Here is a 115,343-nt window from a genome sequence, read left to right on the forward strand (position 1 = left end):
CCTGCCCCTCGCACCTCAAGCGCCCGGGCACCCCGCGCTCAACGGGCCTCATGGCACGAAGAGTCAGCGCGGTGGAGCGAGCACCGATCCTGGGCCGTCTGCCCGGGCTCAGTGCGAGTGGTCGGCCGAGGACAGGTCCAGGTCGCGCGGGGTGAGCAGCCACGCCACCAGCGTGCCCGCCAGCATCAGCACCGCCCCCGCCCCGCTGGTCAGCACCAGCGAGTCGGTGAACGCCGCCCGCGCCTCCTCCGTGAGCCGGACCCCCGCCGGCCCCAGCTCCCTCGCCACGTCGAGCGCCCCGCCCAGCGATTCCCGTACGACACCGGCGGCCGGACCCTCGTACGCCAGCTCCCCCCGGTACGCCGCGGCCGCGACGCTGCCCAGGACGGCCACGCCGAGCGCCCCGCCCACCTCGTAACTGGTCTCCTCGATGGCCGCCGCACTGCCCGCCTTCGCGGGTGGCGAGCCGGACATGATCGCGGCCGAGGCGATCGCCAGCGAGCCGTTCCCGAGGCCGATCAGCGTGAGCGCGACCGCGATCGGCCAGTAGTCCAGCGGGCCCGGGGCCACGTACAACAGCAGGAACGCCAGGCCGGTGACGGCCAGCCCGCCCGCCAGCACCGTACGGGCGCCGATGCGCGCCGCCACCGCCGGGGCCAGCGGGGAGGCGACGATGGCGGCCAGCGCCGCGGGCAGCAGGCGTACGCCCGTCTCCAGCGGCCCGTACCCCTGCACGAGCTGCATCCACTGCGCGAGCAGCAGCAGCACCGCCGCCATCGCGATCGACGTGGTCAGCGCCGTCACGACCCCGGCCGAGAAGGGCTTGCTGCGGAACAGCCTGATCTCCAGCAGCGGATCCGGCCTGCGCAGGCACCGCATCACGAACCAGCCCAGCGTCACCGCCGCCACCGCGGTCGCCACCAGGGCGCCGGGCGAGGTGAGGCCGTACTTGCCGAAGTTCTTGACCGCGTAGACCAGGGCCACCATGCCCGCCATCGACAGCAGCGTGCCCAGGGAGTCCCACCGGCCGGGCGCCGGGTTCCTGGACTCCGGCAGCAGGAACAGCCCGGCGGCGATCGCGATCACCATGACCGGCACGTTCACCAGGAACGCCGAATGCCAGCTGAAGTGCTCCAGCAGGACCCCGGCCACGATCGGCCCCAGCGCCGCCCCGACCGCGGCCATCGCCGCCCACACGCCGAGCGCCCTGGCGCGCTCGCCGGGGTCGGTGAACAGGTTCCGGATCATGGAGAGCGTGGACGGCATGATCATCGCACCGCCGACGCCGAGCAGCGCCCGTACGGCGATCACCTGCATCGGGCTGCCCGCCGCCAGCACCGCCAGCGAGGCCACCCCGAACACCGCGAACCCGACCATCAGCATCCGCTTACGACCCCACCGGTCGCCCAGGGCGCTCACCGTGACCAGCAGCCCGGACAGCACGAGCGCGTACGCGTCCACCATCCACAGCAACTGGATCGAGTCCGGGCGCAGGTCCGCGGAGATGGCGGGCAGGGCCACGTTGAGGATGGTCATGTCCATGACCACGACCAGCACGCTGGCCGACAGCACGGCCAGTGCCGCCCACCGCCGCTTCGACGAGACGGGCGACGTGGTGATCGTCATACTTCCTCCCGGGGTGCGGCACCGTCCATGAACGTGCTGTGCAGCAGCCGGGGCACGTCCCGGCGGGCGACGTCGCCGCGTCGCAGGCTCTCGCGTACGGTGACGAGCAGGCCGTACACGGTGTTGCTGATCCAGCGGGCGGGCAGGTCGGCCCGCAGCAGGCCGGCGCGCTGGGCGGCGGCGTAGAACGCGATCTCGCGCTCCTCCAGCTCGTCGGAGCGGCGCGCCAGCTCGGGATGGACCGCCATGGCGTAGTCCGTCAGGCCGAACCCGTACTCGTCGGCCACGTCGATCAGGCCCGCCAGTAACGCGTTCATCGCCCGCCGGACCACTTCGGGATCGGTGGCCGCGGTCGCCTCGACGATGCCACTGCTCGCCTGCACCTGGGCCCACTGCTCGTGCGCGCGGTGCCCGAGGGCGAGCATCAGGTCGTCGCGGTTGCTGAAGTGGCGGTGGAGGGTGGCCCTGCTGATCCCGACGGCCTCCGCGAGCTGCGCCATGGAAGCGTTCGGGTTCTCGTTGAGGTATTGGATCGCGCCCTTCATGACCTGCTCACGGGTCGCTGCCATGCACACACCTGCGTATCGTTTGAGACATCTTTGTCTCACATGCTACATCAAAGCCTCGCCAGTGCCGGAAACCCACGGACAGCCGCCAGCGCCAACCTGACCGACCCGGCCGTCCCGGCTGTCCCGGCCGGCGTCACGCCGTACGAGGCGACCCACCCAGCGGCGGTGACCCGACCAACTGGGGTCGGCCCATCAAAGGGACAGCGCCCCGACGACCGGCGTTGGCCCCCGGCCATCGGCGGTGGCACGCCCGGCCCCGCCGGGACCGCGCCCGGACCGCGCCCGAATCGCGCCCGGACCGCGCCCGGACCGCGCCCGAATCGCGCCCGGACCGCGCCCGGACCGCGCCCGGACCGCGCCCGGACCGCGCCCGGACCGCGCCCGGACCGCGCCCGGCCCCCGCCGCGCCCGGCCCCCGCCGCGCCGGGTCCCCGCCGGGACCCCGGCTGTCGTCCGCTACGGCGTGACAGGGCACGACGCGGCAGCGGGCTCTCGCGCTCCCGGCATGGCGATGCACCCCCGGCCGCATTAAGGTGCGAGCTGTGGTGGTGGCGATCGGTGACGCGCGGACGCGCATCTTGGACGCGGCGGAGGAGCTGTTCGCGGGCGGTGGCTACGAGGCCACCCCAACCGCGGTCATCGCAAAGCTGGCAAAGGTCCCCAAAGACCTGATCTCCCAGTACTTCCCGCGCAAGGTCGACGTACTGGTGGCCCTCGTCTACGAGCGCACCACGGTCGAAGAGGGACGCGAGGTCGACGCGGTCCCCGGCGACCCGGCCGGAACGCTGTCCCGGCTGGCCCGAGGACTGCCGTTGCGCGCTTCACCGGCGATGCGGCGCATCCTGTTCCGCGAGGCCGACACGCACCGTTCCGTCAAAGAACGGCTCGGCCGCCTCAACGGTGAGCTCGTCAGGCGGGCCAGGTTCGCGCTGGAGTTGGCCCTGCCCGGTACGCGCGGGGACGCGGCGCGGCTGGAGGTGGCGGCGGCCACGTTCGCCGCCGTACTGCTCTATCAGGAGAACCTCTGCCAGCTAACCGGCCACCAGATCGACCCGGACGCCGTCGCGGAACTCATCGCCCACTCGCTCGTCTAGCAACTCGTCCAGCGCCGTGCGCAGGTGGTCCAGCAGCCCCCACACGTCATCCATCCGCTCGGGGCAGGCCACGATGCCGAAGTCGAGCATGCCGTCGTAGGAGAAGCAGGTGATGTTCAGGCCACCGCTCATGTCGGTCAGCACGGACATCGGATAGTAGGACAGGACCCTGCCGCCACACAGGTACAGCGGGAACTGCGGGCCCGGGACGTTGCTGATGATGAGGTTGATCGGCGGGAACGCCATCCCCGCCAGCCGGAAGAGCGCCGGCGTCGCCAGGCTCGTGACCGGCGCGGGCAGCACCGAGCACAGCTCGCTCAGCCAGGTCGCCGGGGCCAGCGCGAACCGCCGCTTCGCCCTCCCCATCACGGCACCGACCGCCTGCAACCGCTCCTTGGGGTCGGGGATGTTCGTCGGCATGGGGGCGACCATGGCCGAGATCTGGTTGCCGACCAGGTCCTTCGCCTTGGCCTTCCGGACCGCCACGGGCACGGCCACGATCAACGGCGCCTCCGGCAGCGCGTCACGCTCGCGCAACCACGAGCGCAGGGCCGACGTACAGAGGGCCATGACGACGTCGTTGACGCTCATGCCGTTGGCCTTGGCGACCTTCTTGATGTCCTTGAGCGGCAGGGACCCGAAGGACAGCTGACGGCGGGCGCTGATGGGGCCGTTCAGCGGGGTGCGCGGGACGGCGAGGCTGGGCAGGTCGGGACGGCGCTGCTCGTCGCGCGCCACCACGCGAGCGGCCTTGGCGATCAGCTTCGCCCCGGGCAGCCCGCCGACGACGGGAATCGCGTCCAGGTCCCCAGCCGCCCGCACCACCGACTGGACGGCCCGTACGGGGTGCGTCACCGTACGCACAGCGGCCCCGGCGAGCATCCCGACCAGGCCGGGAGCGTCGTCGTACGGCTGGTCCACGTGCTGAACCTCGTCATGGGAACTGTCACTGTCGCGAGGCGCGACGACATCACAGGAGGCCGTGTCATCGCCGGGGCGGGCACCGTCACGTGGCGCGACGCCGTCCGGGGTCAGGTCGAGCAGGGTGGCGAGGGTTTCCGCGCCCGAGATGCCGTCGATGGCGGCATGGTGCACCTTCGTATAGACGGCCACCTTGCCATCGATCAGCCCGTTGATCAGGTGCATCTCCCACAGCGGATGCGCCCGGTCGAGCCGACGGGCGTGGATCTCCGCGACGGCCTCGGCGAGCTGCCACTGGTCCCCCGGTTCGGGGAGCGTCATCTCGAACAGATGGTTGTCGATGTCGAAGTCGGGATCGGCGGCCCAGTAGGGGAGGTCCAGCCCGAGCGGCACCTCCGCCACGCGCAGGCTGAGTGCGGGTGAGAGGTGGAGGCGATCCAGCAGGAGCTCTGCCAGTGCGTCCCTGGTGACCGAGCCGTCCGCAGGGTCGAGCAGCGCCAGTCCTGCCACGTGCGCGGCGGTCGTCGCCGTCTCGATATTGAGGAACTGGGCGTCGAGTGCGGTCAGCCGGCGCATCGGCTCTCCTTTTCCCTTGAGTGTGGGAAGCATCACATGGCGGGATTTCCGGAAGGTTTCTGCGCGAGTCTTCCAGATGAATTCCGATGGGCCGTACGCGCGTTTAGAAAACCTCCAGCTCAGCGGGGAAAAGTGACAATTCCCTACCCATTGACCACGTGAATGGGGTGTTGCACGACAGCGTCGAAGTGGTAGCCGAACGGGTGCCGGGGCGTGGTGAGGGGTTGCGTGGCGCCGGTCTCGTCGGTGGCGCGCGCCATGAGCAACCGCGTCCCCGTACGCTGCGGAGCCCACTCGACGTGCCAGGGGAGCCACGCGCTGACCAGGTGTTGCCCGTGGTGTTCGGCCTCGCGCCAATGGAGACCGCCGTCGAAACTGACCTCCACCCGTACGATCCTGCCCCGGCCCGACCAGGACCGCCCGCGCAGTACGTGTGGCCCGGGGAGGGGCAGGCGCGCATTCCAGGGAAGCTCGAATGCGCTCTTCACCGGCTGCGTCGTGACGTCGGGGTAAAACACCGTGTTCCATGGCGTGAAGAGCTTCGTCGTTGAAATTTCCAGGTCGCCGAGCCATTTGATGGAGGCTATTCCCACCCATCCCGGCACCACCAGCCGCACCGGAAATCCGTGGTCGGGCGGCAGCGGAACGCCGTTCATTTCGTAGGCGACGAGGACGTCGTCCATGGCCTTGTCGATGGGAAGCGGCCTGCGCACGTGCCCATGATCCTCGAACGGCGCGTCGAGCCCGGTGGGCAGCACGTCCACCGCCCCAGGCAGCACTCCGACCTCCTTGAGCAGGTGTTTCAGCGGCACTCCCCGCCACCGCGCCACCCCGATGGCTCCCAGCCCCCACTGCGTCCCGGGTGCGCCGTCGTGCTGCTGCGTCCGGTAGAACCGCCGTCCGTTGCCCGCGCACTCGATCGCCATGTCGAACGTACGCGACGGCATGGCCCGCAGATCCTCGTAGCCGAACTCGCGCGGACATCGCACTCCCGCCCCGTGCACGCGCAGTCGCCAGGTGGTGACGTCGATGAGCGGGGTGAAGGTGTGGTTCCGCACGAAGAACCGGTCGTTCGGGGTGTGGTAGCCCAGCCCCGCCATGGACTCCCAGCGCATCTCGGCGCTGTTGCCGTGCACCTTGAACAGGTGGTCGGGCAGCGGCTTCACGATCGTCGCCGTGGCTTGCTTCATGGAGCATCACCTCCTAGTACCTATTTCCTACCTGGAAACCATTTAATCTCCTCGCGCTGTCCGGCCGCATCCTCCATTGCCAAAATCTGGCGTATCGGTACGGGAACGTTCCAGCCCTGGACCTCTACCCGAGCCGGGGAGGCATACCCGAGCACGAGGTCGAACCAACCGGCGGGCTGACGGCTGGTGGCTGGTAGCAGGGGGTGCTTGTCAGGGGTGTGGTGTGGGCGGGCCCCGTGGGTGGAGCGGGTGTTGGTGGGTCAGGTGGGGGTGACGATTGCGGTGAACGGCTCGCCTGCGTTGAGGCGGTCGATCAAGGTCAGGAGGCCTGCGCTTTGCCCGTTGTCGTGGAGCCAGCGACTGACCTGGCAGGCCGACTTGGCGTAGGCGCCGGCGTCCTTGCTCGCGGCCGTCAACCACTCCTCGAGCGTGGTCGGGAGGGGGCCGGACGGCTCTGTGAGGCAGCGGTCCGGCTGCGTCTGCGGGGCGAGGTAGCGGGCGTCGTCGGAGACCACCACCGCTAAACCCTCGTCGAACCACTGGGGAACCGCCTCGGCCCCGGACGTGAGCCGGGTGTGCAGCTCGACGTGGGACATCTCGTGCGAGGCGATCACCGCGTTGAGGCCTCTCGGCGACAGCATCACCGCTCTGTTGAGCACTGCTATGCCGCGCTCCTTTCCGCCGCCGATGCGCTCATAACAGGCTTCCGTCACGCAGATGAGCAGGCTGGGGGAGCTCGTCTGGCGGCCGTAGAAGCCGGTGACCCGCTGGCGGGCCTCCCGCACCACCTGCTCCACCTGTCTCTTCTGCGCATCCGTCAGGCCGTCTTCCGTGTAGACGGACTCCTCCAGCTCGGTCAGGCCGTAGCAGCCGGGGCAGGTGGTCGCGGCCACGGAGGGGTAGGCCAGGGTCACCCCGGCGATGGCCACGGCGAGCAGGGCTGTGAGCACCGCGAGAATGCGCGTCCAGAGCTTGCGCGATTTCTTGGGCACGGAGTGCATCCTCCAGGTCTTCCTTCGGTGGGGTGCGAGGTGGCGAGGACACTCTCTCGTATTCTCGGGCGGGCCACATCCGACCAGGGTTTGCCATTCCGAGGGTGGAGCTCAGGGGTCCTGGCATGAGCCGGTGGTGGTGGCAGTTACGGTCAATGCACGCGCCGCCCCGCCGCTTGGCGTGCTGGTCGATCCGTGTGGGTTGGCATGACGGTCGCTCGCCCTTGGTGGGTGGGGTGACCGTCAGCGTGCGGGTGGGCGAGACCGTCAGTGTGTGCTGGCGTGGTCTGAGGTGGTGGCAGTTCTGAAGGTGGTGGAGGGCGCGTAACGGAGGCGGGGTGAGCCGGTGGTCTGCGGAACCGGCTTCCGTATGAAGGGTGTCTTCTCCGTCGTCGATGGTGGCGGCGTCCGATGCGTACGTGGCCGGTAGGGTCGCCCCGGGCGTATCGGAGTGAGAGGGAAGAACCTGGCGTGAATTTGGGCGTTGTCGGGCAGGCGGCTGGGTTGTTCGCCGTCACCAACATCGACGACATCTTGGTCTTGGCGTTGTTCTTCTCCCAGGGGGCCGGACGTCGGGGTGCGGCGGCGCGGGTGGTGGCCGGACAATACCTCGGCTTCCTCGGCATTCTGGCGGTGGCTGCGGCCGCCGCCTTCGGTGCGACCTTCCTGCCCGAACCCGTCCTGCCCTACCTGGGCCTGCTCCCGCTTGCCCTCGGGCTCAAGGCGGCCTGGCAGGCGTGGAAGGAGCGGCGCGACGCCCGCGAGGAAGCGCTCGGTGAAGAGCACGCCGGTGGGCCGAAGGTGCTGGAGGTCGCTGCGGTCACCTTCGCCAACGGCGGTGACAACATCGGTGTGTACGTCCCGGTGTTCGCCACGGCGGGGGCCGGCTCGATGAGTGTCTACATTGTCGTCTTCCTGGCCCTGGTCGCCGTGTGGTGCGCCGCTGGACGGTTCCTCGCCAACCGGCCGGTCGTCGCGCGGGCGCTGAGTCGATGGGGTCATGTCCTGCTGCCGATCGTGCTGATCGGCCTCGGTGTGCTCATCCTGGTCGAGGGCGGAGCCTTCGGCCTGTAAGGGACTTGCTGGGCGGAGGGGTGTGTCCGGGTCGTACTGCGGCGGGAGGAGCTGGGGGGTTGTGGCCTGTATGTGGCGGTGGGATCTGGTGATCGGGCTCGCGGTTGCGGTGGTGGCGTCCTGGGTGGCGCCGGTGATCGCGCCGGCTGTCGTACGGCCTCATGGGGGTTGTCGCGGGAGTTCCTGCGGCTGACCGCCTCTCCTCGCCGACTTTCCGCCTCCCAGGTTTCGGCAAAATGTCCAGATTTATGGCATTAAATCGGGATCTGCGAGAAGGGAGCTGCTGAGGTCTGTCCGGCGGAAGGAGACCATGCATGGGAGCCGTGAACCGCGTCCTCACCAGCGCCGCCCTCGCCCTCACCCCCCTCGCCGCCGCCCCGCCCGCTCCGGCGGGCGCCACGCCCCTGGCGGTCGGCACACCCCTGGCAGCCGGCACGCAGCAGTCGCCGACCTGCCACTACGTGAACGAGACGGACGAAGCGGCCCCCGTCAGGATGGGGCCCGGTAAGCAGTTCGGGAAGAAGGGCGAGCTCGCTCCCTCCAAGGAGCCCGTGCGCGCCACCTGCGCCGCCATAGGCCGGGGCCGCGAGCACTGGGTGCGGCTCAAGAGCGGTGAGCACAAGGGGTTCTGGGTCTGGCGTGACCGTCTTCAGCCCTGGAGCGGGTGATCGGTGAACACGTTCCAGCCCCTCCGGCGAGGCCCCTTATTACGGCGGTTGCACGGCCGCACGCGTCCCGCCGCACATGGCCCCACCCCATGCGGCCCCATCCCATGCGGCCCCGTCGCACGCGGCCCTCGCCAATCGGCGAGGGCCCGTAGGCGGGGCTGGGCTGGCGTGCAGGTTCGGGTCGAGGGGTTGAGGGGCCGAAGGGGGTGAGTGCCGGCCAGGGCCGGGGAAGGTCAGCGCTCGCAGGTGGCCCCTCGGCGGGCGGGGCCGGAGGTTAGTCGGGTCGGTGGGCGGTCAGCGGCCCAGGAAGGTGCGGAGCCGGTCGAGGGGCCAGGTGTTGATGACGTCGTCCGTGGTGAGCCAGGACCGTTGCGCGATCCCCACCCCGAACCGCTGGTTCGCCAGGTGCGGGATCGCGTGCGAGTCGCTGTCGATCGAGAACTTCACCCCATGGTGCTTGGCCAGCCGCACCAGGTCGGACGGCAGGTCGGAGCGGTCGGGGAAGGAGTCGATCTCCATGGCGGTGCCGGTCCTGGCCGCCGCGCGGAAGACGGCCTCCCAGTCGGCGTCCACCTGCTCCCGCTTGCCGATCTTGCGGGTCGTGGGGTGGCCGATGATGTCGACGTACGGGTTCTCGCAGGCGGCGATGAAGCGGCGGGTCATGTCGTCGCGGGACAGGCCGAAGTGCGAGTGCACCGATGCCACGCACACGTCGAACTCCCGCAGGATCTCCCCGGGCCAGTCCACCGAGCCGTCGGGGCCGATGTTGAGCTCGGTGCCGTGCAGGAGCCGCATGTCGGGATATTTCGCTTGCAGCTCGGCCACCCGGCCCCGCTGCTCCAGCGCCTTGTCCAGGGTCATGCGCTGCATCGCCAGGTCGGGCGCGTGGTCGGTGACCGCGTAGTAGGCGTAGCCACGGGCATGGCCGGCCGCCACCATGTCCTCCAGCGAGGCGATGCCGTCGGTCAGGTTGGTGTGGGTGTGCAGGTCGCCCTTGAGGTCGGCCAGCTCCACGAGGACCGGCAGCTCGCCCTTCAGCGCCGCCTTGACCTCCCCGCCGTCCTCGCGCATCGGCGGTGGTACGTACTGCATGCCGAGCGCGGCGTAGATGTCCTCCTCGGACTCGGCGGCGATCACCCGATCGCCCTCGAACAGCCCGTATTCGGACAGCTTCCAGCCCTTCTTCACCGCCATCTCCCTGATGGCGACGTTGTGCTCCTTGGAGCCGGTGAAGTATTGCATGGCCGCCCCCCACGACCCGGCCGGCACCACGCGCAGGTCCACCTGGAGGCCGGACGTGGTGCGGATCGAGGTCTTCTTGTCGCCGGCGGCGATCACGTCGGCGACATAGGGCTGGGCGCGGAAGTCTTCCATGATGGACTCGGGCGCCACCGCGAGGATGTCGATGTCGCCGATCGTGTCCTTCATCCGCCGCAGCGACCCCGCGTACGCGATGCGCTCGGCCTTCAGCGAGGCCATCACCTGCTCGGCCAGGGACATCGCGATGCCGATGTGCACCCTGCGGCCGGACTGATCCAGCTGGTCGATGCCCTTGAGCAGGTTGGCCAGGGTCTTCGGGCCCAGGCCCTTGACGCCGTCGAGACGACCGGAGGTGATCGCCTCGCTCAGCGCCGTGGTGGAGTCGATGCCGTAGTCCTCGAACAGCATGATCGCCGTCTTGGGGCCCAGCGTCGGCACCCGGGTCAGCCGCCGCACGCCCTCGGGCACGCGGCCCCGCAGGTCGTCGAGCTGCCGGAAGCTCCCCCGCTGCAGGAACTCCTCCATCTTCTTGGCGATCGCCTCGCCCACCCCGGGGACGCCGCGCACGTCGGCCACCGAGATGTCCTCGGGGAACCCGGCGATCGCCTTGGCCGCCTTCTGGTAGCTCCGCACCCGGAAGGCGTCGCCGCCGCAGAGCGCGAACAGCTCCGCGTATTCCTGCAGCGCCGCCGCCGCCTCCTCATTTGCCCGCATGCCCATACCTTAGGATCCCCGGCCGACAATCCCCGCCTGGCAACCGCCCGGCCGCCGTCCCGCAGCCGTCTCGCAGGCCCGTCTAGAAGCGCACCTCGCGCGGACGGTACGGCGCCTCCAGGAACGCCATCTCCTCCTCCGACAGCGACACCGACACGGCCGCCACGGCGTCGTCCACGTGCCGCTCCTTCGTGGCGCCCACGATCGGCGCGGTGACGCCGCGGTGCAGCAGCCAGGCCAGCGCGATCTGCGCGGCGGGCAGGCCGCGGTCCGTGGACACCTGCGCCACCCGGTCGATGATCAGCTTGTCGTTCTCCGGGTCGTACAGGTGGTCGATCCGCTCGTCCGACCCCGCCCTGGCCGTGGTGGCGGCCGCGCCGGCCCTGGCCAGCACGCCGCGGGCCAGCGGGCTCCACGGGATCACGCCCACGCCCTGGTCGGCGCAGAGCGGCAGCATCTCGCGCTCCTCCTCCCGGTAGAGGAGGTTGTAGTGGTTCTGCATGGAGACGAACCTCGTCCAGCCGTTGGCCGCGGCCGCGTGCTGCGCCTTGGCGAACTGCCAGGCCCACATGCTCGACGCCCCCAGGTAACGGGCCTTGCCCGCCCTGACCACGTCGTTCAGCGCCTCCATGGTCTCCTCGACAGGCGTCTCGTCGTCCCAGCGGTGGATCTGGTAGAGGTCCACGTAGTCGGTGCCGAGCCGCTTGAGCGAGGCGTCGATGGAGTCGAGGATGTGCTTGCGCGACAGCCCGCGGTCGTTGCGGCTCCGGCTCATCGGGAAATACACCTTGGTGGCCAGCACGTAATCCTCGCGCCGGCCGAAGATGGCGCGCAGCACCTCGCCGGTCACGACCTCGCTCGCGCCCGCGCTGTAGACGTCGGCGGTGTCGAAGAACGTCACTCCCGCGTCAGCGGCCCGGCGGACGAGGGGCTCGGCCTCCTCCCGCGCCAGCGCCCATTCCTGTCTCCTGGGATCGCCGTAGCTCATCATGCCCAGGCAAACTCTCGACACCTGCAAGCCCGTGTTACCAAGTCGCGTGTAATCCATACCGTTCACCCTATGACCCGAATGCCATGGCCACTGAACGGGTCAACAGGCAGTCAGGGCTGTCCAAAAGCGGAAATGACCTTTACACGGGCGACGCTGATCGGGTCGATTAGAGGAACGTTGCAAAACGGTGGGCGCTCTGGCGATGCGGCGAGCCGTGTCGAGACCGTGGTGGACCCGATACGCACCGGGGGTGAGGTGAAGGACACACACCGGGGACTCCTGTCCCGGGCGCGTGCCGAGCTCGACGACCTGTCGTCTCCGTACTGGGTGGGCGGACTCGGCCTGGTGGCGGGGATCGTCGGGCTGGCGGCTCCGGTGGTGATCGGGCTGGCCGGTGCGGGGATGCTGGCCGAGGGGGTCATGACGCTGCTCGTGCTGCTGGTGCTGCACGTCAAGTTCGTCACCGAGATCCCGGCGCGTCGCGCGAGCGGGTGGTGGATCGTGGCGGTGCAGGCGTGGCTGACCTACCTGCCGCTGACGGTGTTCGGGGCGGTGTGGACCCCGGTGTGCGGGCTGCTGACGGGCGCCCTGCTGGTGATGGCCGGCCGGATCCGCTCGATCGTGCTGGTCGCGCTGGCGCTTGCGTGCGGGCCGGTGGTGCTGGCCGCGCCGGAGCCGGCGACGATCCATCCGCTCTGGGCGGTCGCCGCCCCGCTGGTCGGCATCGCCGAGTACGCCGTGGTGACGCTCACCGGGCGGGCCCGGCGGCTGGGCGAGGCGCGTACCGAGGTCATGCGCAGGGCCGTCGCGCTGGAGCGCCGCCGCTTCACCCGGGACCTGCACGACCTGGTGGGCCACCGGCTCACGGTGCTGGTGCTGAAGGTGCAGCTCCTGGACCGGCTGGTGGCCGAGCGGGACGCGAAGGCGCAGGACGAGGTGGGCGAGGTGCTGGAGCTGCTGCGCAACCTGTCCGCCGACGTCCGGGCCGTGGCCCACGGCCTGCGCAGCTCCTCGCTGGCGGCGGAGCTGGGCTCGGCGCGGTCGCTGCTGGAGTCCGTACGGGTGCGCTGCCAGATCAGGGTGTCCTGCCGCGACCTGCCGGCCGAGGTGGAGGAGGCGCTCACGCACGCCCTGCGCGAGGGGGTGACGAACGTGCTCCGGCATGCCGAGGCCCGCCAGTGCTCCGTCCACCTGCTGGAACGCGACCAGATGGTCCGCCTGACGATCAGGAACGACGGCGTGCGCCCGCCGCGCCGCCCCGGCGAGGCCGGCCAGGGCCTGCTGAACCTGGCCGAGCGCGTCTCCGGCCTCGGCGGCTGGCTGGAGGCGACCTCCTCCAGGTCGGGGCAGTTCACGTTCAGCGTATACGTGCCACGAAAGAAATAACCGGCGCCCGGTCATTGGTGAGGAATGCACAAAGCGAAATTCAATAGCCACGCATCGGCAATGCATTATATGACTAGCCGAATGGCGTCCCCGGCGGGAAGCTCTAGACACATCGCCCTGGAGGTCCCCGCCAGATGGACAAGTACGAGCTGTATTGCCTTGTGGACCCGTGTTTCTACGACACCCTTGAGCACAGCACGGCCGCGGACGCCGACTTTCCCATTCTGCGCAGGTCACTGCCCGCCGGCTGGTCCACCGCCCTGACGGACACCTGGTGCTATTACGCCCCCGACAACGAGCCGCCCCTTCCCGCCCAGGGGTGGAAGATTCACGTCTCGGCCCGCGTGCCGGACGCCGAGAAAGCCATTGCCGCAGTATGGGATTATTGCCTGCCGCGCGGTATCGCGTTCAAGTTCCTGCGCGGTCTGCCCGTGCTCGTCATGGTCAACTCCAAGGCCGCCTCCAGGGCCTCCAGCGGCAAGCTGATCACCATCTATCCGAGGGACGAGGCCCAGCTCGAACTCGTCCTCAAGGAGCTCGACGAGCTCCTGCGCGACGTGCGCGGGCCGTACATCCTGAGCGACCTGCGCTACGGCACCGGCCCGCTGTTCGTCAGGTACGGGGGTTTCGCCGAGCGCCACTGCCTGTCCCCTTCCGGCGAGCGGGTGCTGGCCGTCGAGGACGGCGAGGGCAGGCTCGTGCCCGACGTGCGGGGTGCCACGTTCTCGGTGCCGCCGTGGACGACGTTGCCCGCCTTCCTGGAGCCGCAGCTCGCCGCGCGCAACGCCGTGACGACGACCGGGCTGCCGTACGACATCGAGCGCGTCCTGCACTTCTCCAACGGCGGCGGCGTCTACCTCGCCCGCGACAAGCGCTCGGGGGAGCAGGTGGTGCTCAAGGAGGCCAGGCCGCACGCCGGGCTGGACGCGGCCGGGCGCGACGCCGTCAGCCGGATCGAGCACGAGCGCGACATCCTCGAACGGCTGTCCGGGCTGCCGGCCGCCCCCGCGCTGCGCGGCTACTTCACGCTGGGCGAGCACCACTTCCTCGTCATGGAGTTCGTGGACGGCACGCCGCTCCAGCGGCGGCTGGTGCACCGCTACCCGCTGACCCGCGCCACCTGCACCGAGCGGGACCTCGCCGAGTACACCTCCTGGGCCGTCGAGACCCTCGACGAGGTGACGCGGGCGGTCGGTTCGCTGCACGAGCGCGACGTGGTCTTCGGCGACCTGCACCCCGACAACATCCTGCTGGCCGACGACGGCCGGGTGGCGCTGATCGACTTCGAGGTCGCCACGCTCGCCGGCGACCAGGGCCGCGCCGCGCTCGCCCACCCCGCCTTCGCCCCGCCCGCAGACCGGCAGGGCGTGGACGTGGACCGGTACGCGCTGGCCTGCCTGCGCCTGGGCCTGTTCGCCCCGCAGTGCACGATCATGCTGCCGCTGCACCGGCCGAAGGTGGCGCACCTGGGGGAGATCGTCAAGGAGACCTTCCCCGTGCCCGGCTCCATGATCGACGAGGCCGTCTCGACCATCGCGGGCAGCGCCCCGGACACCGCTCCGGACGCCACCCCCTTGCCCATGCCCGGGACGGCGGGCTGGCCGGAGCTGCGCGACGCCATGGCCAGGGCCATCCTGGCCGGCGCAACGCCGGAGCGGGACGACCGCCTGTTCCCCGGCGACGTGGCCCAGTTCCGCCCCGGTGGCGGGCTCGACCTGGCCCACGGCGCGGCCGGCGTGCTCTTCGCCCTCGCCTGCGCCGGGCTCGGCCCCTACCCCGAGTACGAGCGCTGGTTGCGCGAGCGCGCCCGCCGCCCGGTCCAGGGCTCCGGCCTCGGCCTGTACGACGGCCTGCACGGCATCGCGTACGTCCTCGGCCTGCTCGGACACGACCAGGACGCGAACGACCTGATCGACGTCTGCCTGCGCGAGAAGTGGGAGCGCCTGGAATCGGCCCTCATCTCCGGCCTGTCCGGCATCGGGCTGAACCTGCTCCGCTTCGGCCGCACCGACCTGGCCCTGCGCGCGGTGGACATCTGCGCCGGGCGGCTCGACACCCCCGTACCCGACATCAGCGGCGGCGCCGGCCCGCGCGCCGGGCTCATGCACGGATCCTCGGGCCCCGCGCTGCTGTTCCTGCACGCCTACGAGCGCACCGGCGACGCGGCGCTGCTCGACCTGGCGGCCACCGCGCTGCGGCAGGACCTGCGCCGCTGCCGGCACTCCGAGGACGGCTCGCTCCAGGTGAACCAGGGGTGGCGGCTGCTGCCGTACCTGGACGAGGGGTCCGCCGGCATCGCCCTGGTCGTCGAGCGCTACCTGCGGCACCGGCACGACGAGGCGTTCGCGACGGCGCTGGCCGAGCTGCGGCTCGCCGGCCGCGCGGGCTTCTTCGTGCAGGCGGGGCTGTTCACCGGCCGCGCGGGGATGCTCGCCGCGGGCGCCGGCGACCTCACCGAGCTGGTGAAGGGGCTGCGGTGGCACGCGCTCCCGTACGGCGGCGGGCTGGCCTTCCCCGGTGACCAGCTCCTGCGCCTGTCCATGGATTTCGCGACCGGAACGGCCGGCGTGCTCTTCGCCCTCGGTGCAGTGCTGGGCGAGCGGCCCTGCCATCTGCCGTTCCTCGAGGCCGCACCCGAGCGGCCTGTCCCCGACCACACCACGGAAGGAGGTGTACGACATGGTACTTCTCGACCTGCAGGGTCTTGAGGCTCCCGCGGCCAGCGACGTGGCCAGCGGCGGCAGCACGTTGACCGTTCTCTCCTGCCACTCCGGCAAGCCCAGCAATCTCAGTGTCGCTCTCTGCCACTGATCTCGTGATATAGGTCCCGCGCCGGCCAGGACGGCGCGGGACCACTCCCAGCTACGGAGGAGGGCGCGGCGTGCGGGCAGGTGACCGGCTCGTGATCGGCGCGGTACGGCGCGGGGGCCCCTGGCCCGCCGTGCTGGCCGTCACGGCGATCATGGGGGCGGCCGGCGAGCTGGCCATCCCGTACCTCATCGGCCGCACCGTCGACGCCCTCGTCGCCCGCCAGGCGGGCGGCACCCCCTGGCTCGCCCTCTGCGCCTGCGCGGTCGCCGCCGTCATGCTCTGCGAGAGCCTCGGCGTCTGGGCGCGCGGCGCCAGCGGCGCCCACGCCGCCGCCACGCTCCGCTCCGGCCTGCTGCGGCACGTGCTCGGCACCGGGCCCGCGGCCACCCGCCGCTTCCCCGAAGGCGAGCTCGTCACCCGAGCCGGCCTGAACGCCGAGGAGGTCGGCCGCGCGCCGGAGACGGTGACCAGCGCGCTCGCGCTGCTCGTGCCCACGGCGGGCGCGCTGGTCGCCCTCACCCTCATCGCCCCCGTCCTGACGCTGACGCTCGGGGCGGGCATCGTCGTCATCGTCCTGGTCCTGCGGGGCTTCCTGCGCACGACGACCGCCATCGCCGGCGGCTACCAGGAGGTGCAGGGCGAGATCGCCGCCCGCCTCGTGGACGCCATGGACGGCGCGCGCACGATCGCCGCCGCCGGCACCGCCGCGCAGGAGGCGGGACGCGTGCTGGCGCCGCTGCCGGGGCTGCGCGCGCACGGGATGGAGCTGTGGCGGGCCAACGCCTCGGCCGCCGTGCGCTCGGGCCTGGTCGTGCCGCTGCTGGAGGTCGCCGTGCTGGCCGTGGGCGGTTTCATGCTCGCCGCCGGCGACCTCACGATCGGCGAGCTGTACGCGGCCGCCCGCTACGCCGTGCTCGGGGCGGCGCTCAGCACGGCGCTCGGCCACGTCAGCGGCCTGGCCAGGGCGCGCGCCGCCGCCGAGCGCGTGTCCGCGGTCCTCGACCTGACGCCGGTCGCGCACGGCACTCGCACGCTCCCGCCCGGACCCGGGACGGTCGAGTTCCGGGACGTCGCCGCGAACGGCCTGGCCGTCGGCGACCTCACGCTCCCCGGCGGCTCGGTGACCGCCGTGGTGGGGCGGTCGGGGGCGGGCAAGTCGCTCCTTGCCGCCATGGCGGGCCGGCTGACCGACCCCGAGCGCGGGACCGTCCTGCTCGACGGGGTCCCGCTGGAGGAGCTGACGGGCGAGGAGCTGCGACGGGCCATCGGGTACGCCTTCGAACGCCCGGTACTGGTCGGCGAGACGATCGGCGACGCCATCGCCCCGGACCCCGTGCCCGGCCGTGTGGCCGAGGCGGCCGGGGCCGCGTGCGCGGACGCGTTCGTGCGCCGGCTGCCCCTCGGCTACGCCACCCCGCTCAGGGACGCGCCCATGTCCGGCGGCGAGCGGCAGCGGATCGGCCTGGCCAGGGCCTTCGCCCAGGGGGAGCGGCTGCTGGTGCTCGACGACGCCACCTCCAGCCTCGACACCGTGACCGAGCGCCAGGTCGGCCGGGCACTCACCACCGACCACCACGGCCGCACCCGCCTGATCGCGGCCCACCGGCTCGCCACCGCCGCCCGTGCCGACCAGGTCGTCTGGCTGGAGGACGGGACCGTGCGCGCGTGCGGGCCGCACCACGTGCTGTGGCAGGACCCGGCCTACCGGGCGGTCTTCCAGGGGGACGCGACATGAACGCGCCGGAGGGCGGACGAGCGATGTTCTGGCGGGCGCTGCGGCGGGAGCCGGGGCAGCTCGTCAGGCTGGGGCTCTGGTCGGTGGTGGAGGCGGCGCCCGCGTTCCTCATCGGGCACGCCGTCGCCCGCGCCATCGAGGACGGGTTCGCCCCGGCCGAGCCGCTGGTCGGGCTCGGCTGGCTGGCGGCGCTCGGCCTCACGTGGCTGGCCGGGGCGGTGGCCGCGCGGCAGGTCGTGCTGGCCGTCGCGGCGGTCGCGGAGCCGTTCAGGGACGACCTCCTCGCGCACGTCGTCGAAGGGGCCCTGCGCCAGGAGCCGGGCGCAGGCCGGGACAGCGCCGCCGTGGCCAGGGCCGGGCTGCAGGTCGAGCTGGCCAGGGACGCGTTCGCGGCGGTGGTGACCACCGTGCGCGGGTTCGTGTTCACGCTGGTCAGCGTCGTTCTGGGGCTGCTGACGCTGGCCCCGGAGACGATCGTGCTGGTGCTGCCGCCGTTCCTGGCCGGGCTCGGGCTGTTCCTGGCGTCGCTGCCCGCGCTGGGCCGGCGGCAGCGCGCCTTCCTCGTGGCCGACGAGCACCTCGCCGAGGCGATGACCGACATGGCGGGCGGGCTGCGCGACATCGAGGCGTGCGGCCTGCGGGAGCGCGTGGCCGGGCGGCTGGACCGGAAGGTCGCGGCGCAGGCCGCCGCCGCCCGCGCGCTCGCCGGGGTGACCGCCGTCCGCACCGCCGCGCTCGCCGTCGGCGGCTGGCTGCCCGTCGTCCTCGTGCTGGCCGGCACGCCCTGGCTGCTCGACAGCGGGCTCGGCCCCGGCGTGATCGTCGGCACCCTCGCGTACGTCACCCAGTCCCTGGCCCCGGCGCTCGGCGGCCTCGTGCAGGGGCTCGGCGTCAGCGGCGTCCGGCTCGCCGCCTCGCTCGGCCGCATCCTGGCCATGGCCCCGCCCGCCCCGCCGCCCGCCCCGCGCATCCGGCCCCTCACCTCGGACGTGCGGTTCGACGCCGTCACCTTCGCCTACGGCCCCCGCTCGGCCCCCATCGTCGAGGGCCTGGACCTCACCGTTCCCGAGGGCGACCACCTGGCGGTCGTGGGCCCCAGCGGCGCGGGCAAGTCCACGCTCGCCGCTCTGGTCAGCGGCCTGCTGCGGCCCGGCGAGGGGGAGGTGCTGGTCGGGGGCGTGCCCGCCGGCCGGCTCGACCCGGCCGCCCGCGTGCTGATCCCCCAGGAGGCGTACGTGTTCCGCGGCACGCTGCTGGAGAACCTCGCCTACCACGCCCGCGACGCCGGGCGGGCCCGGGTGGAGGCGGCCGTCGAAGCGGTCGGGGCCACCGGGCTGGTGGCCGGGCTGGGCGGGTACGCGGCGGTGGTCGAGCCCCGCGTCCTGTCGGCCGGGCAGCGGCAGCTCATCGCCCTCGTCCGCGCCTACCTCGCCCCCGCCCCCCTCGCCGTCCTGGACGAGGCCACCTGCCACCTCGACCCCGCCGCCGAGGCCAGAGCCGAGGACGCGTTCGCCAGGCGGGGCGGCACGCTCATCGTGGTCGCCCACCGTCTCTCCTCCGCCCTGCGCGCCCGCCGCGTCCTGCTCATGAACGGCCCCCAGATCACCCTCGGCACCCACGACGAGCTGGTCAGGCGATCCCCCCTGTACGCCGACCTGGCCGGCCACTGGCACCCGGAGCCCGTGTCATGAAATTTCCAGACAGCTATCCGCCCGCCGAACGCCTCCCCATCACCGACCACCGCCACGGCCACCCGATCGACGACCCGTACCGCTGGCTGGAGGACCCCGCCGACCCCCGCACGCGCGCCTGGCTGGCGGCGCAGGACCGGCTGTGGCACGACAGCGCCGCCAGGCTGGCCCATCGGGAGCGGTTCCTGGCCCGGCTGACCGAGCTGGGGGAGACGGGCCTGGTGACCACGCCGGTGTGGCGCGGCCGCAGGCGCTTCCACCTGCGCCAGTCCACCTCCCAGGAGCACCCGGTGCTCTGCTGCGACGACCGCGTCGTGCTGGACCCCATGGAGCTGGACCCCACGGGGCTGACGACGCTGGACGACTGGCAGCCCGACCTGGAGGGCCGGCGCCTGGCGTACCAGATCTCGCGGAGCGGGGACGAGCGGGCGGACCTGTACGTGCGGGAGGTCGGCTCGGGGGCCGTCGTCGACGGACCCATCGGCGGCTGCCGTTATTCGGCGGTCGCCTGGCTGCCGGGCGGCGAGGCGTTCTACTACGTGCGCTTCCGCCAGGGCGTGCTGCTGCACCGGGTGGGCGTGCGGGGGGACGACATCCCGGTCTTCACCAGGGGCCCGGTGTCGTACGGCGTGCAGATCAGCCCCGACGGCCGGTGGCTGACGGTCTCCGCGGGCACCGCGTCGGGCGGCTCGCTCTGGCTGGCCGACCTGTCCAAGGGGGATCCGGCGGTCCCGAGGCTCCGCCCCGTACAGGACGGGTCGCATGCCCGGACGGCCGGGGCGGTGGCCTGCGACGGCCGCCTGTACCTCCTCACGGATCGCGACGCGCCCCGGCGCCGGCTCTGCGTCGCCGACCCCGGGGAGCCCGGAGTGTGGCGCGAGCTCGTCCCGGAGGACCGGGAGGCGGTGCTGGGCGCGTTCACGGTGCTCGACGGGGACCGGCTGCTCGTGTCGAGGACGCAGCACGCGGTCGGCGAGATCGCCGTGCACCACTCCCGTACCGGCGAGCGGCTGGGCACCGTGCCGCTGCCCGGCAGCGGCACGGTCGCCTCGCTCACCTCGCGCCCCGAGGGCGGCCACGAGGCGTGGTTCGCCTACACCGACGCGGTCACCCCCGCCGAGATCTGGCGCTACGACGCCCGCACCGAGGCCGCCACGCTCTGGGCCGCCGCGCCCGGCCGCGTCACGCTGCCCGCCGTGAGCAGCCGGCACATCGAGTACGCCTCCGCCGACGGCACCCCCGTGCGCATGGTCGTCGTGGCCCGCCCCTCGGACGGCGGCCCGCGCCCGACGATCCTCAGCGGGTACGGCGGCTTCGGCATCCCCCTCATGCCCGGCTACGCCGCCGACTCCCTGGCCTGGGTCGAGGCGGGCGGCGTGCTGGCCATCGCGAACCTGCGCGGCGGCGGCGAGGAGGGGGAGGCGTGGCACCGGGACGGCATGCTGGAGCGCAAGCAGAACGTGTTCGACGACTTCGTGGCCGCCGCCGAGAAGCTGATCGCCGACGGCTGGACGACGCCGGACCGGCTCGGCATCTGGGGCGAGTCGAACGGCGGCCTGCTCGTCGGCGCCGCCGTCACCCAGCGGCCCGACCTGTTCGCCGCCGCGGTGTGCTCGGCGGGGCTGCTCGACATGGCCCGCTTCCACCTCAGCGGCCTGGGCCCGTCCTGGACCGGCGAGTACGGCGACCCCGAGGACCCCGAGCACCTCGGCTGGCTGCTCGGCTACTCGCCCTACCACCACGTCGGCAAGGGCACGGACTACCCGGCGACGCTGTTCACCGTCTCGGCGGCCGACACGCGCGTGGACCCGATGCACGCCCGCAAGATGTGCGCCGCCCTGCAGTGGGCGACGGGCGGGGACCGGCCGGTCCTGCTCAGGTACGAGCCGGACGTGGGCCACGGCGCGCGGGCGGTCAGCAGGTCCGTCGGGCGGGCCGCCGACGTGCTGGCCTTCCTGGCGGCCCACACGGGCTCAGATCCAGCCTGACTCCCTGGCGATGCGGACGGCGTCGATCCGGCTGCGCGCCCCCAGCTTGGCCGCGGTCCTGGACAGGTAGTTCCGCACCGTGCCCTCGGCCAGGTAGAGCGAGGCCGCGATCTCCCCGATCGACGCCCCGTCCGCCGCGGCGCCGATCACGTCCAGCTCGCGCGGCGTCAGCGGCGCGTCGGCCGGTCGCATGGCCGCGATCGCCAGCTCCGAGTCGATGACCCGCTCGCCGTCGGCGACCCTCCGGATCCCGTCCGCCAGCCGGCCGGGCGGCGCGTCCTTGGCCATGAACCCGCGCACGTGCACGTCGAGCGCCCGCTTGAGCAGCCCGGGCGTGCCGACGCCGGTCAGGATGAGCACCCCGCACCCGGGTAACTCCTTGTGCAGCTCGCCGGCGGCGGCGAGCCCGTCCTTGCCGGGGAGGGCGATGTCGATCACCGCCACGTCGGGACGGCAGGCGCTGGCCGCGGCGAGGATGCGGTCTCCCCGCTCCACCTCGGCCACGACCTCGATGTCGTCCTCATAGGCCAGCAGCGCCACGAGCGCCCCTCGTACCAGGTGCATGTCCTCTGCGAGCAACGTTCGAATCACCATGCGTCCTTGCGGTCGACCAGGCTTGCAACGTCTGCGGGCCCCCTTATCCTGCCGTATTGACCCAATTGTGAAAAGTCCTTCTAGATATGCGGCAAATAACGTGCAGAATTCGGCTGATGTCGATGTGCCCTATCAAGCGCCCGGTTTTGTGAGGGATGCTGACGACCATGAACCCCCGCGTGCGGCCACTTCCCCCCGAAGAGTGGGACGACTTCACGAAGGCCCATCCGTACAACGTGTTCGCCACCCTCGCCCGCCACCCCGACCTGTACCGGGCATGGCTGCGCTTCGGTGGCGCGCTGCTGAACGGCACGCTGCCCGCCCGGGACCGGGAGCTGGCCATCCTGCGCACCGCCTATCACAGCGACAGCGCCTACGAGTGGGCCCAGCACGCCCGCATCGCCCGCGAGGCTGGGCTCACCGGCCAGGAGATCGAGTCGGTGCGCCACCCGGACGCCCTCTGGTCGGTCGAGGACCAGCTCGTGCTCCAGGTGGCCGACGACCTCCACTACGCCGGCGACCTCACCGACGCGACGTGGGCGGCCCTGTGCGACCGCTACGACGAGGTGGGCAGGATCGAGCTGGTCATGCTGGTGGCCCACTACGGCATGCTGGCGCTGGTGCTCAGAACGCTCCGGGTGCAGATCGAGGAGTGATGATCGTGACGCCCGGCACCGAGCCGATCGAGGCCAGCGCCTTGCCCGTGTCCGCGAGCCCGATCGTGCGGGTGACGAGCTGGTCGGGGTGCAGGATCCCGGCCCTGATCATCTCCAGCATCGGCGGGTAGGCGTGCGCGGCCATGCCGTGGCTGCCCAGCAGCCGCAGCTCGTGGCCGATCACCCGGTCCATCGGCACCGGCGTCGGACCGCCCGGCAGCAGCCCCACCTGGACGTGCCGGCCCCGGCGGCGCAGGCTCTCGATGGCGGCGGCGCACGTCTGCGGGCTGCCCAGCGCGTCGATCGACACGTGCGCGCCGCCCCTGGTCAGCTCCCTGACCTGGGCCGCCGCGTCGCCCGCGGAGCCGTTGACGAAGTGCGTGGCCCCGGCCCGCTCGGCCAGGTGCAGGGCGTCGGTGCTGATGTCCACGGCCACGACCCGCGCCCCGGCGGCCGTCGCGATCATCACGGCGGACAGGCCCACGCCGCCGCACCCGTGCACGGCCACCCATTCCCCCGGGCGCACCTGGCCCACCTGGGCCACGGCGCGGAAGGCGGTGGCGAAGCGGCAGCCGAGACCGGCCGCGGTGGCGTAGGCCATGTCCTCGGGGACGGCGACCAGGTTGACGTCGGCGTGGTCGATGGCGACGTACTCGGCGAACGAGCCCCAGTGGGTGAAGCCCGGCTGCGTCTGCCGCTCGCAGACCTGCTGCTCGCCGGTGGCGCAGGACGGGCAGGTGCCGCAGGCGCAGATGAACGGGACGGTCACGCGCGCCCCGGGCGCCCAGCCCCGCACGTCGGGGCCGACCGCCTCCACCACGCCCGCCAGCTCGTGGCCCGGAACGTGGGGCAGGATCTTGATGTCGGGATCGTGTCCTTGCCAGCCGTGCCAGTCGGACCGGCACAATCCCGTCGCCTCGACTCTGATCACCGCTCCGTGCGGGGCGGGAGACGGGTCTGGCAGCTCGCGGACGTCGAGCTCGCCACCGAAGATGTCAAAGGCAACCGCTTTCATCTCATGAGCTTAGGGTCAACTGCCGCAGCTCGCGCAAGGCCTGGTGCGAGGGTGAGCCCGGTTCGGTGGTGTAGAGCACAAGGCGCAGGTCATCGCGGTCGGGCACCGGCATGACCTGGCAGATCGTGTCGATCGGGCCGACCACCGGGTGATTGATCCGCTTGCGCTGCTCCCTGCGCACCTCGACCTCGTGCCTGGCCCACAGCTCGGCGAACTGGGGGCTGAGCGCGAGCATCTCCGTCACCAGCGCCTGGAGGGCGCGGTCCTCGGGATAGCGGCCGGCGGCGATCCGCAGGTCGGCCACGGAGGCGCGGGCGAAGCGGCCCTTCTCGTCGTGGTCGAAGAAATCGGCGATGTCGGGGGACATGAAGACCCAGCGGATGACGTTGCGCCGCTCGGGCGGCAGGGTGTCCAGGTCGCCCATGATGGCGGCGGCCATGGGGTTCCAGGCGCGCAGGTCGTAGCGGGCGTCCAGGACGTACGCCGGCACCTCCTCCAGGTACGCGATCAGGTGCAGCAGGCTCCCGGGCACGTCCTCCCTGATCCGCGGCGGGTCCAGCGGCTGGCCCGCGAGCTGGAACAGGTGCGTGCGCTCGTCCTGGCTCAGCATGAGCGCCCTGGCCAGCGCGTTCAGCACCTGCCGCGACGGGTGCGGGCCGCGCCCCTGCTCCAGCCGGATGTAGTAGTCGATCGACATGCCCGCGAGCTGCGCGACCTCCTGCCTGCGCAGGCCGGGCGTGCGGCGGCTCCCGCCGCCCGGCAGGCCCATGTCCGCCGGGGTGACCCGGGCGCGCCTGGCACGGAGGAATGTGGCGAGTTCGTCGCGGTTCATGCCTCCATCCTCGGCGACGGAGGCATCGCGTGGGTGGTACTGCCGATCCCAGCCTCTCCAGGTCTCTCCCGAACCGCGTTGACCTCGGCGAACGTGGAGGCATGACGAAGATCGCGCTCATCACGGGCGCCAACAAGGGCATCGGCTACGAGATCGCGCGGCTGCTGGCCGAGCAGGGTGTCACCGCGATCGTCGGGGCGCGCGACGAGGAGCGCGGCCGGGCCGCCGCCGAGCGGCTCGGGCAGCCGTACGTGCGGATCGACGTGACCGACGAGGACAGCGTGGCCGCCGCCGCGAAGTGGATCGACGGCGCGTACGGCCGGCTCGACATCCTGGTCAACAACGCCGGGATCACCGGCGGCTTCGCCCCCCTGCAGCCCAGCGCCACCACGGCCGCGCTGGTCAGGCAGGTCTACGAGACCAACGTGTTCGGCGTCGTCACCGTGACCAACGCCATGCTGCCGCTGCTGCGCGAGTCGGAGGCCGGCCGGATCGTGAACATGTCGAGCGAGCTCGGCTCGCTGGCCATGGCGAGCGACCCGGAGAGCCCGTTCGGGGCGTTCAACCACCTGCCGTACAACTCCTCCAAGACCGCGCTCAACATGATCACCGTCTGCTACGCCAAGGAGCTGGCGGGCACCCCGATCAAGGTGAACGCGGCCAACCCCGGCTACTGCGCCACCGACCTCAACGAGCGCACCGGGTTCCGCACGGCCGAGCAGGGCGCGGCCATCGCCGTACGGCTGGCGACGCTCGGCGCCGACGGTCCCACCGGGGCCTATCTGGAGGATGCCGGCAGTATCCGCTGGTGAGGTGTCAATGCTGGTAAATCGGACAGAGGGTGGTGATGGGAAGAGATCTGGATAAAGAGCGATTTACTGAGGCGGAGTACGTCCGCTTCGGGGAACGCATCCAGGAGCAGCTCGCCGTGCTGCGCGGGCTGCTCGATACCCCCGGCTTCGGCCAGGGCCCGGCTACGATCGGGGCCGAGCTGGAGCTGTTCCTGATCGACGAGGAGGGGCGGCCGCTGCCGCACAACAGCCAGGTGCAGGAGGCGCTGGACGACCCCCGAGTCGTGCTGGAGCTGGGGCGCTACAACATCGAGGTGAACCTGACCCCCATACCCCTGGAGGGCACGCCCTTCGAGGTGATGAGCGACGAGGTGCAGGAGACGATCACCAAGGTGGACGGGGCGGTCGAGGGCGGGGGCGCGCTGCCCATCGGCATCCTGCCCACGCTCGACACCGAGGACTTCACGCTGGGCGCGATGAGCGACCAGAACCGTTACCGGGCCATGAGCAGGGGGATCAGGCGGCTGCGGCTGGAGCCGTTCCTGGTCAAGATCGACGATCTGGAGCTCTCGGTGGAGGACGTGATCCTCGAGAGCGCCAACACCTCCTGGCAGGTGCACATCCGCACGCCGCCGGAGCGCTTCGCCCGGCTGTTCAACGCCGCCCAGCTCGCCATCGGGCCGGTGCTGGCGGCGTGCGGCAACTCACCGTTCTTCCTGGGGCGGGAGCTGTGGGAGGAGACGCGCATCGCGCTGATGGAGGAGGCCGCCGACGACCGGGACGTGCAGCGGCGCGAGCGGCGGGACGGGCGGGTGACGTTCGGCTCGGACTGGGTGCGGGAGGGGGCGTACGAGCTGTTCGAGCGGTACGTACGCGACTACGACCCCGTGGTGCCCGATCTGACGGAGGGGGCGGAGCCGCACGAGGTGCCGGAGCTGCGCCTGCACCAGGGCACGATCTGGCAGTGGAACCGCCCCGTCTACGACCCGGTGGACGGTGGCCACCTGCGGATCGAGATGCGCGCGCTGCCCGCGGGGCCATCGTGCGCGGACATGGCGGCGAACACCGCCTTCCTGCTCGGGCTCACGTTGTCGCAGGCCGAGCGGGACCTGACCGGCTACCGGTTCGCCACGGCGTACCAGAACTTCTACCACGCGGCCATGCACGGGCTGGACGCCAAGCTCTCCTGGCCCGGCAGCGAGGGCGAGTTCGAGGCCGCCGAGCTGGTGCTCACCCTGCTGCCCGAGGCGCGCGAAGGGCTGCTCGGCGCGGGGGTGGCGCCGCACGACGCCGACCGCGCGCTGGGCGTGATCGCGCAGCGGACGCGGACGCGGCGCACCGGCTCGGTGTGGCAGCGGGAGGCGCTGGCGCGCTTCGGCGGGGACCGGCGCCGGCTCGTGCGGCGCTACCGCGAACTGGCGTTGTCGGGGTTGCCCGTGCATTTGTGGAAGTGATCGCCAACCTTGGCCGTCCCCGATCCGTCAAACTGGTCAAGAGACGGAAAAGGTGAGGGAGATATGGCGGCTTCGGGGATGGTTCCCACCGATAAAGCCCCTTATGCCCTGGTTCGGGCGACGGGTGACCTGGCGGAGGGGGCGGCCAAGCTGGCGGGCGAGGTCGGCAGCACCGCCGTCGAAGCGGTGCTGGCGGGGGCCAACAGAGTCGCCAGGAGGAAGGGCGCCGCCGGGGCGATGGGCGCGATGCGCCCGAAACCGGCCGAGTGGTACGCCTTCGACGACAAGGACCAGGACACCCCCGACTGGTACCCGCAGGGCCTCACCGGCAGCGACGACTCGGGCAACATCGGCGTGCCGGCGTTCATCGTGAGCTGGTACTTCAAGCCGGAGGCCGGCGAGCGGGGGATCAGGGTGTCGTTCCTGAGCCCCACGTCGCTGAAATACCAGCACGCGCTGCTCGTGGTGGCCGCGCCGGACGGGTCGTACGCGCCGATCGACATCCACGCCGGCGGCATCGCCTGCTACGGCGACCTGCTCTACGTCGCCGACACCAAGCGCGGCCTGCGCGTCTTCGACCTGAACAACCTGCTCGACCTGCGCACCGCCCAGAACGACCTGGGCGAGGCCAAGCGGGTCGGGCGCCACGGCGGCAAACTGCACGCCTTCGGCTACCGCTACGTCATCCCGCAGACCGACTTCTGGAAGGTGGCCAAGGCCGGGCCGCACTTCTCGTTCGTCTCGATCGACCGCAGCGGCGGGACGCCGCGGCTGATCACGGGCGAATACCAGGACAAGAAGACCGACGGCTGGGTCGGGCGCTGGGATCTCGACCTGGCCGGGGGCGAGCCCGTCGACGCGTTCGTCATGGGCCACGCCAAGATCCAGGGGGCGACCTCGCACGGTGGCACGTGGTATCTGAGCCAGTCCGCCGGCGCCGCCGCCAACGGCAGGCTGCTGGTCTACCAGGGCGGCGAGCCGGCGATCCGGCCGTTCCCGATCGGGCCGGAGGACCTGACCGTGCAGGGTGGCAAGCTGTGGAGCGTCACCGAGTTCAGGGGCAAGCGGGCGGTCTTCGGCGTCAGCCTCTGAGATGCCGCTGCAGGACCTCGCGGTAGCGGCGGTCGAAGTCGTCGTAGCGGGCGCGCAACCGCGCGCCCGGCCACCCGGCCGGTAGCAGCTCCTCGGGCAGCAGCGGGTCGGCCAGCAGGTGGCGCAGCACCGCGGCCGAGACGAGGAAGCCCTCGGCCAGCCCCTCGGCCCGGTCGAGGGCCCGCTCCAGCGCGCCGGCCTCGGCGGCCCAGCCGTCGAGGTCCCACAGCAGGGGAGTGGGGTCGCGTCGCGGGTGGCCGTCGATCAGCGTGCACTGCGCGGTGACGATCTCGGGCAGCGCGCGCACCAGGTTCGCCGGCCGCAGCCAGGTGCCCTCGCGCAGCTCGGCCAGGCGCAGCGCGCCCATCGCGTGCCGGAACGCGGCCCGGTCGGCGGGCGCGCGCCGCTCGGCCGTTACCACGGCCACCTCCCACGTGCCGTCCCACGGCCTCGTGTGCGGGTCGCGGCTCTCGTCCTGCCTGGCCTGGCGCTCGACGAGCCGCTCCGACAACGTGTACTGGCCGTCCGCCGGCAGCAGGTCGCCGGCCGCCACCATGCGCGACAGCGCCACCCTGACCGTGCCCTCCGCGATGCCGAACAGGGCCCCGATGCGCACCAGGTGGCGGGCCGACAGGCGGGGCGGGTGGCTGCCGAGCAGCGCGCTCAGGACCGCCGATCGGGCGCTCAAGGTATTGTTACGCTCTTCCATCGCGTGTCGAGTATATGTAACACTCGCGAGTATGGGCCGGTATCTCATCGAAGCTTTCGACCGCGGCGACCGCAGCGACCGCTACGCCACCGAGCGCTACCAGGGCGCGGCCGGGCGGAACTGGTGGCGCTGCGACCCCACGCTGCGCCTGCTCATGCGGCGGCACCTGGGGGAGGAGGGCCTCGCCTGGGCGGAGCCGTACCTGGACAGGCTGGGCGAGCTGACCGGTGGCCTCGTCGCCGAGTGCGCCGAGGAGACCGACCGCAACCCACCCCGGCTGGAGAAGTACGACAAGTGGGGCAGGGACGTCAGCCAGGTCGTCATGCCGCCGTCGTTCCACACCGCCCGGCGGGCGCTGATGGACAACAACTTCACCTCCCCGTCGTTCGCCGAGCAGGCCCGCGCGCACGGGGCGGATCCGTCCGCGCTGGCCGCGGCGTGGACGTACCTGCTCGATCAGGCCGACATCGGGATGGGCTGTGCGCTCGGCACGGGCGGGGACATGGTGGTCTCGCTCGCCGAGAAGCACGCGCCGCCGGACGTGCTCGAACGGGTGCGGGAGATCTTCGCCGACGGCTACTACTCGGGCGAGGCCGCTCAGATGTTCACCGAGCGGACCGGCGGCTCCGACCTGGCGGCGCTGGAGACCCAGGCCGAGCCCGACGGGGAGTCGTGGCGGGTGTCCGGGTTCAAGTGGTTCGCCTCCAACGCCAACGGGTCCGCCTTCGTGGTGCTGGCCAGGCTGCCGGACGGCGCCGTGGCCCCGTTCCTGGTGCTGTGGGAGCGGCGCGACGGCAGCCGCAACGGGGTGCGCATCCGGCGGCTCAAGGACAAGCTCGGCACCAGGTCGGTCGCGTCGGCGGAGGTCGAGTTCACCGAGGCGGAGGCGTTCCTGCTGGCGGGCGCGGGCTCCGGCTCGGGGCTCGGGACGATGATGAAGCTCACCAACGCCTCCCGGCTCGGCGTGGCCATGATGGGTGTCGGCGTGGCCAGGCGGGCGCTGGTGGAGTCGATCTGCTACGCCAGGGCGCGCGAGGCGTTCGGCCGGCCGCTCATCGAGCAGCCGCTGATGCGCCGCAAGCTGGCCGAGCTGATCGTGGAGGTCGAGGCCGCGCAGGCGATGGTGTTCGACGGGCTCGCCGGGCCCCGGCTGCGCCTCGCGCCCGCCCTGATCAAGCTGCGCGCCGCCCGGCTCGGCGTGACCGCGGCGAGCGACGCGATCGAGGTGCACGGCGGCAACGGCTACATCGAGCAGTGGCCGGTGGCCCGGCTGCTGCGCGACGCCCAGGTCAACCCGATCTGGGAGGGCGGCGACAACATCCTCTGCCTCGACGTGCGGCGCGCCATGCTCAAGGAGCAGGCCCACCTGCCCTTCCTCGACCGCCTGCGCGCCCTGGCCACCTCCGACCTGGTGCGGGCGCGGATCGACGACCTGGCCAAGGCGATCGAGGCGTGGTCCGCGCTGGAGCGCTCGGTGGCCGAGGAGCGGCTCTACCCGCTGGCGCAGTTCATGGCCGACGTGTACGCCGCCGCGCTGCTGGAGGACCAGGCCGCCTGGGGGCTCGACGACGGGCGCAAGGCCCTCGTGGCCCGCCTGTACGCCGAGGCGCACCTCGTGGACCACGGCCCGCTGCGCGGCATCGACCGTACGGCGGAGGTGCCGTTCGACGAGCTGCTGGAGGGCGCCGTCAGCTTCTAGAGAGTGGCCATCCGAGCATCACCGCCCAGCTCCGCCGATCTGCCGGGTGATCGACGGGTCGGTGATCTCCGTGTCGGCGGCCAGCAGGAACGCCTTCGACAGGACGATCGACAACATGCCGCCGTCCTCCTCGAACGGCAGGAAGACCTGGTCGCCGGCGCCGCCGGGGACGATGCACAGATAGGCGTCGTTGGGCTCCATGAGGATGTTGCCCGAGCCCAGGTGGATCTTGTAGGTGCGCAGGTCGCCGCGGACCACGAGGAAACGGTCGGTGAGCGTGCACCGGCCGGCGATGGACAGGCGGGGCAGCAGCCGGGTCAGGGCGTCGCGGCGGACCCGGTGGTGCGCCACAGCCCGCCGACCCCGTTCCTGGACCAGGCGGGCGCGTTGTCCAGCACCTGCCGGAGCATCCGGCGGCGCCGCTCGTCCGCCGGGACCGTGCAGAACCTCTCGTGCGCCCATAAACCGAACACCTCGTCGTGCTCGTCGCCCATGGGCTTGCCGGCCTCGTAGGCCGCGTCGAGCCGGGCGAACTCCCGCCGGTCCGCGTTGCTGAGGTAACCCCAAGCGTCCACCGGAACACCGTCCTGGTCCGTGAGATCTGAGACGACGGCGCAATCTATAGCAGGAGTGAACGACAAGACCGGCCGCTGGCCGCGGCCCGACCGGGAGCGTACGCTCGGCACGTCCCCGAGGAGAAACCCGCACTTCCCCCCGAGGAGGGTCGCATGACCGTACGCGTGGAACGCCAGGGTCCCGTCACCACCGTGGTGATCAGCAGGCCGGAGGCGCGCAACGCCGTCGATCGCAAGACCGCCGACGCGCTGACGGACGCGTTCCGTGACTTCGACGACTCCGACGCCGACGTGGCGGTGCTGTGGGGCGAGGGCGGCACGTTCTGCGCCGGCGCCGACCTCAAGGCGCTCGACAACCACGTCGGCGAGGAGGGCGACGGGCCGATGGGGCCCACCCGGCTGCGCCTGGGCAAGCCGGTCATCGCCGCCGTGGCCGGGCACGCCGTCGCGGGCGGGCTGGAGCTGGCCCTCTGGTGCGATCTGCGGGTGGCCGAGGAGGACGCGGTGTTCGGGGTGTTCTGCCGGCGGTGGGGGGTGCCGCTGATCGACGGCGGCACCGTACGGCTGCCGCGGCTCATCGGCTCGTCCCGGGCGATGGACCTGATCCTCACGGGGCGGCCCGTCGCGGGGCCGGAGGCGTACGAGATGGGGCTGGCCAACCGGCTCGTCCCCACCGGGACCGCCCGGCAGCACGCCGAGGAGCTGGCCCGGGAGATCGCGCGGTTCCCGCAGGCGTGCCTGCGCGGTGACCGGCTGTCGGTGCTGGAGCAGGACGGCCTGGCGGAGGAGGAGGCGATGCGGAACGAGCTGCGGCACGGCCTGGTCTCCCTGCCGGACGCCTCCGAGGGCGCCGCCCGCTTCGCCGCGGGCGCCGGCCGCCACGGCACCTTCGGCGACCGCTGACCGCACCGGCCGCGGCCCGCGGGGTCCGGTCGCGCGGGGCCGTTCCGCCTCCCGGAGGTTGTCGGTCGGCGCGCGTATCGTGACCCTATGCCTGACATCGAGGTCGCCGGGCGCGAGGTCCGCATCACCAGCCCCGACAAGGTGATCTTCCCGCAGTCCGGTCACACCAAGCTCGACCTGATCCGGTTCTACCAGAGCGTGGGGGAGGCGGCGCTGCGCGGCGTGCACGGGCGGCCGATGGTGCTCAAGCGGTTCGTGCACGGCATCGAGCAGGAGGCGTTCTTCCAGAAGCGCGCCCCGGCCAAGCGGCCCGACTGGATCGAGGTGGCCGAGCTGAAATACCGCTCGGGGCTCAGCGCCGAAGAGGTGGTGTGCACCGACCTGGCGCAGCTGCTGTGGGTGGTCAACCTGGGCTGCGTCGACCTCAACCCCCACCCGGTGCGCTCCGACGACCTGGCCAGGCCCGACGAGCTGCGCATCGACCTCGACCCGGTGCCGGGCGTGGAGTGGGCCGACGTGCTGCGCACCGCGCAGGTGGCGCGGGAGGTGCTGGCCGACCACGGGCTCGTCGCGTGGCCCAAGACGTCCGGGTCGCGCGGTTTCCATGTCTACGCCCGGATCGAGCGGCGCTGGCCGTTCGCGAAGGTGCGCAAGGCGGCCGAGACGGTGGCGCGCGAGGTCGAGCGGCGCGCGCCCGACCTGGCCACCAGCCGCTGGTGGAAGGAGGAGCGGCACGGCGTGTTCGTGGACTTCAACCAGAATGCCTACGACCGCACGGTGGCCTCCGCCTACTCCGTGCGCGCGGTGCGGGACGCCCGCGTGTCCACGCCGCTGACCTGGGACGAGGTGCCCGGCTGCCGGCCCGAGACGTTCACCGTCGACACCGTGCCGAAGCGGCTGGCCGAGCTCGGCGACCCGTGGGAGGACATGGACTTGCACCCGGGCTCGCTCGACGGGCTGCTGGAGCTGGCCGAGGAGCTCGGGCCCGCGCCCAAGCCGCCCAAGGGCAGCGGGCGCAGGCAGCAGACGATGCCGGTGATCGAGATCGCCAGGGCGGAGCACAAGGACGAGGCGATGGCGGGGTTCGAGCGCTGGAAGGCCCGCCACCCCGACGTCGCGGCCCGCCTGGAGCCCGCCGACGTGCTGGTCGACGGCATGCGGGGGCGCAGCAGCGTGTGGTATCGCATCCGGGTCAACCTGCAGCACGTCCCGGAGGCGGAGCGGCCCCCGCAGGAGCCGCTCGAGGTCGACTACGATCCGTGGCGCGGCGCGGGCCCCGGCTAGGAGTCAGCGGCCCGAGATCAGGTTCCCCAGGCGGGCATAGGCCGAGGTGGCGGTGCCGCGCTCGTTCTCGTGCCGGTCGGCGGCCCTGAACAGCGCGTAGATGAGCTGCACCCCGGCCCACCGCAGCGGCTCCGGCTCCCACTGCCGCACCTGCCGGCCCACCCACGGCAGCCTCGTCAGCGGGGTCTCCCGGCGCAGCACCAGGTCGCGCAGCGTGCGGCCGGCCAGGTTCGTGGTGGTGACGCCGCTGCCGACATAGCCGCCCGCCCAGCCGAGGCCGCTGGCATGGTCCAGGTGCACGGTCGAGCACCAGTCGCGCGGCACCCCCAGCACCCCGCACCAGGCGTGCTCGACGCGGACGTCGGCCGCGGCGGGGAACAGCTTGACCAGCATCCGCCACAGCAGCTCGACCGTCTGCGGCTGGGTGGCCCCCCTGCGGTCGGTACGCGACCCGAACCGGTACGGCACCCCCCGCCCGCCGATCGCGATCCGGTCGTCGGCCGTCCGCTGCGCGTAGACATAGGCGTGCGCCTCGTCCTCCAGCAGCTCGTTGCCCTGCCAGCCGATGTGCTTCCACACCTCGGAGGGCAGCGGCTCGGTGATGATCATGGAGCTGTTCATCGGCAGCCACTGCCGGTGCTGCCCGGCCAGGCTCGCGGTGAAGCCCTCGGTGGCGCGGATGACGTAGTCGGCCGAGACGATGCCCCGCGTGGTCACCGCCGACGCCTTCCCGCCGTCCCGCCGGGGCAGGATCTCGGTCACGGTGGTGTCCTCGAAGATGTCCACGCCCATCCGGGCCACCACCCCGGCCAGCCCGACGGCCAGCTTGGCGGGCTGGATGCGGGCGCAGTGCGGCGAGTACGACGCCTCCAGCGCCCCCGCCACCTGCACCCGCTCGCGCTGCTCGTCGCGCTCCAGCAGCCGCACGTCGTCGGCGCCGTATCCCCAGGCCCGCAGGTCGGCCACCCCGGCGCGCAGCCGCCGCCGCTGGGCCGGGTTGGTGGCGACGTGGATCAGCCCGCCCTTGTGCAGGTCGGCGTCGATGCCCTCGGCGCGGGCCACCTCGATGACCTCGTCGACCGACCGGAACATCGCGTGCTGCAGATCGATCATGGCCTGCCGCCCGCGCGCCTTCGCGTGCCGCTTGCGCGAGCCGGCGAACTCGGCCGACAGCCACCCGCCGTTGCGCCCCGACGCGCCGAACCCGGCGAACTCCCGCTCCAGGATCGCGACCCGCAGGCCGGGGTCGGCCTGCTTGAGGTAGTAAGCGGTCCACAGGCCGGTGTAGCCGCCGCCGACGATGGCGACGTCGTAGTCACGCGGCCCGGGCAGCGCCGGCCGCCGCGCGGGCAGGCCGATCTGCCGGTACCAGAAGGAGACGCCGCCGTTGGCGAAGTCCTTGGTCAGCGGGATGCCTTTGTTCACCGAACACATTGTCTAGTAACAGGTCAGGACCAACAAGTCGGCGAAGTGTAATGAAACGGGATGCCGGGCTAGCTTCGTGTCGGGCGTTCGTAGCCCTCGTCGCCGCCGTATACGTGCAGGTCAGGATCCTGCTCGGGCTGCGTGGCGGGGCTCGTGGGCGAGGCGGTGTGCTCGGAGGCGAAGTCGTCCGACAGGATCGGCTGCGGCGGGAGGAGATAGTCGTGCCAGCTGATCTCGCCCTTGGGCACGGCGTCCGTGGTCAGGTCGCCCGCGCGCTGGGCCGCGTACAGGCGGCCGGGATAGCGTACGGGCAGGCAGGGGCGGCGCAGCCTGGAGGCGCGCAGCCACGTCCTGACCAGCTCGCCGGTGTCGATCACCTCGGGCCCGCCGAACTCGATCTCCCGCCCGGCCGGGCCCGCGCTCAGCAGCGCGGCGGCCCGCGTGGCGACCTCGCCCGTGTGCACCGGCTGCCAGGGCAGCGAGCGGTCCACGGGCAGCACGGGCAGCGCCGCGAAGTCGCGCAGACGGCGGTGCAGCCACTGGTGGAACGGGGTGGCGCGGAGGATCGTCCAGTCCAGGCCGCTCTCGGTGACCAGGCGCTCGGCCTCCAGCTTGTCCTTGAGATAGCCGTGGACCGCGCGGTCGGCGCCGACCATCGAGGTCAACAGCACGTGCGGAACCCGGGCCGCGCGGGCGAGGATGAGCAGCGTACGGGTGCCGGGCACGTCCACGGCGCCGCGCCCCCGCCGGCCGCTGGTGGCCAGGTGGGCGATCGCGTCCACGCCGTCCACGGCCTCCTTGACGCCGGCACCCGAGATGAGGTCGCCCCACATCCACTCGACGTTCCCGCGGTCCTCCCGCTTGGTACGGCTCAATGCCCGCACCTCGTGGCCCGCCTTGAGCAGGGCGGGCACCAGTGCCCCGCCCAGCGTGCCGGTGGCTCCCGTGACCAGAATGCGCATGTGGGGTCCCCTACCCGTCAATTTCGAGAAATGTCAATGAATCTCATCCCGGCGTCTGCGGGCGGCCGAGCGGGGTAGGGCCGCTCACATGGCTCGAATCGCATCCGAATCCCTGATCGAACGGCTCGCGGCATGGGGCGTCGACACCGTCTTCGGCCTGCCGGGCGACGGCATCAACGGCATCATGGAGGGGCTGCGGCGGCACCGTGACCGGGTGCGCTTCGTCCTCGTCCACCACGAGGAGGCCGCGGCCTTCATGGCCACCGGCTACGCCAAGGCCACCGGACGGATCGGCGTGTGCCTGGCCACCTCGGGCCCCGGCGGCATCCACCTGCTCAACGGCCTGTACGACGCCAAGCTCGACCACGTGCCCGTGCTGGCCATCACCGGCATGCAGGAGACGTCCGTGCTGGGCACCGGCTACCAGCAGGAGGTGCACCTGGACAAGCTGTTCGCCGACGTGGCCGAGTACAACATGATGATCACCAACCCGGCCCAGCTCCCCTCGCTGGTGGACCTGGCGATCAGGACGGCCTACGCGCGCCGCGGGGTCTCCCACCTCACGCTGCCCAACGACGTCCAGGTGGCCGAGGCGGGGGCGGACCCGTACAAGCACGTGGCCCCGGCGCGCGCGCCCCAGACCGCGCCCGTCTACCTCCAGCCGCCCGGCATCCCCCGGCAGGAGGACGTCGAATGGGCCGCCGAGGTGCTCAACCGGGCCGAGCGTCCCGCCATGCTGGTCGGGCAGGGGGCGCTGCACGCCAGGCAGGAGGTGCTGGCCGTGGCCGAGGCGCTCGGGGCGCCCGTGGTCAAGACGCTGCCGGGCAAGGCCGTGGTCCCCGACGACTCCCCGTACACGACGGGCGGGCTCGGGCTGCTCGGCACCCGGCCGAGCGAGGAGCTGATGGACGAGGCCGACGTGCTGTTCATGGTGGGCACGAACTTCCCCTACTCCAAGTTCCTGCCGGAGGTGCGCGACACGCGGGTGGTGCAGTTCGAGGCCGATCCGACCAGGGCGGGGGCGCGGATCGCGACCGACGTGCCGGTGGTGTGCGACGCGAAGGAGGGGCTGCAGGCGCTGCTGCCGCTGCTGTCTCCCCGGGACGGGAACGCTCATCTGGCGAAATATCAGAAGATGATGGCGAAGTGGCGCGCCGACATGGAGGCGCTGGAGAACCCCGACCGGCACCCCATCGCCCCGCAGTACGTCATGTCCATCATCGACGAGCTCGCGACCGACGACGCCATCATGACCTGCGACAGCGGCACCATCGCCACCTGGGCCGCCCGGCACTGGACGATCCGCGGCGGGCGCGAGTTCTACCTGTCCGGCACGCTGGCCACGATGGCGCCGGGCCTGCCGTACGCCATCGCCATGCAGCACGCCTTCCCCGGCCGCCAGGTCATCGCGTACGTCGGCGACGGCGGCTTCTCGATGCTGATGGCCGAGTTCCTCACCGCGGTGCAGCACCGGCTGCCGATCAAGGTGGTCATCAACAACAACAACTCCCTCGGCCAGATCCTGTGGGAGCAGATGGTGCTCGGCTACCCGGAGCACGGCGTGCGCTACGCCTCGCCCGAGGCCGACTTCTCGGCTTGGGCCAGGTCGTGCGGCGGGTTCGGGGCCAAGGTCACCAAGTCGGAGGACGTGGCCCACGCGATCGGGCAGGCACTGTCGCACGACGGGCCCGCGCTGGTGGACGTGGACGTCAACCCGAACGAGCCGCCCATGCCCGGCAAGGTCTCCTACGACCAGGCCAAGAGCTTCGCGCAGGCGTTCCTCAAGGGGCAGCCGCACAAGGCGGCCATCGCCACCACCCTGTTCAAGGACCGCATCCAGAAGATGGGCGACTGATCACGCGGCGCAGGCCCGGGCGATGCCGGCGGCCGCCGCGCGCAGCGGCTCCACCAGCCGGGGCAGCTCGCGGGCGCGCCGGGAGGACAGCACGATGCCCAGCGCCGCCACGGGCCGGCCGTCCACCAGGATCGGAGCCGCCGCCGAGCACGAGCCGGGCGTCATCTCCTCGTACGTCAGCGCGTGCCCCTGCGCCCGCACCACGGCCAGCTCCCTGGCCAGCCGGCCCGGCTCGGTGATCGTGTGCGGGGTCGGGCGTTCGAGCTTGCGCGCCAGGTAGGACTTGACGAACCAGTCCGGCTCGTACGCCAGCAGCGCCTTGCCCACGCCCGTCGGATGCATCGGCAGCCGGGCCCCGATCCTGGACACGATGGGCACCGCCCGCCGGCCGTACACCTTGTCCACGTACAGCACCTCGAGCCCGTCCCGGACGGCCAGGTGCACGTTCTCGCCCGTGGAGCCGAACAGCTCCTGCAGCCACGGGTGCGCCAGCTCCTGCAGCCGGTTGGGGGCGAGCTGGCCCAGCTCCCACAGCCGCAGCCCCACCCGCAGCCGCCCGTCGGGGGCGCGGCTCAGCGCCTGCCACTCCTCCAGCTCGCCGACCAGCCGGTGCGCCGTGCTCAGCGGCACCCCGCTGCGCCGGGCCAGCTCGGTCAGCGTGAGCTGCGGGTGTGCCGCGTCGAACGCGCCGAGGAGGGCCAGCACCTTGGACGTCACCGAGCGCCCGGGCTCGCGCGATCCACCTGACATGGGCCAATCCTGCATCAATCTTCCATCCAGTGGAAGCCGCCCCTCGGCGGAATCCCGGTCGAGGCTGGATGCTTCGCTCATGCGAACTCAAGTCGGGATCATCGGGGCCGGCCCCGCTGGTCTGCTCCTGTCCCACCTGCTCCACCTGCGCGGCATCTCCTCCGTGGTGCTGGAGAAGCGCAGCAGGGAGTACGTCGAGCGCCGGGTCCGGGCCGGGGTGCTGGAGCAGGGCACGGTGGACACGCTGGTCGAGGCCGGCGTCGGCGAGCGGATGTCGCGCGAGGGGCTGCCGCACCACGGCATCGAGCTCAGGTACGGGGGAGCGGGCCACCGCATCCCGTTCGAGAAGCTCGTGCCGGGCCGGGCCATCACCGTGTACGGGCAGCAGGAGGTGGTCAAGGACCTGATCGCGGCCCGGCTCGCGGCGGGCGGTGACGTGCGCTTCGAGGTCGAGGACGTGGCGGTGCACTCGCTGGAGTCCGAGCCGTACGTGACGTTCGGCGGCGAGCGGCTCGACTGCGACGTGATCGCCGGCTGCGACGGCTTCCACGGCGTGTCCCGGCCGTCCGTTCCCGAGGGTGTCCTGAGCGTCTTCGAGCGGGAATATCCCTTCGCCTGGCTCGGCATCCTGGCTCGGGTGGCGCCGTCCTCGGAGGAGCTGATCTACGCCAGGACCGAGCGCGGCTTCGCCCTGCACAGCATGCGCTCGCCCACCGTCAGCCGCTTCTACCTGCAAGTTCCCGCCGACGCCCGGATGGAGGACTGGCCGGACGAGCGCATCTGGGTGGAGCTGAAGGAGCGGCTGGAGACGGTGCCCGGCTTCGAGCTGGCCACCGGCGAGATCACGGAGCGGGGCATCACGCCGATGCGGGCGTTCGTGACCGAGCCGATGCAGTACGGCCGGCTCTACCTGGCCGGGGACGCCGCCCACATCGTGCCGCCCACCGGCGCCAAGGGCCTCAACCTGGCCGTGGCCGACGTGCGCGTGCTCACCGGGGCGCTGGCCGCGTACTTCCGGGACGGCTCGGCCGAGCTGCTCGACGGCTACTCGGAGGCGTGCCTGAAGCGGGTGTGGCGGGCGCAGCACTTCTCGTGGTGGATGACGACGCTGCTGCACACGTTCGAGGAGGACGACCCGTACGCGCGGCGGCTGCAGCTGTCGTACCTGGACTACGTGACGTCGTCCGAGGCGGCGGCCACGACGCTGGCGGAGAACTACGTGGGCCTGCCGTGAAAAGGGCCGCTGACCTTGGGAGATGCTTTAAAGTTAGTTGGTGGTTTTCGAGGAGGGTTGGGCGGTTTCGCCCCTGCGCTGGTTGATGAACGCCCTGGGCGACGCCCAGCTCGCCCGGATGGGCGCAGACCCGGGACTGGTCGCTGCGGTCGACCAGCACGCGGCGGTGCTGCGTGACGCGATCCCGCTGGACCGGGAGACGCTGGGCGACTACCTGCTGGGCTTCCTGGACGAGCTCCGGCACCGGGGCTGGGCCTTCAGCGGCGAGCCGGACGCGCCGTCGCTGCGGCTGACGGCGGTGTGCTGGCTGACCCGCGAACTGGGCCTCCTGGAGGACGGCCACCCGGCCTGACCCGTCCGAGCCCCGGCGTGCCGCTCATCTGGCCCGCCCGGCCCGACCCCGCCTCCCGTCCGGCCTGAGGGCGGAACGGCGGGTGCCCCGGGCAGGACCCGGGGCACCAGGAGGCGCGGTTTTTCGGCGCAGTCAGCCGGGAGGCAGGTCGGAGCGGTGCGCCCCACCCTGGGTCGTCCGGATCGGCGCCGTCTCCTCCGTCATCGAGCGGGCGTCCTCACGCCCCCTCTGGTACGCCTCCGCATGCGCCCTGGCCTGCGGGGCCTCCTGCTCGATCCGGCCCAGCCAGCGCTCCCAGCGCTGCTGCATCGGCCGGATGAGCCCGCCACCGAAGCCGATCGCGGCGATCGCCCCGATGGTGGCGAGCACCGTGATCAGCACCGGCGTGGTGACGGTCGTGGCCACGCCGATCTGGTTGAGCGCGGCGATGATGCCCAGCGCCCAGATGAACACCGCCGCCGCGGTCGCCAGCCAGCGGCCGTACGACAGCCCGCCGAGCATCCCGGCCAGGATGTCCTTGACACCCTTGGCCACGGCACCGGCCACCACGATGATCACGATGGCCACGAGGGCCTTGGGCAGCCAGGCCACCACGCCGGCCAGCAACGCCGAGACCGGGTTGGGCCCGAAGACGTTGAAGGCTATCTGCAGGGTGATCAGCAGGATCGCATAGAAGACGATCTTGGCGATCAGGCTGCTGGCGTCGTACTTGCTGCGTTCCAGCCAGTGCCGCACGCCGCTGCGCTCCACCGCCCGGTCGAAGCCGACGCGTTCGAGCACCTTGTCGACGATCTTCTCCAGCACCTTGGCCACGATCCACCCGATGACGAGAATCACCAGGAATCCGACCAGCTTCGGAACGAACGTCGCGATATTCCGCCAGGCGTCAGAAATGCCTTGGCCTATGTCGATGTCCACGGTTTCCTCCTCCGAGGAGCCAATGCATCGGCGCTACCCGGAGTGAAACGGGATATACACGCAGCGCCACCAAAAGTTCGCAGATGGCTACATATCCCCTGCATGAGGTGGGCGATCGACTCACCCCGCCGTGCGCCGGGCGGGGACATCGGGCGGGGGCTGGGGCGGGCTCAGCGGGCGGGGTGCCGGGTGCTGGTAGGCCAGGCGGGTGGGGGCCGGGGTGGTGGCGTAGAGGGCCTCGCGGATGAGGGCGTTCGCGAACTCGTACGCGCTGCCGCGCACCACCAGCAGCCCCCGTCCGAGCGCCCGCTCGCAGTGGCCCGCCACCTCGTGCGGCGGCAGCCCGAGCAGCTCGCCGAGCAGCACGGGATCGAACGCCCCGCCCAGCACGCTGGCCGCCCGCAACACCCGCCGCACCGGCTCGCGCAGCCCGCGCAGGCGGCCGAGCACGATCGCCCGCACCGCCAACGGCACCTCCTCACCCGGCGGCGGCCCGTCCAGCAGGGCGGTCACGAGCTGCGGCTCCCCCCGGGTCCGCCGGAACACCTCCTCCGCCAGCCGCGCGTCCCCCGCCAGCTCCCGGACCGCCGCGAGCGGCAGCGGCCCCGGCCGCACCACCTCCGCCACCCCGGCCAGGGCGTCGACGGCCCCGTCCTCGCCGGTGAGCGCCGTGGCGACGACCAGCAGCCGGACCCCCGACAAGCGCCTGGCCAGGTAGTGCACGAGCTCCACGGTGGCCGACCCGGCGGCGTGCAGGTCCTCCAGCACCAGGAGCACCGGCTCGCGGGCGGCCAGCGCGCGCAGGAACGCCGACACCGCCTCGTACGCGTACCTGCGCTCCAGGGCCCGCCCCCGCACCAGCGACTCCAGGGCCGTGGCCCAGCCGCCCACCAGGTCCTTCAGCACGTTCCCCGCCAGGTGGACGATGCGCGGGCGCAGCGCGTCCACGACGGGCTGCAGGAACAACGCCCGCTCGATCTCGTGGCAGCGGGCCCGCAGCACGATCCCGCCCGCCGCCCCCGCCATCCGCTCCGCCTCGACGGCCAGCCGCGACTTCCCGACGCCCGCCTCCCCGGCGATCAGCAGCAACCCGGTGCACCCCGACACCGCCCGCGACCACGCCCCCGAGATCCGCGCCAGCTCCTCGTCCCGCCCGGCGAGCACCGCCCCCGGCCCGGCCACCCGTAGGGGCGCCTCCCACGGACCGGCCCGGCCACGCGCCGCCTCCGGATGGGGGATGATCGCGGCCGTCGCCTCCGTCCGGGGGACGGGCCCGGCCGTCTCCTGGCGGGGAACGGCACCGGCCGCCATCCCCTGACGGGAGACGGCTCCAGCGGCTGGTTCCTGGCGGGGAACCGCTCCGGTGGCCGGTCTCCGCCGCAGGGCGGTCGCCCCCGGGGCCGACTGCCGGCGCAGGGCAGCCGCCCCCGTGACCGGGGCCAGGCTCGGGGCGGCTCCGGCCGGCGGCTCCTCGCGCAGGATGGCCACGTGCACGGCCCGCGTCTCGGCCGCCGGGTCCGTGCCCAGCTCCGCCGCCAGGCGGTGCCGCAGCCGCTCGTACGCCAGCAGCGCCTTCGCCGGCTCGCCCGCCGCCACATGCGCCCGCATCAGCAGCCGGTACGCCACCTCGTCGAACGGATCCGCCCGCACCGCCGCCTCGGCCACCCGCCGCGCCTTCTCGAACATGGCACCATTCACCCCGGCCCCGTGCGGTCCGGCCCCGTGCGGTCCGGCTCCGTGCAACCCGGCCCCGTGCAGTCCGGCGCCGGCGGCCGCGTGCCGGGCCCGCCTTACGAGCCCCGCCGCCTCCTCCCTGACCGCCGCCACCCACCGCGCGTCCGGCTCGCAGGCCAGCACCACGCCGTCGTGCAGCAGCTCCAGCGCCCGCCCGGCCGCGGAGCCCGCCAGCACCGGCTCCCCGGCGGCCAGGCACCCCTCGGCCTCGCCGAGGAGCCCGGCCGCCAGGTCCAGATCGACCCGCACGCCGGGCGGCCGGCCCAGACGGTAGCCGGTGCGCCCGCCGGTCACGATGCCGCTCCCCAGCGCCCCGCGCAACCGGCTGACCAGCGTCGCGACGTTCTGCACCGGCCGCTTCGGCCCGCCCCCGGGCCACAGCTCCTCAGCGACGCGATCCGCGGCCAGCGTCCCGTTCCGCTCGGCCGCGAGCAGTTTCAACAGCCTCCTCGCCTTGCCGCCCACCGCTCCCCGCGGGTACGGCACCCCGTTGCGCTCGACCGAGAAGCACCCGGCCAGCCTGATCAACACCCCGTTCTCGTCGGTCATCTCTCCCCCGGCGTCACGCCCCCTCGACTGGTTGGCGTGACACCGCGTTCCACGGCCGTTCCATGGCCGTGGAACGGCGGTGGCAGGGGAGGATCAGGACTCGCCTCGCGCCGCCTTCAGGTGTGCCGCGGCGGCCTGCTCCAGATGGACGAGGTCGGCGGCCACGGTGGCGAACGTGAACCCTTCAGCCAGCCGCCGGGCGGCCTGCTCGCCGGTGGGGTTGTGGATGCCGGCCGCGATGCCGGCGTTCGCGGCGGCCGTACGGATCGTCTCCAGCGCCGCCTCGAAGACGCCGGCCACCTCGGGGTCGTTCGGGAACCGGCCGCCCACGGCCAGGCACAGGTCGGAGGGGCCGACGTACACGCCGTCCAGCCCGGGGACGGCGCAGATCTCCTCGATGGCGGCCAGCCCGCCGGGCGTCTCGATCATGGCCAGGACCAGCACGCTCTCGTCCGCCTCCGCCGGGGTGGGGCCGATGCGCAGCATGGAGCGCATCGGCCCGTACGAGCGGCGGCCCCCGGCGGGATAGCGGGCCGCGGAGACGGCACGGGCGGCGTCCTCGGCCGAGTCGACCAGCGGCACGATCACGCCGCCCGCGCCGAAGTCCAGCGCCCGGCCGATGACAGCCGGGTCGCCGGACGCCACGCGTACGATGCCGACCGAGCGGCCGCCCGCGTCGACGGCGATGAGGTTGCTCAGCAGCCCCGCGTGCGTGGCTCAACGGCTGTCCGCCGGCATCGGGCCGCGCAACGTCGCGCTCACGACGTCACAGGCGGCGCCCCGGCCTCCGGCGCGATACCGGCCGGATCGCCGGACGGCCTTGGGACACGCCGCGCCTTTGCGCGCGGCTCCTCGTCGGTCGGCTGCGCGGGCGCCTCCGGCGGCCAGGACCGCCCGCACCTGCCGCCACAGTGGCATGACCTGCGCGTTTCGTGCAATGCTTGTCGCGTGATTCGCGCAGCGCGACAGCCGGGACGGAGGTGCGGACGTGGCCGAGGGATTCGTGTTCGCCCTGGCCGACGACCTGTCCGGGGCGGCCGAGACGGCGGCGCTGCTCATGTCCTCCGGTGGTGCCGCGCGAATCGCGCTGTCCGGTCCGCCGTACCCGGTGGGGCCGCCCGTGCTGGTGGCCGACCTCGACAGCCGGCACCATCCAAGGGCCGGTGACCTGGTACGGGAGGCGCTCCGGCACGCCGCCGGCCGCCGCGTCTTCGTCAAGATCGACTCGCTGCTGCGCGGGAACGTCGCCGCCACCGCCGCCGCCTGCCTCGACACCCCCGCCGTGCTCGTTCCCGCCCTGCCCGCCGCCGGCCGCACGGTCGTGGGCGGCGTCCCGTACGTACACGGCGTCCCCCTGCGCGAAACGCGCGCCTGGCACGCCGAACGCCGCCCCGCCCCCGCCTCCGTCGCCGCGGCCCTCGGCGCGACCCCGTCCACCCTCGTGCCCCTCGCCACCGTCCGCGCCGGCCACGCCGCCTTGACCAGGGCACTCGGGAAGGCGGCCGGCCGGGTGGCGGTGTGCGACGCGCAAACCGACCACGACCTGGACGCGATCGTGGCCGCCGCGCTGGAGGCATGCCCGGGGACCCGCCTGATCGGCGCCGGCGGCCTCGCGGCAGCCCTCGGCCGCACCTCGCCCACCGGCACCTCGCCCACCGGCACACCCCCACCCCTCGACCCACCGCCGTCCTCCCACCGCCCGCCCGCCGGCATGCCCCTGCTCGTCGTCGTGGGCACGGCCGATCCTGGCGCCGCCACCCAGGCGAGGCTCCTCACCGAGCACGGCGCCGCCACTCCCGTACCCCTCTCCACCAGCGACCTGGGCACCCCGCGAGCCGCGGCCCGGCGCGTACGAGCCGCACTCGCCACCGCCCCCACCGTCCTCACCGTGACGGTGACCGGACCGCCCCCGCCCGCCCTCACCTCCTCCCTCGGCCGGATCGTCGCGGACGCCCTCGCCGGCCGCCCCGCGAAGCTCGTCCTGACCGGCGGCGAGACCGCGAGGCGGGTCCTGGACGCGCTCGCCGTCCAGGAACTGCGTCCGATGGCGCAGATCCACCATGGCGCGGTCCTCAGCCACACCCCCCAAGGCCACACGGTGGTCACCAGGCCCGGCAGCTTCGGCGACCGCGACAGCCTTCTCCACATAGTCACCCACCTGTCCGACCCAGAACCCGAAAGGCTGACATGAGCACACCTCTCATCGCCCTCACCATGGGGGACGCCGCCGGCGTGGGACCCGAGGTCGTCGTGGGCGCCCTGCTGGCCCCCGCGACAACCGAGCTCTGCCGCCCGGTCGTCATCGGCGACGCCGGCCGCCTGCGGAAGGCCGCCGCCATCCTGGACGTCCCGGCCGAGGTGGCGACCGTGGGGGGCGTCGCCGAGGCCGGGTTCGAGCCCGGCCGGATCAACGTCATCGACCCCGGCGTGCTCCCCGACGACCTGCCGTGGGGCCGGGTGTCGGCGATGGCGGGGAACGCGGCGTACGAGTACGTCCGCCTGGCGAGCGAGCTGGCGATGTCCGGGCAGGTCGAGGCGATCTGCACCGCACCGCTGAACAAGGAGGCCCTGCACGCCGCCGGCCACCTCTACCCCGGCCACACCGAGCTCCTGGCCCACCTCACCGGCACGGAGGAGGTGTCGATGATGCTCTCGACCCCCAAGGTCAAGGTCATCCACGTCACCACCCACGTGGGCCTCATCGACGCCGTCGCCCGCATCGAACCCGGCCTGGTCGAACGTACGATCCGCAGGGGAGAGGCGGCCATGCGCGGCTCCGGCCTCGACCGCCCCAAGATCGGCGTCTGCGGCATCAACCCGCACGCGGGCGAGAACGGCCTCTTCGGGTACGGCGAGGAGGAGGAGAAGATCGTCCCCGCGGTCGAGCGCCTGCGCGCCGAGGGTATGGACGTCCACGGCCCGCTCCCCGCCGACACGGCGTTCTTCCTGGCCGGCCGCGGCGACTACGACCTCATCGTCGCCATGTACCACGACCAGGGCCACGGCCCCGTCAAGATCCTGGGCCTGGAGGCGGGCGTGAACATCACCGTCGGCCTGCCCGTGATCAGGACCTCGGTGGACCACGGGACCGCGTTCGACATCGCCGGAAAGGGCGTCGCGGACGCGGGTAGCATGATCGAGGCCCTCCGCCAGGCGGCCGAGCTGTCATCCGCGCGGGGCCTGCGGCGGGAGGCCGCGCAGGGCTTGCGGCGGGAGGCCGCGCAGGGCTTGCGGCGGGAGGGTGTGCAGGAGCTGTGACGGGAGAGGACCGGACACCCATGGGCCGCGCAGCGCAGGTTCGCCGTGACGAGATCGTCCGCCTGGCCACCACCACCGGCCTGGCCAGCGTCGAGGAGTTGTCGGCCCAGCTCGGCGTGACGCCCTCCACCATCCGCCGCGACCTCGCGCACCTGAAGGCGGCCGGCCTGCTGGCCCGCACGTACGGCGGCGCGATGGCCGTGGTCACCCACCCGGAGGCGTCGCTGCGACAGCGCATCGGGGAGGCGTTCGAGGCCAAGCGCGCCATCGCCGCGTGGGCCGCCGCCCAGATCCGCCCCGGCGAGACGGTCCTGCTGGACTCGGGCTCCACCACGGGCGCGCTGGCCCACGAGCTGCGCCACGCGTCGGACCTGACGGTGGCGACCACGGGCCTGAACGCGCTGCAGGAGCTGGTGGGCGCGACGGGCGTGCACGTCGAGTGCCTGGGGGGCACCCTGCGCCACGTGAGCCAGGGCTTCGTGGGCCCGCTGGCGGAGGCGGCGCTGAGCCGGATGACGTTCGACCGCGTGTTCCTGGGCGCCGACGGAGTCACGGCGGAGGACGGCATCTGCGAGGCGAGCCTGCAGCAGACCAGGTTCAAGGAGCTGATGATGGACCGCGCCCGCCACGTCTACCTGCTCGTCCACGCCGCCAAGCTGGGCCGCCGCCCGTTCCACGCCTGGGCCCGCATGCCCGGCACCTGGACCCTGGTCACGGACGCGTCCGCCACCGACGACGACCTCGAACCCTTCATCGCGAAAGGCGTCACGACCATGGTCGCGGCCTCCTAGCCCGGGGCCCTGTCACGCAGGGTCATCACCACGCGCCCAGATCGCGGGCACCGACCCGAGGCCGCCGCTCCCGCCACAGCGCTGCGACCTCCGGGCCAGGGCGACCCCGGGCCCTGGCACCCACGGGTTTCATGATCTCGCGCGACGCACCCCGACCGGCACCCGGCCGCTGAATCGCGTTGACCGTCGCCTCCGGAATCGGCAAGGATGCGCCGGTGACGTTCGAACTCGACGGGCCCGTGCTGGAGGGCACGCTCGTGCGCCTGGAGCCGCTGGAGCAGCGCCACGCGGCCGACCTGGCGCGGGCGGCCGAGGAGGAGCGCGGCTCGTACACGTTCACCTGGGTGCCGACGGCGGCCGAGGTCGGAGCGTACGTCGACGCCCAGCTGGCCCGCGCCGCCACGGGCAGGCTCGCTCCGTACGCGCAGGTGGCGACGTCGACGGGCCGGGCGGTCGGGGCGACGGCCTACTGGGACCCGCGCCTGTGGCCGGACGGGGAACGACTGTGCGCGGTCGAGGTCGGGTTCACCTGGCTGGCGGGCCCGGCGCAGGGCACCGGCCTGAACACGGAGGCGAAATACCTGCTCTTCCGGCACGCCTTCGAGCAGTGGGACGTCGCGCGGGTCGACCTGAAGACGGACGCGCGCAACGCCCGCTCCCGCGCCGCGATCGAGGCGGTGGGCGCCCGCTTCGAGGGCGTCCTGCGGAGCTGGTCCCAGTCGTGGGCGCCGGGCGAGGACGGCCGCCTCCGCGATTCGGCGATGTTCTCGGTGATCGCGGAGGAGTGGCCGCAATGCCGGACACACCTGGAGAAGCGGCTCGCCCGGATTCTCGAACGCCGGGGCCTCGGCCCGGCGCAGCGGTGACCGTGCCCCGCCCGTGACCGGCCTCCGGCATGATCACCTCCCATGAAGGAGACGATCACCGCAACCTTGCTGACCTGCGGCGCCCTCCTCGCCACCGCCCCAGCTCAGGTCGCCCTCGCGCAGGCCGCCCCGAAGGACCCGGTCCGCGCCCTGAAGAGCAAGCTGACCACCGGCCACGGCGTGCGCTTCACCGAGACCACCGCGCATGCACAACGACACGAAGGTCTCCTACACGCTCACGCTGACCTCCGCCGGGCTCGTGAGCAGCGTGAAGAGCTCGTACGCGGCGACGGGGGTGTTCGACAAGAGCGAGTTCGACGGCAGGACCATCACGATCGACAGCCGCTTCACCGGCTGGGCCGCCAAGGTCTCGATCAAGGCCCCGGACCCCGACACCGTGACCTCCGAGACCACCGGCTGACGGCGAGGGAAAACCTGCGGTGGCCCTGCCGATCGCCGACACCAGGAGACCAACCTCGTTGGGCCGGTCAGCCGGAACGACTTCGATCCCGTTTCGGCCCGGGCATGCTGTCGGGACCGACGCCGGGCACCACGACCAGCGCCGGACAACAAGAAGCCCCAGACTCCCGGCATCTGCCGTGAGCTGGGGCTTTCTTTGCTGTTGGTGGACGATACTGGGATTGAACCAGTGACCTCTTCCGTGTCAGGGAAGCGCTCTCCCGCTGAGCTAATCGTCCGTATTGAGTTGGGACTCAGAGCGGAAGACGGGATTCGAACCCGCGACCCTCACCTTGGCAAGGTGATGCTCTACCACTGAGCCACTTCCGCATGGTGTTGCACTTACTTTAGCGGATCCCGGGGGCTCCGCAGATCTGCCGAGGTGGAGACGGGATTTGAACCCGTGTAGACGGCTTTGCAGGCCGCTGCCTCGCCTCTCGGCCACTCCACCAGGAGTCTTGCTCCGAGCGGAAGACGGGATTCGAACCCGCGACCCTCACCTTGGCAAGGTGATGCTCTACCACTGAGCCACTTCCGCGTGAAGCCCTGGGTGTGCGCCCGGGCCACGGGAAAACCATATCGTCTTCGCGGAGTGCCCGTGCGCACGGAGCGGGCGGGCGGGCCAAATTCAGTCGATCAGCCGCACGTCCTTCGCCATCACGAACATCACCCGGTGGCCGAGCTGGATCTGGTGGTAGCGGGTGCGGCCGGTGGTGGTGACGTGCTTGGACGGGCTGAAGGCGTTGGCGGCGTAGTAGGAGCCGGTGATCGTGTCACCCACCGTGTACGTCTGCCCGGGCTCGATCTTGTACTTGAGCGGTGTCAGCGGCTGGGACCCCCCGTTCCGATAGGCGGACTTCTCCGGGTACGCGCGCCCGTACACCTTCACCTGACCCGACAGCGGCGTCACCATCGGGCCCTTGGCCGGGACGGCGGTCGGGTTCGAGGCCGGGTTGTGGAACCAGGCCTTCTGCCCCAGGTACCAGATCGCCGTCCAGTCCCCCTGCCTGCCCGCGACGGCGTAGCGCTGGCCGGTCGAGGCGCGGGCGCTGTGGTCGTACACGCTGTACGTGCTCGGCTTGCCCGGGTGCTTGCCCAGGTCGGTGACCAGGGGAGCGCTCTCGCTGGGCGACTTGTGCAGCCAGACGGTCGAGGCCCCGTGCGCTGGGCAGGGCTGGGCGGGCTTGGTGGACACGCAGCCGGTGAAGCGCGGGCGGTTGGTGGCGTACGCCGGGCGGATGATGATGGAATCGCCCTCCTTGGCGGCCTTGAACGGCTTGTTCATGAGCTCGAAGTAATGAGCCCAGTCCCAGTACGGCCCCGGGTCCTCGTGCATGCCGGCCACCGTCTGCGGGGTCGTGCCCGGCACGTTGTCGTGGCCCAGGATGTGGGCCCGGTTGAGCGGGATGTCGTGCTTGGTGGCCAGGTACTTCACCAGCCTGGCCGACGACCGGTACATCGCCTCCGTGTACCAGGTGCCCCCCTTGGCCAGGTAGCCCTCGTGCTCGATGCCGATCGAACGGGTGTTGACATCCCAGTTGCCCGCGTGCCAGGCGATGTCGTTCGTCGGCACGTGCTGGGCGACATGTCCGTCGCGCGAGCGGATCGTGTAGTGCCAGCTCACGTACTTCGGGTTCCGGATCATGGAGGGGATGCCCTCGTAGGTCCCCTCGGTGTCGTGGATGACGATGTAGTCGATCGAGCGGGTGCGGGACAGGTGGTCGTGGTTGCCGTAGTCGCGGTTCTTCTTCTTGCCGAAGCGTTTGTAGGCGGCGGGCATCCATTCGCAGGTGAGGGAGGAGGGGCATTCCGCCCGGCCCTGTGCCTTGGGGCCGGTGCTCCACGCCAGCTCCGGTTCCTGCGCGGTGCTGATGTCGGCGGAGTCCCAGGTGGGCGCGCCGATGGTCTCGTCGGTGGTGTCGATCCGCGGCTGCGGTTGCGGCCTCTGGCCGGCGGTTCCGGGGGCCGGGCCGGTGTCGGTCTGCTCGTTCGTGGCGGGTGTGGGGGCGGTGTCCGGTTGCTCGTCCGGGGCGGCCTGGGCGGTGGACCCGGCCTGCCCGGCGGTGCCGGGCGCCAGGTCCGGTACGGGGTCCAGCCGCACCAGGTGACCATCGTCGGTACGCCGCTGCGCACCCTGCCGCATCACCGAGAACACCTCGTCCGCGAACGCCTTGGCGGCCACCGGGTCCTCCGTTCCCGCGTACCGCGCGACGGCCCCGTGCCAGTCGGCCGGGTCGGAGCTCGGCCGGCCCTGGTAGGAGGCGAGCAGGGCGGCACCGGCGCGGATGTTCGCGGCCGCGTCGTCACGCAGCCGGGCGGGCTCCACGCCGATCAGGCGACTCGCCTCCGGGAGGGTCGTGCGGGGCTGGGCGGCCGACGTGCGCAGGGCCGATCGGGAAAGGGCCTCGGCGAGCGTGCGGCCCATCGGGCGGCGATCGTCCCCCCGCGGGTCCCCGATGAGGCCGCTGTGAGGGTCGCCGTGGGGGTCGCTGTGGGGGTCGCCGTGGGGGTCGCTGTGGGGGTCGCCGTGGGAGTCACGGGAGCCGCCGTCCGCGGCGCCGCCGTGCAGGGTGTCCAGCGAACCGGCGTGCGCGGGGCCGGCGGCGTGGCCGTGGCCGCGGGCGTCGGCGGGGAACGCGTCCACCAGGTGCATCGGGCCGTAGCCGCCCGCCGTGCTCGGTCGCCCGCCGTTCGCGTCCCACCGGGACTCCAGGTACGCCACACCGAGCAGCACGCTCTCCGGCACCCCGTACTCGCGGGCGGCCGCGGCGAAGTCGGCCTGCCGCCCCGAAGTCTCCCGCCCCGAAGACTGTCGCCCCGAAGCCTCCCGCCCCGAAGCCTGCCCGGTGACGAGACCCGGCGATGCGGTGAGCGGCGGTCCGGCGGAAGCGGCGGACGGGACGTCGGCGGGTGCGGTGAGGACGCCGGCGGCCAGGACGGCGGCGAGCCAGAGCTGCATGAACATCTCCCCAGGAACGTCACGATGCGACTACTCACCGTAACTATTCCCAGAAAGGGATGTGTCAGACGGGTCGGATGATACGCATGAGATCAGCCAGATCCGCGGCGAACTCGGCATCCCAGTCATCGGGCGTCAGGTGCCCGGCCAGCCGACGATGCGCCGGAGCGTCGCCCCCGCGCCGCGCCCGCGTCTCGTTCGAGGCCCCGGAGAAGCGCCCGTTCACCTCCGAGACCGCGAAGCCCAGCACGAACGTGCTCACCAGCCGCTCGATCCGCGGAACGTCGGCATCCGGCACCCCCGCGTCGAGGAGTGCCTGGTAGATCAGGTCCACCACGCGCACCCCGTCCGGCGTCACCGAGGCGCGGAACAGCAGCAGCGGGAAGACCGAAGGGTGCTCCCGGGCCACTCGCCGGGTCGCCCACGCGATCGCGCCCAGCCGCTCCTCCCACGTCCGCCCGGGGTCCGAGGGGGCCAGCTCGGTGAGCAGGCGCCCCACCAGGCCGTCGAGCAGCTCATCCTTGTTCCGGAAATACCCGTAAAGGGCCATCGGCGTCACCCCGACCCGCTCCGCCACGGCCCGCATGGACAGGGCGTCGAGCCCGCGCTCGTCGGCGATCGCGAGCGCCGCGTCGAGGATTTCCGGCTGCCGGGAGGTCTTGAGCTTTCGCACTAGCGCAGTCTACAGTGTAGAGCAGTCTACATCGTAGACTAGGGAGGTCGATCATCATGCTGATCGCGAGCGGGCTGGTCAAGCGATACGGTGCCGTCACCGCGCTGGACGGCTTCGACCTGCGGGTGGAGCCAGGGGAGATCGCGGGGCTGGTCGGGCACAACGGGGCGGGCAAGACCACGTTCTTCGAGATCGCCGCGGGGCTGACGGCGCCGGATGCCGGGCACGTGCGCGTCAAGGGCGACGTGGGGGTGGCGCCGCAGCAGCTCGCGCTCTACCCCACGATCACCGTACGGGAGACGTTACGGCTCTTCGGCGGCCTCGCCGGGCTGCGCGGGCCGCCCCTGGCGGCGGCCGTGGAGGGCACGGCCGAGGAGCTCGCGCTCACCGACGTCCTCGACCGGAGGGTGAGCGTGTTGTCCGGCGGCCAGCAGCGCCGCGTCCAGGCCGCCACCGCCCTCCTGCCCGGCCCCGACGTGCTGCTCCTCGACGAGCCCACCGCGGGCGCCGACCCCGGGACGCGCGCCGCGCTGCTCGCGGCGGTGCGTCGCCGGGCCGCCGGCGGCGCGACTGTCGTCTACTGCACCCACTACCTGCCGGAGCTGACCGAGCTGTCGGCCACGATCGCGGTGGCCAGGAACGGCCGGGTGATCGCCAGGGGCACCGGCACCGAGCTGCTCAAGGACCTGCCGGGTGAGGTCAGGGTGGTTGTGGAGGGCGGCGAGGAGATCACCGTGGCCACCACCGACCCGACCGCCACCCTGGCCCGCCTTCTGCGCGACCTCGACCGCCCGGTACGCGGCATCGACATCCGCCAGCCGTCCCTCGACGACCTCTACCGGGAGCTGTCCCATGCGTCGTGAGCCGAGCCGGGAGAGCGAGGGCGCGCGCGGCGTCGCCGTGCGGGCGTCGCTGCGGCGCGTGGCCGTGCTGGCCGGGCACAACGCGCTGCTGCGCAGGCGGGACCCCGCCCACTTCGTCAGCTACCTGGTCATGCCGATGGTGCTCATGCTGATCTTCAAGGGCATGCTCGGCGAGGCCACCCAGGCGGTCACGGGCCTGCTGGTGATGTTCTCGGTGCTGTCCATGGCCGACGTCGCCAACGCCTCCCTCACCGAACGCTCCTGGCACACCTGGGAGCGCCTGCGGTCGACCAGGGCCGCGGTCCCGGAGATCCTGATCGGCAAGGCCCTGCCCGTCTTCGCCGTGCTCGTCGTCCAGCAGGCCGCGCTGCTGGTCTACGGCGTGCTCGCGGTCGGCATGCGCCCGGCCGGGCCGCTGTGGCCGCTCGCCCTGGCCGTGGTGGTCTGGTGCTTCGTCCTGCTCTGCGCGGGCACGGCGGTCGCCGGCGTCGTACGCAGCCAGGGCGAGCTCAGCACCCTGTGCAACATCGCGGCCCTGTCGGTCAGCGCGCTGGGCGGGGCGCTGGTGCCGTTCGCGCTGATGCCGTCCTGGGCGCAGGCCGTCGCGCCGATCTCGCCCGGCTACTGGGCCACGACCATGTTGCAAGCCGCCGTGCGGGGTGACATCGCCGGTACGGCCGGGCCCGCGGCGGTGCTCGCCGGGCTCGGAACGGCCGCCGGAGCCTTCGCCTGCCGGCGGTTCGCCAGGGGTTGGGGCCGTTCGAGCGCGCTATAGAGTTAATTCCTGCCCGATATCGGGCAGGATGTTGGCGTGTCTCGTTCCAGAGTCGTAGTGTCCTCGTCTGTGTCCACGGCACGGCATCCGTACGAAGATCTCATCACCCACCTCACGAGGACGAGCCCGCTCGACCCCGGCGAGGCCGCCCGCGTGGTCGCCGACGTGCTGTCGTACTTCTCCGAGCCCGTCGAGGAGTTCGTCCGGCGCCGTCACGGCGAGCTGAAGACGCGCGGATACACCAACGACGAGATCTTCCCCCGGATCGCCGGCGAATTACGGGGCCGCCGGGTGGCGGCGCCGGAGCTGTCCCTGCGGCAGCTACGCAGGATTGTCTACGGATAAGAGGAGACCTCGATGTGCGGAATCGTGGCCTACGTCGGCCCCAAGGACGCGGCGCCCATCTTGCTGGAGGGCCTGCAGCGGCTTGAATACCGGGGCTACGACTCGGCCGGGGTCGTGGTGTCCAACAAGGGGCTGAAGGTACGCAAGGTCAAGGGGCGGGTGGCCGACCTGGCCAAGGTCGTGCCCGTGCGGTTCAAGGGCAACCTCGGCATCGGGCACACCAGGTGGGCCACGCACGGCGTGCCGAGCGACGTCAACGCCCACCCCCACCTGTCCGCCGACGAGCGCATCGCGGTCGTGCACAACGGCATCATCGAGAACGCCGGCGAGCTGCGTGCCAAGCTCGAGGCCGACGGCGTGGTGTTCGCCTCCGAGACCGACACCGAGGTGCTCGCGCACCTGATCGCCCACGCGGCCGACGAGAACGACTCGCTGGAGGAGGCCGTCAGGAAGACGCTCAAGAGCGTCGTGGGCACGTACGGCATCGCCGTGATCGACGCCGAGCGGCCCGGCGAGGTGGTCGTGGCGCGCAACGGCAGCCCGATCGTGCTGGGCATCGGCGAGAAGGAGATGTTCGCCGCCTCCGACGTCTCTGCCCTGGTCCGCTACACGCGCCAGGTCGTGCACCTGGAGGACGGCGAGCTGGCCGTGCTCAAGGCCGACGGCTTCCACACCTTCGCCAGCGACGCCCGCGAGACGGCCAAGGAGCCGCTGACCGTCGACTGGGACGCCGGCCACTACGACACCGGCGGCTACGAGCACTACCTGCTCAAGGAGATCTCCGAGCAGCCCGAGACGATGACCCGCACCATGAGCGGCCGCCTGGACGAGCGCTTCCACGTGGCCCACCTCGGCGGGCTCAACATGGACGCCCGAGAGACGCGGGGCTTCCGGCGGGTGAAGATCATCGGCTGCGGGTCGGCGTACTACTCGGGCCAGATCGGGGCGCAGCTCATCGAGGAGCTGGCGCGCATCCCATCCGACGCCGAGCCGGCCAGCGAGTTCCGCTACCGCAACCCGGTCGTCGACCCCGACACGCTCTACGTCGCGATCAGCCAGTCGGGGGAGACCTACGACACCCTCGCCGCCGTGCAGGAGCTCAAGCGCAAGGGCGGCCGGGTCATCGGCATCGTCAACGCCGTGGGCAGCGCCATCGCCCGCGAGGTCGACGGCGGCATCTACCTGCACGCCGGCCCCGAGGTCTCGGTCGCCTCGACCAAGGCGTTCACCTCCACCTCGGTGGCGTTCGCGCTGCTGGCGCTGCACCTGGGCCGGGTGCGCGACCTGTCGCCGGCCGACGGGCGGCGCATCGTGGAGGGCCTGCGCCGCCTGCCCGGTCAGATCGAGCAGATCCTCGCGCAGGGCGACAGGATCGCCGAGCTGGCCGACAAGTACGCCAAGCACGCGAGCATGATGTTCGTCGGCCGGGTGCGCGGCTACCCGGTGGCCCGCGAGGGCGCGCAGAAGCTTAAGGAGATCTCGTACGTCCACGCCGAGGCCTACCCGGCCAGCGAGCTCAAGCACGGCCCGCTCGCGCTGATCGGCCCCGACATGCCGACGGTGGCGATCGTCCCCGACGACGAGCTGCTCGACAAGAACCTCACCACGCTGGGCGAGATCCGCGCCCGCGGCGGCCAGGTGCTCATGGTGGGCCACCGGAAGCCGGACGCCAAGCTGGCCGACGACGCGATCGTGATCCCCAAGAACGAGATCGAGCTCGACCCCATCCTGCTCACGATTCCCCTCCAGCTCCTGGCGTACTACGCGGCGGTCGCGCTGGGCCGCGACGTGGACAAGCCGCGCAACCTCGCCAAGAGCGTAACGGTTGAGTAACTGAGTCCAATTCAGCGCAAACTATCGTTATCTGGCTTGCGACGACATAAATTCGATACTGTGCGGAAGTTCGACCAACAGAGGCCCAATCCCGCACGCATGTACGACTACATGCTCGGTGGGAAGGACAACTTCGCGGTCGACCGTCTGGCCCTTGACCAGCTCGCCGAGCTGATCCCGGAGGCGGTCGCGCTGGCCCGCGCGAACCGGGCCTTCCTCCAGCGCGCCGTGCGCTACGTGGCGCGGGCCGGGATCCGCCAGTTCCTCGACCTCGGCAGCGGGCTGCCCACCCAGGGCAGCGCGCACGAGGTGGCCCCGGAGGCCCGGGTCGTCTACGTCGACCACGACCCCGTCGTCGCCGCCCACGCCACGGCCCTGCTCCGGCACGCACCGGGCAGGGCCCGTTTCGTCCAGGCCGACCTGCTGGATCCGGCGGAAGTGCTGGCCGGGGCCGGTGAGTTCCTGGACCTCGACCAGCCGATCGCCGTGCTGCTGGTGTCGATCCTGCACTTCCTGCCGGACTCCGCGCACCCCCAGCAGGCGGTGGGCGTGCTCCGCGAGCGGATGGCGCCGGGCGGCTATCTGGTGATCTCGCACGCCACGACCATGGCGCACCTGGAGGACGAGGAGCGCGGCGGCTCCTCCGCCCGGGGCGGGACCGACCGGACCCCGGCCCGGATCCGCGCGTTCTTCGGCGGGTTCCCGCTGGAGCCGCCGGGGCTCGTGCAGGCCACCGACTGGCGTCCGGACCGGCCCAAGCTGGTGGGCGACTGGTCGTTGCCGTCGTCGCTCATGGCCGGGGTCGGCAAGAAAACCCAATAAGTTTAAAAATCACGAAAAAGCGCGAAGAAAAGCGATTTGTGTTGTTTGTCGCGACCCGGGTGTGTAGCGGTGCGTAATGGGTTATTAACCTAGGGTAATGGGGGATTCGGGGGAGAAGCAGATGCGCCGGCGGCGGTTCCTGGCCTGGGGGCTGGGAGTCACGGCCTGCGCCGCCGGTTGCGGTACGGAGCGCACCGGCGGGGACGTGCCGCGTACCGGATTCTCCATCAATCCGAGCGGGCCGCGCTGGGCCCCCGTGGGGCGGGCGTTCGCCGGGGCGGCCCGTACCGCCGGGTTCCAGTCCGGCGCCGGCACGCCCATCACGGTGACCGGCCTGCCCGCGCTGGCCGCGGCCGAGCTGAACAACGGCCAGAGCCTGCTCGACACCGGCACCCCGCTGGCCAGGCTCAGCGGCGAGGTCGAGGTCGTGGTCGTGCCCGACGCCTCGCCGGTCAAGGACTTCGACGACCTCGGCGCCCGGCTGGTCGCCTCGCCCGGCCGGACACCGCTGGTGGGCGGGCCGCAGGGCGAGCCCGACCACCTGCTGTTCGGCCTGATCGCCAAGGCCCTCGGCGCGGACACCAGGCAGGTCGAGTACACCGGCTACCCCAGCCGCGGCGAGGCGGCCACCGCGCTGCTGGCCGGTAAGGGAGCCGCCGCCGCGGGACCGCTGACCGGCTGGCGCGCCGGCATCGGCCGCGGCCGGGTCAGGGCGCTGGCGGTGTCCTCGGCCACCCGCGTGCCCGAGCTCGACGTGCCGACGCTGCTGGAGTGCGGCGTGCGGGTGGACTTCGCGGACTGGGTGGCCGCCTTCGGGCCCGAGGACATGGCCGACGAGAGCCGCGAGGCGGCCCTGCGCATGTGCGAGGTGGTGATCGGCTCGACCGGCTGGGAGGCGGCGTGCCGGGCCGCCGGCTGGTTGTCGATCCCCCTCGTCGGCGACGACTTCGCCCGCTGGGTCGGCACCGAGATCGCCCGCACCCGCGCGGTCCTGCGGGACCTCGGACTGCTCGACACCACCAAAGCCACAACATGCTGGGGTAGTTGCGGGAACGGCCACTAGATGTAGGATCCTGGTCGTCGCTGGTTCGCCTCTCCGGAGGCGGAGCAAAAGGGAACCCGGTGAGATTCCGGGGCTGCCCCGCAGCGGTGAGCGGGAACGACCGCCGTCATTGTGCACTGGAGAGATCCGGGAAGCGACGGCCAGTAGGAGCCATGGAGCGCGCCCGCGAGCCCGAAGACCTGCCAGCGTCGTGCCGGGCCGTGTCCGGCACGAAGTGTTCAGGGCCTCGAGGGCGGGCCGGAGCGCGACGCGGCCGGTGATCCGGTTCGCCGTGCTCTCGCGTGCCCTCACGGGGATGAGCTCGCGAGGAGAGAGAGCACGTGACTCAGATCGTTGAGGTTGACCGCCGCCTGGCCATCGAGGAGGCCGCCGCCCGGGTGATCACCGACCCGGCCAACTCGCGGGTCGCCGCCCGGCTGCTGGCCGAGGAGATCGCCGACGAGGCGGCCGCGCACGGCGTGCGGACGTTCTCGGAGTCCATCGCCGCCACCCACGCGGCCGGGCTCGTGCAGGACGGGCTGGCGGAGTTCGTCGCCGCGCACGCCGCCGAGCTGGACGCGCTGGTCTCCGCCGAGGCGGACGACCGGTTCGAGTATTTCGGGCTGCGCACGGTGTACGACCGCTACCTGCTGCGCCACCCCGAGACGCGCGGGGTGCTGGAGCGGCCGCAGCACTTCTTCCTGCGCGTGGCCTGCGGGTTGTCGGAGTCGGTGGCCGAGGCGGCGGAGCTGTACGCGCTCATGTCCACGCTGTCGTACCTGCCCAGCTCGCCCACCCTGTTCAACTCCGGCTCGCGCCGGCCGCAGCTGTCGTCCTGCTTCCTGCTCGACTCGCCGCGCGACGAGCTGGAGGGCATCTACGACAGGTACGGGCAGGTGGCCCGGCTGTCCAAGTACGCCGGGGGCATCGGCATCTCCTGGACCCGGGTGCGCTCGCGCGGCTCCCTGATCAGGGGTACGAACGGCCACTCCAACGGCATCGTGCCCTGGCTGCGCACGCTGGACTCCTCGGTGGCGGCGGTCAACCAGGGCGGCCGGCGCAAGGGGGCGGCCTGCGTCTACCTGGAGACCTGGCACGCCGACATCGAGGAGTTCCTGGAGCTGCGCGACAACACCGGCGAGGACGCCCGCCGCACCCACAACCTGAACCTGGCCAACTGGGTCCCCGACGAGTTCATGCGCCGGGTCGAGGCGGACGGGACGTGGTCGCTGTTCGACCCGAAGGAGGTGCCCGACCTCACGGACCTGTACGGGGAGGAGTTCACGGCCGCGTACCGCGCGTACGAGGCGGCCGGGCGGTACGTCCGGCAGATCCCCGCCAGGACACTGTACGGCCGGATGATGCGCACCCTCGCCCAGACCGGCAACGGCTGGATGACGTTCAAGGACGCCGCCAACCGCACCTCCAACCAGACCGCCCGCCCCGAGAACGTCATCCACCTGTCGAACCTCTGCACCGAGATCCTCGAGGTCACCAGCGACGCCGAGACGGCCGTCTGCAACCTCGGCTCGGTCAACCTGGCCGCCCACCTGACCGGGGACGGCGCCGGGCAGGACATGGACTGGGAGCGGCTGCGCCGGACCGTGCGCACCGCCGTCCGCTTCCTCGACCGCACCATCGACCTCGGCTTCTACCCCACGCCCGAGGCCGAGGCGGCCAACAAGCGGTGGCGGCCCATCGGGCTGGGCGTGATGGGGCTGGCCGACGTCTTCTTCACGCTGCGGCTGCCGTTCGACTCACCGCGGGCGCTGGAGCTGTCCACCAGGATCGCCGAGGAGATCGCGCTGGCCGCGTACGACACCTCGGCCGACCTGGCGGCCGAGCGCGGAAGGCACCCGTCGTACGCCGACACGCGGGCCGCCGGGGGAGTGCTGCACCCCGACCACTACGGCGCGGCCGGTTCGCCGCGCTGGGACGCGCTCCGCGAGAAGATCGCGGAGACCGGCCTGCGGAACTCGCTCATGGTCGCCATCGCCCCGACCGCGACGATCGCCTCCATCGCCGGCTGCTACGAGTGCATCGAGCCGCAGGTGTCCAACGTGTTCAAGCGGGAGACCCTGTCGGGCGAGTTCTTGCAGGTCAACCGGTATTTGGTGGCCGATCTGCAGGCGCGCGGGCTGTGGACCCAGCAGGTGCGCGACGACCTCAAGCGCGCCGACGGCTCGGTGCAGACCGTGCCCGGCGTGCCCGACGACCTCAAGGTGCTCTACCGCACGGCGTGGGAGCTGCCGCAGAAGGCGCTGATCGACCTGGCCGCCGCGCGGCAGCCGTACATCGACCAGTCGCAGTCGCTCAACCTCTTCATGGCCAGCCCGACCATCGGCAAGCTCTCGTCGATGTACGCCTACGCCTGGAAGCAGGGCCTCAAGACGACGTACTACCTGCGCTCGCGCCCGGCCACCCGGATCGCCCAGACGACGGTCGCGGCCCCTTCCGCCGAGGCGATCGCCTGCTCCCTCGAGAACCCCGAAACCTGCGAAGCCTGCCAGTAAGGAGACCCTTTCGTGCTGCTCGACCCCGGTATGGACCTCACCCTGCGGCCCATGCGCTACCCCGACTTCTACGAGCGCTACCGCGCGGCCATCCGCAACACGTGGACCGTCGAGGAGGTGGACCTGCACAACGACCTCGCCGACCTGGCCAGGATGACCCCGCAGGAGCGGCACCTGATCAACCGGCTGGTCGCCTTCTTCGCCACCGGCGACTCGATCGTGGCCAACAACCTCGTGCTCAACCTCTACCAGCACGTCAACGCCCCCGAGGCGCGCCTGTACCTGAGCAGGCAGCTCTTCGAGGAGGCCGTGCACGTGCAGTTCTACCTGACGCTCCTCGACACCTACCTGCCCGACCCGGACGAGCGGGTGAAGGCGTTCGCCGCGATCGAGCACATCCCGTCGATCCGCGACAAGGCGGAGTTCTGCTTCAGGTGGATCGACTCGATCGAAGGGCTGCGGCGGCTGGAGACGGCCGCGGAGCGGCGCCAGTTCCTGCTGAACCTCATCTGCTTCGCCGCCTGCATCGAGGGCCTGTTCTTCTACGGCGCGTTCGCGTACGTCTACTGGTTCCGCTCGCGCGGTCTCCTCGGCGGCCTGGCCACCGGGACGAACTGGGTGTTCCGCGACGAGTCCATGCACATGGAGTTCGCGTTCAGCGTGGTGGACACGGTGCGGGCCGAGGAGCCGTCGCTGTTCGACGACGAGCTGGGCAAGCAGGTCACCCTCATGATCGAGGAGGCCGTCGCGGCGGAGCTGGCCTTCGCCGCGGACCTGTGCGGCGAGGGCATGCCCGGCATGGGGGTGGACCAGATGCGCCAGTACCTGGAGTACGTCGCCGACCAGCGGCTGGCCCGGCTCGGCCTGCCCAGCCGGTACGGCTCGGCGAACCCCTTCGCGTTCATGGAGTTGCAGGACGTGCAGGAGTTGGCCAACTTCTTCGAACGGCGGGTTTCTGCTTACCAAGTGGCGGTTGAGGGCAATGTGAGCTTTGACGAGACGTTCTAATACATAAGGGGGCATGAGCGTGCAGTCTCCAGCGGACTGGCCGATCCTCGTAATCGCCGTGGTCGGTTCGATCCTCCTGGTGGAAGTGGCCCGGCGGGTGCTGAGCAGGATGGGGCGCAAATTCGCGCTCGCCCGGCACCTGGTGGAGCACTGCACGTGGCCCGCGTTCTCGGTGGCCGCCGTGGTGGCGTTCAACGTGGTGTTCGGGCCGGGGATGTTCGGCGACACGCCGTCCGAACGGGCGGTGGCGGGGTCGGTGGAGCGGGTGCTCGGCCTCGTCACGATCGCCGCGGTGACCTGGCTGATCGTGCAGGCCACGTACGCGTTCACGGACATCGTCCTCGACCGGCTGGTGCTGGTCGAGGGGGAGCGCAACCGCCGGGCGCGGCGGATCATGACGCAGATCGCGCTCGTCCGCCGCATCGCCGCCGCGGTCATCGTCGTCATCGCGGTCGGCGCGATGCTCTTCTCCTTCCCGCAGGTGCGGGCACTCGGGGCCGGGCTGCTCGCCTCGGCCGGCATCGCGGGCGCGGTCGTCGGCATCGCCGCCCAGCCGACCATCGGCAACGTGCTGGCCGGGCTGCAGCTCGCCTTCAGCGACGCGCTGCGGCTGGACGACGTGGTCGTGGTCGAGGAGGAGTGGGGGCGGATCGAGGAGCTGACGCTCACGTACGTGGTGGTGCGGCTGTGGGACGAGCGCCGGCTCGTGCTGCCGGTGTCGTACTTCACCCAGACCCCGTTCGAGAACTGGACCCGCCACGGCAGCCGCGTGCTCGCCGTCGTGTACCTGCGGGTGGACTGGGCGGTGCCGGTCCCGAAACTGCGCGACGCCCTGTACGAGTTCCTCCAGGGCAACCCGCTGTGGGACCAGAAGGACTGGACGCTGCAGGTCACCGACGTGCTGCCAAACGGCCTGGTGGAGCTGCGGGGCCTGATGAGCGCCGCGGACTCGCCGTCCTCGTGGGACCTCAAGTGCGACGTACGCGAGTTCCTGGTCAACTACGTCCGCGACAACTACCCGGACGCCCTGCCCCGCTTCCGCGTCGAGACCCCGGAGACCCGGGTGGGCGTGAGCTGGACCAAGGACCGCTGAGCCGGCCGGAATTAAATATGTGGCACGCGCCCGATCATCGGTTTACCGTGGACATTGTCCAGCAACGTTCAGCAACGTCCAGGAAGGGCGGCGAAGTGCGCTACCTGAGCCTCTCCCGGCCGCTCCCTGCCCTGCCCGAGCTGCGGCGACGGCTTACCGGATAATCCAATCGCGGATTACCGGAAAAGCCGTCTCGAAGAAATTCGAGGCGGCTTGTTTCATTCGAGGAAACCGAGTGTGGGGCAGTTTGGTCAGCCCGCCTGCCTTGGGAGCAGGAGCACCGCAGGTTCGAATCCTGCCACTCGGACACGGCCCTGAAAGGAAAGGGCCGCGGGCCACGGCCTGGCCGGCGGGAATGGCGCCCCCCGGCCGGACCCGGCCCTCGCCCCGGGCCGGCCCACGCCAGCCAAGCCCGGGGCCCAGCCGCTCTGGCCCAACTGGCAGAGGCGCCGTCTTCAGGAGGCGGAGGTTCAGGGTTCGAATCCCTGGAGCGGCACATGACTGGACAAACCCTGCACTTTCGCGGATGCCTCCTGCGAGAGACCCGGACGAGAAGGGACATGTCGAGATCGCTTCTGGCCAGAAATCTCCTATGTCGGTGGTATCCAAGGCCAAGCACCAGGAGATGAAGGACTGGCACAGCGAAGGGTTCAGGCCGACCGTACGATCTCGTCGATGAGGGTGGCCAGCCGTCGTGGCCGGGACAGGAACGGCGAATGCCCGCCAGGGAGCCGGCGGGTCTCGGCCGCTTGGGCTGCCATCTGCTCCTGCAGTGCGAGAGGGACGGCCTGGTCCTGCTCCGTGATGATGTAGGTGGACGGGATGCTCCGCCAGGCGGCTACGTCGACCTTCTCCGCGAACGATCGGATGGTCTGGTTGACCAGCTTGCTCACCGCCTGCTCGGCCTCTTCATCGGGCAGATCGCCGTAGAGCGAGACACGCGGGTTCGTCGCTGAGCGGGAACAGGCCGCTTGTGTCTTCGGGATCGGGGAGGCCGTGGATGGCGTACATCGACTCATGCATGCCTGCGGTGGGATGTTCGCCGGCGCTCGGGAGCCCCGGCGTGCGCGTGCCATAGCCGAGAGCGTGCAACTCGGCCTCAAGCCGGGCCCAGCTGCTCGGCTGGTGGCAGGCGCCGTGCACAAGCATCACAGTAGTCATGAATGGTGCTCCAAGCTTCTCGTACGAAATATCGGACATGGTGGCGCTCCTGTGCCTGTCGACCTGCCGCCGGGGCGCCCGACGGCCGTCGGCGAACTCGTGATCGGTGCGGCGCGGACTCGGCCTCCGGAGTTTCTCTCGACAGCGGCCCGGCCACGCTGATGACGGCCGCCTTGCCGGATGCGTGCCGAGGTGGAGGCGATCGGCGAGCGCGGCTGAGACGTGCCGGTGACGACGCCTCGGTTCAGTGGTCCGCTGTCGCTGTGAGCGCGTAGGCCCAGAGAAGCGGGGACCCGGCGAGCAGCACCGAGGCGATCGTGCGAAGTGCCCGCGAAAGTTCGCAGGCAGCTGCAGCTCCCAGCCGTTGGCCGGCGACCTGGCGGGCAGGCAGAGCCATGGTCACGGCGTTCGCCACGATCACGTGCACCGGCCCGCTCCAATCGTCCGCGAACGCGCGCACGGAGCCGAGATCGCTCAGGTCGAGGGCTCGCCGGCCGCCGGTGGGGTTGCGGGCCGCGACGGTGATCTCGGCTCCCGCGCCCCGCGGCGCCCTTACCGTCTCCAGCCGATCCCGGAGGCACCGCCGGTGTCGATGATGCGCCGCCCGGTGAGGATCTCGTGGGCGGTGGTGCAAGCCGATCCGGCACGACCAGCCGCCTGTCCGTCAGGATGGTTGCCGGCGGTCAGCGGGCGCGCGAACTGCTGCTCGACGTGCTGCCGCCAGTGATCCATGTGCCCTGCCGCACCACCGAGGCCGCGACCGTACATGGGGCGTTTGAGCAGCTCGACGCAGAGCTGCGCGACCAGAAGCTCGCCTCGACACCGGTCACCGAGCATCTCGCCCTGGTCATGCTGCTTCACCCGCTGCGCGTGCACCTGGCCGAGACCGCGGCAGTGTCCCGTTCGACACGCGCCGCCCGCTTCAGGCGGACCGTCGGGCAGAGCCCGCTGGACCACCTGACCGGCTGGCGAATCGAACCGGCACCGACCGCCTGCGCGCGCGGTGGCGACACGGTGGCGACACGGTGGCGACACGGTGGCGACACGGTGGCGACACGGTGGCGACGACCGCCCGGTCGCGTGCTTCTCGTGAACCCGCCCGTCATCGTGCCGGACGAGGCCACCTCTGGTCCTGGATGAGGCCGCATCATTGAGGACTGCACCCCCGCCGAACTCATCAGCGGCCGGGGGCCGGTGCGTCATCGCGCTGACATCGCGTCAATGCCGTATAGGCGGCGCGTACACGCGGCCCTGCCATCCTGGCCGGGTGTCATGCGAAAACGGGGGTGAGAACGTGGTGAACAAGGAGACGCTGGTGCTCGTGCACGGCGCCTGGCACGGACCGTCGTGCTGGGATCGGCTCGTACCCGAGCTGGAAGAACGCGGCTGGCGCACGTCCACGGTGGACCTGCCGAGCACGTCGGGGGATCCACACGCGGGGATGTACGACGACGCGCGGGCCGTACGGGAACATCTGCGCGCCATCGAGGGACCGGTCACCGTGCTCGCGCACTCCTACGGCGGCGTCCCCGTCACCGAGGTGGCCGAGACCGTGCCGAACGTGCGGCGGCTCGTCTACCTCGCGGCCCACATGCTGGAGGCGGGGGAGGCCGTGGTCACGCCGCTCGGCGGGCCGTGGTTCCCCCAGGACGCCGAGCTGCTGCCGGCTCCTGAGCCGCCGGTCGAGGCGCTCTACCACGACGTACCGGCGCAGTGGGCGGAGGCGGCCGTCGCCCGGCTCAGACCACAGAGCGCGCGTGCCTTCACCGAGCGCCAGACGCGGGCCTCGTGGCGAACGGTGCCTTCCGCGCTCATCGTCTGCGACGATGACCGGAGCATGCCCGACCTGTTCATCAAGCGGCAGCTCACGATGGCCGGGGTGGTCAGGCACCTGCCGGGGAGCCATTCTCCGTTCCTGTCGCGGCCGGGCGAGCTGGCCGGCCTCATCGACGAGGTGACAGACGCCCTGCCCGCCCGAGGAGATCGTACGGCGGTTTCGGCGGGCGCCCGCCGAGCTGGAGAGAGGCGAACGTTGCGGTACAGCGAATCGGTCACGGACCCGGCACTCAATCTCGACCGGGCCTTCTTCCAGGATCCGCATCCGGTCTACCGGCGCGCCCGCGAGGCGGGGCCGGTACGGCCCGCGACCGCGCACCGGCGGCTCAGGGTCTGGCTGGTCACCAGGTACGCCGAAGCCAGGGAACTGCTCAACGACCCCAGGCTGGCCAAGGACAGCGCCAGGGCGGTGAAGCTGTTCCCACCGGGGACGGCGGGGCCGTACGCCTCGTCGTTGTCGGCCCACATGCTCAACTCCGACCCGCCCGACCACACGCGCCTGCGCAAACTGGTGAACAAGGCGTTCACCGCCAGGACGGTGTCGCGGCTGCGCCCGCGCATCGAGCAGATCACCGACGGCCTGCTCGACGGCATGGCGGAGGTGGGCGAGTTCGACCTCATGGAGTCGTTCGCCTTCCCCCTGCCGATCGCCGTCATCTGCGAGCTGCTCGGCATCCCGGCCGCGGACCACGACGAGTTCAGGACCTGGACCGCGCCCTTCGTGGCGGCCTCGTCGGCCGAGGAGATGCGCGAGGCCCACGCGTGGATGCACGCCTACCTGACCGGGCTGGTCGCCGCCAAGCGGGCCGCACCCGGCGAGGACCTGCTGTCGGAGCTCGTGCACATCTCCGACGAAGGCGACCGGCTGACCGCGGACGAAGTGGTGTCCATGGCGTTCCTGCTGCTCGTGGCGGGCCACGAGACCACGGTCAACCTGATCGCCAACAGCGTGCTCGCCCTGATCGGCGACCCCGCCCAGCTGGCCGCTTTGCGGGCGGACCCGTCCCTGCTGCCGGGTGCGGTGGAGGAGTTCCTGCGTTTCGAGGGGCCGATCAACATCGCGACCCTGCGCTTCACCACCGAGCCGATCCGTGTAGGCGACGTCGAGATCCCCGAGGGCGAGTTCGTCTTCATCTCCCTGCTGGCCGCCAACCGCGACCCCAGCCGCTACCCCGACCCCGACCGGCTCGACCTCACCAGGCCAGGCGGCGGCCATCTGGCCTTCGGCCATGGCATCCACTACTGCGTGGGCGCGCCGCTGGCCCGGCTGGAGGCGCAGATCGCCATCGGAAGGCTGCTCGGCCGCTTCTCCAGCATCGAACTGGGCTCGCCCGTCCTGCAATGGCGCGCCAGCACCCTCATCCGTGGGCTGCAGACCCTGCCCGTCCGGGTCCGCTGACGCTCCGTAGCGTCCTGCTTCGGCCGGACAGGACGTCCATGACCAGGTGGAAATCGCAGTCGGCCGGCACCTGCCCCTGCTCCGTCCTCCTGCGACGGCACCAGGCCGCTCACGATGACCTCGTCATTCCTCGCCTATGCACGGTTGCCGCCATGCTGGGAGGCGCCCTGGTCCTGGGACCGGCGGCGTACGCAGGGACCGCTGCCGGACGGCAGGCCGGCAGCGGCGGCGGCAAAGCGACCGTCCACCGGACCGATCAACGGTCAAGATCTGTGACGGGAAGACGCGCGCGACAACCTGGCGAGACCTCAGCGTTGGCCTCATTCGATGGTGAGACCTCCGACGAGCGCGTCACTTCGCAGCGCGGCGGCGGTGGCGTCGGGGTCCAGCACTTCGGCCGCCAGGTGGACGCCGGCCGGCACGGAGCCGGACGACACCGCGTGGGTGGCCAGCGCCATCACCACCCCGCTCAGCGCGTAGGAGTCCACGGCCGTGAGCAGCACTCTCGTGGGCCCGGGCGGGGCGCCCGGACGAGGTCGCGCGGTGAACAGCATGACGTAGAAGGCGCCGAAGTCGGCGTTGTCCCGCAGCGAGGCCCGCACCACGGCCTCCGCGTGTGGTGCGAGTGTCTCGGGGCGGGCGTCCGGCACCTCGGCCCAGGTCGCGGCGAGGGCTTCGGGGAGGCGGTTGGAGACGAAGACGTTGTAGGAGCGCACTTCGTCGGCCCCGGTGTCGGTGGCCAGAGTCTGTGCCTCGGTGGTGAGGTACGGCCAGGCGTGCACGGGTACCGGGAAGCCCGGCAGCCGCACCTGGTGCAGCGGGGCCAGCGTGCCGGGGGCCACCCGGCCGTCCCGCCAGGCCGCCATGGGCTCGCCGAACCTCGGCCCCCTGGTCAGCAGCGCGTCCACCGCGGACAACGGGGTGAAGACGGCCGCTCCGCCCACGTACACGTCGAGGCGGCGCAACGGGCGTCCCTTGGCCAGCAGCCGGGGCAGCAGGCCGGAAAGGCCAGGCATGACCCCCGCGGAGAACACCGCGATCCGGTCATCGGCGACGCCTTCGCCGGTGAGCGCATCCTTGGCGGCCAGCTCGCCGCCGATGTCGACGTAGTGGGCGCCGGCGGCGAAGGCGGCGCGGGCAACCGTGTCCAGCACCTGGTACGTGGGCCCCGCGCAGTTGACCACGATCCGGCAGCCGTCGCAGAAGGCGGCCAGCTCGGCGGGGTCGTTCAGGTCCACCCGGACCGCGTGCGCGGGAGCGGCAAGCGTGGCCGCGAGGTCCGCGGCCCCCGTCAGGTTTCTGCCGCCGACGCGGACCGGCCCCAGGCCGTAGGCGGCGATACGCTGCGCGGCCGTGCGGCCGACCGCGCCGGTGGCGCCCAGGATCCCGATCACCGCTGGTCACCGAGGCGGGAGCGGACGGCGGTGGCCACCCCTGCCACTGTGGAGTCGGCCAGGAACTCCCGCACGGGCACGGACACGCCGGCCTCCTTGGCGAGCCGCACGACCGCCCGTACCGCGAGCAGGGAGTCCCCGCCGAGGCCGAAGAAGTCGGCGGCGCGGTCGAGCACCGGCACCTCCAAGAGCTCCTCGAACACGTCGGCGACGGCCTGCTCCAGATCGTCGGCCGGTGGCCCCTCCCGGTGTCGGACGGCCGTCTCGGGCAACAGGCCGAGCCGCGAACCAGATGCTGAGCCGGGCTCCGTTTCCTCGGGCAACCCGGGCACCCGATCCCAGCCGCTCCCGTCGGCGAGGGCGTCGACCAACGCCACGAACTCCGCGAACGCAACCGTCACCTGATCGGTGTCGAACAGCTCCTCGACCAGGGAGAAGACCGCCACCATCTCCGGGCCCAGCTCGAAGCAGCGGACCTCGATCGCCACCTGCGGCGTGCGGAGCTGGTGGAAGTAGTCGGCGGCGACCACTCGGCCCAGCGGCCCCGCCTCCTCCGGCGGCCCGCCGCCCATGGCCGCGTCCACCCCGAGCACGCTCTGGAACACGACCGGCCCGACCGGCCGCCAGCTCCCCCGGCGGCGGGCCACCTCACGCCCGACTTCAACACCGGTGATCAGGTTGTGGGCGGCGTGCTCGCCAGATGTCGCCTGCACGGTGGTGGCGAGCTCGGCGAACGTGGCCTTGGGGTCCAGGTCGAGGGGAAGCAGCATGGTCGCGGCGAAGGCACCCACCACGCGCTGCACCTCGGGGTGGATGGGCAGGCGGTTGAGCTGGAGCGAGTTCAGCAACATCCGGTGGTGCCCGCCCCAGCGCGCCAGCACCACGCCGAACGCCGTCAGCATGGCCGTGGACGGGGTCACGCCCCGATCGGTGCACTGCCGCCGCAGCGCCGCCCAGTCTTCGGCGCTCCAGCGGTGTTCGCGGTTGCCCATGGTGACCGGCCGCACCTCCTGCGGGTCGGCGGCCAGAGGCAACGCCGGCGGTCCCGGCAGCGTGCCGAGCCGGGACCACCACCAGTCCCGGTCGGCCTGCCAGGCCTCGGTGGCCGGCAAGTCGGCGAGCGAGGTGACGTAGTCGCCGAAGTGGATGTCCAGGGCCGGCAGGGCGGCGTTCCAGTCGGCGACGAAGGTGAGCAGGTCGCGGCTGAGCACGCTGGACGACCAGCCGTCGAAGATCAGCAGGCTCAGCCCGAGGTGGAGCCGGCCTTCGTCCCCGGGCAGCAGCGTGAGCCGGACGTCGATGCCGGGGCCGCTGGTGGGGTCCGGCCCGCTGGTGCTCATCTCCTGCCGTACGTCGCGCAGCGCGGTGTCGATCTCGTCCGGGCCCGCCTCGCGCAGGTCGTATACGCGGACCCGGGGTACCGCGCCGGGTGCGTCGGCGGGTAGGACGTGCTGGCGGCCGTCGGAGGTGACCCGGGCCCGCAGCGTGGGCTGGTGCGCGGCGAGCCGTTCGACCGCGTCCGCCAGCGCGTCGGCGGCCTCGTCGCCGTCCATGCCGGTCAGCGCGTAGTCCAGGTAGTAGTGGGCCGAGTCGTAGGACAGCTCCCAGCCGTCCTGCTGGCCGACGAAGTAGCCCTGTTGGAGGGGGAGCAGGGGGAATTCGGCATGCGGGTCCGGCCGCGGCGTGACGGTGAGCGGCAGGGCCCGGGTGGTGGAGCCGCCGGAGGTGTGCCGCCGTACGAGCTCGGCCAGGTCGCCGAGCGTGGTCTCGACCCGTACGTCCGACAGGGCGAGCGCGACGCCGAGCCGCTTGCGGACCAGCGCCGACATGCGGACCGCCAGCACCGAGTCCCCGCCCAGGCGCAGGAACCCGACATCGTGCGGGATCTCGCCGGGCGGCAGGCCGAGCAGCTCCGACCAAATCTCGGCCAGCTCCTTCATACGTGTACTCCCATCGTCGGGTGAACAGTCGGGTGATCAGCGGATGGCGACGAGCAGGCGCTGCGACAGCGCGGTCAGCGGATCCCCGGGACGGGGCAGGTCCACCTCGATCCGCAGCCCGCTGCCTGCCAGCGCGCTCAGCCACTCCTCGCGACGCAGGTAGGTGCGGGTGGTGCCGGCCCGGCAGTCGAGCCGCCGCGGCGGGCCGTCGTCGGTGGACAGCGCGAACGGCATCGAGGTGAGTGACTGGGGATGCTCGCGGACGGTCTCGATGAGCAGTACCCGCCCGCCGGGAGCGAGCAACGCGGCGACCTGGCCGAGCAGGCGGTCGACATGCGGGGCGTTGTGCGCCATGGTCGCCGCGACGACCAGGTCCAGCCCGCCCGGCTGCTGCGGCAGGTCATGGGCGATGTCGAGCAGGGCGTACCGCAGGAAGCCGGCGTCGAAGCGGCGGCGCGCGGTGTCGAGGAAGAACGGTGACAGGTCGGTGAACAGGTAGAACTCGACCGGCCGGCCGGTCAGCACCGGCAGCAGGTCGGCGGTGGTGGCGCCGATGCCGGCGCCCAGTTCCAGGATCCGCAGCGGCCGGGTGACGCGCTCGGTCAGGTCCCGGACCACCTCGGCCGCGGCGGCGTTGAGGTAGCGGCTGATGACGTTGCCGCGGTAGACGGCCTCGGCGGTGGCGGGCTCCCCGTCGGGGTAGAGCAGCGCCTGCACGCCGATCTCGTCGCGCAGCAGGGACGGCAGCAGCCGCAGCGAGCGCAGCATCAGCTCGGCCAGCTCGGTGGGGTAGCCGAGCGCCAGCCGCGCGGCCTCCATGCGGGTGCGGGCGGCGGCCAGCTCCGCCCGCCGCGGGCCGTGCAGGTCGTGGTATCGGCCAGTGGCGTCCCGGCCTGCCAGACCGGCCTCGTGGAGGGCGGTCAGCCAGTGCCCGGCGATCCAGCGGTGCCGGGGTGCGGCGCCCAGGTCGTCCGCGACCGCGCCGGGCCCGTGTGCCAGGCCCGAGCGCAGCCGGGTGCGCCGGTGCAGGTCGGCCGCGATGCCGAGCAGGATCAGCCGGTCCAGGTCATGGACGGCTCCGGCCGCGTCACCGATGCCGGTTCCGGCGATGGCGGCGTGCGCGGCACTGTCAGCGCGGTCGTTCAGCAGCGACATAGGGCGAGATCGTACGAAATAACGGTAATCATTTTCAAGATCTGGACAAATGTGAGAAGTTGTGTAGCAATGAAAACCGTTTCCATTGCTATCTCTGTGGAAGGGGTCACCCCTTGGGTTCCGCCACCGTCGAAGAAGTGCTCGCCTGCCTGGCCGACGTACTGGAACTCCGGCCCTCGGATCTGGACCCCGACGCCCCGCTCACCGCCTTGGGGCTGGAGTCCTTCACTGCCGTACGCCTGCGCCGCCGCCTGGTGGAGGAGTCCGGACTCGAGCTCCCGCTGACGGCCTTCCTCGGGGCGGCGACCGCGCGCACGGTCGCCGCCGGGATCGTCCCGGACGACCCCGCCGAGGCAGGGGAGTCTTTTCCGCTGACTCCCATCCAAACCGCCTACCTGGTCGGCCGGGACCCGGCCTTCCCCTTGGGCGGAGTGGCGACCTTCTACTACTTCGAGTACGACCGCGTGCCGCAGGACGCCCAGGACGCGGACCTCGACCGGTTGGAGAGCGCGTGGAATCGGCTGGTCCGGCGGCATCCGATGCTGCGCATGGTCGTGGACGCCGACGCCAGGCAGAGAGTGCTCGCCCAGGTGCCCGACTACGTCATCGCCCGTACGGACCTGCGTGGTGAGAGTCCGGAACGGGCGGAGCAGGCGTTGAAGGCGTTGCGTGCGAAATGCTCGCACCAGGTGCTGCCCGCCGACCGGTGGCCGCTGTTCGACCTGCGTGCGGCCCTGCTGCCGGACGGCCGGACCCGGCTGTTCATCGGTGTGGACGTGCTGGCCCTGGACCTCATGAGCTGGATGCGGCTGATGAGGGAGTGGGGCCAGTACGCGGCCGACCCTGACCTGGAGCTGCCCGCACCGCCGCTCGGTTTCGCCGACCTCGTACGGCGTCGGCTGGAGGACCCGGCCGACCTGCGGCGGCGCGAGATCGACGCGGCCTACTGGGCGCGGCGGGCGGCCGGCCTGCCGGACGGCCCGGGATTGCCCTGGACCCGTGGCCCGGCCGACTTCAGCGGCCACCGCATCGTCCGGCATGCCGCCGAGCTGTCCGCGGAGGACTGGACGCAGCTGCGCAAGCAGGGTGCGGCGCACGGGCTGAGCCCCACCGGCCTGCTGCTGGCCGCCTTCGGCCTGGTGCTGCAGCGCTGGGGCGCCCGCGATCCCTTCTGCCTCAACACCACCCTCTTCGACCGCGACGACCTGGCTCTCGCAGATGACACCCCGGGCCTGGACAGTGTCGTCGGCGACTTCACCAGCACCGTCCTGGTGGAAATCCCCATGGCCGACCCCGGCCGCTGGTACGGCTTCACCGGCTACGCCGCGGCCGTCAACCGGCAGTTCTGGACCGACCTCGACCACCGGGCAGTCTCGGGGATGGAGGCACTGCGTACGGCGATCGAGTCGGGGGAGCGTCCCCGGGTGACCGACCCCGCCACCGGGCTGCCCGTACCCACCCACACCGTGGTCTTCACCAGCGGCGTCGGCCTGGCGGGGCCCGGCGAGGCGCCCACCGCCTGGCTCGGCGCCGAGGTCTTCGGCGTCTCGCAGACGCCGCAGGTGATGCTGGACCACATCGTCTGGGACGAGGACGGCAGGCTCCGCATCGCGTGGGACGTCGTCGACGGGGCGCTGCCGGCCGGTTTCGCCGACGGCATGCTGGCCGCGCACGTCCGCCTCCTGCGGCGGCTGGCCACGGAGCCGGAGCTGTGGACCGACTCCGCGCTCGCCTGGGACCCCTCGTTCCTCCCCGACGAGGACGTGGCGGGCGGGGCGTTCGGCGGGGCCGGTCCGCTCCTGGACGACCTGCTGCGCGCCGCCGCCGAACGGGACCCGTCCGCGCCCGCCCTGCTCGACCTGACCGGCGAGGTGACAGCGCGGGAGCTGAGCGAGCAGGCCAAGCGCACGGGCCGGGCGCTGGCCGCGCTCGGGATCGGGCCCGGCGATCTCGTGGCGGTCGTGGCGGACAAGAGCGTCGCGCAGGTCACCGCCCTGCTGGGAGTGCTGGCCGGCGGTGCCGGGTACGTGCCCGTCGAACCGTCCTGGCCCGCGGGCCGGGTGGCTTCGCTGTGCGAGCAGGCCTCGATCCGGACGGCGCTGCTTGCGGCGGAGGCCGACGACACCGCGTGGCCGGACCAGGTCAGCGTGCATCGGCTCGACGCCGACGGCGTTCTCCGGCTTCCGGACGGGTCCGAGCCGCGCCGGCCCGCCCCGGACGACCTCGCCTACGCGATCTTCACCTCCGGTTCGACCGGGCGGCCTAAGGGGGTGGCCATCGAGCACCGTGCGGTCCGTACCACCCTGGACGATCTCGCCGACCGGTTCCCCCTCGCCCCGGACGACCGGGTGCTGGCCCTGTCGGCGTTCAGCTTCGACCTGTCGGTCTACGACATCTTCGCGGTGCTCGGGTCCGGGGGCGCCGTGGTCCTGCCCGAGGCCCACCGCCAGCGCGACCCCGGCCACTGGCTGGAGCTGATGGCCCGCCACCGCGTCACCGTGTGGAACACCGCTCCTGCCCTGCTGGAGATGCTGGTGGAGTACGCGGAGCTGGAGCCGCAGGTGGTGCGCGAGGCGTTGGCCACGCTGCGGCTGGTGTTCCTGTCGGCCGACTGGATCCCGGTGACGCTGCCCGACCGGCTCCGGGCCCTGGCCCCGGACGCCAGAGTGGTCAGCCTGGGCGGGGCGACCGAGGCGTCGATCTGGTCGATCTGCCATCCCATCGAGGAGGTGGACCCGTCCTGGCCGAGCATCCCGTACGGCCGGGCGCTACGCGGCCAGTCCTTCCACATCCTCGACGAACACGGCCGGCCCTGCCCGGTGGGCGAGCCGGGCGAGCTGCACATCGGCGGCGACGGGCTGGCCCGCGGCTACGTCGGGGACCCCGGGCAGACGGCCGAGCGGTTCATCACGCACCCCATCCTGCGCCGCCGTCTCTACCGGACCGGCGACCTCGGACGCTGGCGGTACGACGGGACGATCGAGTTCCTCGGCCGGCTGGACCGGCAGGTCAAGATCCGCGGCCACCGGATCGAGCTCGGCGAGATCGAGGCCACCCTCGACCGGCTCCCCGCCGTGCGGCAGGCGGTGGCCCGCGCGGTGCCCGGGCCCGACGACCGGCCGAGGCTGGTCTGCTACGTGGTGCCCGCCGATCCCGCGGCGCCTCCGGCGGACGACGAGCTGATCGAGGCCTTGCGGGCGAGCCTGCCCGGGTTCATGGTGCCCAACCGCTTCCTGATCATGGACACCCTGCCGATCACGGACAACGGCAAGATCGACTACAAGGCGCTCGCCAACCCGTACCAGCCGACCGGGGCTCCGGCCCGGGACGAGGCTCGCAGCCCAGCGGTCATGAACGCGCCTACGGCCGTCACCGGAGAGACCGCCACCAGCGCGCGGGCGTTCCTTCCTGCGGAGACCGCACGGCCTGCGCAGGCGATCAGAGCCACGGTCACGCGCGGGCTACGTCTCACTCTCACTGTGTCGCCCGACGGGGTGATGGAGCTCGTCGTCGAGGGTGGCGCCGACGGGCTTCCCACGACTGACGTCGCCACATCGCCGCGTCTCGCCACGCCCACGGTCGAGCCACAACCCGACACGTTCGCGGGCCGGCAGGAGCCGCCCCACCCTGTCCCCGCCAGGTCGGACGCCGTGCCGGATCCGCAGGTGGAGCGGGCCGTGGCCAGGGTTTTCAGCGAGCTGCTCAAGACGCCGGTCGATGTGACCACGCCCTTCTTCCGGCTGGGAGCGTCATCCCTGACCGTCGTGCTCGCCCATCGCGCCCTAAGAGCCGAGCTGGACGAAGGACTGACAGTGGTGGACATGTTCGCCCGGCCCACGGTCCGGGACCTGGCCGCCTTCATCACCGCCCGCAGAGAGGCGTCCGGCAGCATCGGCCCCGCCACCCCGTCACCTCGAGAAGATCCGCCCTCGGCAGCCGAGCCCGATCTCGTTTCTGATCAAGCCGCCGCTCGCAGGGCTGCCCGAGCGCGTGCGGCGGAGCTCGCCGGATGAGCGCCGCGCAGAATCCGATCGCCGTCGTCGGCCTGGCCTGCCGCTTTCCCGGGGCGCCTGACGCCGAAGCGTACTGGGCGCTGTTGCGGGACGGTCGCGAAGGGCTGACCAGGTTCACCGACGACGAGTTGACCGCCCGAGGCGTGCCGGGCAGCTTGCGGGCGCACCCAGGGTTCGTCCCCGTCGGCGGGCTCATTGAGGGCCAGGCCGACTTCGACCCCGAGCCGTTCGGGTTCAGCGACGCCGAGGCGGCCCTGCTTGACCCTCAGCAGCGGTTGTTCCTCGAATGTGCCTGGCACGCGCTGGAACACGCCGGTCATGGCGGCGGACGCGGGGCCGGCGCGGTCGGGGTCTTCGCGGGCGCCATGCAGAGCGCCTACCTGGCGAGCAACCTCGCCGAGCGGTGGAACCCGACCGGCGCGGGACGGGACCCGCTCGGCAGCCTGCAGACGGCGATCTCGACCCAGGCCGACTACCTGCCGCTGCAGACGGCCTACCGGCTGAACCTTACGGGCCCGGCGGTGGCGGTGGCGTCGAGTTGCTCGACCTCGCTGGTAGCCGTGCATCTGGCCGCGCAGTCGCTGCTGTCCGGCGAGTGCGACACCGCGCTCGCCGGTGGGGTGTCGCTGATCGTGCCGCAAGGGCAGGGGTACGTGCACGTCGCCGGCGGCGTGTACGCGTCGGACGGGACGATCAGGCCGTTCAGCGCGGACGGCACCGGCATCGTCTACACCCAGGGCGTGGGCGTGGTGGTGCTGCGCCGCCTGGACGACGCGCTGGCCGACGGCGACCCGGTGCTCGCCGTGCTGCACGGCTCGGCGGTGAACAACGACGGAGCCGACAAGGCCGGGTTCACCGCGCCGTCCATGCGGGGCCAGGCCCGGGCGGTGGCCGAGGCGCTCGCGGTGGCCGGCGCGTCGCCGCACGAGATCGGACTCATTGAGGCGCACGGCACCGCCACCGCGCTCGGAGATCCCATCGAGGTGGCCGCGTTGCGGCGGGTGTTCGGTGAGACCGGACCGGCGTGGTGCGGGCTGGGCTCGGTGAAGGGCAACATCGGCCACGCCAACTCCGCCGCCGGCATCGCCTCGTTCATCAAGGCCGTCCTGGCCGTACAACACCGGGTGCTGCCCGCGTCACTGCACGCCTACCCGCTCAACCCGCTGCTCGGCCTGGATGGGTCGCCGTTCGAGGTGATCGCCGAGACCCGGGACTGGGACGCCCCTTCGCTGGCAGGGGTGAGCTCGTTCGGCATCGGCGGCACCAACTGCCACGCCGTGCTCGGGCCGGCCCCGCACCGCCCGCCCGTCCCCGCCGATCGGCGGCCCCAGGTGCTGGCGGTCTCGGCCGCCACAGCTGAGGCGGCGGTCGCCACCGCCCGCGCTCTGGCGTCCCGGCCCGAACCCGACGAGGCCGATCTCGCCTACACGCTGGCCACGGGACGTGCCGAGCTGGCCTACCGGGTGGCGGGCGTGGGCCGGGCCGGGTTGGCCGCGGCGACGCCGGTCAAGGCGGCCGGCCCGCGCCTGGTGTTCGCCTTCCCCGGCGCGGGGAGCGCCTATCCCGGGATGGGCAACGCGCTCTACCGTGACGAGCCGGTCTTCGCCCAGGCCGTGGACGAGTGCGCGGAGCGGTTGCGCCCGCTGCTTGGCGCCGACGTCCGCGACGCCCTGGACCCGGGAATCAGCGAGGCACGCGTCCGCGACGCCGGCTTCGGATTGCCGGCCGTCTTCGCCGTGTCGTACGGACTGGCGCGGCTGCTCGCATCATGGGGCATCGTGCCCGACGCCCTCGTCGGACACAGCCTGGGTGAGTGCACAGCCGCGGTGGTGAGCGGCGCGCTGCCGCTCGCCGAGGCCGCCAAGCTGGTCGCCGCCCGGTGCGCCGCCGCGGCCCGAGCCGCCGGTGGCGGCTCGATGCTCGCCGTCCCGCTCGGCGAGGAAGAGGCACGCGAACTGCTGTCGCGCCATCCCGACCTCGATCTCGCCGCCGTCAACGCCCCGGCCGCCTGCGTGGTGTCCGGGCCCGCGGCGGCCGTCGACCGGCTGGCGCATGAGCTGCGCGGACGTCACATCACGGGCACGAGGTTGCGGGTGGACGCCGCGATGCACTCCCGTCTGATGGAGCCGGAGCTGCCCGGCCTGGGCGCGACACTGGCCGGACTGACGGGCGGCGCCCCCGCCGTGCCCGTGTTCAGCACGGTCACCGGCGCCTCGATCGGCGCCGAACTGGCGCACGCCGGTCACTGGACGCGGCAACTGCGCGACCCCGTACGGTTCGCGCAGGCTTTGGAGGCAGCACTCGGCCCCGGGGAAGACACCCTGCTCGTGGAGGTCGGACCGGGAACCACGCTGTCCGCCCTCGCGCGCAGGAACACCCTGCCAGGCCTGCGGTCGGTCCTGGCGACGCTGGTGCCGGACGAGCCGGAGCCGGCGAGCGTGCGGCAGGCAGTCGCCACACTGTGGGCCCACGGCCGGACCGTGGACCTCGCCGCGCTGTCCGCAGCCGGTCGGCGGCGGGTGCACGCGCCGGGGTACGCCTTCCAGCGCCGCCGCCTGTGGATCGACCCTCCAGCTTCGGACACGTCGTTGGAGGTCGATGCGGAGGAGCCGCTGCAGGTCCCGGTGTGGAGTCAGGTCCTCCCCGCCGAGTCGGAGCCGGTCCCGGCCGGCCGCTGGGCCGTGATCGGGACCGGCACATTGGCGGATGAGCTGCGTGCCCGGCTGGAGGCGGCCGATCTCACGGCTGCCGACGAGCCCTTGACCGGACTGGTCGCGGTGGCGACGGGGGACGGCGCTGAGCGGGCCGCCGCGCCGGCCGCCGACGACGTCGTCGCTGCCGTGCTCGCGTTCGGCGAGGTCGCCGCCGTGGCGGCCGAGCTGGCCGGGCAGGCGGAGCAGCCATGTCTGCTCTTGGTCACCCGGCACGGCGAGCAGGTCGGTGGCGATCCACCACCCGACCCGGCGCAGGCGGCCGTCCGCGTGCTCCCGCGAGTGCTCGGCCAGGAACAGCCCGGGTTGCGATGGGCCACATTCGACCTGGGCACGCAGGCCGAGCCCGCCACCGAGGCGAGGGCCGTGCTCCGTGAACTCAGCGCCCTCGCGAGCGGAGAAGGGACGGGAACGGAAACCGCAATGCGTGGCGTGACCAGGTGGCGACGCCGCTTGGCGCCTTGGAGCCCGGCCCGCACCGGAGGGAGCGCCACGGCGACCGGCAGCGTGCTGATCACCGGTGGGTTGGGGGCGGTCGGGCAACTGTTCGCCCGGCATCTGGCCGCGCGCGGGCATCGGGTGGTCGTCACATCGCGTACGGCCGGTCACCGGGGAACCGCGCTCGCCGAGGCCGGTGTGGACGTGCGGGCTTGTGACGCCGCCGACCCTGCCGCGACCTCTGCCCTGATGGAGGAGCTGTCCGCCGGCGAGCCCATCGAGCTCGTCGTCCATGCGGCAGGCGTGGTCGCGGGGGCGCGGCTGGACCCGCTGCGGTCGCTCGACCCTGGCCAAGCGGCCGCACATGTACGGGCCAAGGCCGGGGGAGTGCTCGCCCTCAGGGACGCGATCGCCGCGCTGCCGCCGGAGCGCCGTCCCCGGACAGTGCTGCTCATGTCCTCGGTGACCACCCTGGTCGGCGGTGTCGGAATGGGCCCCTACGCGGCGGCCAACGCCGCGATGGACGCGCTCGGCCTCGCGGCGCCCGGCGCCACCCAGTGGGTCAGCGCGGTCTGGGACGGCTGGCGGGTGGCCGAGGACGGTGCCGAGGCCACCGTCGTCCTCGCCGGCGCGCTCGACGCGGTCACCGGTACCAAGGCGTTGGACCGCCTGCTGGCCGCGCGCGAGTCGGGCACGGTGCCCCCGATCGTGTCGGTCGCCGGGACCGATCTCAACCCGCGCATCATCGCGGCGGGGAAACCGAGGCCGATCGTGGCCACCGGCGGCGACGTTGCGCGCCTGTCTCCGGCCGAGCGAGCGGTGAGCGAGTTGTGGTCGGAGCTGTTCGGCATCCCGGTGAACGATCCCGACGCCGACTTCTTCGCGCTCGGCGGCCACTCCCTGCTGGGCGTGCGAATGCTGGCCGCGCTGGGCGAACGCTTCGGCGTCCGGCCGGGCATGCGGGACCTGCTGGCCTCGCCCACCGTGGCGGGCATCGCCAAGCTGGTCGAATCGGCGGGCTCGCAGCCGTACCCGACCCAGGAGAGCACGCCGGAGGAGGACGCCGTCGACGGCGACGGCACCTTCCCCATGACACGGGTCCAGCACGCCTACTGGATCGGGCGGGACGGCGGCTACCAGTGGGGGGAGCTGCCCTGCCACTTCTTCCTCGAGTACGACTGCCACAACCTGGACCTCAACCGCTTCGAGGAGGCTTGGAACCAGGTCGTGGCCCGCCATCCCATGCTCCGCGCCGTGGCCACGCCCGAGGGACGGCTTCGCGTGCTGGACAACCTGCCGCGCTACCGGATCCGGGCGCACGACCTGACCGCGACGACAGAGGGCCGCCGGGCGGAACGGCTGGCCGTGCTGCGGGAGAAGTTGTCCACCAAGCCGGGCCCGCCCGACCGCTGGCCACTGGCGCAGATCCAGGCAGCCCGGCTGCCCGGAAACATGATCAGGCTGTTCATCGGAGTCGACGTGCTCATCTGCGACGCCGCCAGCTGGTGGATCATCGAGTCCGAACTGCACGCCCTCTACGAGAACCCTGATGCCCCGCTGCCGACGTTGGATCTGCACCCGGCGGCCTGCGCGGCCGCCCTGGAGCGACGGCGTGACGACCGCGCCGCGCGTTACTGGCGCCGGCGCCTCGACACACTCCCCGGCCCGCCCCGCCTGCCGGTCCACGACCCGGGAGGGTCACCCCCGAAGTTCGTACGGCGCTCCGCACGGCTGGACCGCGAGGAATGGGCAGCGCTTCGGGAAGCCGCCGCCCGGCACCGGGTCACCCCGGCGGCGGCGCTGCTGACCGTCTATGCTGACGTACTGGCCCGTTGGTCGGGGGCAGCCGGGTTCTGCGTGACACTGACCCTCTTCGACCGCCCGGCCATCCATCCGCACGTCAACCGGGTTGTCGGCGACTTCACCTCCCTGCTGCTGCACGAGGTCCCCGCCGAGCCCGCAGCCGTCTTCGCCGACCGGGCCGCCGCCACCCAGGCGAGGATGTTCGACGACCTCGACCACCGCGGCTTCTCCGCACTGGACGTGCTCACCGAGCAAGCCGCCAGGACGGGAGAGGTACGGCCGGTGCCCGTGGTGTTCACCAGCGCGCTCGGCATCACGGACATGGTGGAAGACGGCGGCCACCTGGAATGGGCCGGCGAGCAGGTATACGCGGTCTCACAGACGCCGCAGACCTGGCTCGACCACCAGGTGCTCGAACACGACGGCGAACTGCGGCTGCAATGGGACGTCCTGGAGGGCGTCCTGCCCGGCGACGAGCTGGAGGCGGCGCTCGCCGAGCACGTGACACGGGTGCGCGAGCTGGCCCGATCGTCCGACGCCTGGATCCGGCCCGAGCCCTGGCACACCGTTCCGGCGCCCTCGGGAGAAGCCGCTCCTTCCTCGGGCAGTGCCGCACCACCCTCGCCCCGAGAGCCGGCCTCGCGAGCGGTGGTGAACCGGGCCGGCTCCGTGCGGGACATCGTGCTGCCGCTGCGGGCCGAGCCGGGCGGAACGGCCCGCCCCACGCTGTACCTCGCCCACCCCTCGGGCGGTGACGTGCTGTGCTACGCCGAGCTGTCCCGGCTGCTGGACCCCCGCGTGGACGTCGTGGCACTCGCCGATCCCGAACTGTCGGGCGCGTACGGGCCGGGACCGGAGACCGTCGAAGGCATCGCCGAGCAGTACGTGCGGGCGATCGACGCCTCCGGCGGCCCGGGAACGGCCCCCTGGCTGCTGGGCGGCTGGTCGATGGGCGGCACCGTGGCCCAGGAGATGGCCCGGCTGCTGCACGCCGGTGGCCGGCACACCGCGCTGCTGGCGATGCTCGACTCCAACGATCCCGCGCTCATCCGCGACGTTCCCGGCCGTGATGCCGCCGGGATCGAATGGGAGGTGACGGTACGGCACCTGCACGCCCTGGAGGCCTACCTCGGTATCGACCTGAGCATCGGTGACGTACCCGAGGAAGGGCGCATGAGTGCGGTCGCCGACCGGCTACGCGAGCACCGGCTGCTGGGCCGCGGCGAGGACCTGGCGGGGCGGGTGGCCGTGTTCGCCAGGCACCTGCGGGCGCTGGCCGCCCACACCCCACGGCGGCTGGCCGACCCGGACACAGCCACGTTGCTGATCCGGGCGGAGCGGCCCTCACCTCGCAACTCTGGCATCGGGATGGGCGTCGACGACACCCCGCCGGGCCGGCCCGACCTCGGCTGGGGACGCTACCTGGCCGGGCCGGTCGAGGCCACCGGAGTCGACGCCCACCACTACGGCCTCCTGCACCCTCCCGTGCTGCCCGCCGTGGCCCGGTTGATCAACGCCGCGCTCGACAGGGCGCTGGCGCTACTTTGAGAAAGGTTCCCATGCATTCCCAACTCCGCCGCCGATCGGCGGCGGTCGTCACCGCGGTCGCCCTCCTGACGGGCTGTTCCGGCACCGCGCCGGCCGGCACCGCCGCCCAGCCGACCGGCACCGGCTCCGGCACGGGCACGGGCACCGTGCGCTACGCCGCGCCCGGCTCGCCGTCCAACGCCGTCACCGACCCGCACGGTTTGCTGCCAGGCGAGAGCGATGTGGTCAGGATGGCCCTGACCTACGACGTTCTCACCCTTCCCGGCGCCGACGGCTCGACCCAACCGCGCCTGGCGACCGCATGGCGGCCCGACGCCACCCTGACCAAGTGGCGGGTCACCATCCGCGGCGACGCCACCTTCTCCGACGGTCGCCGGGTCAAGGCGGCCGACGCGCTGTTCTCGCTGCGCCGGATGGGCAAGAAGGCGGCGGAGAACTTCGGCCGCATGGCCATGTTCGACCTCGACGCCTCCGAAGTGATCGACGACACCACCTTCGAGCTGGTGACCAGGAAGCCCTACGCCGAGGTCGGCAAGGCGCTGGAGGGCGCGACATTCGTCGTGCCGGAGGGGAGCGACGACTTCGGCAAGCCGGTCCCGGGCTCCGGCCCCTTCCGCCCGACGAACAAGGGCGGGGCACAAGCGGTGGTGTACGAGCGGAACGACGACTGGTGGGGCCCCAAGCCCCCGGCCAGGACCATCGAGGTACGCGCCGTGCCCGATCCGCAGGCGCGCGCCCAGGCGCTGCTGTCCGGCCAGGTCGACCTGGCCGGGGGAGTGCCCGTCACGCTGGCCAAGCAGCAGGAGGGCAACAACGCGGTACGGCTGCTCCGCCGGCCGGGCGCCACCCTGTACCCGCTGGTCATGCGCATGGACACCAAGCCCTTCGACGACCTGCGGGTACGCGAGGCCGTACGGCTCGCCCTCGACCGGCAACAGCTCCTGGACACCGCCTTCCTCGGCTACGGCGAAATCGGCAACGACCTCATCACCCCCAAAGACCCGACCAGCCCGGCGAACCTGGCGCAGACCACCCGCGACCTCGCCCGCGCCAAGAAGCTGATGGCGGATGCCGGTCTCGCCGACGGCGTCGAGCTCACGCTGCACACCACCACGGCCTACCCGGGGATGGACAGCGCCGCCACGCTGATCTCCCAGCAGCTGGCCGAGATCGGGATGCGGGTGAAGGTGGCCGTGGAGCCGGCCGACACCTACTTCTCCGCCGTCTACGCCCGCAAGCCCTTCTACCTCAGCTACCTGGGCGGCATTCCCTTCCTCGACGTGGTGCGGGTGGCACTCACGCCTGACTCTCCCACCAACGAGACGGCGTGGCAGGACCGTACCTGGTCAGCGGACCTCGACAAAGCCCTGGCCGAGCCGGACGACGCCAAGCGGCGCGGGCTCCTGGGCGAGCTGCAGGCCAGGCTCCGCGACCAGGGCGGTTACGCGATCTGGGCGCTGAGCGATCGGCTCGACCTGGCCAAGGCAGGGCTGAGCGGCGTTCCCGAGGGGATCGGATTCGCCTCGGCGTTCATCGACCAGGTGAGCTTGGACGGCTGAGATGCGCCGGGTGCCGTGGCCGGGCCGTGCACTGGCCAGGAGCGTACTGCTGATGGCGGCCGCCTCAGCGGTGATCTTCCTGTGTACGGCGGCGCTGCCGGGGGACGCGGCGGACCTCGTCAGCGGCGGTCGTGCCACTCCTGACGAGCTCGCTCGGCTGAGGGCGGAGCAGGGGCTGGACCGTCCCCTGCACGTCCGCTACCTGGGCTGGCTGTCTGGGGTGCTGACCGGCGATCCGGGAGTCTCTCTCATCACCGGGCGGCCGATCGGCGAGCTGGTCGCGGAGCGGGCCGGCGTGACGCTCACCCTGACCGTGGCGGCCCTGGCGGTCAGCGTCCCCCTTACGGCGGCCCTGGCCTGGACCGCCGTGCGCGGCCCCAGGTGGCTGCGGCCCGCGGCGAACGCGTTGATCGTGGCGGGCGCGGCCCTTCCGCAGGCCGTGGTGGCCGCCGCGCTGGTGGCCTGGCTGTCCGCGGCCTGGGGGCTGTTCCCGCCGGTGTCGATGTTGCCCGCCGGAGAGCCTCCCTGGAGCCGGCCCGATCTGCTGGTGCTTCCCGTGCTCACGCTCGCGCTGCCGATCGCCGCGTACGGCGCCGCCCTGCTCCGCGGGGCGATCGCGGACGTGGTGGCCCGGCCCTATGTGCGTGACGCCGAACTGCGCGGCCTGTCACCGGCCGCCATCGCACTCCGGTATGTGCTGCCGATGATCGCGGCGCCCGCCACCCGCCTCTTCGCCGTGACTCTCGGTGGGCTGGTGGCGGGCGCGGCCGTCGCGGAGACCCTGTTCGGGCTGGCGGGGCTGGGGGAGCTGCTGGTAACCGCCGTCTCCACACGGGACGTGCCGGTCGTCCAGAGCGTTGCCCTGCTGGCTGCGGCGGTTGTGGTGGCCGGTCTCCTCGCCGCCGATGCTGTCGCCCCACGCCGACGTGCCAAGGCAGCCCGCCCATGAAGCGTGCGAACGGCTCTTTCCTGAAGCGCTCAGGGGATGCGGCGGACAGGTCGGTTCCGGCGCGCAGCGCCGCACAGGACGGATCCTCGCCGGCCGGGCGCCGTTCTCCCGCCATGCTCGTTTTCGGGGGCTTGTCCGGCGTTGTGCTCCTGGTGGCGCTCGGTGGTGAGGTCGTGGCCGGGCACGACCCGGCCGCGATAGTGGCCGCCCCATGGGCGGAGGTCGCATCGGGATCGCCCTTCGGTGCCGACGCGCTGGGCAGGGACGTGCTCGCCAGGGTCCTGGCCGGCGGCCGGGACCTGACCCTGACCTCGCTGGCCGCCGCGTTGACGGCATCGGCTCTGGGGGTGGCGGGCGGGCTCTGGGTGGGCTGGAGCCGCGGACGGCTCGGGCGCGCCGTCGCCGGGGCCGCCGACCTGCTGCTGGCCCTGCCCTTGCTGCTGCTCGCGCTGCTCGCGGTGGTGGCGTTGCCGGGTCCGGCGGCGGTGATCGCCGGCACCGTCCTGGGCGGCACGCCGCTGACCCTGCGGGTGGTCGCCGACGCCACGGCCGCGGCGAGGCAGGCGGGCTATGTCGAGGCGGCGCTGTCCCGAGGGGAGACGGGTGGCGCCGTACTGCTGCGCGAGGTCCTTCCCGCGCACGCTGGGCTCGTCTGCGCGGACCTCGGCCAGCGCATGGTGCTGGCCGTGCAACTCGCCGCCGCGCTCAACGTCCTCGGCTTCGGACCCGAGCCGCCCGCGCCGGATTGGGCCGCCATGCTCCGCGAGAACCTCCAGGGCCTGGGGCTCAACCCCGCGGCGACGATCGCCCCGGCGGTGGCCCTGGCGGTCCTGGCCGGCAGCGTGGCGGCACTCTCCCACTCCCTCGTCGCCCGGGACGGCCTCTCGTGAGCCGGCGCGGCCTGACCGTTCGCGGGCTCACCGTCACAGACAGGACCGGGACGGTGATCGTCGACCGGCTGGACCTGCGGATCGCACCCGGCGAGGTGCTCGCCCTGGTAGGGCCGTCCGGAGCGGGCAAGACCACCGTGCTGCGGGCCGTGCTCGGTGCGCTGCCCTTCGGCCTGACGCACGCGGGCGGGCGGATCGAGTGGCACGGCGCCTCCGTACGAGCTCCGCGTCGCTGGCGCCGGCGCACTGTCGGCTTCCTCGGCCAGGACCCGGCATCCGCGCTGCATCCCCTGCTGGACGCGCGGGCGGCCGTGCGCGAGGCTCTGCCCAGATCCGCGCGCGCCGGCGGCGCCGAAGAACAGGCGCTCGCCGAGGTCGGCCTGGACCCCGCCGATATCGGTCAACGCCGCCCCCACCAGCTCTCGGGTGGGCAGGCGCAGCGAGTGGCACTCGCCCGCGCCCTGGCGGCCGACCCCGAACTGCTCGTGCTGGACGAACCGACCAGCGCACTGGACCCGGCCGCGCTCGCACTGGCCCTGGAGCGGGTGCGGCGGCGTCGCGGCGACGGCCGCTCGGTGACGCTCATCGTCTCGCACGACATGGGCGTGGTGAGCGAGCTGGCGGACCACGTCGTACGGCTCGACCCGGGTGAGGGGAACGACGTCGCACCACGGACGCCGGTCCGTCCTGAGACGACCCGGAAACCGGGAGCGGGCGGCGAGCCGGTGCTGGAGGTGCGTGGGATGACCATCGCGCAGCCGCCCGGTGGGCTACCGCTGTTGTCGGATGTCGATCTTGCGATCTCGTCAGGCGAGACCGTGGCCGTGCTCGGGCCGTCCGGCTCGGGGAAGAGCACGTTGTTGCGGGTGCTCGCCGGGCTGCACCCCGCCGAACACGGACGCGCCACCGTAGCCGGGGAACCGCTGCCCTGGGTCGTGACCGAGCGGAGCCCGGCCGCGGTACGGGCTCTGGCCCTGGTGGGGCAGAACCCCCTCGACGTGCTCAACCCGGCCCGCACCGTCGGGGCGGCACTTGCCCGGCCCTTGCGCACACTACGCGGGCTCTCCCGCAGGGTCGCCCGCGCGGAGGCTCTCCAACTGCTGGCCACCGTCGGGTTGCCGGTGGAGCTGGCGTACCGCTATCCGGCCGCATTGTCGGGCGGTCAGCGCCAGCGGGTCGCCCTCGCCAGAGCGCTCGCCGGGGGCCCGGCCGTGCTGCTGGCCGACGAGATCACCGCCGCCCTGGACGCTCGTACCGCCGGCCTGGTCCTCGACCTGATCGACACGCTGCGCCATGACACCGGCCTCGCCGTCCTCGCGGTCACCCATGACCCGGCCGTGGCCGCCCGCGCCGACCGCGTGCTCCAGGTCGAAGGAGGCCGGCTGCACTCCCATCCCTGTTCTCACCACGATGACCGGAGGCCCTCTCTTGACGCCCTATGAAACGTTGCTCGCCCATCCATGGATCGCCCGTGTGGACCGTACCGGCACAGGTGGGCTCGTCGTCACGGCAGACCCCGCGGCGCTGGCGGTGCGACATGAGCCGGGACGGCCGCCCGTGCTCGGCGACCTGGTGGCGGAGCACCTCGAACACTGGGGAGAGGTCTACGACTGGACCTACCGCTCCGGCCAGGGCGCACACCGCCCTGACCTCGATCTGTCCGGCTGGCGCGCCAGCGACACGGGCCGGCCCTTGCCCGCCGAGCACATGACCGAGTGGGCCGACCGCACCGCCGAACTGGTCCTGCGACACCGGCCTTCCCATCTGCTCGAGCTCGGCTGCGGAACCGGCATGCTGCTGCATCGTCTCCACCCCCACCTCAAGGGCTACGTGGGGACCGACATCGCCGAGCACGTCGTGACCCGGCTGAACGGGCTCGGCCTGGACGGCGTCACGGTCGTACGCGCCGCCGCCCACGAGATCAACGGCAGCACGGTGCGCTCCGCCGTGGCCCGGTTCGGCGAACGGCCCGACTGCGTTCTGCTCAACTCCGTCACCCAGTGTTTCCCCAGCGTGGAGTACCTGGCGGCGGTGCTTCACGACGCCATCGAACTCGTGGCGCCGGGAGGGACCGTGGTCGTCGGGGACGTACGCCACTCGGGACTGCTCGACGAGCACTGCCGCCTGCTCGAACCCGGATCAGCAGACCGGGCCGCGCAGCGTGCCGCCACCGACACCGAGCTGCTGCTCGACCCCGCGACGCTCGCCGCCGTGGCCGCGAGCGCGGGCCGGCGGGTCACCATCAGCCTGTTCGCCAAGACCCTCACGGCCGACACCGAGCTGACCCGATACCGGTTCGACGCCGTGCTGCACGTTGAGCCGCCGCAGGGCCCGCCCGCCACCACGCACCTGTGGGACGCTCTCGGGCCCGACCCGGTGGCCGCGCTGGCAGGGCTGGCGCGGCGAGGCGAACCCGTTCGGCTGGCCGGCATCCCCAACGGCCTGTTCGACCCCGGCACATCGGCTCCGACAGGGGCGAGCCTGCGGGCCATCCTGGAGGGAACGGAAGGGGTGGTGCTGCTCGACCCGGACGATCCCACGAGGCTGCAGGTCGCGATTCCGGCCGCGGTCGCCGCCATGGCACCCGACGTGCCGGCGGGAGTGGCCCGGCCGCACGAGCCGCTGGGCGCGTTCGCCCGGGCACGGCTGGCGGAAGTGGCCCGCCGAGAGCTCAGGCGTGCGGAGCTGCCGATCCCAGAGGAACTGACAACCCAGACCTCCAGCGGCCCCGGGCGCGACGCCGTCAGCCTCACACGCGAGGCGGTCGATGCCGATCTGGCCGGGCGCCTCGCCCTCGCACGCATGATTCCGGTCATGAGGGAGCGGAGGACAGCGGAGCCGGTGCCGGACACCGCACTCGCGCATCTCCCGCACGCCGTCCGGCGGTTCGACGAGATCGCGCTACGGGCGCTGACGAGGCTGATCGCCGACGCCGTGCCTTCCGGCAGACCGCAGACGGCCGAGCAGATCATGGCGACGCTCGGCGTGGCCTCCCGGCACGAATGGATCGTCAGGCGCTGGCTGGAGGTGCTGACGACCGAAGGGCTCGCTCGCCGCGATCCCGGCGGCCGGTTCGAGGTCGTGGACGCCGACATCCCGGCGCAGGACGACGGAGCGAGCCTGGATCGCGCCTGCGCCGAGCTGGGTTATCCCGAACAGATGGCGACCTTCTTCCGCACCGCTCTCGCCCGCCTTCCCGAGCTGCTCCGGGACGAGATCATGGCCCAGGCGCTGCTGTTCCCCGACGGGGACCTGCTCACCTCACTCAGCAAGGACCAGAACAACGTCAGCAACACCTACCTGAACGCCGCCATGGGGCACCTCGTGGCGCGGGCGGCGGTCAGCCGAGCCGAACCCCTGCGCGTGGTGGAGCTCGGTGGAGGCGCGGGCGGCAGTACCGCCGCAGCGCTGGACGGACTCGGCGCCGCGAAGGCCGACTACCTCTTCACCGACGTGTCCAGATTCTTCACGATGGCGGCCGAGGACCGGTTCGGCGACCGGCTCCGCTACGCCCTGCTGGACATCAACGCCGACCTCGTCGCCCAGGGAGCGGCACGCGGCGGCGCCGACCTGGTGATCGCCGCCAACGTGCTCCACTGCGCGCGGCACGCCGGACGATCCTTGCGTTGGATCAGGGAACTGCTGGCGCCCGGCGGGTTGGTAGTGGTCACCGAGGCGATCCGCGAGCACTACCTGGTGCTCGCCACCATGCAGTTCCTGCTGTCCTCCAGGGAAGGGGAGCCGGATCTCGGTGCCGGCGACCGTCGCGGCGGTACGGGCAAGGTCTTCTTCACCGGCAGGGAGCTTCCGGCCGAGCTGGCGGAGGCCGGGCTGCGCCCGATCCTCGAACTTCCGAAGGCCGATTCCCCGCTGGCCTCGCCCGCCCAGCACCTGTTCGTCGCGGCGAGGCTCTGACACTCCGGTACGGCGGGCGCGCGGGCCCGCCGTACCGGTCAGCGGGGGTCAGCCCAATGCCACCGGCAACCCGGCACGGAACAACTCCTGCTCCAGCCAGACCGCCGCCCGCACCCCATCGGCCGCGCTCGGCCCCACCAACGTCACCGGATCCGGCACCGCCTTCAGATGGGCCGCATCCCCGGCCGCGTAGACACCGGGCACGCTGGTCTTGCCGTACTCGTCTACCTCGACGCAACCATCGGGCAGCAGCGTGCACCCGAGCTGAACGGCCAGGTCGGTGTTCGGCCGGGTGGGCGCCCGATGGTAGACGGCCTCGCGCGCCAGCGTCGTCCCGTCCGTGAAGCTCAGGGCCAGCGCGCCCAGCTCGCCCTCGATGCCCGCCAGCCGCGTCTCGATCACCTGGACACCGCGGGCCTTGACGGCCGCGGCCACCGGTTCGGGCAGGGCGCTCGGGCCGTTCGTGCACAGCACCACGTCATCGCTGTATCGATCGGCGACATAGGCGGCCAGCATCGCCTCGAAGCCGTTCCCGACGACGGCGAGCACCTTCCCGTTCGTCTCGTAGCCGTGGCAGAAGGGGCAATGGAACACGCTCTTTCCCCACCGCTCCGCCAGCCCGGGAATCGCGACAGGCTCGTCGGTCAGCCCGCTGGCCAGCACCAACCGGGACGCCTCAACACGCTCGCCGTCCTCCAGGGTCAGCAGGAAACGGCCGGCCTCGCCCTCCGCCGAGCTCACACGCCCCTGCCTGAGCTCGACCGTCGGATAGGTGCTCACCTCGGTGCGGCCGTCGGCCAGCAACTCGGCGGGGGAACCGCCGTCCCTGCCGAGGAACATGTGCATCTCCGCGGCCGGCGCGTTACGCGGCCGGCCGGCGTCCACGACCAGGACCCGTCGCCGCTGCCGGCCCAGCACCAGTGCCGCGCTGAGCCCGGCGGGCCCGCCACCGACCACGACCACCTCGTACATCACGCGTCTCCTCCGTTGATGACGTGCATGCCTGGTTCGACGGGACCGATGGGCGAGGGCACCGGCTCGGCGCGGTCCCGCCCCTCGTACCTGCGCGGCCCGATCCGCACGTCGGCGAACCTGGACTCCGGCACCGTCACAGGCGCCCCAGGGGGCTCCAGGTTCAGTACAGCCCGGCCGCCGGGCGCGAGCCGATCGGCGAGCATCGTCCAGATCGCCTGCCGTCCGGCCGCGTCGAAGTGGCCGATGACGTTCATCGCGACGAGGGCGCCCAGCCGGTGTGGCAGCGCCGCCTCGAGAAGGTGCTCCGGGAGCACCGTCACCCGGTCACGCAGCTCCGCGTTCTCGCTCACCCGGGCCGGCAGGGTCGTCCGCGACGTCATCGACGGCTCTACGGCCACGATCTCCGCTTCGGCCACCGAGTTCGCGATCACCCGAGTGCCTTGTCCGCCGCCGGCGCCCACGTCCACGATCGGGCCGGTCGTCCCGCGCAGTGCCGCTGACAGCGGCGGACCCAGTCCTGCCCGGTGCGGCGCGAGCAGCACATCGACGAACTCTGCGGATCGCTCGTATTCGTCGGTCACGCTCACCTTCTAGTCAATTTGATAATCATTACCATTTTTTGAGACTAGAGATGAAAGGGAGTGACCGTCAAGGCTCCAGCCCGACCGGCCCGGCCGTGCGCTCTGCTCCATGCCGACCAACGCCAATCGGCAGGGGGGCGAGCGCAGGGATCAGACACCTCGACCAGGAGCTCGCGGCCGATGCTCTGAACGGCCCGTACCGACCCCCCAACCGCGACGCGGCTCTGCGGCCCGCTCGGATTCGAGCCTTCGCTCTGGGTAGGCAGACCTGGCCGGTACGCGCGGCCGGAGCTCCGCCTCGGCGAGATCCCATCGAATCCGGTGCTCCAGGTCGAGCCCGGGCCCAAGCTCGCCGTCCGCCGTCAGAACCTGCCGTCCACCCGCCCCCCTCCTGCGGTGTGCCGCAGCCATGTCCACCTGCACCGCAACCGCTTGCTCGGCACCGGCCACGAGCTCGAACCCCGCGTTCCGGAGCTCCTTCGCCGCACTCGCGAAGGTCTCGCCCACCGGTGACTCCGGGCACTCACGCCTCGGTCACCACGACGTCCTCGCTCCTGACGAACATGACGCGGTGGCCGAACTGGATCTGGTGGTACTCCTGGGCGCCGCGGACCACACGATGCTGCGTGGTGTCGAAGGTCGTCGCCTTGTAGAACTCGCCGGTCGTGGTCAGGCCGACCGTGTACGACTGCCCGGCCGCGAACGTGTACTGCAGCGGGATCAGCGGCTGCACCGCCACGCCCGGCGGGTACGCCGCCGCCTCCGGGTACGCGCGGCCGTACACGGGAACGGAGGCCAGGCCAGGCCGGGGCGTCGCCATCCGGGTCCGGCTGGGCACGGCCACGGGAGCGGAGCCCGGGTTGCGGAACCACGCCTTCTGGCCCAGGTACCAGATGGCGGTCCAGTCACCCCGCCGCTCGGCGACGACGTAGCGCTGCCCGGTGACGGCGCGGGCGGCGTGATCGTACACGCTGAACGTGGACTGGCCCGTCGGGTGCTTGCCGATGTCCTTGACGAGGGGCGACCCCTCGCGCGGCTCGGTGTGCAGCCAGACCGAGGCCGACCCGTGCGCCGGGCAGGCGGCTGCGGGGTGGCTCTTGTCGCAGCCGGTGTAGTGCGGACGGTTGCGGTCGTAGTCGGGCAGGATCATGACCGTGGCCGTGCCGGAATCGCCGTCGGGGCGCAGCGGAGCCCCCATCAGGTCGAAGAAGTGGGCCCAGTCCCAGTACGGGCCCGGGTCCTCGTGCATCCCCTTCACCTTCTCCGGCACCAGGCCGGGCACGTTGTCATGGCCGAGGATGTGGGCGCGATCCAGCGGGACGCCGAACCTGTCGGCCAGGTAACGCACGAGCTTGGCGGACGTGCGGTACATCGCCTCGGTGTACCAGGTGCCGCCGGCGGCGAGGAAGCCCTCGTGCTCCAGGCCGATCGCCTTGGCGTTGACGTACCAGTTGCCGGCGTGCCAGGCCACGTCCTTGGTGAGCACGTGCTGGGCGAGGTGACCGTCGTGTGAGCGCAGCGTGTAGTGCCAGCTCATCTCCGACGGGTCCTGTACGAGGGCGAGCGTCTTGTCGTACAGCTCCTCGGTGTCGTGGATGACGATGTAGTGGATCGTCTGGCTGGTGGGGCGGTCGGCGAGGTCGTGGTTGCCGTACTTGCCGTTCGGCAGTTGGCTGTAGGGCGCCGGGATCCACTCGCAGGGGAGCGAACCGGGACACTCCACGCCGTCGGCGCGGGCCAGATGGGGCAGGTCCAGCCTGGCCAGCCAGGAGCGGGACGGGTGCACCTCGGGAGAGGGCGGCAGCGTCACCTCCGTACCGGTGTCGGTCATCCGGGTGGCGCCCTCGTGGATGACCTCGTACACCTCGTCGGCGAAGCCCCCCGCGGTCTCCTCGGCCGTGGCGCCCGAGTAGCGCGCCACCGCGCCGTACCAGTCGGCGGGGTCGGCGCTCGGCGGGGCGCCCAGGGTGCGCTGGTAGTCGGCGAGCAGCGCCGCGCCGCCGTCGATGTTGGCGGCCGGGTCCTTGCGCAGGCGCTCGATGCTCTCCCCGGTCAGCTCGGCGGCACGGTCCAGGGTGTGCAGGGACGCGGGCAGGCCGTCCTGCCGCGCCGCCGGCTCGATGGGACGCAGCGCGGGCCGGGAGTCGTCGCCGCGGGGGTCCTCGTCCCCGTCGATGTGGTGGTGCCGCGAGGTGCTCAGCGCGGCACCGTCGGTGAGGTGCATGGGGCCGAACCCGGCGGCCGTACTGGGCTTGCCGCCGTTACAGTCCCAGCGCGACTCCATGTACGAGACGGCGAGCAGGACGCTCTCCGGTACGCCGTGTCTCCTCGCGGCCTGTTCGAACGCTTTCGGCATCGTGGTCATCACCACCACCTCCACCTGCACCGTCGCATGCATACGCGCCCAGCTAGGGGCGATATGTCATAGTTTTCCGCCTTCTTGTAGCAGTGCCTGCAGCCTTTAACCGTCCGCCGGACGATCCCTGCCTGCCAGCCCTGGCCGACCGCACCCGGACCTGGTACGCCCGGCACCACAGCCGGTCCGAGACCCGCGCCGTCCACAACGAGGCCGTCGCCCGGCCGGCCGAGCAATCGCGGCCCGGGCCTCGTACCCGGCCTGCGACCGCCTCGCCCTGCTCCTGCTGGGTCGGCACGGCGGCGGTGGCGGTGAAGGGCTCGCCGGAGATGACCACGGGCAGGTTGGGGTAGGGCGCGGCGTACTTGGCGATCCAGTGGTCGATGCCGAGGATCGGGCCGAGCACCTCACCGAAGAGGTTGACGTCGGCGGGAGCCTAGCGCCGAGGATCATGGGGTGAGGCCGGCTCCGTCCTCATGTATGCACGTTGAGAGCCGGCCGCGTCCAGAGGGTGAGATCGCTGCTGGTGGCAACGGCAAGGGTGAGGCCTGAAGGCGAGAATCCGGCGGCGCGGAAGGTGGAGTAGTTGGAGTGGAAGACGTGCCACCAGCCTTGTCCCGGCGGGTCCTTGTAGATGTCGCCGTCCGCAGAGAGCAGGACGCGGTCGTTGGGCCATTCGGGGCTGACGACGTCGAGGGCCCAGCCGTCCGGAGTGGTGTTGTGCAGGCCGCCGCCGAAGAGACCGGCGATGTGCACCCGGGTGTCCGCGATTGGCCCGAGATTGAGAATGTCAGCCTTTACTCAGCCGCCATGCATCGCTGGGAGTCGCATCGACGCGTCGTCTGGTTTTGGACATAGAGCCTGATCAGGCCGTAGGGGATCGAGATGTCGTGCCGCAGATCAAGGAGCGGCTGCGGGACCGAGCCGGCCGGCGAGCTGGGCAGGCAGTTCCGTTCCATCGTCGTCAACCTCAGGGATTGACGTGCCCGTGTTGTCGCTGCACAACCTGGGTGACACCGACGGCGGCCGCTTCACCGACCCGTCGTACGCCACCGGTACCCGGCGTTGTACTCACCCTCCAGGGGCGGCATTCGAGGGCAGCAGGGGTCCGAAGCCCACACCTTGCGGACTGCGGGCTGTCGCGTGCGTGTCGAAGGAGCCAGAACCGGGGCGGGGGCCTTGTCCACGTCCGCGTGTCGCTCCGGACGATGGAGGTCAGCTCGGCAGAATGTCCCGGTCGAAGATGTCGATCGGCAGATAGAGCGTCACCGTCGGATTCGGGATCGTGACGATACAACTGACATGGATCTTGACGGGCGCGACGCTGAGGATCACGTACGCCTGCTTGCCGCTGTAGCCCAGCCCCATCAGGTAGTCCACGGCCCGGTGGACCGCCTCCTGGGCCGCGAAGCTCGCGTCCTGATACCCCTGCTCCCTGCCGCGGAAGCAGAAGCCGGTGAAGCCGAGGTAGCGGGCGGCGCCGAGCTGAGCGACCAGTGGCGCTGGACGGACGATCGGCGTGGTGATCCGGTGGCGGGCCATGCCGTCCTTGATGACATGGAGCCGCAGCCAGCTGCGGCCGTCCATTTCCATCGCGTTGAAGCTGCATTCGCCGTCCGCCGCCGACAGATGGTGGTCGCCGAGCGACAGCAGCGCGCCGTCAACGAACACCGGGAAGTAGACCGTGGCTCCCGGGCCGAGCGTGTTGATGTCCATGTTGCCGCCGTTCTCCCGGGGCGGCTGGGTGCGGGCCGCCACTCGCGCGGCCTCGACTCCGAGGCCGCGCAGCAACGCGTTCCGGGGGTCGGGGGCGAAGGCGCGGCCGTCGGCGTACAGAGGGCTCTCGCGCATGTCCCACAGGCGCATCAGCTCGAACGACGGCGCGACCCCCATGGTTCCGGCATGTGGCTGGGCGGGGATGCGCACGCCGGGCACTTCGGGTGACTCCGCGATGGCGCCGCGGGCGTACCACGTCGATCGGTAACCGTCAGGAAAGGTCTCGCTGAGCAGCCCCGGCGTGCCGGGCAGGATGTTGGAGAAGGCGATGCCGCTCAGCGGCTCGACGCCGAGCACCTCCGCGACCAGCACGTCTCCGGGACGTGCGCCGTTGACGTAGACCGGTCCGGTCAGCGGGTGCATGCGGGACAGGTCGACCCGGCGCAGCTCGTCGAGGCTGCCGTTGTCGTGGATCTGATAGTCGTCGTAGGCGGCCGCCTCCAGGATCACCTCACCGCCCGGATCCACCGTCACAGCCGGGGGGATCTCGGGATGCCAGCGGTTGTGCCCGATCTCGGGTTGCTCGGCGAGTGGGACGCCGATGTCGCAGGTGAGGCGAGGCACGTCCAGATAGCGGTCGCTGTGGCGGGAGAACGGCTGCATCATGGGCCCTTACTGGTCGGGGCGGCGGTGAAGCGCACTGTGGTGAAGGGCGCACGCCATGCGGTGACCTCGGTCGCCAGCGTGGCGGGCGCGCCGTGGGGGGCGAGGGCGCGGGCGATGAAGACGGCCAGGGTGGACATGTCGTCCTCGTCCATGCCGATGCGGGTGATCTCCGGGGTGCCGAGCCGCAGGCCGTTCAGGTCGCCGGCCACCGGCTCCATGGGCAGACCGATGCCGCTTGCGAGCAGGTTGGCGGCACGCAGCCGGTGAGAGGCGTGCTGCCCGCCGCCGTAGCGGTGCGCGGGTACGGCGAACTGGTGCGACCTGCGCCTTCCAGTCGAGCAGCGTGACAGCGAGCGCGGCGATGCGGCCGGCATCGGAGTTGGCGGTCAGCCCGGGGTAGGCGATGGCGTCGAGGCGCTGCGCCAGCTCCTCGTCGTCGGTGACGATCAGCCCGCCGGGCGGCCCGCCGAGGCTCTTGTACGTACTCATCGTGACCAGGTGCGCGCCCTCGCGCAGCGGGTTCGGCCAGACACCGCTTGTCCGACCGCGGCGCCGGCTACTTCGCGGGTCAAACGCTCGCTCGCGGCGGACATCCAGGGACGGGGAAAGCGGGCAGGCATCACGGTCTCATCTCCGGGTTCTGGCACGTCTGGTTCGACGGTAAGCAGCGGCCGGCGGTCGACGCATCGGATCGATGCCGAGATCGTCCCCGTATGGTCTCGACATCTGTCGCACCCCGATGGAGAGAATCAGGCATGGATCTTCAGGACCTGCTCGAAGACCTCGCCCAGCGGCTCGGCCGCGGGCTGTTGCTGGACTCGACGGACGGCCGGCTGGTCGGCTACAGCAAGCAGGACGCACACGCGGACCCGGCCCGCGTCGCCTCGATCCTGTCGCGCCGGGTCGCGCCGGAGATCCGTGAATGGCAGAACCGGTACGGCATCGCCAGGGCGACCGGGATCGTCCGCCTGCCCCCGAACGCCGAGCTCGGCATAGGAGCTCGCTGGTGCGTCCCGGTCAGGCACGGCGGGCGATGCCTCGGCTATCTGTGGGCCCTCGCGGACGGCGAGGCGCTTGACGAGGTCGCGCTCGGCACGCTCACCGGTGGCGCCGGCGAACTGGCCCGGGTCCTCGCCGGGCGGAGCGGCGAGCGCGAGGTCCTGCTCCGCCGGTTACTCGATCCGGACCAGACCGGGGAAGCCGCCCGTGACCGGCTGGCCGTGCTCGATCCGTTGCTGCTCCGCTCCGAGGTTCTCCTCTGCGCCGCCGTGCCGATCAGCCGCAGCCGCGAACGCGTGCCCGCCCTGTCCGCCCGCGAGTTGGAGCGCCTCGGCGCGGCGCTGCCCCGGGCGTTCGTCTGCTTCGTCACCCCCACGCACGTGGCCGCACTGCTCCGGCACGGCCGCAGTGGTGCCACGGCCTTGGACGAGGGACTGCGAAAGGCCGCCCGTCGTCCCTTCGCCATCGGGATCGGCGATCCGGTGCCCTTCGAGGTGCCTGCGATACGCGAGGCGTACGGTCAGGCCAGGGCAGCCGCACAGGTGGCCGCGCTGGATCCGGCGTTGCCGCGTACCCTGCCCTGGTCGGCCGCCGGGCCGTACCGCATGCTGTTCCCCGTCGCGGCGCCGGGGCCGGACCCGGTGCTCGCCCCGCTGGAAGGTGACAGAGGCCTCCTGCACACCTTGGAGACGTACCTCGATGTCGGCTGTGACGTCCAACGCACAGCGGCGTCGCTGCACCTGCACCGGAGCACCGTCTACTACCGGCTTGACCGGATATCCGCGATGCTCGGCGCGGACCTCCACGACGGGTTGGTGCGTTCCCACCTGCACCTTGCCCTGAAGGCACGCCGTCTGAGCGGATGCGCCGCAGACTCGCCCGCATCGAACCCTCGGTCGTCCCCATGAAGGGAAGCCTGTTCCGCGGGCTGTGGCGCGCCCGCGCGTGACAGGGTGCCGGCGCCGGCGTGGCGGCCCCCGGGCCGGGAGCCGCCATCCATGGGGGCGTCAGCCGAACGCGCGGACCTCGAGCAGCCCCACCGAGCCCTGGCCGCTCTCCAGCACGACCCGCAGGCGGGTGGTGCTGACAGGGGTGAAGGTGACCCGGTTGTAGGTGCCGGCGTTGATCCCGTATCCGCTCGGCGCGGCCACGTCGGCGTACGCGCTGCCGTTCCAGTGCTGCAGCTTCCACGAGGCAGGCACGCGCACGCCTCCGCCGTCGTCGAAGAAGTAGACCTCCGCCGACTTGATCGTCCGGGCCGAGGACCAGGTCAGCTCGGCCCATTGGGAGCCGGTCTCGGGCCAGGTGCCCCAGCGCGGGCTGGGCACGACCCCGTCGTTGATCGCCGCGGCGCTCTCCCAGGGCGAGGTGTACGAGGCCGAGGGGGTGGCGCTCGCGGCCAGGTTGACCGGATCCGGGGTGGAGCCGCCGCCGAAGGCGAGGTCGTCGTCACTGAAGATCGGGTGAGCCGGGTTCACGTCCGCCTCGCCGCCGGCGCCGTCGCAGCGGCGGTCGGGATTGAACATCAGGTACGTCCCGGAGCCGCAGGCCGTGGCCGGCTCGGCGTCGCCGCCGATGTCCACGCTGCCGCTGAGGTTGGCCCCGCCCTGGACCAGGGCGCTGTTCTTCACCACCGCGTTGCCGGAGACGGTGGCGCCGCTGTTGACCCAGGCCAGGTCCTCGATGCGGGCGTTGCCGCTGACCGTGCTGTTGCCGTAGACGGCGGCTCGGGGGCCGACGTAGGCGGTGGCGGCCACGTTCGCCCGGTTGTCCACCCAGCCGCCGCCGTTGGAGTGCCAGTGCCCGTTGCCCGGCGCGGACGGCCGTACATGGCCCGGCTCGAAGCCCCACGGCGTGGCGCCCTGCAGGCGGAACTGGTACGGGTAGCGGTAGTTGCGGGGGTAGCCGTCGAGGAAGGCGTACTTGTGCACGGTTGCCGGCGCGCCGACGACCACGAGGTAGACGTCCTTCTCGCCCGGCTGGGTCTGGAAGGTCACCTCGCCGTTGGCGGAGGAGTGGACCGGGCCGTAGCGGGGCGTGCCGTTCTTCACCGCGACGAACCCGTACGACCAGCCGGACTGCGCGGAGGCGTTGATGTGGCCTCGGAAGCGCATCCGGATGAGGCCGCCGTCGCTGCTCGGGACGAGGCGGATCTTGTTGTAGCCGTAGTCGGACGGCGCGATGGCGTCGGAGACGCGGAAGTGCCCGGCCGAGGCGTTGACGGCCTCCACCGCCACGCCGTTGTAGGCGGTGACGAACGGATAGAGGCTGTTGATGAACGGCATGAAGTCGGCCCGGTTGGAGTAGTCCCAGGTGACGTTGCGCTGGGCGTACTCGCCGACGCGGCGGTTGAGCTCCGCCTGGTCGATGCCTGCGATGCGGCGGTAGACCTCCAGCGGGTGCTCGGTGTTCCTGGCCTCGTTCCAGAGGCGATTGAACATGGCCAGGCCGTCGCGGTCCTTGATGTACTGCAGCAGCATCCAGGCGCCGTAGTGGTGGCGGCTGCTGCTGTAGGCGAGGTTCTCGGTGCGGATGAACCTCGTGAGGTCGCCCGCGGCCGTCTTCGGGTAGACCTGCATCGCCATGAACTCGGCGCTGGCCTCCCAGAACGTCCCGGCGCTCGCGTGCGTGAACCCGTACCCGGGCCTGCCGAGGAACGTGTAGTTCTGGAACACGTGCGCCAGCTCGTGCGCCAGCCCCCACGACCCCGGTTGCGCGGCCCCGGGGGCGATGTTGATGACGCCGACCCTGCCGTCCGTCGAGCCGCCCGTCGCCCACGCGTCGAGCGGGGCGTTCGACCAGGTTCTGGTGATGATCACGATGATCTTGTGCTGGGCCAGCAGGCCCGTCTCGGGCGTGAACCGCATGGTGTTCACGTAGAAGGAGTAGAGGTTCTCCAACTGGCCGAGGATGTTGTCGGGGTCGAACCGGTACTGCGTGGGGGCGTTCCTGGGGTCGGTGCCCGACCGGTCGCCCCACAGGAGGATGAAGTTGGCCGACTCCTTCGTACGCGCCTGGACCCAGGGCACCTCGCCGCTGGTGGCCCAGCGCGACGGGATGTAGACCGTCTTGGCCAGGGCCGCGGATTGCGCGGGTGCCGTGGGCACGAATAACAGGCCGAGAAGCAGGACAAGGGCGGTGGCGACCGCCCGCGATCGTCTCATTAGCAGTCCTCCGGATCTGTTAGCGCTAACATCCTGAACGCGCTCGCGGTATGTCACATGGCTTTGAGCGGCTTGAGTTTCGACACCGCAACAAACTCTGTCAAGGTCCAGCGAGTCGTCCGTGAAGTATCGCCGTGGCGACCTGCGGGCGGGCCTGAAAGTTACATGGGCGCCTTTCCGGATCACGCCTTCGGGGGAGCGGGGGCCGGTGCGGGGCTCGAATGCTCGGCCCCGGCAGCGCCGGGCACCCGAGCTTCTCGTACAGCGCCCTGGCGGGTGCGTGGAAGGAGATGACCCCCGTTCCTGCGCGCCGTGTCGACGCTCCAGGCCACGTAGCCGGCGATGGCGTGGTCGGTCTCCGCGACCGAGACGTATTGGTGCGCGGAGGGTTGTGGAGCCCGGCGAGGTCGTGCGGAGTGAACGGGCGAAATGGACGTGCGCCTTTCAGTCCGGAGCGGCGCGACGCTCGGGCTCGACTCCCGCTTCCACGTTTCGGATCTTCATCGATAGGGTTGAGCCGTCGACCGGCGGCGCTGGTGTGCCAGGTGAAGGCGGAGGTTGTCATGGACCTTTCCGGTGTGGGCGTGTGGAGCCACCATCTGCGTTACGGCGACCCGGGTGAAGCCGCCGACGCGGCCGCGGAGCTCGAGGAGCTGGGATTTCGCGCCCTGTGGTTCCCGGACGCCGGAGGGCCGGTCTTCGACGCGGTCACCAACCTGCTGACCGCCACCCGCGAGATCGTCGTGGCCACGGGCATTCTCAACCTCTGGATGCACGAACCCGCCGGCGTCGCCGCTGCCTACGCGTCCGTGTCCGCCACGTACGCCGGCCGCTTCCTGATGGGCATCGGCGTGAGCCACGCGGTGGCGATCAACACCGACCAGGAGCCGGCTCGCTACCGCAGACCGATGGAGGCGATGAGGGCCTTCCTCGACGAGCTCGACCAGGCGGATCAGCCCGTGCCCACCGCGAACCGGGTGCTGGCCGCGCTCGGCCCGAAGATGCTGGACCTGGCCGCGAAGCGGGCGCGCGGCGCCCACCCCTATCTCGTCACCCCTGAGCACACCCGGCGCGCGCGAGCCGCACTGGGCGACGGCCCGCTCCTGCTTCCGGAGCAGACGGTGATCCTGTGCAGGGACAGGCAGGAGGCGCGGGCGATCGGCGATGGCTGGCTGCGGAGCTACCTGGCCCTGCCCAACTACGCCAACAACCTGCTCCGCCTCGGCTACTCGCCCGAAGAGCTGGCCTCGGTGAGCGATCGCCTGTTCGACGACGTGATCGCGTGGGGGAACGAGGAGGCGATCCTGCGCCGGCTGGACGAGCACCGCGCGGCCGGAGCGGATCATGTGTGCGTGCAGGTGGTGACCGCCGACTCGAACGTGCTCCCCCGGCGGGAGTGGCGCCTGCTCGCCGCCGCCCTGCGATGAGCGTCGGCACCTGACCGGGGCACCAGGGTCACCTCGGGCGGTGAGCGTCATAGTGTCATGGTCATGCACCTGGCATGCGCTCCCTGGAGCGCCTGAGGAGAAAGGTGACGGCCGATGCGTTCCCCCCTCTCGGTCGTTCTGGTCGCCGTGTTGTGCGTGATCCTGCCCGTACCCGCCGCGGGAGCGACCGGCGACGTCCCCGACGACCAGCCCTTACCGGGCTACACCATCGACAACCCGCCCCTGGCCCCGGCCGTCGTGAACGGTAAGCCGACCCGGGTCCACCAGGGCGTTCACGAGCATGCGGCCTTCGACATCGAGGTGCCGCCGCGCTGGAACGGCGACCTGGTGATGTGGGCGCACGGATACCGCGGTGCCACGCGGGTGCTCACCGTGGACCCGCCCGGCTACGGCCTGCGGCAGCGCCTGCTGGAGCAGGGATACGCCTGGGCCGCCTCCTCCTACTACGCCAACGACTACGACGTGCGGGCGGGCGTGCTCAGCACCCGCGACCTCGTCGAGCGCTTCACGAGGACGGTGGGCCGGCCGCACCGCACGTACATCGCGGGCGTGTCCATGGGTGGTCACGTCACGGCCCGCTCCATCGAGCAGTACCCCGGCCTGTACGACGCCGCGCTGCCCATGTGCGGGGTGCTCGGCGACCACGAGCTGTTCGACTTCTTCCTCGACTTCCAGCTCGTCGCGCAGGACCTGGCCGACGTGCCCGCCTACCCGATCCCGGAGGACTACGCGACCTCGGTCGTGCCGCAGATCAAGGAGCGGCTGGGGCTGACCGGCGGGACCGAGCCGGCCGGCGAGCTCGGCAGGCAGTTCCGCTCCATCGTCGTCAACCTCAGCGGCGGGGAGCGTCCCGGGGCCGGGGCGGCGTTCGCGTACTGGCAGGACTTCCTGTTCGGGCTGGCCGACGCCGACGAGGGCGGCACCCTGGCGCAGGAGCCGGCCAGGGTGGCGACCAACCGCGGCACCGTCTACCGCCCCGCCACGCCCGTGAACGTCAACGCGAGCGTCCAGCGGGTGGATCCGGCCGACCCGGTGGCACGCCGGACGTGGCGGCTGACCGAGGTGCCCGGCGTCTCGGGCAGGATCGGCGTGCCCGTGTTGTCACTGCACAACCTGGGTGACAACTTCGTGCCGTTCTCGATGGAGCAGTACTACCGGGCCGACGTGGCCTCTCACGGCCGGTCCCAGCTGCTGGTGCAGCGGGCGATCCGCGCGGCGGGGCACTGCGAGTTCAGCGACGCCGAGGCCGGCGCGGCCTGGGACGACCTCGTACGGTGGCAGCGCACCGGCCGGCGCCCCCTGGGCGACGACGTGACCAGCCCCGCCACGCTGGCCGACCCCGCCTACGGCTGCCGCTTCACCGATCCGTCGGCCTACGCCACCGGCACCCGGCCGCTGTACTCGGCCTGTCCGGCCTGATCAAGTTCGCGGGACCGGGGCTCATCCCCGGTCCGCGACGCTCCCCGCGGGCACCGGGCGGGCGACCGCCGCCAGGCGGGCGGCCACGTCGGCCAGGTCCAGCGCGTTGACCTGCTCGGCCCGGGCAACGGACTCGGCGGCGATCTGCCTGCCGTCCAGGAGCTGCTGCATCGCCCAGACGGTCCGGAAGCCGAGCCGCGGCACGTCACACAGGGCCGTGGAGGTGATCGTGCCGGATTCGACGAACGTCCGCGCCGTCTCGGGCGAGCCGAAACCGGAGACCGCGACCCGGCCGGCGCTGCCCGGCGGCGCCCGGCCGCCCTTCGCCGGTGTGCGGACTCGTGCCAGGGGTAGCGCAAGCCCTATGCCCGAGGTACTGCTGGGACGCTACCGGCTGATGACGGAGCTGGGCCGTGGCGGCATGGGCCAGGTGTGGCGCGGCCACGACGAACTGCTCGACCGCGAGGTCGCGATCAAGGTGATCGCCGACGGGATCGACCGGCCGGAGAACGAGCCGCTGATCCGGCGGAGCCTTCGCGAGGCGCGCATCGCCGCAAGGCTGAGTCACTCCAACATCGCCGACGTCTATGACGTGATCGAGGACGACGGGCGGCTCTGGATCGTGTTACAGCTGGTCCCGGCTCCGTCGCTCGGGCAGCTGATAGCCGAGAACGGTCCGCTCCCGCCGTTGCGGGCGGCCCGGGTGGGGCTGGACGTGCTGGCCGCGTTGGAGGCCGCGCACGCCGCCGGGGTCGTGCACCGTGACGTCAAGCCGGGCAACATCCTGCTGCCGGAGGGCGGGGGCGCGGTGCTGACCGATTTCGGTATCGCGGCCGTCGCGAACGACGACGACCCCCTCACCCATCCCGACGTGGTGCCCGGCACCCCCGCCTACATCGCGCCGGAGCGGGCCGTCGGCTCGGCCGCCGGCCCGGCCTCGGACCTGTGGTCGCTGGGCGCCACCCTGTACACCGCGGTCGAAGGCCGCCCGCCCTTCGCGCGTGACACCGCGATGGACACATTGGTCGCCATCGTCCATGACGCGCCGCAACCGTTCGAGCGCGCCGGAGCGCTCGCCGGGGCGATCTCCGCGTTGCTCCACAAGGACCCGGACAGACGGCCGGACATCGCCCGGGCGCGGGAGATGCTGCAGGCGCTGGTCTCCTGGGACCCGCCCGTCCGGACGGCTCCCACGGCCACCACCGGGTACGGGCAGGTGCGGCGCCGCGCCAGGCATCTGGCGGCCGCGGTCCTGACGCTCGCCACGTGTTCCGCGGCCGTCACGCTTCCTGAGCTCGCCGAACGCCCTCGTGGTCCGGCGCCACAGGCCGTCGCGCCCCCGCAGCGGGTTCAGCACGACGCCGTGGCCGGGGTGGTTCAGCGGATACCGAAGAAGCGGCCGGTCGCCGCTGCGGCCGGTGCTGAACCGCCTCCGACCAGGGCCGACCGGCCGCCGGCCGCCGGCGCGTCCGGCTACGACCAGAAGGCCGAGCATCCGGGGAAGGGCAATGGCGGCAAGGGCAAAGGCAGCATCGGCAAAGGTGACAAGGGGCGAGGCGACAAGGGCAGAGGGAGCAAACGCCACAAGGGGTAGACACGCCGCATGTGCGTCGGCCCGGCTCATGGCCGGGTCGCGTTGTCGATGAGGAGGCGAGCCTGGCGAGGCGAGAACAGGTAGGTCGTCTCGCCGCCGCAGACCCCGTCCGATTCGCCGGGGCGCTTGATCCAGAGCAGCGCGGCCAGGCCCGGCCGGGTCACCTCGGTGGTGGGCGGCCGGCCCAGCGCCTGGTGGCGAGGATTGCACCACTCGTTGCGCGGAGGCGGCCCCAGGCCGTTCCGCGAGGTGTCGATGACGAATTCGCGGTTCCCCACCAGGTCGGCCAGCTCCCTGCCCCAGCGGTAGCTCGCGTCGGTGGTCTGACGGTTGGACACGTTGACCGCGAAACCCTCGGCGTGCTGGATGCCCGAGGCCAGGAGGCGTTCGGCCATCTCGCCCGTGGAGCGCCAGGCGCTGTGGCCGGCGTCGAGGTAGACGTGATGGCCGGCCCGCGCCAGGCGGAGCACGTTCCTCTTCAGCAGCGCGGCGCGCTCGGGGGTGAAGCAGTCGGCGGCGACGGCGTCGGGCTCCATGATGATGGCGGTCCTCGTGGCGCCGAGCCGCCGCGTCAGCTGACGGATGAAGCGATCGTAGGCCTGGTCGGTGCCCGCGCCCTGGTCCTTGGCGCACCCGCGATGGGGCAGGTTGTAGGCGACCAGGACGGGCAGCGTGCCCTGGACGCGCGCGGCCGACGCCACCGCGGGAAGCGGCTTCAGGTCCGGCGGGCCGTTGATCCAGCGGGCCTGCGGCCGGCTCGTGATCGGCGTGAGCCAGGCCGCGCCGTTGGCCCTCTGGTACAGGGCCGCGGCGCTGTCGGTGTCGAGGTGGAGCCTGGCGTCCTTGAAGGGATGCCGGAGCGGGGCGTAGGTCACTCGCGGTGGCCACGGGCGCAGGTCGGTGTCCGGCACCCGCCCGCATCCGGCCAGCAGAAGCAGGATCGCCAGCGCCACCGGCGCGCCTCTCACGACGACCTCCTTGGCTGCCAGAAGCCGCTGACCCGGTAGATCCGCACGCCGTTGTCCCCGGTGCCGAAGGTGATCTCGGCGATCGCGTGCTTGCGTGCCTCGAGCAACGTGGGGTACCGCTTGGCGTCGGGGCTGTCGTAGTACCAGTTCGGCACGACGAGATAGTCGATCCGCCTGAGCGTGCGGGCCACGGCGGGGTCGGTGTCCAGCTTGTACGCGATGATCGGCCGCGGCGAGAAGCCCTTGTAGTGCACCAGGTCGGTCCAGATGGCGTCGTGCACCACGAGCACCTTGTTCCTGGGCACGTTGTCGGCGACCCATTCGGTGGCCGATCGCAGCGGCGGCGCCTCGCGTGCGGTCATCATCGTCGACAGCGCCGGGGCCCAGACGGCGGCGAGCGCCACGGCACACGCGCCCGCCGCCAGCTGCGGCAGGTGGCGGCCCCGCCCCACGAGCCACCGTACGGCGCCGCCGATCTGCTCGGCCGCTCCGGCGATCATGAGGGCGCTCCACGGCAGCAGCGTGATGACGTGCATATACGGCACGTATCCGCCGCGGATCAGCAAGAGCCACTGAACGACCAGGATCACCGCCGCCGGCCGCAACCGGGGGACGACCAGCGCCACCGGCAGCGCGGCGAGCGCGCCGATCAACAGGCGCTGGTCGAGGCCGAGCCAGCTCGTGAGCAGGTCGCGTGCGGGGCTGTCCGGGTCGAGCACCGAGCCCGACGGCTGGCGCCCGGCGAGCTGCCAAGAGGCGGTCTCCAGGAGGCTGTTGTGGCCTTGACCGGGGAACAGCTCACCCTTGTAGATCGCGAACAGCGGGTAGAGCGACATCAACAGGATCCCGGTGAACGCGGCCATGACGATGACCTGCGGCCGATTGCGCCGGTCGAGGTTCTGCGCCATGGCGTACGCGAACGCGGGCAAGGTCACCAGCGCGGTCTCCTTGGTCAGCGCGGCGAGCGCGAAGGCCGCGGCGGCGCCCATGGCGGCGCCGATGGTCCGGCGCGGTGAGTAGGCCAGCACGAACGCCAGCAGCAGCCAGGGGGTGACCAGGTTGTCGAGAAAGGTCCAGCGCGTGTAGGTGACCGCGACCGGGCTGAGCGCGAGGAGCAGGACGGCCGCCGCCGATCCGGCGCGGGTCAGGCCGATCCGCCGGCCGAGGGCGAACAGCAGCGCGCAGGAGAAGAGCTTGGCGATCAGCATGCACTCGTTGCCGAAGTCGATGGCGCTGTCGTAGCGGTTGAAGCCGTTGGTCAAGATCGACCACAGCGCCATCTGGAGCCAGCCCGCCGGGGTGTGGTCGTAGAAGTAGGAGTAGGGGGACAGCGCGCCCTCGTACTGCACGGACCAGGCCTGAGAGAGGTAGGTGCCGGGATCGTCCACCCAACGGGGATAGGTGGACATTCCCCAGACGTGCACCACACCGGCGACGGCCAGCATCGGGGCCAGGAGCAGCAGGCTGAGCCGGTGCAATCCCAGCCAGGTCCGGGCGAGGTACCGGAGACGATGGCGGGCCGAGACCCGCTTGCGGATCTCGCCCGTGGTGTCGAGCGCGATCGTCATGTCGGCACCAGCATGTGATCGCCGGAATCCTCGTCGATGTGCCGCCGGTCGAGGTGACTGCCTTGATGCGTCGTCTTGACCCAGTCAGTCCTGCCGCGCACGTGCCTGAGGATCGCCCATAGCGCGGCGTACGACAGCGCCAACTGGTACGGGTAGGCGCCGAGGACCAGGCCGGCGTAGTCGCGCAGCCTGACCCGCTCCTCGAAGGTCCGGCCGAACTGCGCCAGCAACTGGACGTCGAGCAGCGAGTTGAGCAGTGTGATCGCCAGGGGGAGGGTCGCCACCAGGGTGATGGCCACCGGCGCCTTGTGCGACAGCGCCAGCAGCAGCGCGACCGGTGCCAGTACGGCGACGAACGCCTGGAAGAACTGGAAGCCGAGGACGTACACGGCGAGCACGCGCTGCGTCCGGGTCGGCAGCTGGAGCCATTCGCCCGTCAGGAAGACCTGGATGAAGCCCTGCATCCAGCGCACGCGCTGGCGTACCAGTGCGGGCAGGCTCTCGGGCGTCTCCTCCCTGGTCACCATCTCGTCGATGTAGACCACGTCGACGGGGTAGCGCAGCACCGACGCGGCGATACCGATCTTGCAGTCCTCGGTGAGACAGTTCTCGTCCCAGTAACGCCCGTAGCGTACCTTGAGCTCCTCCAGGAGCTGGCGGCGGAAGAAGACCGTGTTACCCCCGAGCGGCATCACGCCGATCCGGGCCTGCATCTTGAGCCGGGACTGGAACCACTTGAAGTACTCCAGGCAGTTGGCCGCCCGCCACCAGGCGCTGGTGTGGGCGTGCCACCAGCCGCGACCGGCTCCGGCCTGCAGCCGGCAGCCGAAGTTCATCAGCTGCACTCCGCACTGCACGATGCCCGCCCGGGTCCGGCGGAAGCGGTGGTCGACCACCCGCAAGAGGCCGGGGTGGAACAGATCTTCGGCGTCGGCCACGCCCACCCACTCGAACGCGATGCCCTCGCGCTCGAGCGTGCGCATGGCGGCGTTGAGCGCGATGGGCTTGTTGTGGAGGTCGGTGTCCGGCGGATATTCGCAGACCATGATCCGGTCCGGGTGCTCGCGGGCCTTGGCCGCGGCGATCGCCGCGGTGCCGGGATCGTCGGGAGGGTCGACGATCGCGATCACCCTGTAGTCGGGGTGGTCCAAGGTCGCCAGGCGCTCCAGAGTGTGGCCCGCCACGGCCTCCTCGAACCGCATCGGGACCAGGATCACTCCGGGCAGGCGCGGTTCGTCCGGGTCGCCGTACCGGTGCGGGTCGTTGTGCTCCGGCCACCACCACTTGTACAGCTGGAAGATCAGCGTGGTCCCTGCGACCAGCAGCATGAACAGGGAGACGCCGAGCAGGAAGTAGTCCACGAAGGCGGCCGCGGCCAGCACCAGCAGGACGCTGGCCAGGGCGCCGAGGAGGACCCGGGGGTGCGCCAGGCCGCTGCTTCGAAGCGGCGAGAACGACCAGTACTTGTCGGAGGAGAAGTTCACGACGGCGCCGGCCACCACGAGCCCCCAGTAGGCGGCGGCGGTGCCGGTCACCGGCGCCAGGAACGGGAAGGCCACCATGTTGAGGACCGCGCTGGCCCCGCGGGCGATCTGGAAGCGCCGCCATCGTGTCCCCAGGCTCAATGCCGAACCCGAGATGCGGGGATGCCAGGTCAGCAGGTAGTTGGCGGCGAAGCTGGCCTGCAGGGTGATCGCGAACTGCAGGACGTTGGCGACGGCCGGTGTCAGGCCCAGCCGCATGAAGGTCGCCAGGAGGACGTGGCCCAGTATCGCCACGGAAACACCGACGAGGACGAACAGCCAATGCTCGCGACGTAAGGGGAAACGCACGTTGAGGGCTCTCTCTGGGCCGCTGGCTTCCGGAACCGTCCCCGGCTACCCCTTCCCGTATCGCTCTAGGCCTTTACCGCGGAAATGACCAGAAGTCAGGTATGACAACCGCCGCGATCCGTGGGGGCAGCCGGGCGAGGCTCGTCCATCGGGCCGGAGCCGCCGTGCCGCGCCGGCCCCGGGACGCAGCTCGCGGAGCGGGTGGTAGGGCGATCGGCGTTGTCCCTGCTGGGGCTCGTACGGCACGCGGCCGAGTCCGAGCGCTTCTGGTTCCGCCGGGTGATGGCGGGGCAGGAGCCCTCGCCCCTGTTCTCGTCTCCGACCGCTCCCGGCGGCGCGTTCGAGGTGGCGGGTGCGGACGCGCGGATGGTCGCCCGGGCGTGGCAGGCGTGGCAGGCGTGGCGGGCACGCGACATAACGGCCATGCGGACATGCTGCGGGAGCAGATCGATGGAGCGGTAGGACTCTGACCGACCTGATCGCAGGTAGGTTCCCCGCCGCGCGACCCGCGCGGCGGGAAACCGTTAGCCGGAGCCGAGCGAGCCGACCGTCACCCGCCACTCGCGCAGCCGGCGATCCTTGGTGACCTGCAGCTGCGTGTAGGGGTCCTGGTCGACGAGCGCCTGCGCCGCGGCCTCGTCCTCCGCCTGGAGGACGATCATGCCGGCCGTCAGGTCCGTGTAGGGGCCGGCCGCGACGAGGCTGCCCTGCTCGTGGAGCTTGTTCAGGTGGGCGAGATGGTCCTCGCGGTGCTCCGCTCTCAGCGGGGTGTCGTTGTAGCCGTAGGTCACGACGAACAGTGCCATGTGGGGATACTCCCTTTCGTTTCTAGCGTCGGGTGATCGGTCCCAGCCCGTACACCCGGCGCGCGTTGGCGGCGAAGACGGCGTGCTGGTCGGCGGGCGGGAGGTGGGCGAGCGCGTCCTTCCACGCGCCGACCAGCCGCGGCATGGTGGTCCAGAGCTTCTCGACCGGGAAGTTGGTGCCGAACATGGCCCGGCCGGCGCCGAACCAGCCGATCACCTGGTCGGCGACCAAGGAGATGACCTCGGGATCCACCCGGTGGACGAAGGTGCCCTGCCCGGTGAGCTTGACCACGACGTTCGGCCGCTCGGCCAGCGCGGCCATCCCCGCCCGCCACGGCTCCAGGTACTCCTGGCCGATGAGCATGCCCGCGTGCACGAGGACGAAGGTGACGTCCGGGAAGGCCGCCGCCAGGTCGACCGCATCCGGCATCTGCTCGGGAAAGACCTGCAGCTCGAACAGCCAGCCGCGGTCGGCGAGCGCGCCGATGTTCTTACGGAAGACCGGGTCCCTCATGCGGTCGGGGGCGGTGGCGAACCGGAACTCCGGGCGCTCGTGCCAGTGCAGTTGCTGCCGGATCCCCCGGATCAGCGGTGTGAGCGCGGCCTGCCGTCGCATGGTCATCGGAGCGTCCTCGTCGAACATGTCGGCCGCTCCGATGACGGCCATCGGCCACCCCGACTCCTGATGAACCTCGTGGAGCCAGCGCACCTCGTCCACCACCCGGTCGAGCGGCCAGTTCGTCTGCACGTAGACCGACTCACGGATGTCCGAGGCCGTGGCTTCGGCGATGTACTCGCCGATCAGGTAGTCCCGCCTGATCGGCTCGTAGGGCCCGAAGATCCGCGGCACCATCGGGCCGGACAGCCACGGCAGGTCCCCGGTCCGCCAGACGTGATGGTGCGAGTCGACGATGTCGCCGGTGTAGCGGCTCGCCTCCGACATGACGATCACTCCCTGCCCAAGGTCTGTACCTGCTCGTACGCCGTCCGCAGGTCACGTACGCCCGCGAGCGCGTCCACACTGCCGAGCACGGCCGCCATGCCGCGGGTGACCGGCCGGTACGCCGGGTCGCAGGCGAGCGGCGTCCACCACAGCAACCGGTGGCCCAGCAGCGACAACCGCCGTACAGCCGCCTGCATGGGCCGGCAGTCGCCGCGTTCCAGGCCGTCCGAGAGCACGATCACCAGGGCGCCGCGCGCCACGGTGACATGGCGGGCGTTGCCGAGGAACTCCTGGAGCGAGGCGCCGATCCGCGTCCCGCCCTCCGCGTCCAGGACGACCTCGCTCAGCGAGCCGACGGCCGTGTCGACATCGCGGGCCCGCAGCGGCCCGGTGACACGGGTCAGCCGGGTGCCGAAGGTGAACACCTCCACGCGGTCGAGGCGGCCGACCACGGCGTGGGCGAAACGCAGGTAGTGGGCGCTGTGCCGCTTCATCGACCCGGACACGTCGATGAGCAGCAGCACCCGGCGCTGCCGCCGCGGACGGTTCCGCCGCCGCAACGTCACGATCTCGCCCTGGCTGCGCCAGGACTCGCGGCAGATCCTGGCGACGTCGATCCACGGACCTCGCCGGGCGGGCCGGCGGCGGCGCGACCGGACCGTCGGCACCGCGCCGCGCAGTTCCCGCCGCAGCAGTGAGAGCACTGCCCGGTCGTCGTCGCTCGCCGGGCCGAACACCGGGCGCCTGTCGCGCTCCGAGGAGCCGGCCTCGAGGCCCGCCTCCCCGCCGAACGCCGCCGTGAAGGGAGCCTCGTCCCCCTTCCCGCGCGGCACGGGGGTCTCCTCGTCGGGGGATTCCTGATCGCGGGCGGGCCGTGTCGCGACCTCCCCGAACCAGCGCTCGAACGTGGGGGAGTACACCTCCAGGTCCTCGCGGGAGACGGTGAGCGTGCTCGCCCCGATCCAGTAGAGGTGCGTGGCGTCGCGCGGGCCGACGGCCTCGATCGCCTGGAGGAAGACCCGCTGCTTGGCCACCGGCACGCGCAGGCCCTGATCGTTCAGGTCCCGCAGGAACCCGTGCACGTGATCGCCGATGCGCGCGACGAGGGACCGCTCAGTCACGGAACACCTCCGCGGCATGACGGCTGAGGAGGGCCAGGTCCTCCTCGTGCTTGACGAGCAGCCCCGCGGACCGGCGCATCGCCTCCGGCCAGCTCGAACCCTCGCGGGTCAGCGCCTGCACGCCGCGGGCCCAGGAGGTCGACTCCGCGATGCCCGGCCGCTTCAGCAGGGCCAGTCCGCGGATCCGGTGCACGGCGGCCACGAGGCGGGCCGCGCTCCTCTCGTCCAGGCCGGGCGCCTGCGCCTGGATGATCGCCCGCTCGCGTTCGGCGTCGGGGAAGGGGATCCAGTGGTACAGGCACCGCCGCTTGAGCGCGTCGTGCAGTTCGCGGGTCCGGTTCGAGGTGAGGATGACGAACGGGACGCTCGCCGCCCTGATGGTGCCGATCTCCGGGATGGTGATCTGGAACTCGCCTAGGAACTCCAGCAGGAACGCCTCGAACTCGCTGTCCGCACGATCGATCTCGTCGATCAGCAGCACCGCGCCGGATGCCGCCCGCAACGACCGCAGCAGCGGGCGCTGCAGCAGGAACTCCTCGCGGTACAGGTCGCCGACGCCGCGCCCCTCCACCTCGGCGGCCCGCAGGGACAGCAGCTGCTTCGGGTAGTCCCACTCGTACAGGGCCTGGGAGGCGTCCAGCCCCTCGTAGCACTGCAGCCGGATCAGCTCGCGGTCGAGGACCCGGGCCAGGACATTCGCGATCTCCGTCTTGCCGACCCCCGGCTCGCCCTCCAGCAGCAGCGGAAGCCCGAGCACGTCCGCCAGGCCGACGGCGGTGAGCAGGCCCTCGTCGGCCAGGTAACCCTCCGCGCCCAGCCGGCTGCCCAGCGCGCCCCGATCAACCGGCACGGCCGGCCCGCAGCTCGTCGAGTCCGCGCAGCACCTTCTCCGGAGTGAACGGCATGCTCGTCAGCCGTACGCCGACCGCGTCGTACACCGCGTTGGCGATCGCGGGGATCGGCGCGTTCGCCGTCATCTCGCCGATCCCCTTGGCCCCGAACGGCCCGTTGGCGGCGGGCCGTTCGAGGAACACGCTGGTCTGCTCCGGGATGTCGGCCGGCCCGGGCATCAGGTACTCGACGAAATCGACAGGGCCGTGCTCGCGCGACCGCGGATAGTACGGCTCGGTCGACTCGAACAGCGCATGCGACAGGCCCATCCAGGCGCCGCCCTCGACCTGCTGCGTCGCGAGGGCCGGGTTGAGCGCCCGGCCGATCTCGTACGTGTTGTAGAGCCGTAGCACCTCGATGACACCGGTCTCGTCGTCGACCTCGACCTCGGCCACCGTGCACGCGTGCGCCTGGCAGGAGTCCGGGTCCATCTCGCCGGTCTCCGGCACCGGTGTGCTCGGCTCCTTGAGGAAGATGCCCCGGCCGGAGATGGTCCGGCCCTGCCGGAAGTGCGCGGCGAGCGCGACGTCGCTGATGTGGATCTTCATCTCCGACGATCCCTTGAGACGGACGAAGCCCGTGCCGTCGGTCTCCAGATCGTCCGCGTCGACCTCCAGCTCGTCGGCGGCGACCTGGAGCATGACATCCCTCGCCTCGCGCGCCGCCATGATCACGGCGTTGCCGATGCGGTGGGTGCCGCGGCTGGCGAACGTTCCCATGCAGTGCGGGCCGGTGTCCGTGTCGGCGGTGTCGACGATGATGTTCTCGATCGGGATGCCGAGCGTCTCCGCCGCGCACTGAGCGATGACCGTCCGCAGCCCCTGGCCGAGATCCACCGAGGAGAGCGTGACGACGAACCCGCCCATGGTGGTGGCGTGGACGAGTGCCTGAGAGGGGTCGCCGCCGAGGTTCATCCCGGTCGGGTAGTTGACCGCCGCGTACCCGCGCCCGTGCCGTGACGCCATCGCTCAGCCCTCCGTTCGCTCGGTCGACGACATCGCCCGGTACTCCGGCGGGAGGTCGTGCCCCACCAGGTCGGCGGCGCTCTGGATCACCTCGACCAGCGCCGTGCCGGTCGCGATCTTGCGATGCGCCTTCATGTCGCCGTCCCGGTAGGCGTTCTTGAGCCGCAACCGCAGCGGGTCCATGGCCAGCTCCCGGGCGACGTGGTCCATGTGCGACTCCAGCGCGAAGTCGCCGATCGTGACGCCGAACCCGCGCATGGCGCTGGAGGGGGTCCGGTTCGTGTAGACGCAGTAGGCGTCGACGTGGACGTTCGGGATCGTGTACGGGCCGGGCATGTGCGCCGCCGCCTTGGTGGTGCCGTACGGGCTGTGCCGGGAGTACGCGCCCGCGTCCACGTAGAGCGTGATCTTGCGGGCGACGATCCGGCCGTCGTCCATGACGCCGTCCTTGATGGAGATGCGCTCGGCCGCGCGCGTGGACGACACCTGCATCTCCTCGGCGCGGCTGTAGACGTATTTGGCGGGCCGGCCGGTGAGCATGGCGGCGATGCAGGCGAGGGGCTCGACGATGACGTCCACCTTGCCGCCGAAGCCGCCCCCGACGGTGCCCCCGACGACGCGCAGGCCGGTGGGCGGGACGCCGAGGATGAGCGCGGTGTTGTCGAGGGTGAAGTAGGCGGCCTGGGTGTTGGTGTGGATCCGCAGCCGGCCGTCGCCCTGGGGGACGACGATGCAGCCGGTCGGCTCGATCGGCGCGTGTTCGATCGGCGAGGAGCTGTAACTGCCCTCGATGATGCGGTCCGCCTCCGCGAAGCCCCGCTCGACGTCGCCGAAGCGGACCCGGCGGCAATGGTGGCCCTCGTACACGAAGTGGTTGGTGCCCGCCTGCTTGATGATCGGCGCGCCGTCGGCCAGCGCCTCCTCGACGTCGAGAACGGCGGGCAGGTCGGTGTAATCGACCACGACCCGGGCGGCGCCCTCGCGGGCGGCGTCCTCGGTCTCGGCGACCACGGCGACGATCGGCTCGCCGCGATAGAGGACCCGGTCCTCGGCCAGCACCGGCTCGTCGTCGGGGCCCACACCGATCAGGCGCAGCACGACGTACCAGTTGCTCGGCACGTCCTCGTGGGTGATCACGCGGAGCACGCCGGGCACGTCGAGGGCGCCGGAGACGTCGACCCGGTTGATGAGGGCGTGGTGCCGCGTGGACCGGTGGATCTTGACGTGCGTCATTTCCGGCGGAGCCATGTCCTCGAAGAAGACCGTGCGGCCAGTGACGTGACCGCGGGCGTCGGAGCGCTGGACCGCCGAACCGATGACGGAGAAGTCGCCCGCCCGCTCGCCCTTGAAGTACGCGCTGTCGATCGGCGTGATGCGCGCCATCAGACGTCGGCCTTCGCGGGAGCCGGCGCGGGCGCGGGTTCCGGCGCGGCGCCGCGCCGGCGCTCCGCGGCGGTGAGGACGGCGGCGATGATCGGCTCGTATCCGGTGCAGCGGCAGACGTTGCCGCAGATCGCCTCGGTGACATCCTGGCGGCTCGGATCCGGGTTCCGGTCGAGTAATGCCGTGGCGGACATGATCATCCCGGGGGTGCAGAACCCGCACTGCGTCGCGAAGAGGTCGACGAACGCCTGCTGCACGTCACTGAGCCGCTCGCCGTCGGCCAGGCCCTCGATCGTCTCCACGGTGGAGCCGTCGACCGTCACGACGGGAATCAGGCACGAGACCACGGGCCGGCCGTCCAGCAGCACCGTGCAGCTGCCGCAGCCCCCTTGCGCGCAGCCGCGCTTGGCCCCCATCAGCCCGAACGTCTCGCGCAGGGCGTTCAGCAACGTCGTCGACGGCCGGGCGATCAGCTCCCGCTCGGTGCCGTTCAGCTTGAGGGTGACGATGGTCGAGGGCATACGATCCCCTTTCAGGCCCCGAGCAGGGCACGACGCAGGTGGACGGGGTAGACCCGAGCGCGGTACCAGGCGGAGGCGTAGGCGTCGTCGAACGGCTCGATGGCGTCCGCTCGGGCCGCCTGGGCGACGACCTCGGCGGTCAGCGGCGCGCCCAGCAGCACGCGCTCGGCGCCGACCGCCCGCACCAGGCGGCGCGCGAGACCGCCGAGCACGAGACGGACGTCGCCGACCAGGCCGTCCTCGATCGTGATCCGGGCCGCCACCGTGACGATGGATCCCGAGTTGAGCCGCCGCCGGCTCGCCTTGTGGAACCGGAACGTGTCCTTCGCCGGAGCGGTGAACCGGACACAGGTCACCAGCTCGCCGGCGGGCAGGCCGTCCGTGACGATCCGCTCCAGCGGTTCGCGGCGCGCGCCGTCGGCGCCGAGCACGTCCAGCTCCGCGTCCAGGGCGAGCAGCGCCGCCGCCAGGTCGCCGTACGGCTGCGGCACGAAGAGGTTGCCGGCCACGGTGGCGAGGCTGCGGACCGGCGGGGAGGCGATCGAGCGCACGCAGCGGGACAGGTAGCTCAACCGGGCGTCGTCCTCGATGTCCGCGAGCGTGGTGGCCGCCCCGAGGGCCACGGTGGCGCCGTCGACGTCGATGCCGCGCAGTCCGGCCCTGCGCAGGCTGACCAGCCGCACGTCGCCGCCGGCTGCGTCGTTCAGCCGGGCCATCAGATGGGTGCCGCCGCCCAGGGGGATGGCC

Annotated in this window: 91 protein-coding genes, 6 tRNA genes, 1 pseudogene and 1 riboswitch (1 of these 99 running past the window's edge); of the genes and pseudogenes, 49 read left to right on the plus strand and 49 right to left on the minus strand. The window is 71.9% G+C overall.

The window, feature by feature from the left end; translation table 11 throughout:
• Positions 1–108 precede the first annotated feature (108 nt).
• Together ACBJ59_RS08655 and ACBJ59_RS08660 are read right to left on the minus strand one after the other, a co-directional pair.
• Positions 109–1,626: an MFS transporter gene (locus ACBJ59_RS08655; protein WP_375109625.1), complete on the minus strand. Its 1,518-nt coding sequence runs from the start codon at positions 1,624–1,626 to the stop codon at positions 109–111.
• Positions 1,623–2,195 carry a TetR/AcrR family transcriptional regulator gene (locus tag ACBJ59_RS08660; RefSeq protein WP_375109626.1) on the minus strand — a complete coding sequence of 191 codons (573 nt, stop codon included), beginning with the start codon at positions 2,193–2,195 and terminating at the stop codon, positions 1,623–1,625. Before ACBJ59_RS08660 ends, ACBJ59_RS08655 begins: the two co-directional genes overlap by 4 nt.
• A 542-nt stretch (positions 2,196–2,737) precedes the next feature.
• Here ACBJ59_RS08660 and ACBJ59_RS08665 point away from each other — a divergent pair.
• Positions 2,738–3,289, plus strand: a complete 552-nt coding sequence (locus ACBJ59_RS08665) for a helix-turn-helix domain-containing protein (protein ID WP_364135386.1) — start codon at positions 2,738–2,740, stop codon at positions 3,287–3,289.
• Here the strand turns inward: ACBJ59_RS08665 and ACBJ59_RS08670 are convergent.
• From ACBJ59_RS08670 to ACBJ59_RS08680, 3 genes are all read right to left on the minus strand, one after another.
• On the minus strand, positions 3,227–4,786 hold the full coding sequence (locus ACBJ59_RS08670; RefSeq protein ID WP_375109627.1) for a wax ester/triacylglycerol synthase family O-acyltransferase: 1,560 nt from the start codon (positions 4,784–4,786) through the stop codon (positions 3,227–3,229). The genes ACBJ59_RS08665 and ACBJ59_RS08670 overlap by 63 nt on opposite strands.
• A gap of 143 nt (positions 4,787–4,929) precedes the next feature.
• On the minus strand, positions 4,930–5,976 hold the full coding sequence (locus tag ACBJ59_RS08675; RefSeq protein ID WP_375109628.1) for a sulfite oxidase: 1,047 nt from the start codon (positions 5,974–5,976) through the stop codon (positions 4,930–4,932).
• 260 nt (positions 5,977–6,236) lie between these two features.
• Positions 6,237–6,968: a hypothetical protein gene (locus tag ACBJ59_RS08680; protein ID WP_375109629.1), complete on the minus strand. Its 732-nt coding sequence runs from the start codon at positions 6,966–6,968 to the stop codon at positions 6,237–6,239.
• A 471-nt stretch (positions 6,969–7,439) separates the two neighbouring features.
• Here ACBJ59_RS08680 and ACBJ59_RS08685 point away from each other — a divergent pair, with 471 nt between their 5' ends.
• Both ACBJ59_RS08685 and ACBJ59_RS08690 read left to right on the plus strand, forming a co-directional pair.
• Complete coding sequence (locus ACBJ59_RS08685; protein WP_375109630.1) at positions 7,440–8,042, plus strand: cadmium resistance transporter; 603 nt, start codon at positions 7,440–7,442, stop codon at positions 8,040–8,042.
• 314 nt (positions 8,043–8,356) lie between these two features.
• On the plus strand, positions 8,357–8,710 hold the full coding sequence (locus ACBJ59_RS08690; protein ID WP_375109631.1) for a hypothetical protein: 354 nt from the start codon (positions 8,357–8,359) through the stop codon (positions 8,708–8,710).
• Between the two features lie 294 nt (positions 8,711–9,004).
• Here the strand turns inward: ACBJ59_RS08690 and polX are convergent, their stop codons facing one another.
• Positions 9,005–10,684: a DNA polymerase/3'-5' exonuclease PolX gene (polX, locus tag ACBJ59_RS08695; RefSeq protein WP_375109632.1), complete on the minus strand. Its 1,680-nt coding sequence runs from the start codon at positions 10,682–10,684 to the stop codon at positions 9,005–9,007.
• A gap of 82 nt (positions 10,685–10,766) precedes the next feature.
• Positions 10,767–11,732 carry an aldo/keto reductase gene (locus tag ACBJ59_RS08700; protein ID WP_375109633.1) on the minus strand — a complete coding sequence of 322 codons (966 nt, stop codon included), beginning with the start codon at positions 11,730–11,732 and terminating at the stop codon, positions 10,767–10,769.
• A 198-nt stretch (positions 11,733–11,930) separates the two neighbouring features.
• Between ACBJ59_RS08700 and ACBJ59_RS08705 the strand changes: the two genes are divergently transcribed.
• The 6 genes from ACBJ59_RS08705 to ACBJ59_RS08730 all read left to right on the plus strand — a co-directional run bounded on the left by ACBJ59_RS08705 (position 11,931) and on the right by ACBJ59_RS08730 (position 21,286).
• Positions 11,931–13,061, plus strand: coding sequence for a sensor histidine kinase (locus ACBJ59_RS08705; protein WP_375109634.1), 1,131 nt, complete (start codon positions 11,931–11,933; stop codon positions 13,059–13,061).
• Positions 13,062–13,195: 134 nt separating this feature from the next.
• Positions 13,196–15,769 (plus strand): class III lanthionine synthetase LanKC, encoded by a 2,574-nt coding sequence (gene lanKC / locus ACBJ59_RS08710; RefSeq protein WP_375109635.1) that lies wholly within the window; start codon positions 13,196–13,198, stop codon positions 15,767–15,769.
• Positions 15,741–15,872 carry a SapB/AmfS family lanthipeptide gene (locus tag ACBJ59_RS08715; RefSeq protein ID WP_103955008.1) on the plus strand — a complete coding sequence of 44 codons (132 nt, stop codon included), beginning with the start codon at positions 15,741–15,743 and terminating at the stop codon, positions 15,870–15,872. The genes lanKC and ACBJ59_RS08715 overlap by 29 nt, the downstream gene beginning before the upstream one ends.
• Before the next feature lie 70 nt (positions 15,873–15,942).
• Positions 15,943–17,607, plus strand: a complete 1,665-nt coding sequence (locus tag ACBJ59_RS08720; protein ID WP_375109636.1) for an ABC transporter ATP-binding protein — start codon at positions 15,943–15,945, stop codon at positions 17,605–17,607.
• Entirely contained in the window at positions 17,604–19,298 is a 1,695-nt protein-coding gene (locus ACBJ59_RS08725; RefSeq protein ID WP_375109637.1) for an ABC transporter ATP-binding protein, read from the plus strand. Before ACBJ59_RS08720 ends, ACBJ59_RS08725 begins: the two co-directional genes overlap by 4 nt.
• Entirely contained in the window at positions 19,295–21,286 is a 1,992-nt protein-coding gene (locus tag ACBJ59_RS08730; RefSeq protein ID WP_375109638.1) for a prolyl oligopeptidase family protein, read from the plus strand. The genes ACBJ59_RS08725 and ACBJ59_RS08730 overlap by 4 nt, the downstream gene beginning before the upstream one ends.
• On the opposite strand, the gene ACBJ59_RS08735 is transcribed toward ACBJ59_RS08730, so the two are convergent.
• Positions 21,272–21,877: a response regulator transcription factor gene (locus ACBJ59_RS08735; RefSeq protein WP_364122083.1), complete on the minus strand. Its 606-nt coding sequence runs from the start codon at positions 21,875–21,877 to the stop codon at positions 21,272–21,274. The two genes, ACBJ59_RS08730 and ACBJ59_RS08735, sit on opposite strands and share 15 nt — an antisense overlap.
• 170 nt (positions 21,878–22,047) lie before the next feature.
• Here ACBJ59_RS08735 and ACBJ59_RS08740 point away from each other — a divergent pair, with 170 nt between their 5' ends.
• Positions 22,048–22,536, plus strand: a complete 489-nt coding sequence (locus ACBJ59_RS08740; protein ID WP_375109639.1) for a carboxymuconolactone decarboxylase family protein — start codon at positions 22,048–22,050, stop codon at positions 22,534–22,536.
• On the opposite strand, the gene ACBJ59_RS08745 is transcribed toward ACBJ59_RS08740, so the two are convergent.
• The gene (locus tag ACBJ59_RS08745; RefSeq protein WP_375109640.1) at positions 22,505–23,551 is read right to left on the minus strand and encodes a zinc-dependent alcohol dehydrogenase family protein; all 1,047 of its coding nucleotides are present in this window, start codon (positions 23,549–23,551) and stop codon (positions 22,505–22,507) included. The genes ACBJ59_RS08740 and ACBJ59_RS08745 overlap by 32 nt on opposite strands.
• A 1-nt stretch (position 23,552) precedes the next feature.
• On the minus strand, positions 23,553–24,383 hold the full coding sequence (locus tag ACBJ59_RS08750) for a helix-turn-helix transcriptional regulator (protein WP_375109641.1): 831 nt from the start codon (positions 24,381–24,383) through the stop codon (positions 23,553–23,555).
• A 101-nt stretch (positions 24,384–24,484) separates the two neighbouring features.
• Between ACBJ59_RS08750 and ACBJ59_RS08755 the strand changes: the two genes are divergently transcribed.
• The 3 genes from ACBJ59_RS08755 to ACBJ59_RS08765 all read left to right on the plus strand — a co-directional run bounded on the left by ACBJ59_RS08755 (position 24,485) and on the right by ACBJ59_RS08765 (position 27,720).
• Positions 24,485–25,195, plus strand: a complete 711-nt coding sequence (locus ACBJ59_RS08755; protein WP_375109642.1) for an SDR family oxidoreductase — start codon at positions 24,485–24,487, stop codon at positions 25,193–25,195.
• 35 nt (positions 25,196–25,230) lie between these two features.
• Positions 25,231–26,628: a glutamate--cysteine ligase gene (locus ACBJ59_RS08760; RefSeq protein WP_375109643.1), complete on the plus strand. Its 1,398-nt coding sequence runs from the start codon at positions 25,231–25,233 to the stop codon at positions 26,626–26,628.
• Positions 26,629–26,691: 63 nt separating this feature from the next.
• On the plus strand, positions 26,692–27,720 hold the full coding sequence (locus ACBJ59_RS08765; RefSeq protein WP_375109644.1) for a hypothetical protein: 1,029 nt from the start codon (positions 26,692–26,694) through the stop codon (positions 27,718–27,720).
• Here the strand turns inward: ACBJ59_RS08765 and ACBJ59_RS08770 are convergent.
• A complete protein-coding gene (locus ACBJ59_RS08770) occupies positions 27,710–28,429 on the minus strand; it encodes a PaaX family transcriptional regulator C-terminal domain-containing protein (protein ID WP_375109645.1) in 720 nt (239 codons plus the stop codon). The genes ACBJ59_RS08765 and ACBJ59_RS08770 overlap by 11 nt on opposite strands.
• A 31-nt stretch (positions 28,430–28,460) precedes the next feature.
• Here ACBJ59_RS08770 and ACBJ59_RS08775 point away from each other — a divergent pair, with 31 nt between their 5' ends.
• The gene (locus ACBJ59_RS08775; protein WP_375109646.1) at positions 28,461–30,128 is read left to right on the plus strand and encodes an acyl-CoA dehydrogenase family protein; all 1,668 of its coding nucleotides are present in this window, start codon (positions 28,461–28,463) and stop codon (positions 30,126–30,128) included.
• Between the two features lie 18 nt (positions 30,129–30,146).
• Here the strand turns inward: ACBJ59_RS08775 and ACBJ59_RS08780 are convergent, their stop codons facing one another.
• Both ACBJ59_RS08780 and ACBJ59_RS08785 read right to left on the minus strand, forming a co-directional pair.
• Positions 30,147–30,479, minus strand: a complete 333-nt coding sequence (locus ACBJ59_RS08780) for a hypothetical protein (RefSeq protein WP_375109647.1) — start codon at positions 30,477–30,479, stop codon at positions 30,147–30,149.
• Complete coding sequence (locus ACBJ59_RS08785; RefSeq protein WP_375109648.1) at positions 30,446–30,703, minus strand: hypothetical protein; 258 nt, start codon at positions 30,701–30,703, stop codon at positions 30,446–30,448. The genes ACBJ59_RS08780 and ACBJ59_RS08785 overlap by 34 nt, the downstream gene beginning before the upstream one ends.
• 153 nt (positions 30,704–30,856) lie before the next feature.
• On the opposite strand from ACBJ59_RS08785, the gene ACBJ59_RS08790 reads away from it, so the two are divergent.
• Both ACBJ59_RS08790 and ligD read left to right on the plus strand, forming a co-directional pair.
• Positions 30,857–31,606 (plus strand): crotonase/enoyl-CoA hydratase family protein, encoded by a 750-nt coding sequence (locus ACBJ59_RS08790; RefSeq protein WP_375109649.1) that lies wholly within the window; start codon positions 30,857–30,859, stop codon positions 31,604–31,606.
• Between the two features lie 87 nt (positions 31,607–31,693).
• Positions 31,694–32,890 (plus strand): non-homologous end-joining DNA ligase, encoded by a 1,197-nt coding sequence (ligD, locus tag ACBJ59_RS08795; RefSeq protein ID WP_375109650.1) that lies wholly within the window; start codon positions 31,694–31,696, stop codon positions 32,888–32,890.
• A gap of 3 nt (positions 32,891–32,893) precedes the next feature.
• Here ligD and ACBJ59_RS08800 read toward each other — a convergent pair whose 3' ends face one another.
• Together ACBJ59_RS08800 and ACBJ59_RS08805 are read right to left on the minus strand one after the other, a co-directional pair.
• Complete coding sequence (locus ACBJ59_RS08800) at positions 32,894–34,324, minus strand: NAD(P)/FAD-dependent oxidoreductase (protein ID WP_375109651.1); 1,431 nt, start codon at positions 34,322–34,324, stop codon at positions 32,894–32,896.
• A 59-nt stretch (positions 34,325–34,383) separates the two neighbouring features.
• Complete coding sequence (locus ACBJ59_RS08805; RefSeq protein ID WP_375109652.1) at positions 34,384–35,277, minus strand: SDR family oxidoreductase; 894 nt, start codon at positions 35,275–35,277, stop codon at positions 34,384–34,386.
• An 88-nt stretch (positions 35,278–35,365) separates the two neighbouring features.
• Between ACBJ59_RS08805 and ACBJ59_RS08810 the strand changes: the two genes are divergently transcribed.
• A complete protein-coding gene (locus ACBJ59_RS08810) occupies positions 35,366–37,132 on the plus strand; it encodes a thiamine pyrophosphate-dependent enzyme (protein ID WP_364121770.1) in 1,767 nt (588 codons plus the stop codon).
• On the opposite strand, the gene ACBJ59_RS08815 is transcribed toward ACBJ59_RS08810, so the two are convergent.
• Positions 37,133–37,882, minus strand: coding sequence for an IclR family transcriptional regulator (locus tag ACBJ59_RS08815; protein WP_375109653.1), 750 nt, complete (start codon positions 37,880–37,882; stop codon positions 37,133–37,135).
• Positions 37,883–37,961: 79 nt separating this feature from the next.
• On the opposite strand from ACBJ59_RS08815, the gene ACBJ59_RS08820 reads away from it, so the two are divergent.
• Complete coding sequence (locus tag ACBJ59_RS08820; RefSeq protein WP_375109654.1) at positions 37,962–39,116, plus strand: 4-hydroxybenzoate 3-monooxygenase; 1,155 nt, start codon at positions 37,962–37,964, stop codon at positions 39,114–39,116.
• Positions 39,117–39,156: 40 nt separating this feature from the next.
• The gene (locus tag ACBJ59_RS08825; RefSeq protein ID WP_375109655.1) at positions 39,157–39,468 is read left to right on the plus strand and encodes a DUF6401 family natural product biosynthesis protein; all 312 of its coding nucleotides are present in this window, start codon (positions 39,157–39,159) and stop codon (positions 39,466–39,468) included.
• Between the two features lie 132 nt (positions 39,469–39,600).
• Here ACBJ59_RS08825 and ACBJ59_RS08830 read toward each other — a convergent pair whose 3' ends face one another.
• From ACBJ59_RS08830 to ACBJ59_RS08840, 3 genes are all read right to left on the minus strand, one after another.
• A complete protein-coding gene (locus tag ACBJ59_RS08830) occupies positions 39,601–40,386 on the minus strand; it encodes a hypothetical protein (RefSeq protein WP_375109656.1) in 786 nt (261 codons plus the stop codon).
• A gap of 120 nt (positions 40,387–40,506) precedes the next feature.
• On the minus strand, positions 40,507–42,669 hold the full coding sequence (locus ACBJ59_RS08835; RefSeq protein ID WP_375109657.1) for an AAA family ATPase: 2,163 nt from the start codon (positions 42,667–42,669) through the stop codon (positions 40,507–40,509).
• Between the two features lie 93 nt (positions 42,670–42,762).
• Positions 42,763–43,371 carry an HpcH/HpaI aldolase/citrate lyase family protein gene (locus tag ACBJ59_RS08840; protein WP_375110212.1) on the minus strand — a complete coding sequence of 203 codons (609 nt, stop codon included), beginning with the start codon at positions 43,369–43,371 and terminating at the stop codon, positions 42,763–42,765.
• A 286-nt stretch (positions 43,372–43,657) separates the two neighbouring features.
• Here ACBJ59_RS08840 and ACBJ59_RS08845 point away from each other — a divergent pair, with 286 nt between their 5' ends.
• The 5 genes from ACBJ59_RS08845 to ACBJ59_RS08865 all read left to right on the plus strand — a co-directional run bounded on the left by ACBJ59_RS08845 (position 43,658) and on the right by ACBJ59_RS08865 (position 48,005).
• Positions 43,658–44,860, plus strand: coding sequence for a four-carbon acid sugar kinase family protein (locus ACBJ59_RS08845; protein WP_375109658.1), 1,203 nt, complete (start codon positions 43,658–43,660; stop codon positions 44,858–44,860).
• Entirely contained in the window at positions 44,857–45,927 is a 1,071-nt protein-coding gene (pdxA, locus tag ACBJ59_RS08850) for a 4-hydroxythreonine-4-phosphate dehydrogenase PdxA (protein ID WP_375109659.1), read from the plus strand. The genes ACBJ59_RS08845 and pdxA overlap by 4 nt, the downstream gene beginning before the upstream one ends.
• A gap of 20 nt (positions 45,928–45,947) precedes the next feature.
• Entirely contained in the window at positions 45,948–46,718 is a 771-nt protein-coding gene (locus tag ACBJ59_RS08855) for a DeoR/GlpR family DNA-binding transcription regulator (protein WP_375109660.1), read from the plus strand.
• Between the two features lie 215 nt (positions 46,719–46,933).
• Positions 46,934–47,584: a GNAT family N-acetyltransferase gene (locus ACBJ59_RS08860; protein WP_375109661.1), complete on the plus strand. Its 651-nt coding sequence runs from the start codon at positions 46,934–46,936 to the stop codon at positions 47,582–47,584.
• A 205-nt stretch (positions 47,585–47,789) separates the two neighbouring features.
• Complete coding sequence (locus tag ACBJ59_RS08865) at positions 47,790–48,005, plus strand: hypothetical protein (RefSeq protein WP_375109662.1); 216 nt, start codon at positions 47,790–47,792, stop codon at positions 48,003–48,005.
• 202 nt (positions 48,006–48,207) lie between these two features.
• On the opposite strand, the gene ACBJ59_RS08870 is transcribed toward ACBJ59_RS08865, so the two are convergent.
• The 6 genes from ACBJ59_RS08870 to ACBJ59_RS08895 form a co-directional block, all read right to left on the minus strand.
• Positions 48,208–48,282 (minus strand) — tRNA-Val (locus ACBJ59_RS08870).
• Between the two features lie 19 nt (positions 48,283–48,301).
• Positions 48,302–48,373 (minus strand) — tRNA-Gly (locus tag ACBJ59_RS08875).
• 50 nt (positions 48,374–48,423) lie between these two features.
• Positions 48,424–48,494 (minus strand) — tRNA-Cys (locus ACBJ59_RS08880).
• Positions 48,495–48,509: 15 nt separating this feature from the next.
• Positions 48,510–48,581: transfer RNA gene (locus ACBJ59_RS08885), tRNA-Gly, on the minus strand.
• A 90-nt stretch (positions 48,582–48,671) separates the two neighbouring features.
• Positions 48,672–51,002 (minus strand): N-acetylmuramoyl-L-alanine amidase, encoded by a 2,331-nt coding sequence (locus tag ACBJ59_RS08890; RefSeq protein WP_375109663.1) that lies wholly within the window; start codon positions 51,000–51,002, stop codon positions 48,672–48,674.
• 64 nt (positions 51,003–51,066) lie between these two features.
• The gene (locus tag ACBJ59_RS08895) at positions 51,067–51,675 is read right to left on the minus strand and encodes a TetR/AcrR family transcriptional regulator (RefSeq protein ID WP_364121826.1); all 609 of its coding nucleotides are present in this window, start codon (positions 51,673–51,675) and stop codon (positions 51,067–51,069) included.
• 56 nt (positions 51,676–51,731) lie between these two features.
• On the opposite strand from ACBJ59_RS08895, the gene ACBJ59_RS08900 reads away from it, so the two are divergent.
• The 11 genes from ACBJ59_RS08900 (at position 51,732) to ACBJ59_RS08950 (ending at position 62,465) form a co-directional block, all read left to right on the plus strand.
• Positions 51,732–52,538 (plus strand): ATP-binding cassette domain-containing protein, encoded by an 807-nt coding sequence (locus ACBJ59_RS08900; RefSeq protein ID WP_375109664.1) that lies wholly within the window; start codon positions 51,732–51,734, stop codon positions 52,536–52,538.
• Positions 52,528–53,313 (plus strand): ABC transporter permease, encoded by a 786-nt coding sequence (locus ACBJ59_RS08905; RefSeq protein WP_375109665.1) that lies wholly within the window; start codon positions 52,528–52,530, stop codon positions 53,311–53,313. The genes ACBJ59_RS08900 and ACBJ59_RS08905 overlap by 11 nt, the downstream gene beginning before the upstream one ends.
• A 69-nt stretch (positions 53,314–53,382) precedes the next feature.
• On the plus strand, positions 53,383–53,658 hold the full coding sequence (locus ACBJ59_RS08910) for a hypothetical protein (protein ID WP_375109666.1): 276 nt from the start codon (positions 53,383–53,385) through the stop codon (positions 53,656–53,658).
• 12 nt (positions 53,659–53,670) lie between these two features.
• Entirely contained in the window at positions 53,671–55,491 is a 1,821-nt protein-coding gene (glmS, locus tag ACBJ59_RS08915) for a glutamine--fructose-6-phosphate transaminase (isomerizing) (RefSeq protein ID WP_375109667.1), read from the plus strand.
• Between the two features lie 60 nt (positions 55,492–55,551).
• A complete protein-coding gene (locus tag ACBJ59_RS08920; RefSeq protein WP_375109668.1) occupies positions 55,552–56,313 on the plus strand; it encodes an SAM-dependent methyltransferase in 762 nt (253 codons plus the stop codon).
• Positions 56,314–56,410: 97 nt separating this feature from the next.
• Positions 56,411–57,376 carry a tripartite tricarboxylate transporter substrate-binding protein gene (locus ACBJ59_RS08925; protein ID WP_375109669.1) on the plus strand — a complete coding sequence of 322 codons (966 nt, stop codon included), beginning with the start codon at positions 56,411–56,413 and terminating at the stop codon, positions 57,374–57,376.
• Between the two features lie 4 nt (positions 57,377–57,380).
• Positions 57,381–57,578, plus strand: a riboswitch (cobalamin riboswitch).
• 118 nt (positions 57,579–57,696) lie between these two features.
• Positions 57,697–59,868 carry a ribonucleoside-diphosphate reductase subunit alpha gene (locus ACBJ59_RS08930; RefSeq protein ID WP_375109670.1) on the plus strand — a complete coding sequence of 724 codons (2,172 nt, stop codon included), beginning with the start codon at positions 57,697–57,699 and terminating at the stop codon, positions 59,866–59,868.
• Positions 59,869–59,880: 12 nt separating this feature from the next.
• On the plus strand, positions 59,881–60,876 hold the full coding sequence (locus ACBJ59_RS08935) for a ribonucleotide-diphosphate reductase subunit beta (RefSeq protein WP_375109671.1): 996 nt from the start codon (positions 59,881–59,883) through the stop codon (positions 60,874–60,876).
• 19 nt (positions 60,877–60,895) lie between these two features.
• Positions 60,896–61,969, plus strand: a complete 1,074-nt coding sequence (locus tag ACBJ59_RS08940; RefSeq protein WP_364121851.1) for a mechanosensitive ion channel domain-containing protein — start codon at positions 60,896–60,898, stop codon at positions 61,967–61,969.
• A 231-nt stretch (positions 61,970–62,200) separates the two neighbouring features.
• Positions 62,201–62,276: transfer RNA gene (locus tag ACBJ59_RS08945), tRNA-Pro, on the plus strand.
• A 115-nt stretch (positions 62,277–62,391) separates the two neighbouring features.
• Positions 62,392–62,465 (plus strand) — tRNA-Leu (locus tag ACBJ59_RS08950).
• A gap of 154 nt (positions 62,466–62,619) precedes the next feature.
• Here the strand turns inward: ACBJ59_RS08950 and ACBJ59_RS08955 are convergent.
• Positions 62,620–63,045 (minus strand): alpha/beta hydrolase, encoded by a 426-nt coding sequence (locus ACBJ59_RS08955; RefSeq protein WP_375109672.1) that lies wholly within the window; start codon positions 63,043–63,045, stop codon positions 62,620–62,622.
• 691 nt (positions 63,046–63,736) lie between these two features.
• Here ACBJ59_RS08955 and ACBJ59_RS08960 point away from each other — a divergent pair.
• Both ACBJ59_RS08960 and ACBJ59_RS08965 read left to right on the plus strand, forming a co-directional pair.
• Positions 63,737–64,270: pseudogene (locus tag ACBJ59_RS08960) on the plus strand (cupin domain-containing protein); the annotation flags it as partial.
• Between the two features lie 127 nt (positions 64,271–64,397).
• A complete protein-coding gene (locus tag ACBJ59_RS08965; protein ID WP_375109673.1) occupies positions 64,398–66,365 on the plus strand; it encodes an alpha/beta fold hydrolase in 1,968 nt (655 codons plus the stop codon).
• A gap of 320 nt (positions 66,366–66,685) precedes the next feature.
• On the opposite strand, the gene ACBJ59_RS08970 is transcribed toward ACBJ59_RS08965, so the two are convergent.
• Genes ACBJ59_RS08970 through ACBJ59_RS08980 form a run of 3 tightly spaced genes read right to left on the minus strand, consistent with a single transcriptional unit; the run spans position 66,686 to position 70,854 of the window.
• Positions 66,686–67,759: a saccharopine dehydrogenase NADP-binding domain-containing protein gene (locus ACBJ59_RS08970; RefSeq protein ID WP_375109674.1), complete on the minus strand. Its 1,074-nt coding sequence runs from the start codon at positions 67,757–67,759 to the stop codon at positions 66,686–66,688.
• Positions 67,756–69,699: a phosphopantetheine-binding protein gene (locus ACBJ59_RS08975; protein ID WP_375109675.1), complete on the minus strand. Its 1,944-nt coding sequence runs from the start codon at positions 69,697–69,699 to the stop codon at positions 67,756–67,758. Before ACBJ59_RS08975 ends, ACBJ59_RS08970 begins: the two co-directional genes overlap by 4 nt.
• Positions 69,700–69,735: 36 nt before the next feature.
• A complete protein-coding gene (locus ACBJ59_RS08980) occupies positions 69,736–70,854 on the minus strand; it encodes a class I SAM-dependent methyltransferase (RefSeq protein WP_375109676.1) in 1,119 nt (372 codons plus the stop codon).
• A gap of 113 nt (positions 70,855–70,967) precedes the next feature.
• On the opposite strand from ACBJ59_RS08980, the gene ACBJ59_RS08985 reads away from it, so the two are divergent.
• From ACBJ59_RS08985 to ACBJ59_RS09015, 7 genes are all read left to right on the plus strand, one after another.
• On the plus strand, positions 70,968–74,867 hold the full coding sequence (locus ACBJ59_RS08985) for an amino acid adenylation domain-containing protein (protein ID WP_375109677.1): 3,900 nt from the start codon (positions 70,968–70,970) through the stop codon (positions 74,865–74,867).
• Positions 74,864–81,367, plus strand: coding sequence for an SDR family NAD(P)-dependent oxidoreductase (locus tag ACBJ59_RS08990; protein WP_375109678.1), 6,504 nt, complete (start codon positions 74,864–74,866; stop codon positions 81,365–81,367). The genes ACBJ59_RS08985 and ACBJ59_RS08990 overlap by 4 nt, the downstream gene beginning before the upstream one ends.
• A gap of 11 nt (positions 81,368–81,378) precedes the next feature.
• Complete coding sequence (locus ACBJ59_RS08995; protein ID WP_375109679.1) at positions 81,379–82,926, plus strand: ABC transporter substrate-binding protein; 1,548 nt, start codon at positions 81,379–81,381, stop codon at positions 82,924–82,926.
• Position 82,927: 1 nt separating this feature from the next.
• Entirely contained in the window at positions 82,928–83,875 is a 948-nt protein-coding gene (locus ACBJ59_RS09000; RefSeq protein WP_375109680.1) for an ABC transporter permease, read from the plus strand.
• 131 nt (positions 83,876–84,006) lie between these two features.
• Positions 84,007–84,765, plus strand: a complete 759-nt coding sequence (locus ACBJ59_RS09005; RefSeq protein ID WP_375109681.1) for an ABC transporter permease subunit — start codon at positions 84,007–84,009, stop codon at positions 84,763–84,765.
• A complete protein-coding gene (locus tag ACBJ59_RS09010) occupies positions 84,762–86,207 on the plus strand; it encodes an ABC transporter ATP-binding protein (protein ID WP_375109682.1) in 1,446 nt (481 codons plus the stop codon). The genes ACBJ59_RS09005 and ACBJ59_RS09010 overlap by 4 nt, the downstream gene beginning before the upstream one ends.
• Positions 86,208–86,238: 31 nt before the next feature.
• Positions 86,239–88,680: a methyltransferase gene (locus ACBJ59_RS09015; protein WP_375109683.1), complete on the plus strand. Its 2,442-nt coding sequence runs from the start codon at positions 86,239–86,241 to the stop codon at positions 88,678–88,680.
• 48 nt (positions 88,681–88,728) lie between these two features.
• Here ACBJ59_RS09015 and ACBJ59_RS09020 read toward each other — a convergent pair whose 3' ends face one another.
• The 7 genes from ACBJ59_RS09020 to ACBJ59_RS09050 form a co-directional block, all read right to left on the minus strand.
• Complete coding sequence (locus tag ACBJ59_RS09020; protein WP_375109684.1) at positions 88,729–89,652, minus strand: NAD(P)/FAD-dependent oxidoreductase; 924 nt, start codon at positions 89,650–89,652, stop codon at positions 88,729–88,731.
• Positions 89,652–90,236, minus strand: a complete 585-nt coding sequence (locus ACBJ59_RS09025) for a class I SAM-dependent methyltransferase (RefSeq protein ID WP_375109685.1) — start codon at positions 90,234–90,236, stop codon at positions 89,652–89,654. Before ACBJ59_RS09025 ends, ACBJ59_RS09020 begins: the two co-directional genes overlap by 1 nt.
• A gap of 523 nt (positions 90,237–90,759) precedes the next feature.
• The gene (locus ACBJ59_RS09030; RefSeq protein WP_375109686.1) at positions 90,760–92,634 is read right to left on the minus strand and encodes an N-acetylmuramoyl-L-alanine amidase; all 1,875 of its coding nucleotides are present in this window, start codon (positions 92,632–92,634) and stop codon (positions 90,760–90,762) included.
• 10 nt (positions 92,635–92,644) lie between these two features.
• Entirely contained in the window at positions 92,645–92,998 is a 354-nt protein-coding gene (locus ACBJ59_RS09035) for a hypothetical protein (RefSeq protein WP_375109687.1), read from the minus strand.
• 68 nt (positions 92,999–93,066) lie between these two features.
• Entirely contained in the window at positions 93,067–93,348 is a 282-nt protein-coding gene (locus tag ACBJ59_RS09040; RefSeq protein WP_375109688.1) for a hypothetical protein, read from the minus strand.
• 459 nt (positions 93,349–93,807) lie between these two features.
• Positions 93,808–94,974: an acetamidase/formamidase family protein gene (locus tag ACBJ59_RS09045; protein WP_375109689.1), complete on the minus strand. Its 1,167-nt coding sequence runs from the start codon at positions 94,972–94,974 to the stop codon at positions 93,808–93,810.
• The gene (locus tag ACBJ59_RS09050) at positions 94,971–95,348 is read right to left on the minus strand and encodes a hypothetical protein (RefSeq protein ID WP_375109690.1); all 378 of its coding nucleotides are present in this window, start codon (positions 95,346–95,348) and stop codon (positions 94,971–94,973) included. Before ACBJ59_RS09050 ends, ACBJ59_RS09045 begins: the two co-directional genes overlap by 4 nt.
• A 381-nt stretch (positions 95,349–95,729) precedes the next feature.
• On the opposite strand from ACBJ59_RS09050, the gene ACBJ59_RS09055 reads away from it, so the two are divergent.
• A complete protein-coding gene (locus tag ACBJ59_RS09055; protein ID WP_375109691.1) occupies positions 95,730–96,881 on the plus strand; it encodes a PucR family transcriptional regulator in 1,152 nt (383 codons plus the stop codon).
• Between the two features lie 99 nt (positions 96,882–96,980).
• Here the strand turns inward: ACBJ59_RS09055 and ACBJ59_RS09060 are convergent, their stop codons facing one another.
• Positions 96,981–99,137 (minus strand): DUF6055 domain-containing protein, encoded by a 2,157-nt coding sequence (locus ACBJ59_RS09060; RefSeq protein WP_375109692.1) that lies wholly within the window; start codon positions 99,135–99,137, stop codon positions 96,981–96,983.
• 563 nt (positions 99,138–99,700) lie between these two features.
• Here ACBJ59_RS09060 and ACBJ59_RS09065 point away from each other — a divergent pair.
• Entirely contained in the window at positions 99,701–100,564 is an 864-nt protein-coding gene (locus ACBJ59_RS09065; RefSeq protein WP_375109693.1) for an LLM class F420-dependent oxidoreductase, read from the plus strand.
• A 114-nt stretch (positions 100,565–100,678) separates the two neighbouring features.
• On the plus strand, positions 100,679–102,004 hold the full coding sequence (locus ACBJ59_RS09070; RefSeq protein ID WP_375109694.1) for a DUF6351 family protein: 1,326 nt from the start codon (positions 100,679–100,681) through the stop codon (positions 102,002–102,004).
• A gap of 21 nt (positions 102,005–102,025) precedes the next feature.
• On the opposite strand, the gene ACBJ59_RS09075 is transcribed toward ACBJ59_RS09070, so the two are convergent.
• The gene (locus tag ACBJ59_RS09075; RefSeq protein WP_375109695.1) at positions 102,026–102,175 is read right to left on the minus strand and encodes a hypothetical protein; all 150 of its coding nucleotides are present in this window, start codon (positions 102,173–102,175) and stop codon (positions 102,026–102,028) included.
• Between the two features lie 193 nt (positions 102,176–102,368).
• On the opposite strand from ACBJ59_RS09075, the gene ACBJ59_RS09080 reads away from it, so the two are divergent.
• Positions 102,369–103,598 (plus strand): serine/threonine-protein kinase, encoded by a 1,230-nt coding sequence (locus ACBJ59_RS09080; RefSeq protein WP_375109696.1) that lies wholly within the window; start codon positions 102,369–102,371, stop codon positions 103,596–103,598.
• A 26-nt stretch (positions 103,599–103,624) separates the two neighbouring features.
• Here ACBJ59_RS09080 and ACBJ59_RS09085 read toward each other — a convergent pair whose 3' ends face one another.
• From ACBJ59_RS09085 to ACBJ59_RS09095, 3 genes are read right to left on the minus strand one after another with little or no spacing between them, the layout of a single operon-like run.
• Positions 103,625–104,566 carry a glycoside hydrolase family 6 protein gene (locus ACBJ59_RS09085; protein ID WP_375109697.1) on the minus strand — a complete coding sequence of 314 codons (942 nt, stop codon included), beginning with the start codon at positions 104,564–104,566 and terminating at the stop codon, positions 103,625–103,627.
• The gene (locus ACBJ59_RS09090; RefSeq protein ID WP_375109698.1) at positions 104,563–106,134 is read right to left on the minus strand and encodes a glycosyltransferase family 39 protein; all 1,572 of its coding nucleotides are present in this window, start codon (positions 106,132–106,134) and stop codon (positions 104,563–104,565) included. Before ACBJ59_RS09090 ends, ACBJ59_RS09085 begins: the two co-directional genes overlap by 4 nt.
• On the minus strand, positions 106,131–107,966 hold the full coding sequence (locus tag ACBJ59_RS09095) for a glycosyltransferase (protein ID WP_375109699.1): 1,836 nt from the start codon (positions 107,964–107,966) through the stop codon (positions 106,131–106,133). Before ACBJ59_RS09095 ends, ACBJ59_RS09090 begins: the two co-directional genes overlap by 4 nt.
• Before the next feature lie 201 nt (positions 107,967–108,167).
• Between ACBJ59_RS09095 and ACBJ59_RS09100 the strand changes: the two genes are divergently transcribed.
• Positions 108,168–108,428 carry a DUF664 domain-containing protein gene (locus ACBJ59_RS09100; protein WP_375109700.1) on the plus strand — a complete coding sequence of 87 codons (261 nt, stop codon included), beginning with the start codon at positions 108,168–108,170 and terminating at the stop codon, positions 108,426–108,428.
• Between the two features lie 62 nt (positions 108,429–108,490).
• Here the strand turns inward: ACBJ59_RS09100 and ACBJ59_RS09105 are convergent, their stop codons facing one another.
• The 8 genes in view from ACBJ59_RS09105 to ACBJ59_RS09140 are tightly spaced (at most 22 nt apart) and all read right to left on the minus strand, a layout consistent with a single transcriptional unit that may run on beyond the window.
• Positions 108,491–108,772, minus strand: a complete 282-nt coding sequence (locus ACBJ59_RS09105) for a YciI family protein (protein ID WP_375109701.1) — start codon at positions 108,770–108,772, stop codon at positions 108,491–108,493.
• Positions 108,773–108,794: 22 nt separating this feature from the next.
• Positions 108,795–109,715 carry an amidohydrolase family protein gene (locus ACBJ59_RS09110; protein WP_375109702.1) on the minus strand — a complete coding sequence of 307 codons (921 nt, stop codon included), beginning with the start codon at positions 109,713–109,715 and terminating at the stop codon, positions 108,795–108,797.
• 5 nt (positions 109,716–109,720) lie between these two features.
• Positions 109,721–110,836 (minus strand): VWA domain-containing protein, encoded by a 1,116-nt coding sequence (locus ACBJ59_RS09115; protein WP_375109703.1) that lies wholly within the window; start codon positions 110,834–110,836, stop codon positions 109,721–109,723.
• On the minus strand, positions 110,829–111,686 hold the full coding sequence (locus tag ACBJ59_RS09120; RefSeq protein ID WP_375109704.1) for an AAA family ATPase: 858 nt from the start codon (positions 111,684–111,686) through the stop codon (positions 110,829–110,831). Before ACBJ59_RS09120 ends, ACBJ59_RS09115 begins: the two co-directional genes overlap by 8 nt.
• Positions 111,676–112,692, minus strand: coding sequence for a xanthine dehydrogenase family protein molybdopterin-binding subunit (locus ACBJ59_RS09125; protein ID WP_375109705.1), 1,017 nt, complete (start codon positions 112,690–112,692; stop codon positions 111,676–111,678). Before ACBJ59_RS09125 ends, ACBJ59_RS09120 begins: the two co-directional genes overlap by 11 nt.
• Before the next feature lie 3 nt (positions 112,693–112,695).
• Positions 112,696–114,075 carry a xanthine dehydrogenase family protein molybdopterin-binding subunit gene (locus ACBJ59_RS09130; protein WP_375109706.1) on the minus strand — a complete coding sequence of 460 codons (1,380 nt, stop codon included), beginning with the start codon at positions 114,073–114,075 and terminating at the stop codon, positions 112,696–112,698.
• Positions 114,075–114,596, minus strand: coding sequence for a (2Fe-2S)-binding protein (locus tag ACBJ59_RS09135; protein ID WP_375109707.1), 522 nt, complete (start codon positions 114,594–114,596; stop codon positions 114,075–114,077). The genes ACBJ59_RS09130 and ACBJ59_RS09135 overlap by 1 nt, the downstream gene beginning before the upstream one ends.
• Positions 114,597–114,607: 11 nt before the next feature.
• On the minus strand, positions 114,608–115,343 hold the 3' portion of the coding sequence (locus ACBJ59_RS09140; protein WP_375109708.1) for an FAD binding domain-containing protein. It continues 62 nt past the right edge of the window; the window shows 736 of its 798 coding nt (coding positions 63–798); the start codon falls outside the window, past its right edge — the gene reads right to left on this strand; it ends in the stop codon at positions 114,608–114,610.

Source organism: Nonomuraea sp. MTCD27, assembly GCF_041950495.1.
In the GTDB taxonomy this organism is placed as follows: Bacteria; Actinomycetota; Actinomycetes; order Streptosporangiales; family Streptosporangiaceae; genus Nonomuraea.

What these genes read in the sequence shown, in the direction of transcription:
- ACBJ59_RS08655 (WP_375109625.1), bottom strand. Translation starts at nt 1,626, where the DNA reads ATGACGATCACCACGTCGCCCGTCTCGTCGAAGCGGCGGTGGGCGGCA.
- ACBJ59_RS08660 (WP_375109626.1), bottom strand. Translation starts at nt 2,195, where the DNA reads ATGGCAGCGACCCGTGAGCAGGTCATGAAGGGCGCGATCCAATACCTC.
- ACBJ59_RS08670 (WP_375109627.1), bottom strand. Translation starts at nt 4,786, where the DNA reads ATGCGCCGGCTGACCGCACTCGACGCCCAGTTCCTCAATATCGAGACG.
- ACBJ59_RS08675 (WP_375109628.1), bottom strand. Translation starts at nt 5,976, where the DNA reads ATGAAGCAAGCCACGGCGACGATCGTGAAGCCGCTGCCCGACCACCTG.
- ACBJ59_RS08690 (WP_375109631.1), top strand. Translation starts at nt 8,357, where the DNA reads ATGGGAGCCGTGAACCGCGTCCTCACCAGCGCCGCCCTCGCCCTCACC.
- polX (WP_375109632.1), bottom strand. Translation starts at nt 10,684, where the DNA reads ATGCGGGCAAATGAGGAGGCGGCGGCGGCGCTGCAGGAATACGCGGAG.
- ACBJ59_RS08700 (WP_375109633.1), bottom strand. Translation starts at nt 11,732, where the DNA reads ATGGATTACACGCGACTTGGTAACACGGGCTTGCAGGTGTCGAGAGTT.
- lanKC (WP_375109635.1), top strand. Translation starts at nt 13,196, where the DNA reads ATGGACAAGTACGAGCTGTATTGCCTTGTGGACCCGTGTTTCTACGAC.
- ACBJ59_RS08715 (WP_103955008.1), top strand. Translation starts at nt 15,741, where the DNA reads ATGGTACTTCTCGACCTGCAGGGTCTTGAGGCTCCCGCGGCCAGCGAC.
- ACBJ59_RS08725 (WP_375109637.1), top strand. Translation starts at nt 17,604, where the DNA reads ATGAACGCGCCGGAGGGCGGACGAGCGATGTTCTGGCGGGCGCTGCGG.
- ACBJ59_RS08730 (WP_375109638.1), top strand. Translation starts at nt 19,295, where the DNA reads ATGAAATTTCCAGACAGCTATCCGCCCGCCGAACGCCTCCCCATCACC.
- ACBJ59_RS08740 (WP_375109639.1), top strand. Translation starts at nt 22,048, where the DNA reads ATGAACCCCCGCGTGCGGCCACTTCCCCCCGAAGAGTGGGACGACTTC.
- ACBJ59_RS08745 (WP_375109640.1), bottom strand. Translation starts at nt 23,551, where the DNA reads ATGAAAGCGGTTGCCTTTGACATCTTCGGTGGCGAGCTCGACGTCCGC.
- ACBJ59_RS08750 (WP_375109641.1), bottom strand. Translation starts at nt 24,383, where the DNA reads ATGAACCGCGACGAACTCGCCACATTCCTCCGTGCCAGGCGCGCCCGG.
- ACBJ59_RS08755 (WP_375109642.1), top strand. Translation starts at nt 24,485, where the DNA reads ATGACGAAGATCGCGCTCATCACGGGCGCCAACAAGGGCATCGGCTAC.
- ACBJ59_RS08760 (WP_375109643.1), top strand. Translation starts at nt 25,231, where the DNA reads ATGGGAAGAGATCTGGATAAAGAGCGATTTACTGAGGCGGAGTACGTC.
- ACBJ59_RS08765 (WP_375109644.1), top strand. Translation starts at nt 26,692, where the DNA reads ATGGCGGCTTCGGGGATGGTTCCCACCGATAAAGCCCCTTATGCCCTG.
- ACBJ59_RS08770 (WP_375109645.1), bottom strand. Translation starts at nt 28,429, where the DNA reads ATGGAAGAGCGTAACAATACCTTGAGCGCCCGATCGGCGGTCCTGAGC.
- ACBJ59_RS08775 (WP_375109646.1), top strand. Translation starts at nt 28,461, where the DNA reads ATGGGCCGGTATCTCATCGAAGCTTTCGACCGCGGCGACCGCAGCGAC.
- ACBJ59_RS08790 (WP_375109649.1), top strand. Translation starts at nt 30,857, where the DNA reads ATGACCGTACGCGTGGAACGCCAGGGTCCCGTCACCACCGTGGTGATC.
- ligD (WP_375109650.1), top strand. Translation starts at nt 31,694, where the DNA reads ATGCCTGACATCGAGGTCGCCGGGCGCGAGGTCCGCATCACCAGCCCC.
- ACBJ59_RS08800 (WP_375109651.1), bottom strand. Translation starts at nt 34,324, where the DNA reads ATGTGTTCGGTGAACAAAGGCATCCCGCTGACCAAGGACTTCGCCAAC.
- ACBJ59_RS08805 (WP_375109652.1), bottom strand. Translation starts at nt 35,277, where the DNA reads ATGCGCATTCTGGTCACGGGAGCCACCGGCACGCTGGGCGGGGCACTG.
- ACBJ59_RS08810 (WP_364121770.1), top strand. Translation starts at nt 35,366, where the DNA reads ATGGCTCGAATCGCATCCGAATCCCTGATCGAACGGCTCGCGGCATGG.
- ACBJ59_RS08815 (WP_375109653.1), bottom strand. Translation starts at nt 37,882, where the DNA reads ATGTCAGGTGGATCGCGCGAGCCCGGGCGCTCGGTGACGTCCAAGGTG.
- ACBJ59_RS08820 (WP_375109654.1), top strand. Translation starts at nt 37,962, where the DNA reads ATGCGAACTCAAGTCGGGATCATCGGGGCCGGCCCCGCTGGTCTGCTC.
- ACBJ59_RS08835 (WP_375109657.1), bottom strand. Translation starts at nt 42,669, where the DNA reads ATGACCGACGAGAACGGGGTGTTGATCAGGCTGGCCGGGTGCTTCTCG.
- pdxA (WP_375109659.1), top strand. Translation starts at nt 44,857, where the DNA reads ATGAGCACACCTCTCATCGCCCTCACCATGGGGGACGCCGCCGGCGTG.
- ACBJ59_RS08855 (WP_375109660.1), top strand. Translation starts at nt 45,948, where the DNA reads ATGGGCCGCGCAGCGCAGGTTCGCCGTGACGAGATCGTCCGCCTGGCC.
- ACBJ59_RS08865 (WP_375109662.1), top strand. Translation starts at nt 47,790, where the DNA reads ATGCACAACGACACGAAGGTCTCCTACACGCTCACGCTGACCTCCGCC.
- ACBJ59_RS08890 (WP_375109663.1), bottom strand. Translation starts at nt 51,002, where the DNA reads ATGCAGCTCTGGCTCGCCGCCGTCCTGGCCGCCGGCGTCCTCACCGCA.
- ACBJ59_RS08900 (WP_375109664.1), top strand. Translation starts at nt 51,732, where the DNA reads ATGCTGATCGCGAGCGGGCTGGTCAAGCGATACGGTGCCGTCACCGCG.
- ACBJ59_RS08905 (WP_375109665.1), top strand. Translation starts at nt 52,528, where the DNA reads ATGCGTCGTGAGCCGAGCCGGGAGAGCGAGGGCGCGCGCGGCGTCGCC.
- glmS (WP_375109667.1), top strand. Translation starts at nt 53,671, where the DNA reads ATGTGCGGAATCGTGGCCTACGTCGGCCCCAAGGACGCGGCGCCCATC.
- ACBJ59_RS08925 (WP_375109669.1), top strand. Translation starts at nt 56,411, where the DNA reads ATGGGGGATTCGGGGGAGAAGCAGATGCGCCGGCGGCGGTTCCTGGCC.
- ACBJ59_RS08955 (WP_375109672.1), bottom strand. Translation starts at nt 63,045, where the DNA reads ATGGCACGCGCACGCCGGGGCTCCCGAGCGCCGGCGAACATCCCACCG.
- ACBJ59_RS08975 (WP_375109675.1), bottom strand. Translation starts at nt 69,699, where the DNA reads ATGAAGGAGCTGGCCGAGATTTGGTCGGAGCTGCTCGGCCTGCCGCCC.
- ACBJ59_RS08980 (WP_375109676.1), bottom strand. Translation starts at nt 70,854, where the DNA reads ATGTCGCTGCTGAACGACCGCGCTGACAGTGCCGCGCACGCCGCCATC.
- ACBJ59_RS08990 (WP_375109678.1), top strand. Translation starts at nt 74,864, where the DNA reads ATGAGCGCCGCGCAGAATCCGATCGCCGTCGTCGGCCTGGCCTGCCGC.
- ACBJ59_RS08995 (WP_375109679.1), top strand. Translation starts at nt 81,379, where the DNA reads ATGCATTCCCAACTCCGCCGCCGATCGGCGGCGGTCGTCACCGCGGTC.
- ACBJ59_RS09000 (WP_375109680.1), top strand. Translation starts at nt 82,928, where the DNA reads ATGCGCCGGGTGCCGTGGCCGGGCCGTGCACTGGCCAGGAGCGTACTG.
- ACBJ59_RS09020 (WP_375109684.1), bottom strand. Translation starts at nt 89,652, where the DNA reads ATGTACGAGGTGGTCGTGGTCGGTGGCGGGCCCGCCGGGCTCAGCGCG.
- ACBJ59_RS09030 (WP_375109686.1), bottom strand. Translation starts at nt 92,634, where the DNA reads ATGCATGCGACGGTGCAGGTGGAGGTGGTGGTGATGACCACGATGCCG.
- ACBJ59_RS09045 (WP_375109689.1), bottom strand. Translation starts at nt 94,974, where the DNA reads ATGATGCAGCCGTTCTCCCGCCACAGCGACCGCTATCTGGACGTGCCT.
- ACBJ59_RS09050 (WP_375109690.1), bottom strand. Translation starts at nt 95,348, where the DNA reads ATGCCGGCCGCATCGCCGCGCTCGCTGTCACGCTGCTCGACTGGAAGG.
- ACBJ59_RS09055 (WP_375109691.1), top strand. Translation starts at nt 95,730, where the DNA reads ATGGATCTTCAGGACCTGCTCGAAGACCTCGCCCAGCGGCTCGGCCGC.
- ACBJ59_RS09060 (WP_375109692.1), bottom strand. Translation starts at nt 99,137, where the DNA reads ATGAGACGATCGCGGGCGGTCGCCACCGCCCTTGTCCTGCTTCTCGGC.
- ACBJ59_RS09065 (WP_375109693.1), top strand. Translation starts at nt 99,701, where the DNA reads ATGGACCTTTCCGGTGTGGGCGTGTGGAGCCACCATCTGCGTTACGGC.
- ACBJ59_RS09070 (WP_375109694.1), top strand. Translation starts at nt 100,679, where the DNA reads ATGCGTTCCCCCCTCTCGGTCGTTCTGGTCGCCGTGTTGTGCGTGATC.
- ACBJ59_RS09075 (WP_375109695.1), bottom strand. Translation starts at nt 102,175, where the DNA reads ATGCAGCAGCTCCTGGACGGCAGGCAGATCGCCGCCGAGTCCGTTGCC.
- ACBJ59_RS09080 (WP_375109696.1), top strand. Translation starts at nt 102,369, where the DNA reads ATGCCCGAGGTACTGCTGGGACGCTACCGGCTGATGACGGAGCTGGGC.
- ACBJ59_RS09090 (WP_375109698.1), bottom strand. Translation starts at nt 106,134, where the DNA reads ATGACGATCGCGCTCGACACCACGGGCGAGATCCGCAAGCGGGTCTCG.
- ACBJ59_RS09105 (WP_375109701.1), bottom strand. Translation starts at nt 108,772, where the DNA reads ATGGCACTGTTCGTCGTGACCTACGGCTACAACGACACCCCGCTGAGA.
- ACBJ59_RS09110 (WP_375109702.1), bottom strand. Translation starts at nt 109,715, where the DNA reads ATGTCGGAGGCGAGCCGCTACACCGGCGACATCGTCGACTCGCACCAT.
- ACBJ59_RS09125 (WP_375109705.1), bottom strand. Translation starts at nt 112,692, where the DNA reads ATGGCGTCACGGCACGGGCGCGGGTACGCGGCGGTCAACTACCCGACC.
- ACBJ59_RS09130 (WP_375109706.1), bottom strand. Translation starts at nt 114,075, where the DNA reads ATGGCGCGCATCACGCCGATCGACAGCGCGTACTTCAAGGGCGAGCGG.
- ACBJ59_RS09135 (WP_375109707.1), bottom strand. Translation starts at nt 114,596, where the DNA reads ATGCCCTCGACCATCGTCACCCTCAAGCTGAACGGCACCGAGCGGGAG.